Origin of the sequence: Deinococcus depolymerans (assembly GCF_039522025.1) — a bacterium.
Classification (GTDB): domain Bacteria; phylum Deinococcota; class Deinococci; order Deinococcales; family Deinococcaceae; genus Deinococcus; species Deinococcus depolymerans.
In genome coordinates this window covers 56,117-146,897 of record NZ_BAAADB010000014.1, presented here as the reverse complement: position 1 = coordinate 146,897, position 90,781 = coordinate 56,117, and the positions used below count along the sequence as shown (strand labels likewise).

Sequence of the window (90,781 nt, the reverse complement as noted above, 5' to 3'; positions counted from 1 at the left end):
CTGAAACCGCCGGGAGCTTCACGGCAGGCGTCTAGGCTGTGGTTCATGACTGGGGTGAAGTCGTAACAAGGTAACTGTACCGGAAGGTGCGGTTGGATCACCTCCTTTCTATAGGTCACGTCGACAACACCAGATTGCGTCTACTACGCCCCGAACCTTCCAAGGTCCGGGGCGTTTTTCTGTTCCCCTGCTCGTGCCCCTTCCTGCTGCCCGGTGGGGCAGGGGCCGGTGGTGCTCTGGCCGGTGGCTGGGCGGGCCGGTCAGGGATGGAAGGGGCACACGCCGGGCCGCGCCGCCCGCCACGCCGGGAGTTGTGTTGTGAAGTTGGGACGCACCTCCCGGTCGTCGTACTGGCGGTCCCACAGCGGCGTGGTGGCGGGGGCCATGGGTGGCACCAGCCAGGACCAGCGGCCCTGCACCGGGCGACCGGCGCGGGCTTCCAGCGCCTCGAAGTGCCGGAACTGCCGCGTGACCGCGTGGTGATCCGCGATCCGCACGCCCGCCTGATCGAAGGAGTGCAGCACCGCCACGTTCAGTTCCAGCAGGGCGCGGTCCACCCACAGCGAGCGGCGGGAGGTCGTATCGAGGCCCAGGGCCGCCGCGACGGCCGGCAGCTGATCGTAGCGGCCCTCGTCGCTGAGGTTCCGCGCGGCGATCTCGGTCTGCAGGTACCAGCCGTTGAACGGAGCGGCGTGAAAGGACTCCCCGGCGACCTCCAGGGTCAGGTTGCTGATGACCGGCAGCGCGTGCCAGCGCAACCCCAGCTCCCCGACGGCCGGGCAGGTGGGGTGCGTGATGCGGACCTCGTGCGCCGCGTCAGCCGGCAGGTCGAACAGGCGCACCTGCCCGCCCGCCTCGATGGCCAGCGGCAGCACGTCGAAGCGGGTGCCCGGCCCGCCCGCCCAGCCCAGGTGGCGCAGGTGGTCGGTCAGGTCGGCGTTCTGCGGGTCGCCGAGCACGCTGCCGTCCGGCTGGCGGTACCCGGCGTAGCGGATCAGCTGGTCGTTGTGAATGCGGACGCCCGGCCCGAACACGCTCATGGTGGGCAGGATCCGCCCGCCATTCAGCGCGCCGCGCAGGTGGGCCAGCAGGTGCGCGAACACCCCGTCATGGTCGGTCACGTGGCGCAGGTCGTTCACGCGTAGCGTCTGCCAGGGCAGCCGGCCCACGCAGCGGGTGCTGTTGCGCCACGCGACCCGCGCGCCGAACGTCAGTTCGTCGGTGCTGAGGGTCAGGTGGCCCCGGTACGCCTCGGCCTGCCGTTGCCGCAGGCCGGGCCGGCCGGTCTCGGTGTGGTACAGGTTCAGGAAGTCAAGCGCCTCGCGCTGCGCCTGCTCATGTCGCGGAACGAACGCTGGCATGACGGACATGCTGCCGCGGCGCGCCACGCAAAATGTCCCCGCCCCCAGCACGCCCACTGGACTGTGAAGGAGGCAGAAACCCCCCGCCCGGCAGGGGAGGGGGGTGAAGGTGGCGCGCCCTGCAGGACTCGAACCTGCGACCGACCGCTTAGAAGGCGGTTGCTCTATCCAGCTGAGCTAAGGGCGCGTGGGGGAACATCGGCGGAGCGGAAAGCAAAATGGCCCCCTGGGGTGGGGGCCGGTCTGTGGAGCGGGATCACGGATTCGAACCGAGGCCAGAAGCTTGGAAGGCTGCTGTGCTACCACTACACCAATCCCGCGTGCGGCGCGCTGCGTCGTGCTGTCCCGGAGGAGCAGTCTGGTCGAGGCGACAGGATTCGAACCTGCGACCCCTTGGTCCCAAACCAAGTGCGCTACCGGCCTGCGCTACGCCTCGTCAAGCAACGCGCGCCCGAGCACTATAGCAAAAAGATCGCGGCGTGGTGTGGGGCAGCGGGCCTCCCGGAGGCGTATTCTGCGGCATTGTGAGTGAAGGCGCCGCGGGAACCAGCAGGAGATCACGCTTGAAAACCTACCTTGAACTGGTCAAGTTCGAACACACCGTGTTCGCGCTGCCGTTCGCGTATGCGGGCATGCTGCTGGCCAGCATTCAGGAGAACGGGACCGGCTGGCCCGGCTGGAGCGTGCTGCTGTGGGTGACGGTTGCCATGGCGGCCGCCCGGACCGCCGCCATGGGCGCCAACCGGGTCATCGACCGGTTTATTGACGCCCGTAATCCCCGCACGGCCGGCCGGGAGGTGCCGAGCGGGAAGGTCAGCCCGGCGCAGGCCTGGACGCTGGTGATCGTCAGTCTGATCGTCATGGCGTTCGCGGCGGCGCAACTGAACCCGCTGTGCCTGGCGCTGCTGCCGCTGGCAGTGGTGTTCCTGATCGGTTACCCCTACACCAAGCGGTTCACGTGGCTGTGTCACGCGTGGCTGGGCGTGACGGACGGCGCGGCGGCGGCCGGAGGGTGGATCGCCGTGACCGGCGAGTTCGCGCCGCCCGCCTGGGCGTTGTGGGCGGTCGTGATCTTCTGGATGATCGGCCTGGACGTCATCTACGCCACCATGGACCGTGACTTCGACGTGGCGAACGGCATCCGGAGCATCCCGGCGCGTTTCGGGATTCCGCGCGCGCTGCGGATCGCGGCGGCCAGCCACGCCCTGACCTTCGCGTTGCTGCTGCTGGTGGGTGTCCTGGCGGGCGCGAGCTTCTGGTACTACCTGGCGGTGGCGGTGATGGGCGGCATCCTGCTGTTCGAGCACCGCATCGTGAACCCCGGTGATCTGGCGCGCGTGAACGTGGCGTTCTTCGACGCGAACATGTGGCTGGCGCTGACCATGCTGGCCGGCGTGATTGCGGACGTGACGTGGCGCACCCTGACCTGACGGACCTGCGCGCACTGGTCCCGCCGGCCGCCGCGCGGGCCTTCGCGGACGGGGACGACCGCCTGACCGCGACGCTGCTGCAACGCGCCAGGGACCGGCAGGCGCCGGGCACGCTGGCCTGGGCGGTGCTGGAGCGGCTGCTGGGACTGGCGTTCATTCACGTGCAGCGCGAGGTGGAGGGCACCTTCGCGCTGGAACGCGCCGACGCCATCCTGGACGACACGTGGCCGCAGGTGTCGCGCGGCGGACTGGACCGCCCGGACCTGGACTGGCTGACCCCCCGGCCGGAGTGATCCGGAGGCCGTCTGGCCGGCCGGGGGCGTGCGGGGCGGATGCGGTAGACTCGCCGCCATGTGGAATTCAGGGCCTGGAGGGCAGCGTTGACGCTGGAAACGTCCGAGCGGGAGTTCGCCGGACGCTTCGAGGAGTTCGCGGCGACCGGCGTGCTCTACCCGCAGCGGGAGGGCAGTCCGCTGCTGGAGTTCGCGGCGGGCGGCCGGGTGCTGTACCTGTTCGACCGGTCGGGGCCGTACGCGGCGCTGCCCGGTGAGGCGCGCGTGGTGGTGCACGGGGTGCTGGACCCGGCCTTCACGCGGCGCCTGCCGGGACCGGCGGCCGAGAGCCTGACGGTCCTGGGCGTCTCGGGTGTGGAGGGCCAGGGAACGGTGCTGGCGGTGCGGGGCGCGGCGGTGGTCGTGCAGGCCCGGCTGCCGCTGGTGCTGGGGTCCTTCGAGGGATTGCCGGCGCTGCGGGTGGGGGACTGGCTGGCTTTCCGGACAGTGCCGCCCCTGCACGGGTTCCTGCTCTGATCCGGACGCCGCTCGCAGGTGGGCGCCGCCCGGGGCGGTGGCGGGGTGTGAACGAACCAGACGGCCGTCCGTGTGATACGGACTCCGATTGAATGGGCTGCAAAGGCCATTCAATCGGAGCGGACTCGTAGAGCTGCGCTGCAGAGCGAGCAGGAGAGAAACGCCCCTCCGGACGTGGAGTTGGCAGATCGGTGGTGTTCCGATCTGTCAACGAAACAAACGGAATCCGTGTGACGCGACGTTCCGGGTTCCCGGGCTGGCCCGCGGTGCATCCCGGGCCGTTGTTACGCGGTCAGTTGCAGATCTGGTGTGAAGCGGAGGGCCAGCCCGGCTGCCAGCGCCGGGTCGGCCCCTGGCAGGCGGGCCGACCTTCAGGCATGATGAAGGCATCTCTTATGGCTGATCTGCTGCTTCCCCTTCCCGGTGCCCACGACAGCACCCACGCGTGCTTCGTGCTGGTCGACCTGGTGGGGAGTACCGCGATGGCCTGCCAGCTTCCGCTGCGCAACTACCAGACCCTCATGCAGGAATTCGTGCAGGTCATGATCCTGAGCTTCGAGGCGCGCGGCGGGCAGGTGCTGCAGCATCAGGGGGACGCGGTCCTGGCGTGGTGGCCGCTCGAGCAGGCCGGCGCCGCCTGCGCCGCGGCGGCCGAGGCACACGAGCGCGCCGCGCGCCTGACGCTGGCCGCCAGCCTCGGCCAGCGCCTGCGCCTGCGGGCCGGGGTGTCCGGCGGCGAGGTCATCATGGGCGTCGTGGGCGGACAGAACAGCGCCTACGGCCTGCCCGTCAACTACGCCACGCGCCTGTGCGACGCTGCCGAGCCCGGGCAGACGCTGGTGTGCGACTCGGCGCTGGCACACGCCGGCGGCCTCCCCACCCGTCCGTACCAGCCGCTGCAGCTGCAGGGCTTCGGTGAGAACTGCCGCGCGCACCTGCTGCTGCCGCTGCGGGCGCCCGCCGCGCGAGCTGCGGATGAAAGCTGATTAAGCGCCGCGCCCCTCTTCTCATGAGAACGGTCCATAGACTGACCGCATGGAACGCAAGCCCCTGGTACTTGTCATCGAGGATGAGAAAGACATCGCTCGGTTTATTGAACTCGAACTCGCGGCCGAAGGGTACGCCACCGAAGTGGCCTTCGACGGCGTCACCGGTCTGTCCAAATTCCGTGAAGTCAACCCGGACCTCGTCATCCTGGACCTGATGCTCCCGGTCCTCGACGGCCTGGAGGTCGCGCGGCGCATCCGCAAGACCAGCAACACGCCCATCATCATCCTGACCGCCAAGGACGGCATCCAGGACAAGGTCGAGGGCCTCGACAGCGGCGCCGACGACTACCTGATCAAGCCGTTCTCCATCGAGGAACTGCTGGCCCGCGTGCGCGCCCACCTGCGCCGCGTGAACCCGGCCGTGACCGGCGAGGTCCGCGTGGCCGACCTGGTCATGAACCTCGACGGCCGTGAGATCTTCCGGGGTGGGCGCCGCGTGGAACTGTCCGCCAAGGAGTTCGAGCTGCTGGAACTGCTGGCCCGCAACCCCGGCAAGGTGTTCTCCCGCTTCGAGATCGAGGAGAAGGTCTGGCCCGAGTACACCGGCGGCAGCAACGTCGTGGACGTGTACATCGGTTACCTGCGCCGCAAGCTGGAAGAGGGCGGGGAGCGCCGCCTGATCCACACCGTGCGCGGCGTCGGCTACGTGCTGCGCGAGGAGTAAGACGGACTCCGATTGAATGGGCTGCAAAGACCATTCAATCCGAGCGGATGCGACTCGGAGAGCTGCCCTGCAGAGTGGGAGCTGGGCGGGTTCCGGACGTGGAGCTGGCAACCCGGTGCCCTTCCGGGTTGTCAACGAAACAAACGGCAGTCCGTACAAGACGGACTCCGATTGACGGGGGGGCGACAACCACGCAATCCGGGTGGATGCGACCCGCAGAGCGGTTCCACAGACGGCCTGACGGTGTCTCATCGCCGGGTGGGGGCGCCTCATGAGGCGGGCCGGTAGACTGCCGCACATGGACATGGCTGCCCCGCACGCTCCTCCCCACCCCCGCAGGGCCGCATGACGCTCCGCTGGCGACTCACGCTGTTCTACACGGCGCTGCTGGCGCTGCTGCTGACCACGGTGGGCGTGACCACGCTGTACCTGATGCGCAGCAGCCTGATCGCGGGACTCGACAACGAACTGCGCGGCACGTACACGCAGTTCACGAGTTACGTGCAGAGTACCCGCGTCTCCGATCAGCTGTCCCTGCCACTGGACGCCAGCCGTGACGAGCCGGGGCAGGTCCCGGACTCACTGATGCTGGCCCGCTACCAGTTCCCGAATTCCAGCCTGGCGCTCGAGCAGATCGACGTGTACGACCGGCAGACGCTGCTGGACTCGCTGGAACGCGCCCGCACGCCCGGCGAGCGCGAGGCGCTGTTCGGCACCCTGCGCGCCCTGCGGGACGCGTCACGCCGCTCGCTGGGCGTGGACACCGGGAAACCCATCACGCTGTCCGAGGCGGAACTCGCCGCCCTGATCCGTTCCAGTGGGGGGCAGCTGTTCCTGAACCACCCGGTGCAGGAACCCTACCGGCCCGCCCCGACCCTGATGCGCCTGATGGTCGTCCTGACGCCGCTGTCACAGGGACTGCCGGGCCAGGACGCACCGGGCAGCCTGCTGGGCAGCAGCGACGGCCTGAGCATCGTGTACGTCGGGCGTTCCCTGGCCACCGTGCAGGACACCCTCTCGAAGTTGCAGAACGTGATCCTGCTGCTGTTCGTGGTGGGCCTGCTGACCGCCGGGAGCGGCGCGTACGTGCTGGCCGGGCAGGCGCTGCAACCGCTGCGCCGCGTGCAGCGCGCCGCCGAACGCATCGGCGGGCAGACCCTGACCGAGCGCGTGCCGGTCCCGCAGACCGGGGACGAGGTCGAGTCGCTCGCCACGGCCCTGAACGCCATGCTGGGCCGGCTGGAGGACAGTTTCGACGCGCAGCGCCGCTTCACCAGTGACGCCAGCCATGAGCTGCGCACGCCGGTCACGGCCATCAGCGGGCACGCGAGTTACCTGTTGCGCCGCACCAACCCCAACGAGCAGCAGCAGGAGAGCCTGCGGATCATCCAGAGCGAATCCGAACGCCTGACGAACCTGATCGCCAGTCTGCTGCAACTGGCCCGCAGCGACAGCGGCGCGCTGGTCCTGACGCGCGAACCGATCTTCGCGCCGCTGTTCCTGACCGAGATCACCCGCGAACTCGCGCCGCTGGCCCAGGCGCAGCACACCACCCTCAGCACCACCGGGCAGGACGTGACCTTCGAGGGCGACCCGGACCGCCTGAAACAGGTGCTCATCAACCTCGTCAGCAACGCCCTGAAGGCCGGGGCGCAGACCGTCACGCTCGACAGCCGCCTCGTGGACCGCCCCGCGACCGGCGTGCCGACCGTGCGCCTGAGCGTGCAGGACGACGGGCCGGGTATCCCGCAGGGGCAGCTCGAGCGGCTGTTCGACCGCTTCTACCGCCTGGAGGACAGCCGCAGCCGCGACCAGGGCGGCGCGGGCCTGGGCCTGAGCATCGCGCGCGGCATCGTCGACGCGCACGGTGGGCGCATCTGGCTGGAAAGCGAGGTCGGGCGCGGCACCACCGCCTTCGTGGACCTCCCGGTGGGCAACGTGCCCGTGCTGGACGAGGACGACGTCCCGTGACCGGGGGGTGATGGTGAACGGTTGATGGTTGATAGAGGGGAACACCCCCTTCTAGCAACCATCAACTTTCCACGGTCCTTATCCCAGCATCAGGGCGTGGAATTCCTCCATGATGCTCTCGGCCTCGGCGGTGGTGCGGGCCACGACGAAGATGGTGTCCTCGCCGGCGATGGTGCCCACGATGTCGTCGCGGCGCACCCGGTCGAGCAGCAGCGCGACGCCGCTGGCGTGTCCCTCGGCGGTGCGGATGACGAGCATGTTCTCGCCGCGGTCCACGTCATGCACGAAGTTCTGGAACAGGCGGGCGAGTTCCTCCTGCGCGCCCACGTGTCCGGTCGTCTGGGCCAGGGCGTAGCGGTGGCGCCCCTTGCCGACCGGGAGGCGCACGAGGCGCAGTTCGTTGATGTCGCGGCTGACGGTCGCCTGCGTGACGCGGATGCCGGCCTGCTGGAGCCGCTCGACGAGTTCTCCCTGGGTGCTGACGCTCTCGCGCGCGATGATGTCCTGAATGCGTTTCTGACGCTGTTCCTTGCTGAGCGGTCCCGGCATTCCTCCCATGGTATGCATATTCAGTGAATTATTCAATGGGGCGGGGGTGGGGTTACCCGGCCCGGCAGTCGCCGCGCCGCCTCGTCCAGCAGCCGCCGCGCCACCTCCCGCTTGCTGACACGCGGCCAGTCCTCATGCGAACCGTCCGGGCGCACCAGCGTCACCTGATTGTCATCCCCACCGAACGCCGTGCCCTCGCGCGTCGGGTAGTTCAGCAGGATGAAATCCGCGTTCTTGCGCTGCGCCTTCAGGGCCGCGCGCTCCACCCCCGCGTGCGTCTCCATCGCGAAGCCCACCAGCACCCGGGCCCCCTTCTCCTGGCCCAGCTGCGCCAGGATGTCCGGGTTCGGCGTCAGGTGCACCGTCACGTCGCCCGCCACCTTCGCCTGCTTCTCGCCGCTCTGGGCGGCCGCGCGGTAATCCGCGACCGCCGCCGTCATCACCACGATGCCCGCCCCGCGCGCCGCCGCCACCACCGCGTCCCGCAGTTCCAGCGCCGACTCGATCCGCACGACCCGCATGCCCGCCGGGTCCGGCAGCGTCACCGGACCGGTCACCAGCGTCACGTCCGCCCCCCGGTCACGGGCCTCCTCGGCCACCGCGAAGCCCATCTTCCCGCTCGACGGGTTGCTGATGAACCGCACCGGGTCCAGGTACTCACGGGTCGGGCCGGCCGACACGACCACCCGCACGCCCGCCAGGTCCCGCAGCGGGGCGGTGGGGGAGAGCAGGGCCAGCGCCGCGTCCGCGATGTCGCCCGGCTCGCTCATGCGGCCCACGCCGCTGCCCTCGCCGCGCGTCCCGAACGCCCCCACCTCCGGCCCCAGGAACGCGTGCCCCCGGCCGCGCAGGGTCGCCGCGTTCGCCTGCACCGCCGGGTGCGTCCACATCAGCTCGTTCATGGCGGGCACCCACAGCACGGGAGCACGCACGCTCAGCAGCGTCGCCAGCGCCAGCGCGTTCGCGTGCCCGTGCGCCGCGCCCGCCAGCAGCTCTGCCGACGCCCCCACCACGACCGCCACGTCCGCCCGCGCGAGCGTCAGGTGCAGCGCGTCCGGCCGGGCCTCGAACCAGTGCTCGTCCGTGCCGACCGGCCCGTCCGCCGCGGTACTCAGGCTCAGTTCCGTGATGAACGCCAGCGCCGCGCGCGTGGCGATCACCTGCACCGCCGCCCCCCGCTCCCGCAGCCGCCGCAGCACCGACGGGGCCTTCACTGCCGCCATGCTGCCACCCACGATCACCAGCACGGTCGGCCCGGACTTCAACGCATTCACGCCCCACAGGATAGGGTGCGCCGGGCGCCCAGTAACGCCGCGCCCCCGGCAACGGCGCGGGCCACCCCCAACCAGGAGTGGCCCGCGCCGGAGGACGGCGTTCAGCCCTCGCGCTGCCCGGTCACCCAGTAACGCACGCGCTCGGCGATGTTCTCCATGTGGTCGCCCACGCGTTCGAGGCTGCGGCCCACCCGCATCAGCATCAGCGCCTTGCTGATGTTGCGGGGGTCCTCGAGCATGTACGTGACGAGTTCACGCTGGATCTGCTCGTACAGGTCGTCGACCTCGTCGTCCATCTGCACGGTCGCCTCGGCGCGCGTCACGTCACGGTCGGCGATGGCGGTACGCAGGTTCTCGCTCATCTCGCCCAGCCGCTCGAGCATCCGCGCGAGGTTCACGTAGCGCTTGAGGGCCGGGGCCTGCGCGAGCTCCGCGCCGTCCTCGGCGACATGCACCACGTAATCGCCCATCCGCTCGATGTCGCTGAGGCTCTTGAGGATCAGCGCGACCATCCGCAGGTCCCGCGCGACCGGCTGGTGCAGCGCGATGATCCGCAGGCACTCGGCCTCGATCTGCGCCTCCTGGGCGTCCACCTCGCGGTCCAGGGCCTTGACTTCCGGCAGGCGGTCCACGTTCTCACGCAGCAGCACGTCGGCCGCCACGGGCAGCATCCGCTCGACCGTGCCGAGCATGTTCAGGGCGCCGTTCAGGACGGCACGTAGATCGTTTTCAAGGGCTTCACGCATGGGAACTCCTGTTCATGAACGTATCACTCTGCGGGGGCCGGCGTGTCACCGCGCGATCAGCGCCCCGGCCGGAGGCAGGAAGGGAAGACTGGACTGGCGGCGCAGGGCACGCCGGAACGCACCTACAGCGGCGCAGGGCACGCCGGAACGCACCTACAGCGGCGCAGGGCACGCCGGAACGCACCTACAGGCCCAGGCCGCCCACGCCGGGCAGCGTGAAGCAGAAGGCGTTCGCGTCACCGCGCCGCTCCGCCCACGCCTGCCCGCCCCAGCCCTGCACGATGCTCCGGACGATGTACAGGCCCATGCCGCTGCCCTGCCCGGTCGCCGCGCGGCCCCGCGTGTGCGCCCGGAACAGGTTCTCGGTATCGGGAATCGGCGTGCCGCGGTCAAGCACGCTGACCTCCACCCAGGTGCCCCGCTCGGCCGTGGCCACCTCGACCCGCTGCCCGGCCGGGCCGTACTTCAGGGCGTTCTCGATCAGGTTCAGCAGCACCTGCAGCAGCTTGTCCGGGTCGGCGCGCACCAGGTGATCCGCGCCGAAGGTCACGGACGCCCCGCGCGCCTGCAGTTCGGCGCTCAGCAGCCGCTCGGCCCGCGTGAACGCCTCGGCCAGCGGCAGCGTCCGCGCCCGCGTGGGCCGGAACCCCACCGCGAGGTCCTCGACCAGCCGCGCCAGCCGCTCGGTCTCCTGCAGACCCTGCCGCACGAAATTCTGCGACAGGTCGCGCGGCATGTCGTACTCCAGCGCCTCCAGCACCCCGCGCAGCGCCGCGACCGGCGTGCGGAACTCGTGCGAGAGCACGGCCGTCGCCTCGCGCAGCTCCGCCTCGCGGCGGCGGTGCTCGGTCACGTCCTCCACGATCAGCGCGCCGTACTCGCCGTTGCGGGTGGCCGCGCAGCGCAGGGTGCGGCCCGTGACCTCCAGTTCCAGTTCCCCGCCGCGTTCCAGCAGCGTCTCCAGGGTGTGGCGGCGCACGACTTCCAGCACCGGGCGGCCCGAGGCGCGTTCCTGCGGCACCCCCCACAGCCGCGCGGCCGAGGCGTTCACGCGCGTGACCAGCCCCGCGCGGGTCAGCAGGACCGCCTGCGGCAGCGCGTCCATCCACGCGTCACCGGACGCCTCGGCCGTCACGGGGCCGGCCTCCGGGGGCAGGGGCGGCGTCACGGGGCGTCCGTCCAGGGGCGCATGCGGTAGCCCTTGCCGCGCACCGTCTCCAGGAAGCCGGGACGGCTGGGATCGTCCCCCAGGTGCGCGCGCAGCTGCGTCACGTGCTGGTCCACCGTGCGCTCGCCGCCCAGGAAGTCCGCGCCCCACACCCGGTCGAGCAGTTCCGTGCGCGAGTACACCCGGCCCACGTGCTGCGTCAGGAACGCCAGCAGGTCGAACTCCCGGCGGGTCAGGTTCAGGCGCGCGCCGCCCACGCGGGCCTCGGCGGCGCCCACGTCCACGGTCAGCGGGCCGTTCGTCATGGTGGGCGGCACCTCCGGCTGCGTGCGCCGCAGCAGCGCCCGCACCCGCGCGACCAGTTCCGCCGCTGAAAACGGCTTGGTCAGGTAGTCGTCCGCGCCGGATTCCAGCCCCTCGACCCGCTCGGCCTCGGCGGCGCGGGCGGTCAGCATCAGCACCGGCAGGCGGCGCAGTTCCGCGTCGGCCCGCAGGCGGCGCAGGAACCCCAGGCCGCTCTCGCCGGGCAGCATCCAGTCCAGCACCAGCGCGTCCGCGCCGCCCAGGGCGTCCAGGGCGCCGGCCGTCGACGCCAGGGCCGTGACCCGCAGCCCCGCCCGCTCCAGGTGAAAGCGCAGGACGTCCCGCACCGTCCCCTCATCCTCGATGACAACGACGTGGCTCATTGCCCTCATTCTGAGCCCTCCGGTCAGCCCCGTGTCAGGGCCCGCGCGGCCCGGCCCGGAACGGGGGAAACCCTGGCTTTTCGTCCTTTTCACCCTCCGCGCGGTGCGGTACGCTGCGGAGCGACACGGCCCTCCCGTCCGGCTTCAGCTGATCCGGGCCGGGCCGCGCCGTGCGGGGACCGCAGCGACATCCCTCTCCAGGCGGTTCTGTGAGACGCCCCCCCGCACGCAAGGAGTCAGTATGCGGAAGTACTACACCTCGGAATCGGTGTCCGAAGGGCACCCTGACAAGCTCGCCGACTTCATCTCGGACAGCATCCTCGACGAGTTCCTGCGCCAGGAACCCACCAGTCGCGTGGCTGTCGAGACCCTCCTGACCACCGGCATGGCCGTCGTGGCCGGCGAGGTGCGCGCCGAGACCGCGCACGTGGACGTGCAGAAGACCGTCCGCGAGGCCGTCAAGCAGGTCGGCTACACCCGCGCCAACTACGGCTTCGACGCCGAGTACAGCGCCGTGCTGGTCAGCATTCACGAGCAGAGCCCCGAGATCGCCACCGGCGTGGACACCAGCGAGGAGTGGCGCGCCATGACCCCCGAGCAGCGCGCCGACCCGGCCAACGCGCACTCCATGGTCGGCGCGGGCGACCAGGGCCTGATGTTCGGCTACGCCACCGACGAGACCCCGGAACTGATGCCGCTGCCCATCAGCCTCGCGCACAAACTCACGCGCCGCCTCGCCGAACTGCGCAAGGACGGCACCCTGCCGTACCTGCGCCCCGACGCCAAGGCGCAGGTCACGGTCGTCCGCGACGGCGAACCCCACGAGGCCACGCAGACCCTGGTGGACACGGTCGTGATCAGCACCCAGCACAGCGACGACGTCACGCAGGAAACGATCCGCGCCGACATGCTCGAACACGTCATCCGCGCCGTGATCCCCGCCGAGTACCTGACCGACGACACCAAGTACTTCATCAACCCGTCGGGCCGCTTCGTCATCGGCGGCCCGCACGGCGACACCGGCCTGACCGGCCGCAAGATCATCGTGGACACCTACGGCGGGGCCGTCCCGCACGGCGGCGGCGCCTTCAGCGGCAAGGACCCCACCAAGGTGGACCGCAGCGCGGCGTACTACGCCCGTTTCATCGCCAAGAACGTCGTCGCGGCCGGACTGGCCCGCCGCGCGCTGGTCGAGATCGCGTACGCCATCGGCCGCGCCGGCCCCGTCAGCCTGCGCGTGGACACCTACGGGACCGGCACCGTCAGCGACGAGCAGCTGGCCGCGCTGATCGCCGCGCACTTCGACGCGCGCCCGCAGGCGATCATCGCGGAACTGGACCTGCAGCGGCCCATCTACGCGCAGACCGCCGCGTACGGCCACTTCGGCCGCCCGGAATTCCCCTGGGAGCAGACGCCCAAGGCAGAGGCGCTCAGGGCCGCCGCCGGACAGTAATACGGACTCCGATTGAATGGCTGACAGAGCCGTTCAATCCGAGCGGATGCGACTCGGAGAGCTGCGCCGCAGAGGAGGAGCCGGGCGGGTTCCGGACGTGGCGTTGACAGATCGGTGCTGTTCCGGATTGTAGGCGAAACAAACGGCAGTCCGCATAAGGGCGCACTGAAGGAGGGGGGGGCCGGACACGCCAGTGGTGTCCGGCCCCCTCCCTGCTGCGCGCTCAGCCCAGCTGCGTCTGCCGCTGCTCCTGCTTCTCGGCCTCGCGTTCGGCGTACACGTCGGCGTGTTTGCGGCGCAGGGCGCTGGCACTGGCACGCGGGACCATCTCGCTCACGTCCCCTCCGTAACTGGCGATCTCGCGGACCATCGAGCTGCTCACGAAACTCCAGCGGGTGGCGGCCATGATGAACACCGTCTCGGCGTCCCCGATCTGGCGGTTCAGGTGCGCGATCTGCAACTCGTACTCGTAGTCGCTGACCGCCCGCAGGCCGCGCAGGATCACGCTGCCCGGCTCCTGGCGGGCCATGTAGTCCACCAGCAGCCCCCCGAAGGTGTCCACCCGGACGTTCGGCAGGTGCGCGGTCGCCTCGCGCAGGATGTCCATGCGCTCCTCCAGCGTGAACAGGTGGCGGCCCTGCTTGCGGGCATTGTGCATGACCGTGACCGTCACCTGGTCGAAGATCTTCGCGGCGCGCGTCAGGACGTCCATGTGCCCGCTGGTGATGGGATCGAACGATCCGGGAAAGACAGCGTTCATAGCCCCGTCACCTTACCCTACTTCCGCCCCGCCGGTCCCGCCTTCGGGCAGGTCGGCCGCCCCGGCTTCCGGCCCGTCAGAGGGTTCGTCGCGTTCGTAGATGGTCAGGCTGTTGCTGCCGTACTCGCGCACCTCGCGGGTGTACCCGGCCCGTTCGGGCAGGCGGGTGCGGTCCGGGTGCTGGCAGATCAGCAGCCCGCCGGGCCGCACCACGTTCCGCGCGAGCAGGTTCGCGGCCAGCGCGGGAATGTCCACGTCGTACGGCGGGTCGCTGAATACGATGTCGAACGGCCCCAGTGCGGGCATCAGGCTCTGCGCGTCGCCCTTCAGGATGCGGGCGCGCAGGCCCAGCGCGCGGGCGTTCGCCTCCAGCGCCTTCACGGCGCGGCCGTCCATCTCGATCAGCGTCACCCCGTACCCGCGGCTGGCGGCCTCCAGGCCGATGGCGCCGCTGCCGCCGTGCATGTCCAGGAAGGTGCCGCGCGGCAGCCGGGCGGCCAGCAGGTCGAACAGGCTCTTGCGGATGCGGGCGCCGCTGGGCCGCGCACTCGCCGGAACCTCCAGCGAGCGGCCCTTGGCACTGCCGCCCAGGATGCGCAGGCTCATACGGACTCCGGGCGGGCGGCAGGGAGAAGCAGGAAGGCAGTCATCCCCACAGGATACGGGCTGCTCCTCAGTCCAGGAACGCCTGCGCCGCCTCGAAGCCGGCCAGGGCGTCCGGGCGCAGCTGCCAGTCCTCGCCGCTGCGGGTCGCCTGCCCGGCCTGCACCAGCCGGTTCAGTTCGGCCTCCACCCGCTGCTGCACGCGCCGCAGCGGCATGCCGTCGGCACCCTCCACGCCCCGCCAAGTCAGGAACGCCCGGTGAAAGACCGGCAGGCTGTCCAGGCCCACGCGGGTCTCCAGGGCGCGCCAGCTGAGGCCGGCAGCGGGATCGTCGGTCATGTCTGTCATGTTCCCTGTTCTACCCGCCGGGGCCCGCCGCGTACAATGACCCGCATGAGTGCCGACCTTCCCAGCGACCTGCCCGGCGACCCGAACGGCGACCCCCCGGTCACGCCGGACCTGCTGCGTCAGCTCGAGGCGCTCGGCGGGCAGCTGGTCTGGCGCATCGGGAAGGACGAGGCCAGCGACGACGTGATCGTCCGGCTGGGGTTCGCGTCGGCCACGCCCCGCTTCGCGCACCTGTCGCGCCTGCGCAGCGCCGGGGACGCCGAACTGCAGGCCGCGCTGGCCGAGAACCGCGTCGTGATCGAATGGGTGGACTGACCCTGACCGCCCGCCGGAGCCCCGCGTGATCTTCGACGCCGAGCAGACCTTCACGCTGCCGTACCCCGGCCCGCCCGCCGACGCGCTGGCGTTCGTGCGTGACCCCGCCCGCGCGCTGGGCCGCCTGCGCTTCCTGCGGGACCTGCGCGCCGGCGAAGGCGGCGTGCGCGGCGAACTGGTCGTGCCGCTGCCGGGCCTGGGGGACGCCGACCTGCCGTTCCACAGCCTCCTGAGCCTCACGCCGGACGGCGCGAACCTGATCCCGCAGGCCCTGAGCGGCGAGCGCGCCTGGGTGGAGGTCGCCGGGCAGGCCCGCGCGGAGGGCACGGACCTGCAGTTGCTCCCCGCATTGCACTTCACCTTCCAGTTCCGCGCGCACCTCGCCACGCCCGACGCGCAGGGCTGGGGCGGCGCGGCCTTCGAGAAGATGATCCGCGCCGCCGCCAGCCGCACCCTGGACCGCGTGGCCCGCGAACTGCCCGGCAGCATCCAGGCCGCGCTGCCCGCCCCGCCCGCCTGAAACGGATTCCGTTTGTCTCGTTGACAACCCGGAACGGCACCGGGTCGTCAACTCCACGTCCGGCGCCCGTATGCCTGAACTGACCCAGGATGGGAACCGGCCCTCACCGCTGGGGGAGGGCCGGTCGGGAGCGCCGCAGGGTCAGGCGGTGGTGCCGGTCTGCGCTTCCGGGAAGTCCATGGCGCGCGCGTCGCTCCAGAGGCCCTCGAGGTCGTAGTACTCGCGGGCGTCCTTGGTCATGATGTGCACGATCACGCCGCCGCCGAAGGCGAGCAGCAGCCAGCGTTCGCTGGGGCCTTCCACGCTGGGGCGGGGCAGGCCCGCGGCCATGGCCTTCTCGCGGATGTTCTCCTGCACGGCGTTCAGCTGCAACCCGGCGGTGGCGGTGCAGATCACGAAGTACTCCAGGGTGGAGCTGACGTCGGTCAGGTCGAGCACGGTGACGTCCTCGGCGCGGCGTTCACGGGCGGCGTCCACGATGGCGTGCAGTTGCTTCAGGGTGGTGGTGTCTGGGGTCATGGGTACTCCGGGTGGGGGTGGTGAGGGTCGGGGGGCGGCGCGGCGGGCGCTGCCGGGGCGGGCAGGGGCGCCGGTCTCGGCGCGGTGAGCGCGGCCCCGGCCTCATGGCGGGCCGGTCTGGACCGGCCGTGAACGGACGGCGGGCGGCGCAGCAACAGGTCAGTGTACAGGTCCGCGCCACGCCGAAGGCGACGCCGCTCACGTGCCGGGCCGGAACAGGCGGCTGGACGGCTTAATTCCCGTCGGGGGGGGTGGCGGGTGGGCCGCCCAGCGCCGCCAGTTGCGCCAGGCTGCCCTGCGCGTCGCGGCCCAGCAGCACGCCCACCTCACCCGGCGCGACCGGGAAACGCTCGCCCTGCAGGCGCGGCAGGTTCAGCAGGTCGGCCAGCGCCCCGGCCTGCGCCACGTCCTGCTGCGTGAACACCTGACTGGCCTCCTGGCTGGCCGGGGCGACCGTGACCTGCACGTCCGGGTAACCGAGCGCGGTCAGGGCCGTCTTCAGGCCCGCTCCCAGGTTCGCGCCGCTGGCGTCCACGACCGTGACCTTCACGGCCGGCGCGTCGGTGACCGCGGCGGGCGTGTCGCCCCACAGCGCGGCCAGCCGCTCGCGGTTCACGGCCAGATTGAACGTGCCGGGAATCTCGTCGGTGGGCAGCGTCGCGAAACTCAGTTTCAGCTGGCCCAGGAAGGGCCGCAGCGCCGCCAGCGTGTTGGGGTCTGCGTTCGTCTCCACGCCGTTCCCGATGCCGCCCAGAATGGTGGGCAGCGCCGCGAGGCCCTGCGCGGACTTCAGGCGGCCCGCCAGTTGCGTCAGCGCCTGCTTCTGGTGGTCAATGCGGCCGTAATCGTCCCCGAAACCCTTACGGACCCGCAGGAACAGCACGGCCTCCTTGCCCTCCAGGTGGTGCGGCCCGGCCGGCAGTTGCAGGTTCACGCCCGCCGCCTGATCGATCCATTCGATGCCGCCCTCCGGGACGGTCACGTCCAGGCCGCCCAGCGCGTTGATGACCCGCTCGACGTAATCGGTACGGACAATCACGTACGAGTCCACCCGCTCGCCCGTGATGGTCTCCACCGCCCGCGTCAGGGCCTCCGGGCCGCCCGCGAAGTACTGGCTGTTCACCTTCTGCGCCGCGATGGACCCGAAACGGTCGAAGGGCCCGACGTTCGTGTCACGCGGAATGTTCAGCACCCGCACGCGGGCGCCGTCCACCTTGACCAGCATGACCGTGTCGGTGTTCGGCGGCTGCACCAGCCCGGTCCGCTGGTCCTGGTTCTTGCAGGGCTGCTGGTAGTAGCAGTAAACGATGTCCCGCCCGGCGATCAGCACCGTGAACTGCGGCGCCGCGCCCGGCATGACCGACGAGGCGGCCGTCCGGCCGGCCCCGCTGAGCAGCGCGAAGCCCCCCAGCGACAGGCAGGAGAGCGTGAGGCCGAAGGCCTGCAGGGCGCGCAGCCCGGCGATGCGGGGCGCGCCCGGGGTGGACGAGGGGCCGGTCACGGGCGGCGGGGAAGCGGAGTCGACTCCGGCGGGGACTGTTGGGCGATGCACGGCAGCGCATGATAGGCCTGCAGCGTGCGCGGATGCACCTGAATGCCGCGCCCCTGCAGGTACGTGACCTTCGAGACGATGGCCCGCTCCAGCGCCGCGTTCAGGTCCCGCAGCGCCAGCTCGCGGATGTCGGCGTTCACGCCGCGGCCCGGCTCGGACACGTCCGCGATGTACACGCAGGCCGCCACCGGATTCCCGCCGCGCGGGCCGGTCGTGTGATCCTCCACGGCGTCCAGCACCACCGGGTCCTGGTACCCCCAGCGTTCCAGCAGGACCCGCGCTGCCCGGCCGTGCAGCGCCAGCGGGTGCCCGGCGTCGATCTCGCACTCCGGCGGGGCCAGCCGCAGCAGTTCCGCGTCCGGCAGGTCCCGCGCGATGTCGTGCAGGATCCCGGCCGCGTAGGCCCGCATGTCGTCCAGCCCGTTGGCGAGCGCGATCTGCGCGGCGAGTTCCGCCACGCGCAGCACGTGTTCATAGCGCCTGGGTCTGACCATCAGACGCACGCGCTCCTCCCAGCCGGTCCACTCCGCCACAGGGTGCCGGGGTACAAGGAGCTGGGCAATCACAGGGGCATGTGGCCGCTTCTCCACATCATGCCTCCGACTATACGACGCGCTCCCCCCGCCCCGCTGACTTCCAGGTCACTTTCCGGCGGTGGGGCGACGCCCCCCCCGCGGCCCGCCTACGGCGCCGACGGCGTGACCCGCTCGACCGTCAGGCGCACGTTCACGGTCTCCAGCGCCTGCGCGCCCGCCGGCACGGCCAGCTGCACGGCCCCCGTGTACGTCCCCACCCGGTACGTGACCGTGCCCGCCACCTCCCGCAGGCGCGCCAGCAGCTCGGGCGCCGCCACGACCCGCACCGTGCTCGGCTGCACGCTCACGGCCGTCACCCGCAGCGTCGGCGGCGGATCGTTCAGCACCACCCGCACCGTCTTCACCGGTAACTCCCCGGTATCCAGGCGGCGCACCGTCACCGTCGACGGACTGGCCGTGACCCCCTCGACCGGCCGGCCCGCCGCGTCCAGCGCCACCAGCGGCACCTCCCGCTCGGCCCCGGCAGCCAGCGCCGCCGGACTGGTCACCAACCGCGCCACGGTGGACACCACCCGACCCGCCCCGGACACCCCCGCCTCGGCCGGCAGCACCACGTACCGCGGCACGCTCGCCTCCGGCGGGGACGCCACGCTCAGCGTGACCGGCAGCGTCCGCGTCACCTGCGTGTCCAGGAACCCCTGCACCCGCGCCGGCGTCTGCCGCTGCACCTCCGTCCCGTTCGGCGCCGTCACCGTGACCGGCTGCGTGAAACTGCCCTCCGGAACGCCCGTCACATCCACGACCGCCTCGATGTTCTCGGCCTGCAGTTCCCGCAGCCGGTCCGGACGGCCCCGCAGGGTCACCCGCACCGACGACGGACTGAGGTTACTCGTCGCGCGTTTCTCCTGCCCGTTCCCGGTCGTGTCCCGCACCGTGACGGGCACGTCGAACCCCTGCTCCACGTTCGCGCGCCGGTCCCCGGTCGCCACGAACCACAGCGTCACCGACACGCCCAGCGCCAGCAGTTTCGGCCCCAGGTTGTGCGTCCCCCGCGCCCAGGCGTACCGCGGGTCCAGCCAGCGCCGCAGGCTCTCCAGCCGCACGCCCCCGCCCCTCACCGCGCCCCCCCGGCCGGCGCGTCCCGCTCCGCGTCCCCCGGCCCGTCCCCGGCCATTCCCGTCACCGGCGCTGCCAGGAACGCCGTGCGGTCATACACCAGCGTCCGCAGCTGCTCACGCAACTCGGTGCCGTTCAGGTCCGGTCCCAGACGCCCCCCCAGCGCGATGCGCATGCTGCCCCGCTCCTCACTGACCACCAGCACCACCGCGTCCGTCAACTCCGACAGCCCGATCGCCGCGCGGTGCCGCGTGCCGTACCGCCGGTACGTGCCGTCACTCGACTGCAGCGGGAACAGGCACCCGGCCGCAATCACCCGCGAACCCTGAACGATCACGCCCCCATCATGCAGCGGCGCATTCCGCGCGAACAGCGCCTCCAGGAACGGCACGCTGACCAGCGCGTCCAGCGACACGCCCGTCGCCGCGTACTCCCCCAGCGGCGTGCGCCGCTCGATGGCGATCAGCGCGCCCGTCTTGCGCTCCGCGAGCCGCTCCATGGCCCGCGCCAGGTCCTGCAGGGCCGCGCCGCTCGCGCCCACCTCCCGCGCGCGGGGCCGCCCCACCCGCTCCAGCGCCGCCCGCAACTCCGGCTGGAACAGCACCACCAGCGCGAAGATCCCCACCGTCCCGGCCCGGCCCAGCAGGTAACTCAGGGTCGGCAGGTTCAGCACCTGCGCCGCCACCCACACCCCCGCGAACACCAGAATGCCGCGCACCACGTTCACCGCCCGCGTCCCCGCCACCAGCAGGTACCCCTGGTACACCAGGAACGTGACCAGCAGGATGTCCAGAACGTCCCGGACATTCACCTGACCGAAGGGGGTGGGCATGACGTGAACGGCACTCCTTTCAAGAAACGGGACGGAAACAGGCGGCGTTGCGCGCCCACTATACGGCCTGACCCGCTCCCCACACCGTCCGCCGGCCCCCAGACTTCACCTGAAGAAACCCGCAAGATGAAGTCCTGCGGCGCCCAGGCGTCCCCCGGGCAGGTCCGGCGTCCCCCCCCAGCCCCGAACCGGCTCGGAACACACCGACCTCCCTGGACAGGAGACACCCATGAACATTCACTTCATCGGCCACAGCACCTTCATGCTCGAAAGCGGCGACCACCGCCTGCTGATCGACCCGTTCATCCAGGGCAACCCCCAGGCGACCATCAGCCTGCAAGACGCCCTGAACTGGAACGTCACGGCCGTCCTGATCAGCCACGCGCACGGCGACCACTGGGGCGACACCCTCGACTTCGCCCGCCGGGGCACCCCGGTCATCGCCACCGCCGAGATCGCCGGGTACGCCCAGCAGCACGGCGCGACCCACGCGACCGGCATGAACATCGGCGGCACCTACCGCGCCGACTGGGGCCAGGTCACCCTCACTCCCGCCTGGCACAGCAGTTCCTTCCCCGACGGCACCTACGGCGGCATGCCCACCGGCCTGATCATCGAACTCGGCGGCCAGCGCGTGTACCACGCCGGCGACACCAACCTCTTCAGCGACATGAAGCTCATCGGGGACCGCGGCCTCGACGCCGCCATCCTGCCCATCGGCGACCACTACACCATGGGCCCCGAGGAAGCCGCCCGCACCCTCGACCTGCTGCGCCCCCGCGTCGCCATCCCCATGCACTACGGCACCTTCCCGCCCCTGACCGGCGACCCTGCCGTCTTCCAGCGCGAGGGACAGGCGCGCGGCGTGGACATCCGCATCCTGGCGCCGGGTGAACACACCACGCTGTAGAGCAGTTGCCATGAAGATGCAGTCTGTCTGGCCGAGCGGACCTGGAACGCTCCGCAGGAGAGCGGGGGAATGCTGACGGGCCGGACGGACGGGAACAGCGGCGAAGCAGAGAATGGAGGCATCGGACGGACTCCGATTGAATGGCTTTGTAAGCCGTTCAATCCGAGCGGATGCGACTCGTAGAGCTGCTCCGCAGAGGAGGAGCCGGGCGGGTTCCGGACGTGGAGCTGGCAGTCCGGTGAACTTCCGGATTGTCGGCGAAACAAACGGAACCCGTACCAGACGTCAGCTGTTCCGAATGCCGCCATCCGGAGAACTGCTGTAACCACCAGCAGAGAGCGGGCCGCCGGTCAGGAATGCCGGCGGCCCGCTCCGTTCACGACGACCCGCTCAGCGTTCCCCGGTCACCACGCGGCGTCCCGCCACCTCATCCTCGGACGCCACCCGCGTCTGATTCGGCGTGGGCTCCGGGAACTCCGGGTTCGCCTTCCGGTCCGGCGCCCGCACGAACGACCGCGAATCCACCAGCACCTCCTGCGGCCCCCGCACCTTGAACCGCGTCGTGCGCGCCGGCACCCCCATCGCAATCCCATGCGGCGGAATATCACTGCGCAGCAGCGCGTGCGTCGCCAGCATCGCGTCATCACTGACCACGCTGCCCGCCAGAACCGTCGAATGGTACGTGATCCGCGCTCCCCGCCCGATCACCGTGCGCCGCAACGTCACGTCCGGGCCGTCCAGCACGCTGTGCGTGTGGCTGTACACGTTCACGTAATCACTGATGCTCGCCCGGTCGTGCAGCTCGATCCCGCCGATGTCATCCAGCAGCACATGCCGGTGAACGACCACGTCATCCCCGACCTCCATGTTGTACCCCACGCTGAACTCCACGTTCTGCCAGCACTTGAAATCCCGCCCCACCCGCCGGAAGATCCGCTCCGCCAGCACCCGCCGCACCGGAATGCCCAGCACCGGATTCTGCCCCACCGGCGTCAGGTCCAGGTTCTTCCACAGCCACAGCAGCGGCTTGACCCGCTCAAACTGCGCCGCGTCCGTCGCCAGGTAGTACTCCGCCTCGAACGTCACGTTCCGCGCGTCCAGGTTCAGGGCCGCCAGCGGCGCGTCCGCCAGCAGCGCCGCGTAGGGCCGGCCATACATCGCCTCGGCCAGCACCTCACGCGCCAGCACGAACCGGTCCGTTCCCGGATCCGACAGGCGCGCCTCCAGATCCCGCAAGAACTCACCGTACGCCGACTGCGCGTCACGACCCACATCCACCGGCTTCAGCCAAGTCACCCCCACACTCTACCGCCCACAGTGAAAAACAAAGTGGGGTGAATCCTGAAAGGCAAAGCCCGCTGGGTCCGAGCGGATGCGACTCGGAGAGCTGCGCCGCAGAGAAGGAGAGAAACGCCCCTCCGGACGTGGAGCTGGCCATCCGGTGAAGTTCCGGAGTGTCGGCGAAACAAACGGCAGTCCGGATCATACGGACTCCGATTGAATGGCTGACAAAGCCGTTCAATCCGAGCGAGGCGAGCAGGAGCCGGGCGGGTTCCGGACGTGGAGTTAACAGATCGGTGGTGTTCCGTGAACGAAACAAACGGCAGTCCGTATCAGACGCGACGGAGCAGCGGCCCTCCGAGTGTGTTGTCGGAGGGCCGCCTGTACGGAGGCTGTACGGAGGCTGTGCGGAATCGCAGCGGGAAGGCTCAGCGAACGTTGCGGCCGACGATTGATGCCCGGATCGGCGTCTGGGACAGGATGGGCAGCACCGTGACGGAACTGCCGGACGCCTTCTGGAAGCGCAGGCGGTACGTGATCGCCTGATCGGACTCGGAGGTGAACAGGGGTTCGGCAGTCGTCGGGGTGCGCACGTACTCGGCCAGCAGCAGCGCCTGTGCGTTCGTTGCCGGCGCGACTGCCACGGTCAGCGGTGCCGTGCAGGCTGCCGCCGTGACCGGCACCTCGAATTCCATCAGCACCTGGGACGTTTCGGCGCTGTTGGCCGGGATGTCCTGGGTGTCCGGCATCTGCTCGTTGTACCGGGCGCGGCTCAGCAGGTAGTAGGCGTACAGCATGGGAGTGCTGCCCGATACCGTACTGGCCGGCACGACGAACGCAACGAAGGGATCGGTGCCCACCCGCCAGACGGTCGTGTTCGCCGCATTCTTGGTGCCGGCTACGCCCGCAGGCAGGGTAACCGCCGTGTTCTGCGGGAACACGGCGCAGGCCTCACGCAGGCGGGCGCTCAGCAGGCTGCTGGCCACCGTCGCCTCCGAGGTCAGCTGGGACCGCGTGGTCAGGACCGCGTTGGCCTGCGCCGTGCTGGTCGTCAGGGCGTACGCGGCGCTCAGGACCAGCAGCGAGAGGGCCAGCGCGATCAGGATTTCAATCAGGGTCAGTCCGGCAGTGGGTTTCACATCAGCCTCCGTAGATCTCGAAGGTCAGCTCGGCTGCCGGCCCATTGGCGCTGCCCGACTGTACCCGGACCCGCCGGACACTGTTCGCCGGCCGCTCCGTGGCCGCCGAGCAGTTGGTGTTCAGGCCGTAACTGCTGCTGACGGTGAACGTTCCGTCCGGGTTTGGCGTGACGTCCCAGACGGTCACCGTCATGTCGGTGGGTACGGGGAAGCTCTCGGTGCACGAGCGGGCCAGGCGGTAATCCCCCCGGGTCCCGGCGGGCGAGGTCATGGCCGCGGGGTCCAGCCAGTGACGCCGCAGGTCCTCAACCAGTTCCTGTACGCGGACCGTGTTGTTCTGCCGCTGCTCGCTCTGCCGGTTGGACCGGAACAGACCGGTCAGGGAGGCGCTCACCATGGCCAGCACGATCGCGAGCAGGGCGATGGAGATCAGCACCTCGAGCAGCGTGAATCCCTGTGTCTTACGATCCATCCTGAACCACCTTTCCCGTCACGCCGACCGTGCGGAGTGTCTTCTGTGTCGTACCGCTGGACCGTTTCACAACGATGGTGGCGGCCGCGCCGCTCAGTTCACTGTACGGGGCGCTGTAGGTCAACTTGACGTTCGCGGGCGTGCTGGTGACCTGCAACCCGTACGGTAACGTGACCGTTTCCGCGACGTCGTTCACCGTCATCCGGTACGACGTGCTGCTGATGACCTCGAAGGTGGCGTCCTTGTTGTACCGCATGGCGCCGCTGCGCACCCGTTCGATGTCCCCGGCGACCTGTCTGGCTCCTTCCTGCATCTGTTGCGACTGCAGGTATCCCAGCAGGCTGTTCCCGGCGATGGCGAGCGCGATTCCGAGGACAGCGATCACGATCAGGATCTCGATCAGCGTGAATCCCTGGGTGTGCGCCGGTCGCGTGGCAGCCGCCCGGTTCATTGGTCTTTCTCGGCGCGGAAGTTCTGCGGGTCACTGAGTCTGGCGAAGTTGGGCGTCGCCTCGTACTGCCCCTGGGTGGGGAAGAAGGGAGGCGTGAGCCCCTTGCCCAGGCGGTCATCCCACTTGAAGTTGCGGGAGTAGCCGCGCCCGGGCGTGCCGACCTGACCGACACCCTGCGACTGCTCCTCGATGATGCCGCCGGTCAGGTTGATCTTGGGAGTGGTGGTGCCGGTGGTGCGCAGGGTGGTGTAATCGACCGTGCCGAAGCCCTTGCCGGTGGCGCTCGCCATCAGGGTGCCGTCGATGGTGATGTCCTGGTTGGCCGGGCCGTTCACCTTGATGTTGCCCCCCTCGGAGTACACGCCGAGCACGTTGCTGGAGTCCGGTTTGTCCTTGGCGTTGTCGGTGTAGGTCAGGTTGTCCTTGATGAAGATGTCGCCCGCGGCGGCCACGGTCAGCTGGGATTCCGCCGCGACGTCCGGGGTGTCCGTGCCATCACCGCGCAGGCCCTTGCTGCCCTTGGTGTTCTGGTCACCGATGGCCCCGTCCACGAAGACCATCCCGTTGAACGTGCTGTTGGTCATGGTCTTCTTGACGACGCCGTTTTCCCTGACGGTCCAGGCCGTGGAGCTGGTCTGCTCGAACACCGTGGTTTTGCTGCCCTGAACGATCTCGATCCGCTGGAAGTTGCCGTTCTTGGAGAGTTTGAGGTCGTCCACGTTGCCCTTCACGTAGATGCCGCCGGTGCCGTTGCTGCCGAAGCCGCTGCCGGTGTTGCTGGCGGTGGCGGTGCCGGAACTGAAGTACACGCCGTTCGTGGTCGCGCTGGCCGCGCCGAATTTAGCCGTCAAGCACAGGGCAGTCGTGGTCGTGCACTCGCCAGCCTGTACTCCGGCCGCCGCGAGGCGCTGGTCGTTCGCGTTGCTGGGCAGGGCGACCGAGGGGACCCCGAGCTGATACCCCCCCTTGAACATGGTGCTGGCCGAGGGTTTGTTGGTCGTGGAGTATTCCAGGGTGGGGGAGGTCGCGGTGTACTTCCCGAGGAAGCGCGGGCCTGTGTTGGCAGCGGCGGCATAGAAGAGCGGAGCGGTGCTCCCCTGGGCGCCGTTGGCGTGAACCCGGCCCTCGAAGGTGTCCTCGTCCCAGAAGACGAGGCGACCCCCGGTGGGCAGGGTGCGGCGGTTGACGAAGTACTGGTACTCGGAGAAGGGAGGCTGTGAGACCCTGATCTCGCGGTCCTGCAGGCTGCCGGCCGAGTAGGTGCGCTGCGCGACAACCTGGCCGCCACTTTCGAGCGTGGTGCTGGAGATCACCGGGTTGGATTTGAGCAGGACCCGCAGGGTGTTGTCCGGGTAGACGCGAACCTCGGTCAGGGTCAGTCCGCCCTTCACCTCGGTGTTCAGGGTGCCGGTGGCGGTGCTGGGGGTGGCGGTGGTCTTGCTGAGCAGCACGGCGTCCTTGCCGCTGAACATGTTGCGCCAGTAGGCTTTCCAGGCGTCGTCGCTCATGCTGGCCGGCTTGGCGACGTTGTTGCGGAAGAAGGTCAGCTGGTTGTCCAGGGCGCTGCCGCTCAGACGCGGGATGTCGCACAGTTTCTGCCCGGCGACTGGCAGCGTGAAAATGTTCAGCGGCAGCGTGACGGCGCTGGCCAGGCCGCACACCGCGCCCAGCTGGTTCAGGATGCTGCTCTGCTGGGTGCCCTGCGGAATGACGATGCTGTTCAGCGAGCGGGCGTACAGGTCCACCTGCGCCTGCGCGCGGGCCAGGGCGGATTCGGCCGCGTACTGCGCTTCCAGGCTGAGGCGGTTGTCGTTGGTGTTGCGCTGACTGTTCAGCGTGACGGTCGCCGTCATGGACAGCACCACCGCGATCACCAGGCAGCCGCCCAGGACGGTCACGATGGTGGTCATGCCGCTCTCATGGCCGGCCGGGCGCCGCAGCCGGAGGGACCGGTCGAGACTTCTGGTGGCGGGTGACGGGTGGTCATTCATGCCTTCAGCGTGCCACCTGAAGCCTTACAGGGGATGCACAAATTCGCACACTGACGGGGTTTTCCGCCCGTTGTGGTGCACCTGTTCGGGTGGGTTGCCCCTGTTCGGGGGCAGTGGGTGGTGGGGGTTTGCTGAAGGTGTGGTCAGGTGGGGCCGGGTAGGCTGTCTGGCATGTTGGTGTCGAGTCGGGTGCAGGAGCTGCTGGGGCGTGAGCGGGCGCTGCTGGGTGACGTGCTGGGGCTGCTGGTGGGGCAGGGGGCGCCGCCGGAGGCGGTGGAGGCGGCGCGCGTGGCGGGCCGGGCGCTGGACGAGGCGTTCCTGCTGGTGGTGGTCGGGGAGTTCAATGCCGGGAAGAGTTCGTTCGTGAATGCGCTGCTGGGCGCGTCGGTGCTGCCGGAGGGCGTGACGCCCACCACGGACCGGATTTACGTGCTGGTGAACGGGGAGGTGGCGGGGCAGATGGAGGCCACCCGCGATCCCTTCGTGAGTCGCCTGACGTACCCGCTGCCGTCGCTGGAGGGGGTGGCGCTGGTGGACACGCCGGGCACGAACGCGATCATCCGGCAGCATCAGGCGCTGACCGAGGGGTTCCTGCCGCGGGCGGATCTGGTGTTGTTCCTGACGTCGGCGGACCGGCCGTTCACGGAGTCCGAGCGGCAGTTCCTGTCGCTGGCGGCGCGCTGGGGCCGCAGCGTGGTCATGGTGGTGAACAAGGCGGACCTGCTGGAGACGCCGGAGCAGAAGGCGCAGGTGCGGGCGTTCGTGGAGGCGGGCGCGCGGGGCGTGCTGGGCCTGACGCCGCCGGTGCTGCTGGTCAGCGCGCGGGCCGAGCAGCGGGGCGGGGACGTGGGCTTTCACGCGCTGCGGGAGGTGCTGCGCGTGCGGCTGTCCGAGGTGGAACGCACGCGCCTGAAGCTGCTGAGTCCGCTGGGAACGGTCGCGGAGTTGCTGGCGGGCGAGGAGGCGCGGGGGGCGGCGGCCCGGCAGACGCTCGCGGAGGACCTGGGGGTGCTGCGCGAACTGGAGGAGCGGCAGCGGGCGCATCAGGAGAGCACGCTGGGGGAGCTGGACGGGCAGCTCAACCGCGTGAACCGCCTGCTGAGCGAGTTCGAGGTGCGCGCCGACCGGTTCATCGACGAGAAGTTGCGGTTCGGGAACCTGCGGGGTCTGCTGAACGGCCGGGAGCTGGAGGAGGCGTTCCGGCGGGAGGCGGTGGCGGAGTTGCCCGACGCGATCGACCGGCAGTTCGGGACGATGATTGACCGGTTCGTGGAGGTGAACCTGGGCTTCTGGGAGGACGTGCAGGTGTTCCTGGCGCGGCGGCAGCCGGAGTCGGCGGTGGCCCGGACGCGTTTCAGTTACGACCGGGCGGCGCTGCTGGAGGGCATTGCGGGCAGCGCGCAGCAGCATCTGGAGGCGACGACGCAGACGGAACTGGCGCGGCAGCTGTCGCGGGACGCGGAGGACGCCATGAAGGGCGCCGTGGGCGGCCTGGCGGGCGGTCTGGGCATCGGGGCGGGGCTGGGGGCCCTGATCGGGGCGTCCGCGCTGGATTTTACGGGTGGGATCCTGGCGGGCCTGACGCTGGGCAGCCTGGGGCTGTTCGTGCTGCCGAACAAGCGGCTGCAGGCGCACCGGCAGTTGCGGGAAAAGGTCGCGGCGCTGCGCGAGGCCCTGGAGCGGATCGTGCGCAGCGAGTATGGCCGTGAGCAGGAGCGGGCGGATACCCGGCTGCGGGACGCGGTGCGGCCGTTCACGCAGTTCACGGCGCAGGAGCAGACGCGGCTGAACGACGCCGGGCAGAAACTGGCGGCCCTGCAACTGGAACTGGAGGCGCTCCGTACCGAGGTGCAGGCGCTGGCGGCGCCCCCGTCGTCCCCGCCGGCTGGGGGAGCGGCCGACTGATACGGACTCCGTTTGTTTCGTTAACAGATCGGAACACCACCGATCTGTTAACTCCACGTCCGGAGCCCGTTTTGCTCCTTCTCGCATCCGCTCGGATTGAACGGCTTTGTAAGCCATTCAATCGGAGTCCGTATGACAGATCGGAACCCGTCCCGCTCCTCCCTGCAGCCGAGTCCGTATGCATTCGGCTGTGAGGGTGGGGGGGCCGAGCGTGAGGGGCGGTCAGGGCAGCGTTTCGGCCTCGCGGACGATCTGCAGCACGCGTTCGCGGATGCTGCGTTCCTCGCGCAGGTAGCGTTCGGCGCTCATCTGCACGCCGATGGCGGCGACCACCGTGTCGCCGATGTGACCGTCGTTCAGGCCGCTGTGCAGCGCGTGGTACGGCACGCCCAGCGTGCACTGGCCGGGAATCCATTCCTCGATGGAGTACGCGTAGCCCAGGCGGCGGACCTTCGCCACTTCGGTCTTCCATTCGTCCAGGGAGGTGATGGAGCTGGGCGTGCAGGCGGCGAAGCTGCGCGGCGTGATGTCGGCGTGCGCGTACAGGATCTTGCCGCTGGCGGTGGCGGTGGCGGGCAGGTACACGTCGAGCGGCAGGTCGATGTCGGCGTCCGGGTGTCGTTCGCGGATGGTGGCGACGACCTCCTCGCCCTCCAGGATGCACAGGAACGCCACGGCGCGGACTTCCAGGGCCAGGCGCGTGATCAGGGCGCGGGCCTCCGGGAACCAGGGCAGCGAGGCGGTCAGCTGGGCGCCCATCTCGGCGAGGTGCCAGGACAGGCGGTACTTGCCGGCCGGGGTGCGGCGCAGGAAACCGGCCTCGGTCAGGCCGGCGAGGTAGGCGTGCGCGGTGGCGCGGGGCACGCTGAGATGGGAGGCCAGCGCCCGGACGCCCCATTCGGGCTGTTCGGCGCTGAAAGCACCCAGAATGTTGGCCGCTTTCTGAAGGGAGAGCACACGTCCAGCCTACAGGGACAAGGCCGGATTGTATACATCGTCCGGCCGCGGCGCGCGGTCTTGACCCGGTGCAAGTCCGCACGCCGGAGCGCGGGCCACCTGCCGCGACACGGTACAGTGCCGGACGTGTTCCTGCCCACCACCGCGCGCCTTCCGCTGGCCCTGCTGACCCTGTCCCTGCTGACCCTGGCCGGCGTGACGACCGGCGCGCCCGCCACGCCCCCCACGCCTGCCCAGGCGCAGCAGGTGCGCGGCGAGACGCTGTACGTCCTGGCCTGCGCCATGTGCCACGGCGACCGCCTCGAGGGCCTGAGCGGCCCCAGCCTGCGCGGCGAGAGTTTCGAGGCGGCGTTCGCGTCCATGCCGCCCCTGGGCCTGCACGACCTGATCCGCGACACCATGCCGGACGGACTGCGGGGCAGCCTGACCCCGCAGGAGGTGCTGGACCTGACCGCCTACCTGCTGCGCGAGAACGGCCGGGTGCTGCCCGAAGGGGGCCTGGACGCGAACGCCCTCTCCGAACTGCTGGCGCGGGACGGGCACCCGCGCCCCTGAGCCGCGTCTGCCCTCAGCGGCGGCCGTAACCTCCGCTGCCGCCGCCCATCTCGGGCGTGCTGGTGGACGCCGAGCCCCGGCCCACATCCGCGCCGCGGCCCACGCCTGCATCCGCGCGGCCCCCGTACCCCCCGGTCGCCGGTGTCGTCACCGGCGCGAAGCCCGCCACCGGCGCGCTGCCGTACCCGGCGGGCGCCGCGGCGCTGCCGCCGGCCGCGCCGACCGTGGGGTCGTTGGCGAGCCGCGCGAACTCCTTGCTGTCCACGGCGCGCTCCACCCCCACGTCGAAGGAGATGATGCGGCGGCGGTACAGGTTCGCCAGGAAGGCGTCCATGGTGACCATGCCCTCGCGCGCGCCGGTCTGCATGACCGACGTGATCTGGAAGGTCTTGCCCTCGCGGATCAGGGCCCGCACGGCCGGATTGGCGATCAGCAGCTCGTACGCCAGGATGCGGCCCTGCCCGTCCAGGCGCGGCAGCAGCTGCTGCGTCATGACCGCCACGAGGTTGTTCGCCAGCTGCACGCGGATCTGCTCCTGCTGCTCTTCCGGGAACACGTCCACGATACGGTCGATGGATTCCGGCGCGCTGTTGGTGTGCAGGGTGCCCATCACCAGGTGCCCGGTCTCGGCGGCGGTCACGGCGGCCTTGATGGTCTCATAGTCACGCATTTCGCCGACCAGGATCACGTCGGGTGCCTGACGCAGCACGGCGCGCAGGGCGTCGTTGAAGCTCATGGTGTCCGCCCCGACCTCACGCTGGTTGATGATGCACTGCTTGTGCGTGTGCATGAACTCGATGGGGTCCTCGATGGTCATGATGTGCAGCTTCTTGGTGGTGTTGATGTAGTCGATCATGGCCGCCAGCGTGGTGGATTTCCCGGAGCCGGTCGGGCCGGTCACGAGCACCAGGCCGCGCGGCGCGTTGGCGATGTCGATGACGTTCTGCGGCAGGCCCATCTCCTGGGCGCTCTTGATCTTGGTGGGAATCAGTCGCAGCACGCCGCCCACGTTGCCGCGCTGCATGAAGGCGTTCACGCGGAAGCGGGCCTTCTCGCCCAGCGCGAACGAGAAGTCCAGCTCGCGGCGTTCCTCGAAGGTCCGCTGCTGCTTTTCGTTCATCATGGAGTACATCAGTTTGCGGGTCTCGGTGGCGGCCAGTTCCGTGAAGCCCTGCGAGTCGTACACGCCCTGCAGCTTGAACTGCGGGGCGAGCCCCACGGTGAGGATCACGTCGGACGCGCCCTTCTCGGCGGCGAAACGCAGGATGTCGGTGATATCGGCGGCAGGCTGGGTCATGGGGGTACCTCGGGGGGGAACGTGGGGGCGGGCGGGTGGCTTCCGGGGCTTACTTGCTGGTGACGGCCAGCACCTCCTCCAGGGTGGTGATGCCGGCCAGCGCCTTCTCGATGCCGTCCTGGCGGAGCGTCTTCATGCCGCTCTGGGTCATGGCGACCTCGGCGATCTCGGTGGCGTTCTTGCCGGACCCGATGGCCACCCGCAGCGGCTCGTCGATGACCATCAACTCGTGGATGCCCATGCGGCCCTTGTAGCCGGTGCCGCCGCAGCGGTTGCAGCCGGCGCCGCGCATCAGCTGCGCGCCGCGCAGGTCGCGTTCGGTGATGCCGAGGCGGCGCAGCACGTCCGGGTCGGCGTTGGTGGGGGCCTTGCAGTCCGGGCAGACCTTGCGCACGAGGCGCTGGGCGACCACGCCCACCACGGCCGCGCCGATGTTGAAGTGCTCGACGCCCATCTCCTCGAGGCGCACGATCGCGCCCGGCGCGTCGTTGGTGTGCAGCGTGGCCAGCACGAGGTGACCGGTCAGGGCGGCTTCCACGGCGATCTTGGCGGTCTCGGTGTCGCGGATCTCGCCCACGAAGATGATGTCGGGGTCCTGTCGCAGGAAGGCTCGCAGCGCGCGGGCGAAGGTCATGCCCGCCGTGTTGTTCACCTGCGACTGGATGATGCCCGGAATCTCGTACTCGACCGGGTCCTCGATGGTGGTGGTGTTCTTCTCGGGAACCGCGATGCGCTTGAGGGTGGAAAAGGACGTGAAGGATTTGCCCGAACCCGTCGGGCCGGTCACCAGGAAGATGCCGTTGGGCTTGTGGATGGTGTCCAGGTAACGCTGGTAGTTGTGTTCACTGAAGCCCAGCTGCTCGACTTCCGGGATGTTGCTGGCCTTCTGCAGCAGACGCATGACGGCCTTCTCGCCGTACACGGTGGGCAACGTGGACAGTCGCAGGTCGAGGTCGATGCTGCCCTTCTTGAAGCGGATGCGGCCGTCCTGCGGGACGCGGCGCTCGCTGATGTCGAGGTGGCCCATGATCTTGATGCGCGCCAGGATGCTCTGCGAACTGCCCTTGGGCAGCTCGTTCTGCTCGCGCAGGATGCCGTCCACGCGGTAGCGGACCTTCAGGGCCGTCTCGGTCGGCTCGATGTGGATATCGCTGGCTTCCTGCAGCGCCGCCTCGCGGATGATGTTGTCCACGACGCGCACCACGGCGTTGTCGTCCAGGCCGGCGCTGACGTCGGTGTCTTCCTGGCGTTTGGTGTCCTTGTCACGCTGCTTGCTCTCCTGCACCAGCCGCTGGTTCAGGTCCGCCATGTCCTTGCTGCCGAAGTACCGTTCGATCAGGCGGACGATGTCCTTTTCCGCCATGACGGCCGGAATGACCTCGCGGCCCGTGATCAGCTTCAGGTCGTCGAGGGCGAACACGTTGCGCGGGTCCTTCATGGCGATGACCAGCGCCTCGCCCTGCAACCTCACCGGGACCACCCCGTAGCGGCGGGCGGTGCTTTCCGGGATCAGCAGCGCCACCTTGCTGTCCGGCGGGTTCTGGACCGGATCCAGGAACTCGTAGCCGAGCTGCGCGGCCAGCGAGCGCGCCAGCATCTCCGGACTGAGCTTCCCGGACTGCACCAGCGTGTCTTCCAGGCGACCACCGCCGGAATTTTGTTTCTGCAGGGCGTTGTCGATCTCCTCGGCCCCGGCGAAGCCGAGTTCCACGATCACCTCACCCAGCGGCTTGACGCGGCCCTCGCGGGCCTGCACCTGCAGCGCCTCGCGCAGCTGCGCGCGCGACAGGGTGCCCTGCTGCACCATCTGCTCGCCCAGACGCCCGCGCTGCGGGTAGAACCGCTCGATCAGCAGTTCCACGTCGCGGGGCTTGGCGAGGATCAGCTGCACCGAGCGGCCCACGAGCGCCTCGATGTCCTCGCGTTTGCGGGGGTCGCTGGCGACCACGGTCACGCCGCTGTCGGTCTCGTCGACCGGCACGGCGTTCAGGCGCAGCGCGTCGGCGCGCAGCATGCTGCCCAGCACGTCCTCGCTGGGCTGGAAGTCGCGCGGGTTGCGCAGGAACACCGCGCCCACCTGCTCGGCCAGCACCTCGTACAGCTGGTCTTCGGTGATCGCCTTCTGCGCGATCAGGGTGGCGCCCAGCGGCTCACCGGTCTGCTGCTGCGAATCCAGCGCCACCTGCAGCTGCGCGTCGGTGATCAGGCCGCGCGAGATCAGGCGCTGGCCCATCATGCCGCCGCCGCTGTTGCCCTCGGCGTCGGCGGGCAGTTCGGCCTGCAGGTTCAGGTCCGGGTAGTTCGTGGCGATCGCCCACATGATCTGGTCGCGCAGCGCCTGGTACGGTTCGATGTTCAGGCCGCTGTCGTCCTCGAGCGCCTCGATGCTCATGCTGGACAGCGGATCCACGATGGCCACGCGCAGCGTGTTGCCGTCCACCGCGAAAGGGAAGGCCTGCACGCTCAGCGCGGTCTGGGGACGCACGGCCGCCAGCGCCTGCGGTTCGGGCGTGACGACCAGCAGGTTCACGAGCGGAATGCCGAGCGCCTCCTCGATGGCCCGCGCGATGCGTTTCTCGCCGACCAGTCCGGAGTCGATCAGGATCTCCGCGAGGCGCCCGCCGACCTCGGCGTGGCGGACCAGGGCTTTTTGCAGGTCCGTGTCGTTCACGTACCCCTGTTCGAGCAGGATGGCGCCCAGGCGCCGGTCACCGATTGAGAGTGCCATGTTGTGTCTCCTTGTTCAGGCCCGGTCGGGCCGCGCGGCGTGAGGGAAGGTGAGGAAAAGCGGGGGCCGCGTGTCGGCGGGGCGGGTCCGTGGGTACCGTCATGTCAGTGGTTCCAGTCATGCCCGTAGCGTTTCAGGACCGCGCGTTCCAGCCGGCGGGCCACGCGGGTGTGCGGCAGGGCGTTGGTGGCCAGCGGGCGCACCAGGACGGTGTACATGCCGCTCAGGTTGCCGCCCAGCACGTCCGTGAACAGCTGATCCCCGACCATGCCCACCTGGTGCGGCGGGAGGCCCAGTTCACTCAGGGCGCGGCGGAAGGCGCGGGGGTTGGGTTTGCCGGCCAGTCCGACGCCCTGGAATTCCAGTTTCTCAAGCCAGAACGCCGCGCGCCGCCCGGTGGCGTTGCTCAGCAGGTACAGGCCCACCCCCGCCAGTTTCAGGTCGCGCACCCAGGCCAGGGTGCTGGCCACGCCCCGCGCGTCGTAACTGCCGTACGGGACGAGGGTGTTGTCGAGGTCCAGCAGCAGGCCGTGCAGGCCCCGGTCCGCCAGGAATTCCGGCGTGAGGTGCGTGACGTGATCGATCACGTCACGGGGGCGCAGCAGGCTCACGCCTGACCCCGCACCGGCGTGTCGCCCAGGGCCTGCTGACCGATCACGGCCCACATGCGCCCGGTGCGGCCCGCGTCGCGGCGGTACGAGTAGAAGTCCGCTTCCGTCGAGCAGCGGCCACTCACCCACACCTGCGCGTCCGGCACGCCCGCTTCCCGCAGCACCGCGCGGTTGGCGCCGGCGAGATCCAGGTGCCAGGTGGGATCGCCGCGCAGTTCGTCCTCGTCGGCACCCACGTGCGCTCCCAGGCCCGCCTGCGCGAAGGCCAGCGCGACCTCCTCGCCGACCGGGTACGCGGCGGCGCGGATGCCGGGGCCGACGGCGGCCCGGATCCGCGCCGGGTCGGCGCCCAGTTCGGTCATGGCCTGCACGGTGCGGGCGGCCACGCGGCCCAGCGTGCCCTTCCAGCCGGCGTGCGCGGCGCCGATCACGCCGGCCTGCGGGTCCTGCAGCAGCAGCGGGTAGCAGTCGGCCGTGCCGATGGCGAGCAGCACCCCGGCGTCGGCGGTGACGAGGGCGTCCCCGGTCCAGTGGCCGCCCGCGCGGGCGTGCACCACGTCCGTGCCGTGCACCTGGGTCAGGCGGGCCACCTGCGCGGGCGTGAAGCCCAGCGCCGCGCACAGCCTCTGGCGGTTTTCCTGCACGTGCGCGGGGTCGTCTTCACGGTCGTCGAGGTTCAGCCCACCGTAGGGACCGGTGGACACGCCACCGGCACGCGTCGTGAAGGCGTGCGGCGCAGTGAGGTGCGGCGCGCGGATCAGCATCAGGCGTTCAGTATGCAGGGTCATCTCTCACCGGATTCTGACGCGTCAAGGCCCACACCGGGGGATGCCGCCTTCATGCAGCGGTGTGGGCCGTTCCCCCCCGCCGCCAGCCGGCCGGGAGCGGACCGCGTTTTGCACCCGCTTCAGCAGGCGCCCGCGCGGGTTGCTAGAGTCCCCCCCATGAGTGTCAGCATTGACTTGAGCGGCAAGACGGCCCTGGTGATGGGCGTGGCGAACGCACGCAGCCTCGGCTGGGCCATCGCGGAGCAGCTTCTGGCGGCCGGGTGCCGCGTGGGCTTCTCGTACCAGGGTGAGCGCCTGAAGGGCGAACTGGACAAACTGCTCGCCGGACGCGAGAACGTCTGGACCCAGCAGGCCGACGCGACCAGCGAGGACGACCTGGGCGCCCTGTTCGGCCGCGTGAAGGACGAGTTCGGCGGGCTGGACTACCTCGTGCATTCCATCGCGTTCGCGCCGCGCGCCGCCATGGACGGCCGCTTCCTGGACACCACCGAGGCCGACTGGAACACCGCCCTGAACGTCAGTGCGTACACGCTGGTCTCCACCTGCCGGCACGCCGAGAGCCTGCTGCGACCCGGCGGCAGCGTGATCAGCCTCACCTACCACGCCTCGCAGAAGGTCGTGCCCAAGTACAACGTGATGGGCGTCGCCAAGGCCGCGCTGGAAGCCACCACCCGCTACCTGGCCAGCGAGATGGGCGCGGCGGGCGTGCGCGTGAACACCATCAGCGCCGGCCCCATGCGGACCATCGCGGCCCGCTCCATCCCCGGCTTCGGGACCATGTACGAGAAGGCCGCCGAGGCCGCCCCGCTGGGCCGCAACGCCACGCCCGACGAGGTCGGCAAGCTCGCGCTCTTCCTGCTTTCCGACCTGGGCAGCGGCATGACCGGGCAGACCGTGTACGTGGACGCGGGCTCCAGCATCATGGCCATGAAGGCCGACAGCTGAGGACGGAGGTATACGGGGCGCGGCGGGCCAGACGGGCCTGCCGTGCCATTCAGGCGTCCGGGGTGGGCAGGGTCGGATCGGACGGGCTGGCGCGTTCGCGGTACGCGGCTCCCCAGGCCAGCATGGCGCGCACGATGGGTTCCAGCGTCAGGCCCAGCGGGGTCAGCGAGTACTCGACTTTCGGCGGCACCTGCGGGTAGACCTCGCGGTGGACCAGTCCGTCGGCTTCCAGTTCCCGCAGTTGCAGGGTCAGCATGCGCTGCGTGACGCCCGGCATGCGCCGCTGCAACTCCGAGAAGCGGCGCGGCCCGCCCAGCAGGTGGTAGATCGCCACGGCCTTCCACTTCCCGCCGATGACGGCCACGGTGGTCGTGACGGGACAGGGCAGGGGGGTGGCAGATGCGGGCGGTCCGGCGGGCGCGGTCATGCCCGCACGGTACCAGTTCACGGTTCCCAGAATGTGCGTACCTACCGGAAGTGTACGTACTTGGCAAGACGTGGGTACCCTGGCAGACTGAGGGCGCCGCAGGGGGAAACCGCCCGCCTGCCTCCCCTCTTTCCCGTTCAGAACGGCGGGCGCCTCCGGGCGGACCCGCCGCAGGAGTCCCCATGCCCATTCCCGAGACCATGACCGTCATGGAAATCCAGCAGCCCGGCGGCCCCGAAGTCCTTCAACCCGCCACCCGCCCCGTTCCCACGCCCGGCCTGGGTGAGGTGCTCGTGCGCGTGCAGGCGATCAGCATCAACCCCGTGGACACCAAGTGGCGCGCCGGGGGACCCCTCAGGGAATTCCCGGTCGTGCTGGGCTGGGACGTGTCCGGCGTGATCGAGGCAGTCGGGCCGTACGTGATGGAATTCGCGGCGGGTGACGAGGTGTTCGGCATGCTGGCCTTCCCGCAGCTGCCCGGCGCCTACGCCGGGTACGTCCTGGCCCGCACGGCCGACATCACCCTGAAACCCGCCGCGCTGAGTCACGAGGACGCCGCCGCCATGACCCTGGCAGCCCTGACCGCGCATCAGGCGCTGGAGAAGATGGACCTGCGCGCCGGTCAGCGCGTCCTGATCCACGCCGGGGCCGGGGGTGTCGGGCACTACGCGGTGCAGCTGGCCCGTGCGCGCGGCGCACACGTGATCGCCACCGCCTCGGCCGGGAACGTGGACTTCGTGCGCGGCCTGGGGGCCGACGAGGTCGTGGATTACCACGCGCGGCCCTTCGAGGAGCAGGTGCAGGACGTGGACGCCGTGTTCGACACGGTGGGCGGCGACACCACGGACCGCTCGTTTGCCGTGATCCGTCCCGGCGGCTGGCTGGTGTCCATCACGGCCGCGCCGTCCGAGGCACTGGCGCAGGAGCGGGGCGTGCACGCCACCCGGATTCTGGTGTACCCGTCGCGCGCGCACCTGAACGAACTGGTGCGGCTGGTCGCGGCCGGGCAACTGCGCTCGCACGTCAGCCGGGTGTTCCCGCTGGCACAGGTGGCCGACGCTCACCGCGCCCAGCAGACCGGCCGCACGGTCGGCAAGCTCGTCCTGCGCCCCTGAAGGCCCGCACCCCCGGTCATCGGCCGCAGCAGGCTTGAGCGGTCCTGAGGATTGCGGCGTGGGGCGGGACCGCTGCCTTATTCTGGGCGGCATGATCCTCACCCCGAACGCCCTGCTGCTGCTGAACGCGCAGCGTCACGACCTGGAGGACCGCCGCGACGAGCGGGCGCTGGCACGCGACTGGGCGCACCACGTGGACGAGGCCCGCGCGGCCGGGTGGCTGGTGGCGTTCGTGCAGTGGGACGCGCCGCGCGGCGCGGACTGGCAGACCTTCTCCAAGGCCTGGACGCTGCACCCGGACTTCCGGGCCGAGCAGGGCGACGTGCTGGTCCGCGCCGCCCGCCCGGACGCCTTCGAGGGCTCGGAACTGGCTGCCCAGCTGCACGGGCGGGCCGTGCAGACCCTGCACCTGCTGGCGCTGCCGGGCACGCCGGAACTCACGGCGACCCTGGCCTCCGCGCACACCGAGGGATTCCGGGTGGCGGAACTGGAGGTGCCGGCGTGAGCGGCCTGAACCTCGAGTACACCCTGGACGTGCTGGTGCGCCTGCTGGACACGCCCAGCCCCACGGGCTTCACGGACCGCGCCGTGACCCTGATCGAGTCGGAACTGCGGGCGCTGGGCGTGCCGGGCAGGCGGACCCGCAAGGGCGCGCTGACCTGGGAGGTGCCGGGCACCGGCGCGGGGCACGTGACGTTCAGCGGGCACGTGGACACGCTGGGCGCGATGGTCAAGGGCGTCAAGGACAGCGGCCGGTTGCGGCTGTGGGGGCTGGGCGGGTACGACTGGGCGACCGTGGAGGGCGAGGACGTGCGCGTGCACACCCAGGCCGGGCGGGAACTGACAGGTACGGTCGTGAACGTCCGCCAGAGCACGCACGTGCACGGCGCGGCGCTGCGGGACCTGAAACGCGAGGCGGCCGTCATGGAGGTCCGGCTGGACGAACCGGTGTCCGGCGCGCGGGACGTGCAGGCGCTGGGCGTGGGCGTGGGGGACTTCGTGAGTTTCGACGCGCGGCCCCGCGTGACCGGCAGCGGCTACGTGAAGGCCCGCCACCTGGACAACAAGGCGGCGGTCGCGGTGTTCCTGGCGGTCACGCGCGACCTGCTGGCCCGCCCGGCGGGCGTCACGGCCGCCTTTCACATCACGACCTACGAGGAGGTCGGGCACGGCGCGGCCACCGGCATTCCCGCGCACACCGACGAGCTGATCGCGGTGGACATGGCGGCGGTGGGCGAGGGCCAGACGAGCAGCGAGCATCACGTGACGCTGTGCGTCGCGGACGGCGGCGGGCCGTACGATCATGCGCTCGGCAACCGCCTGCGCGCGGCGGCGCTGGAGGCCGGCGTGGACCTGCGGGTGGACATCTACCCGTTCTACGCCTCGGACGGCACCGCGGCGTGGCGGGCCGGCGGGGACTACCCGGTCGCGCTGATCGGACCGGGCGTGGACGCCAGTCACGCCTACGAACGCACCCACACCGACGCGCTGCGCGCCACGGGCGACCTGATGCTCGCGTACCTGCGCCGCCCCTGATACGGACTCCGGTTGAATGGTCTTTGCAGCCCATTCAATCGGAGTCCGTATGACAACCCGCCGCCAGTCCGTCAACCGGCAAGGAGCGTTCCCGCAGCCGTGACTGCGGGAACGCTCCTTGCCGGGACGGGTTACGCGCCGGGTTGCGTGGCGGCTTTGCCCAGCGGGACGGGAATGGTTCCTTCCGCCTCGGGCTTGGGCAGCAGCAGCAGGTCCAGGACCTCGCCGACCCGCTCGGCGGCGTGCACGCGCAGGTCACCGCGGATGCTGTCCGGCACCTCCTGCAGGTGCGGTTCGTTGTCCTTGGGAATGATGACCTCGCGGATTCCGCCCTGGTGCGCGGCCAGCAGCTTCTCCTTGACGCCGCCGATGGGCAGCACCCGGCCGCGCAGACTGATCTCGCCGGTCATGGCGACGTCCATCCGCACGGGGCGGCCGGTCACGGCGCTGATCACGGCCGTGGCGATCGTGATGCCGGCGCTGGGGCCGTCCTTGGGCGTGGCGCCGTCCGGGAAGTGCACGTGCAGGTCCATGGTCTTGTGGAAGTCCGGGTCGGCGCCGTAGCGGGCGGCGTTGGCGCGCAGGTAGGCGATGGCGGCCGAGACGCTCTCCTTCATCACGTCGCCCAGCGAGCCGGTCATGACGATCTTGCCGGTGCCGGGCGTGGCGAGCGCCTCCACGAGCAGCATGGTGCCGCCCACGCTGGTCCACGCGAGGCCCTGGGCCACGCCGACCTGCGGTTCCTTCTCCATCTTTTCCGGGCGGTGCACGGGTACGCCCAGGTAGTCCGGCACCTGCGCCGCGTCGATGACCTTCACGCCGTCCCAGTCGCTCTCGAGCAGTTCACGGGCGGCCTTGCGGGCCAGTTTGCTGATCTGCCGGTCGAGGTTGCGCACGCCGCTCTCGGCGGTGTACTCCTCGACGATGCGGTTGAGGGCGGCGTCCGTGATCTCCAGCCTGCCGGTCAGGCCGTGGCTCTTGATCTGGCGGGGCACGCGGTAACGCCGGGCGATCTCGACCTTCTCCGGCTGGGTGTAGCCGGGAATGTTGATGATCTCCATGCGGTCCAGTAGCGGGCGCGGGATGGTCTGCAGGCTGTTGGCGGTCGTGATGAACATCACCTGCGACAGGTCGTACGGGACTTCCAGGTAGTGGTCCTGGAAGGTGTGGTTCTGTTCGGGGTCGAGCACTTCCAGCATGGCGCTGCTGGGGTCGCCGCGCCAGTCGCTGCTCATCTTGTCGATCTCGTCGAGCAGGATCACGGGGTTCGTGACGCCCGCGTTCTTCATGGCCTGGATGATCCGGCCCGGCATCGAGCCGATGTACGTGCGGCGGTGACCGCGGATCTCGGCCTCGTCACGCACGCCGCCCAGCGCCATGCGCACGAACTTGCGGTTGAGGCTGCGGGCGATGCTCTTGCCCAGGCTGGTCTTGCCGACGCCGGGAGGGCCGGCCAGGACCAGGATCGGGGCGCGCAGTTCGGCGTCGTCCGTGCGTTCCTCGGCGCTGCGTTCCTTGCGGGCCGCCTCGCTCTCGCCGGCTTTGTGGGTCAGCTGCCGCACCGCCAGGAATTCCAGGATGCGGTCCTTCACGTCGCCCAGCGCGTAGTGGTCGGCGTCCAGGATCTCGCGGGTCCGCTGGATGTCGAGGATCTCCTCGTCACGTTTGCTCCAGGGCACGTCGACCAGCCAGTCGATGTAGTTGCGGACGACGGTGCTCTCGGGGCTGCCGCCGGGCGTGCGCTCCAGGCGCTGGAGTTCCTTCAGCGCCTTCTCCTTCACGCTGTCGGGCATACCGGCCGCCTCGATCTTCTCGCGCAGCGCCTCGATCTCGGCGGGGCTGTCCTCGCCGCCGCCGAGTTCCTTGCCGATGGCCTTCATCTGCTCGCGCAGGTAGTACTCGCGCTGGTTGGCGTCCATCTGTTCCTTGACGCGCCCCGCGATCTTCTTGTCCATGTTGAAGCGTTCGGTGTCGCGGCCCAGGAACTTCAGCACGCCTTCCAGTCGGGCGCGCAGCGCGACGGCCTGCAGGATCTCCTGCTTCTCCTCGGGCGTCCAGGTGGCGTGGTGCGTGACCTGGTCGGCCAGCGCCCCGGCGTCCGTCAGGGCCTTGAGGCCCTCGAGCTGGTAGTTGTCCAGGCGCAGGTTCTTGTTCTGGCGCTGGTACTCCTCGAAGGCGCTCTTGACCTCCTGGGCCAGCACGACGACCTCGCGGCTGTCGTCGGCGGGGGTGGGTTGCGTCTCGGCGCGCACGCGCATGTACGCCGAGGGCACCTCGTCCTGCACGGCGGCGCGTTCCTGGGCTTCCACCAGCACCTGGTAGGTGTTGTCGGGCATGCGCACGACCTGCTTGATGACCGCCAGGACGCCCATGTCGTGCAGTTCGGCGCGGGTGGGGTCGTCGGTGCGGGCGTCGCGCTGGGTGAGCAGCAGCACGCGGCGGTCGCTGGCCTGGGCCTCGTCGACGGCGCGTTTGCTCTTGGGGCGGCCCACGTCGACGTTCATGGTGACGCCAGGCAGGATCACGATGTTTCTTAAGGCGACTACGGGCAGTTCCCAGATCATGCTTGCTCCTTGCGGCCGCGCCGGGGTGGGCGCGGGAATACTTGAGTGTAACGCGGGGGTCGTGAAAGCGGACACCCCCGCACGGTGTCCCAGAAGTGTAGGGACCCGGGCAGGGGCTCGCTGTAATGTCTGTTGCGTTTAGGCAGACTTCTTGAGTCCCTTAGACTCAAGCAGGCCCATCGGGGCGTCGATGTGTTCCGCGTCGAAGCGCAGCTCCTTCAGGCCCTCCACCGGCAACTCGAACAGCAGGTCCGTCATGGCCTTCTCCAGCACCGCCCGCAGCCCACGCGCCCCGGTCTTGCGCTCACGGGCGCGGCGGGCCACCTCACGCAGCGCCTCCTCCGTGAACGACAGGTCCACGTCCTGGAACCCGAACAGCGCCTGGTACTGCGACACGATCGCGCCCTGCGGCTCGGTCAGGATCCGCACCAGCGCCTCCTCGTCCAGATCCTGAAGCTGCACCACCAGCGGCAGGCGACCCACGAACTCCGGGATCAGACCGAACTTCACGAGGTCCTCCGGCAGGAAACGCAGCTCCTCCTTCTCGTCACCCTTGTGCTCGGCCCCGAACCCCACCGCGCGCACGTTCGTGCGGCTGCGGCCGATGTCCGCGATCCCGTCGAACGCGCCGCCCACGATGAACAGGATGTTCTTCGTGTTCACCTGCACGAGCTCCTGCTGCGGGTGCTTGCGGCCACCCTGCGGCGGCACCTGCGCGACCGTGCCCTCGATGATCTTCAGCAGCGCCTGCTGCACGCCCTCACCGGACACGTCACGGGTGATGCTGGTGCCCTCGGACTTGCGGGCGATCTTGTCGATCTCGTCGATGTAGATGATCCCGCGCTCGGCGGCCGCCACGTCGTACTCGGCGGCCTGCAGCAGGCGCACGATCACGTTCTCCACGTCGTCACCCACGTACCCGGCCTCGGTCAGGGTGGTGGCGTCGGCAATCGCGAACGGCACCTCCAGCATCTCGGCGAGACTGGCGGCCAGCAGGGTCTTGCCGGTCCCGGTCGGCCCGATCAGCAGGATGTTGCTCTTCTGCAGGTTCACGTCCGGGTGCGCCAGCCGCTGGTAGTGGCTGACGACCGCCACGGCCAGCGCCTTCTTCGCCTCGTCCTGCCCGATCACGAACTCGTCGAGGTACGCCTTGATCTCGCGGGGGGTCGGCAGTTCCTCCAGGCTGAACTCCGCGCCCGCCTTCCTGTTCTGCTTGACCAGCTCGTGCGCCCGCTCGGTGCACTCGTTGCAGATGAACGCCGCGCGGCCCGGAGCCTCGATCAGCTGCGCGATCTGAGGGTGTTGCCGCCCGCAGAACGAGCAGCGGTCCCCACCATTCTTCGTCACTGTGCCTCAGCCTCCCCGGACCGGACGCGGTCCACCACACTGTCGATCAACCCGTAGCCCATCGCCTCCTGCGGCGACATGAAGTAGTCACGCTCCATGTCCCGCATCAGCTTCTCGTGCGGAATGCTGGTGTGCTCATGGTAGATCCCCACCAGCTTGTCACGCAGGTGCAGCACCTCCTTGGCCTGCACCTCCAGGTCCGGCGTGTTCCCGCGGAAGCCCGCCGACCCCTGGTGAATCATGATCCGGCTGTTCGGCAGCGCCATGCGTTTGCCCTTGTCGCCGGCCATCAGCAGCACGCTGCCCATGCTCATGGCGATTCCCACGCAGATCGTGCTGACCGGCGCCTTGATGTAGCGCATCGTGTCGTAGATGGCCAGGCCCGCGTACACCTCGCCGCCGGGGCAGTTGATGTACATCTGGATCTCCTGCTCCGGGTTCTGGCTGTCCAGCAGCAGCAGCTGCGCCACGATGGTATTCGCCATCTGCGACTCGATGGGCGTGCCCACGAAGATAATCCGGTCCTTCAGGAGGCGCGAGTAGATGTCGTACATCCGCTCGCCCCGCCCGGTCTGCTCGATCACGTAGGGAATCACGCTCATGAACGCGATTATCGCACGGCGCAGGAATGCGAACGTAGGCCAAACCTGACTTCACGCGGAAGATGCCCCCGTCCGCAGGGCGGCGCGGGCGAGCCGTCTCACCAGCCAGGCTGGCTGGGACGGCGCTGCAGGTCAGCCCGGCCGGGACCACCGGATTGACCTGCAGTCCCGCGGGGCCTCAACCCGGTGCGTGGGCGGGTGAGGGGCGAAACAGACGGAGTCCGTACCATACGGATTCCGTCTGTTCCGTTCACAACCCGGAACAGCACCGGGTTGCCAACTCCACGTCCGGAGGGGCGCCCAGCTCCCACTCTGCGGGGCAGCTCTGCGAGTCGCATCCGCTCGGATTGAATGGTTTTTGCAGCCCATTCAATCGGAGTCCGTATCAGGCGTCAGCGGCTCGGGGCAAACGACGTGGCCCCCGCCGACTGACAGGGGCCGCCGGAGAAGGTGGGCGTTCAGTCCACGAGCAGGGGGATCAGGACGGGGTTGCGGCCCGTGACCTTGCGCACGAAGCGCCGCACCGCGCCGTACATGTCGTCGCGCACGTCTTCGAGGCGTTTCTTCTCGCGCAGGCCCTGTTCGACGGCCTCCAGCGCGACCTTGCGGATCTGCCCGTCGAGTTCGCGGTTGGCGCGCACGAAGCCGCGCGACACGACCTCCACGTGCGGGGTGGGGTGCAGCACGGCCGTCATGATCAGGATGCCTTCCTGGCTCATGTTCACGCGGTCGAGCAGCACGTCGTCCCCGATGTCCCCGACACCCAGGCCGTCCACGTACACGGCTCCGGCCGGCACGGTGCCCGTGACCTTGAACTCGTCCTGGCTGAGGCGGATCACGTCGCCGTTCTTGGCGATCAGGGTGCGCTTGGGCGGGCGGGGGAGGGTCTGGGCGAGGCGGGCGTGGTTGATCTGGTGGCGGGGCTCACCGTGCCACGGCAGGAAGTACTTGGGCCGCGCGAGGTTCAGGACCGTGGCGAGTTCCTCCTGGCTGCCGTGCCCGGAGGCGTGCACCCGGTAGGTGGGGGGGTAGTACACGTCCACGCCGATCTCGTACAGGCGGTTGATGACGAGGTTCACGGCCTCCTCGTTGCCGGGGATGGGGTTGCTGCTCAGGATCACGCTGTCGCCGCGCCTGAGTGCGATCTTGGCGTGGTTCCCGAACGCCAGGCGCGACAGGACGCTCATGGGCTGACCCTGGCTGCCGGTGCAGACGTACAGCACCTGCTGGTCCTGCAGGCCGCCGACCTCGTCGTTCGTCAGGAACGGCTCGGGCAGCTGCATGTGCCCGAGGGTCTGGGCGACCTGCGCGTACTTGAGCATGGAGCGGCCTTCCATGACCACCCGGCGGCTCTGGCGGTGCGCGATGTTGATGACGTTCTGGATGCGGTGCACGTTCGACGCGAAGGTCGTCATGAACACGCGGCCCTTGATCCCGGCGATCAGGTCCTCGAGGTTGCGGGCGACCTCCGCCTCACTGACGGTGCGGCCCGGACGCTCGGCGTTGGTGGAGTCGCTGAGCAGCAGCAGCACGCCGTCCTTCCCGGCCTGCTCGATGCGGGCCAGGTCCGAGAGGTTGCCGTCGCTGGGTTCCTCGTCGAGTTTGAAGTCCCCGGTGTGCAGCACCACCCCGGCCGGCGTGGTCAGGATGTACCCGGCGTTGTCGGGAATCGAGTGGGTCATGCGGATGAACTCCACCTGGAAGTGCGTGCCGATGCGGACCCGGTCGGTCAGCTGCACCTCGCGCAGGTCCACCTCGCCGTCCTTGATGCCGAACTCGCTGAGTTTCTCGCGCACCAGGCCCAGCGTCAGGCCCGCGCCGTAGACCGGCACGCGCGGCAGGCGCGGGAGGATGTACGGCAGGCCGCCGATGTGGTCCTCGTGCCCGTGCGTGAGAATCCAGCCCTTGATCAGTCCGGCGTTCTGCTGCAGGTAGTCGATGCGCGGGATGATCAGGTCAATGCCCATCTGGTGGCTTTCCGGGAAGGCCAGGCCGGCGTCCACGACCATGATCTCGTCGCCGTACCGGTACGCGGTGATGTTCTTGCCGATCTCGCCCATCCCGCCGAGCGGAATGACTTCGAGGTGGGGGGCGCCCGTTTCGTTCGGGGCGGCTTTGCTGGGTTGTGTCATGGGAACTCCGGGTGCCTGTCGCGGTGGCGCGGGCGGGTTGTGTGAGACGGCGGGGCCTGGAATGCGGCCTGAGTGCGGGTCATGCGGTTGTGTCGCTCGGTCCCTCAGCGGGGCAGGGGCAGAGCGCGGTAGGTTCAACGTATCACACCGCCTCCGCGGCCCCCGCCGGGCCAGGGTGGGGCGGCAGCGTGAAGGGAGGCTCAGGACGGCCGGTCTTCATGAAGGGGTATCATCCTGTGCGTGAGCTCTCAACGCATTCTTGTCATCGAGGACGACCTGGATATCGCCAACGTCCTGCGCATGGACCTGACGGACGCCGGCTTTGAAGTGGAACACGCCGATTCGGCCATGAACGGCCTGATCAAGGCGCGTGAGGAGCAACCCACCCTGATCCTGCTCGACCTGGGCCTGCCGGACTTCGACGGCGGCGACGTCGTGCAGCGCCTGCGCAAGAACAGCGCCGTGCCGATCATCGTGCTGACCGCCCGCGACACCGTCGAGGAGAAGGTCCGCCTGCTGGGCCTGGGCGCCGACGACTACCTGATCAAACCCTTCCACCCGGACGAACTGCTGGCCCGCGTGAAGGTGCAGCTCCGGCAGCGCACCACCGAGAGCCTGACCATGGGCGACCTGACCCTGGACCCCCAGAAGCGCCTCGTGACCTACAAGGGCGACGAGCTGCGCCTCTCGCCCAAGGAGTTCGACATCCTGGCGCTGCTGATCCGCCAGCCGGGCCGCGTGTACTCCCGTCAGGAGATCGGCCAGGACATCTGGCAGGGCCGCCTGCCCGAGGGCAGCAACGTCGTGGACGTCCACATGGCCAACCTGCGTGCCAAGCTGCGGGACCTGGACGGCTACGGCCTGCTGCGCACCGTGCGTGGCGTCGGGTACGCCCTGCGCGGCTGATCGCCCGCGTGAACGAATTTCCCACGGCTGCCGGCCAGGACGCCGGTGCGCTGCTGGCGGCACTGCCCGACCCGGTCGCGTGGCTGGACCCGGCCGGGCAGTGGATACTGAACGCCGCCGCTGCGGCCCGCCTGGCCAACCTGAACGCCGGACGTGACTGGAGCGCGCTGTTCAGCGAGGAGAGCGCCCTGCAACTGCGGGAGGCGGTCGCCGTCGCCCGCGCGGGACAGACCACGCGGGTCACGGTGAAGGTCGTGGACACCGCGGCGCCGGGCCTGGTGACGGTCGCCCCGTCGGGCGGCGGGGTGCTGCTGCACCTGCACGTCGCCCGCGATCCGCTGGAGGTCGCGCTGGAACTCATGGACGGGCTGCACCTGGGCCTGACCGTGCAGGCCCCGGACAGCCGCATCCTGCTGGTCAACAGCGCCGCCCCGGACATCCTCGGCCTGAGTGCCGAGCAGCTGACCGGGCGGGACTCGCTCGACCCGCGCTGGCAGGCCATTCACCCGGACGGCCGTCCCTTTCCGGGCGACACCCACCCCTCGCGCGTGGCCCTGCAGACCGGGAAGGTCGTCCGGGACGTCCCGATGGGCATCTTCCACCCGCCCAGCGAGACGTGGCGGTGGCTTCAGGTGACGGCCATCCCGCGGCTGGTGGCCGGCACGGACGAACCCAAACAGGTCACGACCGTGTTCGCGGACGTCACGGAGCGCCACACGTTGCAGCGCGAGATGCAGCGAAGCGAGCAGCGTTTCCGCTCGCTGGTCGAGGCGACCTCGCAGATCGTCTGGGACGCCCGGCCCGACGGTAACTTCTTGCCCCCGCAGCCCGGCTGGGAGGCCTTCACGGGGCAGGCACCCCCGGAGTACGGCGGGGACGGCTGGTTCGCGGCCATTCACCCGGAGGACCGGGCCGGCACCGTGAACGACTGGCGACAGGCCGTGCAGACCGCGCAACCGTACCTGAGCGAGCACCGCCTGCGCCGCGCCGACGGCCAGTACGTGCCCATGCAGGCCCGCGCCGTGCCGGTCCGCGACGGGGACGGCCAGATCCGCGAGTGGGTCGGCACGCACACCGACATGAGCGCCGTGCGTGAGGCGCAGCAGGCGCTGATCGACCTGAACGCCGACCTCGAGCGGCGCGTGCAGGAACGCACCCTGGCCCTGGCGGACCTGACGCGCTTCAGCACCCTGCTGCTGACCGCCGCCGGGGAAGGCATCTTCGGGCTGGACCTGCGCGGCGTGACCACCTTCGCCAATCCGGCCGCGGCGCGCCTGCTGGGCTACAGCGTGGAACGCATGATCGGGCACAGCCAGCACGAGCTGGTGCACCACCACCACGCCGACGGCCGCGAGTACGCGCTGCGCGATTGCCCCATCCACCAGACCATCCGGGACGGCCAGACCCGCCGCGTGGAGCAGGACGTCATGTGGCACGCCCAGGGGCACGCCGTGCCGGTCGCGTACGTGGTCACGCCCACCCACGACGAGGCCGGACAGGTGAGCGGCGCGGTCGTCATGGTGCAGGACATCACGGAACGCGAGCGGGCCCAGGCGCGGCTGCGGGAACTGATCGAGAACCTCGAACGCAGCAACCAGGACCTCGAGCAGTTCGCGTACGTCGCCAGCCACGACCTGCAAGAACCCCTGCGGACCATCGGCAGTTACACCGAACTGCTCACCCGCCGTTACCAGGGGCAGCTTGACCCGCGCGCCGACCAGTACCTGCACTACATGCAAGACGCCGTGCTGCGCATGCGCAGCCTGATCCAGGACCTGCTGGGCTTCGCGCGGGTGGGCCGGCAGGACACGCCGCTGGAAAGCGTCCCGCTGGACGACCTGCTGCGCGCCGCCGAGCAGAACGTGCGCGGCACGCTGGACCAGGATCACGGCACCCTGGAATGGCACACCCCGGACCACGTGCTGGGCCAGCCGTCCCTGCTGATCCAGCTGCTCACCAACCTGATCAGCAACGGCCTGAAGTTCCGCGCGCCGGGCCGGGACGCGCGGGTGCGTGTCACCTCGCGCCGCGTGGGCGCGTTCGTTCAGGTCAGCGTGCAGGACAACGGGATCGGCATCGCGCCCGAGTACCACGCGCGGGTGTTCGACATCTTCCAGCGGCTGCACCGGCGCGAACAGTACGCCGGTAACGGTATGGGCCTCGCCATCTGCCGTAAAATCGTTGAGTTCCACGGCGGTCGCATCTGGCTTGACTCTGCCCCGGCCCAGGGCAGCACCTTCCACCTGACGCTGCCCGTGGCACCCACCCCACAATGACCCCAACTTCCATCCCTGAACCCATTGAAATTCTGCTGGTCGAGGACAACGAGCCGGACGTCCTGCTGACCCTCGAAGCCTTCGAGGACGCCCGCGTGCCCAACCGACTGCATGTCGCCCGTGACGGCGTGGAGGCCATGCGCTTCCTGAGGGGCGAGGGCGAGCACAGCGGCGCGCCCCGCCCGGACGTGATCCTGATGGACATCAACATGCCCCGCAAGACCGGACTGGAAGTGCTGGAGGAACTCAAGGCCGACCCGGACCTGCGCAGCATCCCGGTCGTGATGCTCACCACCAGCCAGGCGGACGACGACGTGCGCGCCTCCTACGAGCGGCACGCCAGCGGGTACGTGGTCAAACCCGTGGGCTTCGAGAACTTCCTGGGTGCCATGCGGGCCTTCGAGGCGTTCTGGCTGACCTTCGTGCGCTTCCCGCCGCGCCTGCCCTAGGGCGCCCCCGCTCCGCGCGGGTGGCGGGTTTGTGGCCGGGTCTACCGGGGGCCGGGTCAGGCCAGTTCGGGTGCGGGCGCGGCCTCCTGCAGCGCCCGCAGCACCCGCTCCATGTGCTCGTCCAGCGGCACGCCCAGCTCGCGGGCACCCTGCTCGACCTCGTCGCGGTTGACGCCCGCCGCAAAAGCGCGGTTCTTGAAGCGCTTCTTCAGGCTGCTCAGTTCCACCTGCCGCACGTCCCGGTCCGGGCGGACGAGCGCGGCCGCCTGCACCAGCCCGGTCAGTTCATCCACCGCGAACAGCGTCTTCGAGAGCCGGGACTCGCGCGGCGTCCCGGTGTACGCCGCGTGCCCCATGATCGCGTCCAGCACGGCGGGCGGCGTGTCCGTGTGCTCGCGCAGGAACGCCACGCCCCAGGTCGGGTGCTCCTCCGGGTGCAGCTCGTAATCGAAGTCATGCAGCAGGCCCGCCACCGCGTACAGTTCCTCGTCCTCGCCCCAGTGACGGGCGTAGGCCCGCATGGCCGCCTCCACGTTCAGCATGTGCCGCCGCAGCGACCCGGACGGAGTGTGCTGCTGCATCAACGCGTACGCCTGATCACGGTTCATACGGCAGTCTAGCGGCCAGAGGGGCCGGCGTCAGCCGCCCAGGTAGCGGCTCCACTGCGGCTGCCAGTGCGCGAACTGCCCGTGGGCGTACACCCCGAAGGTCGGGGCGCGCGGGCGGGTGCGCAGGGGCATGGCGGCCTCCTCGGGGGTGCGGTTGCCCTTGCGCTGGTTGCAGGCGCGGCAGGCGGTCGTGACGTTCTCCCAGGTGTGCCGCCCGCCACGCGAACGCGGCATGACGTGATCCAGCGTGAGTTCCTCGGCCGACCCGCAGTACTGGCAGGTGAAGGTGTCGCGGCGCAGCACGTTGCGGCGGTTGAACGGCACCGGATGCACGCGCGGGCGGCGCACGTAGCGGCGCAGGCGGATCACGCTGGGCACGCACATGACCGTGCTGGGCGAGCGGACCACGTCCGCACTGTCCTCCAGAATCTCCGCCACGCCGTACTGCACGAGCGTGATGGCCCGCTTGGCACTCGTGACGTGCAGCGGCTCGTACGACGCGTTCAGCACCAGCACGCGCGGCGCGTTCAGGTCGGCCGCGATACGGGGTATTCGGGTGTCTTCCTGCACGTCCTTTCTGGAGGTCATGCACGGCATTCTAAGGTGCGGCCGTCAGGTGAATGTTGCGCTGGGACGCTTAGTGATCCGTCTCACACCCTGCGGCGAATGGCCTAGCGGGAGGCGCGGGCCGCTCAGGTCAGCCAGGGCAGCGTGCCGGGCAGCCACCCGGTCTTCAGGCCCCCGCGGATCAGTTCCAGGGTGCCGTCCGCGACGTACTGCACGGCCAGCGCGCCCAGCAGCACGCCCAGCACGCGCGTGACCACGTGCACGCCGGTCAGGCCGATCACCCGCGCGATCTGCCCGGACAGGCGCAGCGCCAGGTAACACAGCAGCAGCACGGCGGCCGTCACCAGGAACACGGCCGTCAGCAGCAGTGGCGAGCCGTGCGCGTCCGCCGCCAGGATCATGATGCTCGCCAGCGTGCCGGGCCCCGCGATCAGCGGGATCGCCAGCGGGAACACGCTGATGTCCTCACGCTCGTGCGCTTCCTGCTCCTCCTCGGCGGTTTCCTTGCTGCCGCTGGGCCGCGCGAACACCATGTCCAGCGCGATCAGGAACAGCAGGATGCCGCCCGCGATGCGGAAGGAACTGAGGCTGATGCCCAGGTGCTCCAGCAGCGCCCGGCCGAACAGCCCGAACAGCAGGATGATCACCCCCGCCACCAGACACGCCTTGAGGGCCACGCGCCGCCGCTCGAAACTGGGGCGGTTCCCGGCCAGCCCGATGAAGATGGGGGCCAGGCCCACCGGGTCCATCACGACCAGCATCGTCAGGAACGTCTGAAGGGCAATGCTGGAAAGTTCCGTCACGTTCACCGGACGAGCGTACCATCCGCCGCCCGCCGCGCCCCACCCCCCGCCGAGCGGCGCCGCGCCGGGATCAGGGGCGCGCGGCGGGGGTCCGGGTCGGGCGCGGCGCGGGCCGCACGTTCAGTTCCAGCGTGCCGGTCGCCTCGGCCGTCTGCCCGTCGCGGACGGTGCGCGCCCCGATGCCGACGGTGTACGTGTTCGCGGGCGTCGCGGCCGACACCGTGACCCGCACCGGGAAGGCCTCGCCCACGCGGACCCGGGTGCGGCCCGGCGTGACCGTCACGCCCGGCGCGCTGCTCTGGACCTGCACCGTGAACACGCCCGGATGCGTCTGCGGCGTGTACCCGCCCACGCGCGCGCTGAGCGTCACGGCCGACCCGGCCTCCAGCGCCACGCTGCTCACGCTGCCGCCCGCGCGGCCGTCCACAGCCGGGCGGGAGACGACCACGTACCCGCCGGCGCACCCGCTGCGGCGTAACTGGCCGATGTCCTGCGCGCCCACGTACAGCGCCGGCAGCAGCGAGGCCACGACCAGGCCCAGGCCCAGCGCCGCGCGGCGCGGCCGCCGCCAGTTCGCGGCGGTCAGGGCCAGCCCGCCGGGTCCCAGCAGCAGCGGGATCAGCAGGGCCAGCAGCGTGCGGCCCTCGCAGGGTCCCCCCAGCAGCGCGCCGCCCACGGCCCGCACCGCGAAGGTCAGCGCGACGCCCGCCCCCCAGCCCAGCAGGAACGGCGGCAGGAAGGTCGGCAGGCGGTAGGTGGGGAACTCCCGCACGTCAGGCTGCACTTCGGGAGCGGGGGGCGGGACGGGCTTCATACCCGGCAGAGTACCGCCCGCCGGCCGGGACGAAGCGCCCGGCGGGCCGGTCTGCCCGGAGTTCGTATCAGGCGGAGTCCGGCTGGCAGGTGGGGCACACGCCCAGGAATTCCAGGCGGACGTCCGTCACCTGGAAGCCGGCGGGGAGGGCCGAGGCGGGCAGGCTGGGGACCACGGCGGCGTCCACGTCGAAGATCGCGCCGCAGGCCCGGCACACCGCGTGGTGATGGGCGTCACCCTCGTGCTTGTAGTCGTAGCGGGTGGCCTGCCCGGCGCGTTCGAGCGTGACGACCACGCCGTCGCGGACCAGGGCGTCCAGCGTGCGGTACACGGTGCCCAGGCTCACGCTGGGCAGCTGCCCGCGCACCTGCGCGTGAATCCACGCGGCGTCCGGGTGGGACCGCGCGGTCCGCAGGACCTCGATCACCGCCGCGCGCTGCTTGGTCTGCCGCACCATCGTCATGCGGGCAGTCTAGCAAATGCACCCTGACGCGCCCATGACGCGGGGAACAAAGCCTGCGGCCGCGCGTCCGGGAAGCCACGGCCGCCTTCTCTGAACCCGGTTCATTGCCTTCGTTCAGCAAAGCGCGTAGAACACTGAACGAATGCCCGAGCGCCTGCTGCCCCTCCTGACCGACCACCCCCGTACGGGGGACGCCCTCGGGCAGTCGCTCGGCGTGAACCGCGTCACCGTGAACACCCTCGCCCGCCGCCTGATCGACAGCGGCGTGCCCGTGCAGGTCACCCGCAGCGGCTACGCCCTGCCGGCCGGGACGCCCGCCCCGCAACTCACGGTGCGCGGCGGCACCCTGGGACAGGCCATGCGCTACCACGGCACCGTGACCAGCACCCAGGACGAACTGCGCGCCTGGGCCGACCACCCACAGCAGCCCGCCCCGCACGGCGCGGTCATGGTCGCCGAACGCCAGACCGCCGGGCGCGGCCGGCGCGGCCGCAGCTGGGACACCACCCACGGCACCCTGGTCTTCAGCGTCCTGCTGACCCGCAGTCCACGCGGCGGCCCCCTGACCCTCGCGGACCTGCCGCTGATGCCGCTGGCCGCCGGAGTTGCCGTGCAGCGCGCCGCCGGGGTGGGCGGCCTGAAATGGCCGAACGACCTGCTCGCCCCGAACGGCCGTAAACTTGCCGGCATCCTGCTGGAAGCCGACCTGCGCGGCGAGGAGGCCCGCCGCGTCGTGCTGGGCATCGGCATCAACGTCACGGCCGCCCCGCAGGACGCCGCTCACCTCGCGGCCCTGCGCGCGCCGGGTACGCCGCACCCCACCCGCGCCGCCCTGCTCGGCACCCTGCTCGGCGAACTGGAGCGCTGGCTGGCCGCGCCCGCCCCCGACATCCTGAACGCGTGGCGCGCCGCGAACGTCACCCTGGGCCGGCCCGTCCTGATCCACACGCACGCCGGCCCGCTCGAGGGCGTCGCCGCCGACCTGGACGCCCAGGGCAGCCTGATCGTCCACACGGCGCAGGGGCCGCGCACCGTCAGCGCCGGGGACGTGCAGCTGATCGGCAGCCTCGGCCCGGAGGCTCCCCCTCCGGCGGCCGACGTGCCGGAAGGGGGCAGCGGCCCGGCCCCCTGAGCAGTCACCCTGAGCGGCCACCCGGCCGGACCGCTGATCACCCACCCCCACCGCAAGGAGAGACCACCATGACCATGACCCACCCCACCCTGGCCCGCCAGCTTGCCCCCACCCCCAGCCTCGTGCGCGACGTGCTGCTCGTCACGGGCGGCGCCGTGTTCGTCGCGCTGCTCGCCCAGGCGGAAGTGCCGCTGAAACCCGTCCCGCTGACCCTGCAGACGCTGGGCGTGCTGCTGGTCGGCGCGGCCCTCGGCTGGAAGCGCGCCCTGGCCGCCCTGGCCGTGTACGTCGCGGCGGGCGCGGCGGGCCTGCCCGTGTACGCGGGCGGATCGGCCGGCCTGATGAACGCCGCAGGCACTGGCCTGCGCGCCAGCGTCGGCTACCTCTTCAGCTACCCGCTGGCCGCCGCGCTGGTCGGCTTCCTGGTGGAACGCTACGGCCTGGACCGGCGGTTCCTGGGCACCTGCCTCGCCATGCTGGCCGGCAGCGTCGTCATCTACGCCGTGGGCCTCCCGGTTCTCGGCGCCCTGACCGGTCTGCGGGGCGGCGCGCTGCTGACCGCCGGACTGACCCCCTTCCTGATCGGCGACACCATCAAGCTGCTGCTGGCCGCGCTGCTGCTGCCCACCGTCTGGAACCTCAGCCGCCGTTAACCCGCAGGACGGCGTGCAACGAGCCCCCCACCTTCACCCGGGTGGGGGGCTCTGACCTTGGGTGTGGGTTGTCGATGTCTCCCACGCGGAAACCCCACCCCGAAGCCTGTCCCCAGTCTGCGCCGGGCGGCACGCACGCGGCGTCCGCCGAAAGAGGGACGGCCGGGTAAGCCAGGTGGCCGGCACCCGGCACGAACAGGGGGCCATGAAACGGGGGAGAGGCTCACCGGCCCCTCCCCCCCTCACCTTTCGACCCTCACCTTCACTCGGCGATGGGTTTGGTGGGCAGTTCCGGGGCGTTCCCGGTGCGGATGGCGGTCAGGACGCGCTCGCGGATCTCGGCTTCCATCTCGGGGCGCTCGGCGATGTACGCGATGGCCTTTTCCTTGCCCTGGCCGATGCGTTCGTCGCCGTACGAGTAGAAGCTGCCGGCCTTCTTGATGATGTCCATGTCGCTGGCAAGCGTGACGAGGTCGCTGAGCTGGTCGAAGCCCTTGCCGTACACCAGCGCCAGTTCGACTTCCTTGAAGGGCGCGGCGACCTTGTTCTTCACGGTCTTGACCTTCACGGTGTTCGCGACGGCGTCGTTCCCGACCTTGATGGGCTGCCCGATCTTGCGGACGTCCAGGCGCACGGAGGCGTAGAACTTCAGGGCGCGGCCGCCGGTGGTGGTTTCCGGGTTGCCGTACATCACGCCGATCTTCTCGCGGACCTGGTTGATGAAGATGGCGGCGGTGTTCGTCTTGCTGAGAATCCCGGTGAGTTTCCGCAGCGCCTGGCTCATGAGGCGGGCCTGCAGGCCGGGGAGGCTGTCGCCCATCTCCCCCTCGATCTCGGCGCGGGGGGTCAGGGCGGCGACCGAGTCGACCACCACGATGTCCACGGCGCCGCTGCGGACGAGCAGTTCCATGATCTCCAGCGCCTGCTCGCCGTTGTCGGGCTGCGCGACGAGCAGCTCGTCGGTGTTCACGCCGAGCGCGCGGGCGTACACCGGGTCCAGGGCGTGTTCGGCGTCGATGAACGCGGCGGTGCCGCCGGCCTTCTGCGACTGCGCGATGATGCTCAGGGCCAGGGTGGTCTTGCCGCCGCTTTCCGGGCCGTAGATCTCGGTGACGCGGCCCTTGGGGATGCCGCCCACGCCGAGCGCGAGGTCGAGGCTGAGGCTGCCGGTGCTGATGGTCTGCACGTCGAGTTTGCTCTCGGCGCCGAGTTTCATGATGCTGCCCTTGCCGAACGCTTTCTCGATCTGGCTCATGGCGGTGTCGATGGCCTTGGCGCGTTCCTTGGCGTCGGTGGGGGCGGCGGTGATGTCTTTTTCCTTGCTCATGGAGTCTCCTTGCCCGCTCTGGCCCTCCTGGGGCCGGCCGGGGGTCGTGGCGCTTACTGCGGGTCGGTGACGGCCGGGGTGGCCGGTGGGGTGTCGCTGCGGTGAACCTCGGTGCTGAGGTCGGTGTCTGGAAGCGTGGCGTCGGCCCCGGTGGGAAGCGGCGCGCGGAAGCGGAAGCTGCTGGCGGTCTCGTGGATGGGGCCGGTCTTACGCAGGATGCTGCGGTACAGGACCGCGCCGCCGGCCTGCCATCCGTGCGTGAAGGTCAGGGGCGGCACGCGCGGCGCCGGGCCCTTCTTGCGCGCCAGGGTGATGTGCCCCTTGAACGGCTGATCGTCGGTCTCCAGGCCCAGCGCGTGAATGCCGTCCCGCAGCGCCTGCGCCAGTTCCGGCAGGCCCTCGGCCTCCACCTTCACGAACCACACGCGGGGGCTGCCCTCGTTCGGGTAGTAGCCGGTGCCGCGCAGACTGACCTGCATGGGGGCGAGGTCCTGCATGAGCGTGACGCCCAGGCGTTTGAGGTCGTCCACGCGGTCGGCCGGCACGGCCGGCAGGTACGCCAGGGTCACGTGCAGCTGGTCGGGGTCCACGCGGCGCCAGTTGCCGCGCAGTTTGCGCTGCGCTTCCCGCAGCGGCCCGACGAGGTTGGCGGGAACCTTCAGCGCGAAGAACAGGCGCTGCGTGCCGGCCGGCTGATGCCCGTCGTCACGGCTGGGGCGGCTGCCGTCGCGGCTGCCCGCCGCCTTCGCGGGGCGGGGCTCCGGGCGACCGGCAGGCCGGGCCGCTTTCGCGCCCGGGCGCCCGCCGGACGGACCCCGGCTGCCTGCACCCCTGCCGGCCGCGGCCTCGGCGGGGGCGGCCTTGCCGGCCGGGCGGTCATGGCGCGGCGCGGCGGCCTGCGCCTCGCTGACGGCGCGCCGCAGCGCACCGGGTTCGCTGGCCGGGGTGGGGACGGGTCGGGGTGGGCGGGTGGTCTTCTTGATCTTCATGCGGTCCTTCCTTCGGGCCGCTGTTCGGGGGCCGGGGCGGTGCGGGGCTGGGGGGCGGGCGTGCGGGGCTCGGGAGGGGTGGAGGGGGGGCTGGTGGGGGCGCTGAGGGCCGCGCGCAGCAGCGACAGGGCGCTCACGGCGGCGCGTTCCCGCACCTGCGCGGCGTCACCGGGCCAGTCGAGGCCCAGGGTGCGTTCGAGCGGAGGGCCGCCGGGCTGCGGGACGTTCAGGCCCACGAAGGCCTGCCCGGCCCGCTCGCCGGTCGTGGCGACGACCACCGCGAGGCCCACGTCGGCCCCCAGGTGCTCGCGCGCCCCGGCGGCGAGTTCGCGGGCGGCCTGCTCGCTGACGAGGCCCTGGTCCCGCAGCGTGACGGGCGTCAGGCCCAGCGTGATCAGCCGCGCGTGGTCCTGCGTGACGGCGGCGTCCAGGAAGCCCGGCTGGTCGGCCAGCAGCGTGCAGAGGGTCCCGGCGCTGCCGGCCTCGATGACGCCCAGCGTGCGGCCCTGCAGCGCTCCCTGCGCGGCCCCGGCGAGGGTCTGGTCGTCCTCGCCCCAGGTCCAGCGGGCCAGCAGTTCACGGACGCGCTGCCGGACCGGGTGCAGCAGCGCGGCCGCCTGATCGCGGTCCGGGGCGCTGGCGGCCACGCGCACGTCCACGCCGGTCGCGCGGGCGTACGTGGCGACGCTGGGGTTCGCCTGCCGGGTCAGGTCGCCCAGCAGTTCGGCGACCGCGCTCTCGCCGAGGCCCTGGGTGTGGAGGGTGGTGTGCTCGAGCGCCGCTGTGGGCAGCGGCAGGCGCGGCAGCACCTGCTCGCGCCACATGCGCCGCATCTCGCGGGGCGGGCCGGGCAGCGCGACCAGCAGTTTCGGCGTGCCGCCGCGCGTGGTCCGCACGAACCAGCCGGGCGCGGTGCCGACCGGGTTGGGCAGGGCCTCGGCGCTGGGGATCAGCCACGCCTGCTTGCGGTTGATCTCGGGCATGGCGCGCCCGCGGGATTCGAACAGGCCGCGCAGGTGCGCGAGCTGCGTGGCGTCCTCGGTGGGGGTCTCGTTCAGGGCGGCGGCGATGGCCTCGCGGGTCAGGTCGTCGTCGGTGGGGCCCAGGCCGCCGCCCAGGATGATCAGGTCGGCGCGGCCGAGTGCGGTCTGCACGGCGTCCGTCAGGCGCGTGAGGTTGTCTCCCAGCACGGTCTTGCGGTGCAGGGTGACGCCGCGCGCCCCGAGTTCACGGGCGAGGAACGCGGCGTTGCTGTCGACGATCTCGCCGAACAGCAGTTCCGTGCCCACGCTGATAATTTCTGCTAGAAGCATAACAACCTCGGTGTAGTATAGGCCAAAGCGAAACGTACGTCCAGTGAATCACGGGACGTACGCACAGGGCAGGGAGGCGTCATCCATCCAGTCTACCCCCCGGACCCGGACCCCCCGGACCACTCACTTTCCCTCACGGATACGGCGTTCAGGCCGCCAGTTTCCGGCAGGCCGCCTCGCAGCGGCGGCAGGCCTCGGCGCAGCGCTGGCAGTGATCATGACGGTGCTGCCCGCACTCGGCGGCGCAGGCCGCGCAGGCCCCGGCGCACAGCGCACACACCTGCGCGTGCAGGTCGCTGCCCCGCATCAGCAGCCGCGCCGTGACGGCGCACACGTCCGCGCAGTCCCGGTCCAGCCGGATACAGCCGCGCATCATGTCGATCTCCGGCTCCGACAGGCACGCCGAGGCGCACTCCTCGCACGCCGTCACGCACGCCAGACAGGCCTCGATGCACTCCCGGATCAGCCGATCATTCATGCCCCACCGTCCCACACCACCCCCGGCGCGGCGTGGGAATTCACTTCAGACCCACTTGAGTCCCCGTGAAGCGGCCGTTCATCAGGGCCGCCCCGCGCCGCCCGCAAGGCCAACCCCGGCACCACGCTCAGGTCAGGAACAGCCGGTACGCGGCGTTCCCGGTCATCTCGTCGGCCGGGTACCCCACCCCCGCCAGGAACGCCGCGAACGCCGCCTCGTCCCCCGCCGGAACCTGCAGTCCCGCCAGCACCCGCCCGTGCGCCGACCCGTGATTGCGGTAGTGGAACAGGCTGATGTTCCAGCGCCCGTGCAGGTGCGTCAGGAACTCCAGCAGCGCCCCGGGCCGCTCCGGGAACGTGAACGAGAACACCCGCTCGCCCGCCGCCTCCGGCGCGCGCCCCCCCACCATGTGCCGCACGTGAACCTTGGCCAGCTCGTCCTGCGTCAGGTCCGTCACCGCGTACCCCAGCGCCACGAGTTCGGCCACCAGCGCCGCCCGCTGCGCCGCGCGGGCCAGCTGCACACCCACGAAGATCTGCGCCTGCGCGCGCGGCGCGTACCGGTAGTTGAACTCCGTCACGGCCCGCGCCCCGATCACCTCGATGAACTCCCGGAACGCGCCGGGCCGCTCGGGAATGGTGACGGCCAGGATCGCCTCACGCTGCTCGCCGATCTCGGCGCGTTCCGCCACGTGCCGCAGGCGGTCGAAGTTCACGTTCGCGCCGCAGGTGAGCGCCACGAGCGTCTCGCCGGTCACGCCCCGCTCCTCCACGAAGCGTTTCAGGCCCGCCACCGCCAGCGCCCCGGCCGGTTCCATCACGGCCCGCGTGTCGTCGAACACGTCCTTGATGGCCGCGCACACCTCGTCGGTGTTCACGCGCACCCAGTCGTCCACGTAGCGGCGCGTCAGGTCGAAGGTGAAGGCCCCCACCTGCTTGACCGCCACGCCGTCCACGAAGATGCCCACCGTGTCCAGCCGCACCCGCTCGCCGGCCTGCACGGACTGGAACATGGCGTCACTGTCCTCGGGCTCCACCCCCACCACCCGGATGTCCGGCCGCAAGGCCTTGAGGACGCCCGCCACGCCCGCGATCAGGCCCCCGCCGCCCACCGGCACGAACACCGTCAGCGGCCCCTCGGCCTCGACCTGCCGCAGCAGTTCCAGCGCCACCGTGCCCTGCCCGGCCAGCACCAGCGGGTCGTCGTACGGATGCACGAAGGTCAGGGCCAGTTCCCGCTGCAGGGCGAAGGCGTGCGCCTCGGCGTCGCTGAAACTGTCGCCGAACAGCACGACCTCCGCGCCCCGCGCCCGGCAGGCCCCCACCTTGATCTCCGGGGTGGTCGCGGGCATCACGATCACCGCCCGCACCCCCAGCTTCTGCGCCGCGAACGCCACGCCCTGCGCGTGATTGCCCGCCGACGCGCAGATCACGCCCCGGGCGCGTTCCTCCGCCGTCAGCTGCGCCATCCGGTTGTAAGCGCCCCGCAACTTGAACGAGAAGATCGGCTGCAGGTCCTCCCGCTTCAGCAGCACCCGGTTGCCCACGCGGCCACTCAGCAGCGGCGTCTCGCTGACCGGCGTCTCGATGGCCGCGCCGTACACCTTGCTCGTCAGTGCCAGCCGCAGCACGTCCATCGCGTCCATCTCACCCGGTTTGAACTCCCTGACCTGCATCACCACGCATCACCCCTTCCTCGACTCGAACGAAAAACCCCCACCGGCAGCGGGTGGGGGACGATTGGCAGCGCGCGGGCCGTCAGGCGTTCACCCCTGACCAGCCCGTAATTCGCGCCGCTCTCATGGCCGACAGCTTAGGTGCCAGGGGCGGCGGGCAGGTGGGGAAGGGGTAGACAACACGCGGGCCTTCCCTGTGCTTCCCCGCGCAGCCCGCCCTACCGCCCGGCCAGTTGCTGCGCGAGGGCCTGCGCGACCTGCGGCCCGAGGGTGTCGGCGTGTGGCCCGCCGAGCAGCAGCGTGACGTGCGGGTCCAGCGCCTCGAAGAGGGGCGCGTGCAACGGGTCGCCGTACGGCAGGGCCGTCCACGCGCCGGGAATGTCGGCCAGACTGCGGCCCAGGTGCAGCTGCGACGTCGCCAGGACCGGCAGGTCCTCCATGAGTGCCACGAGGTCCTCGAGGGTCTCGCGCCGCAGGCCGGTGGGCACGCCGGTCAGGTGCCCCCCGGTGGGCCGGTAGCCGTGCGGGTCGCGGTGATGCACGCGCGGATGCAGCGTGTACGCCCCGTGCCGGGGCACCAGCGTCAGGCCCGCGTGGTGCAGGGTGGGACTGTCCGGGCCGCTGGGAACGTTCAGGTGCGGGGACTGCCGGTAGGCGCGGCCGTGACGGGTGTGCACGCCGAGGTGCTGCTCGGCCAGCGCCGGCCCGGCGGCCCCGCCGGCGACAATGACGTGCCGGGCGCGCAGGAGGTGCGTCTCGTGCGTGACGACCTGATGGGTGTTCGTGACCGTCAACCGCTCGGCGCGCACGGCCCCGCCGGGCTGCGGAACCGCGCGGGTGTTCAGCAGCAGGTCCGCGCCGGCGCGCACGGCGGCCTGCGCGGCGTTCAGCGCGAGGGTGCCCGGGCGGTAGGTCAGGGCGTGCGGGTCGGTGGTGGCGTGCGGCAGCCGCGCCGGGTCGAGCAGCGCCAGGGTGTCCGGGTGGTCCCGCAGGGCGTCCCGGGTGGGCACGCTGCCGGGCGTGGCGTGGGCGTGCAGGCTCACGTGCAGGCGGGGGGTGGGCGCCCCGAAGGTTTCGATCAGGGCGCGGCTGGCCTGCGCGGCGGCGTGCCGGTCGGCCGGCAGGTGCGCGGTCGTCCACAGGCCGGGGGCGAGGATGGTGTCGCCGTCCTCGTTGGGCAGGCCGCCCTCCTCGATCAGCAGCAGGCGCGTGGCAGGCGCGTGGGCGGCCAGTGCGGCGGTCAGGACGCTGCCCATGCGCCCGGCCCCGATCACGATGAAATCGTGGTGCGTGCCGTCCGGGCGCGGCGCGGGAGGCGTGAAGGGCTGGCCGACGTGCGCCCAGGCGCGGCCGGAACGGGAGGAGGAGGCGGTCATGCCAGGCATGATCGCGCGGCGCGGATCGCCGCGGATGGGGAAACGTTACAGCGAACGCCAGCAGGGCCGGCCCCGGGGCGGCGTTTCTCACGGTCCTGTCAGTCGCCGGGGGAACGCGCTGGGTATACTGCTGCTGATCATGCGTTCATGCCTGCGTTCCGGCGCTCTCCTGCTTGCCGCGCTGCTGCTGGGACCGGGCAGCGCGTCCGCCCTGAATGTCCGGGTGCTCGTGGCGTCCGGACCGCAGCTGAGCGTGCGGGTGCCGTCCGCGCCGGCCCCGGCGACCGGCGTGACCGGCGCACTGACCGGCGGGACGGGCGCGCTGCCGGCCCCGGCGCTGCCCACGTCGGCATGGACGGTGGGCGTGACCGGAACGGGCGGGGCGGCGCAGCTGACCCTGAACGGCCAGCCGACCGGGAGCGCCACGCTGTACCTGCCGCCCGGCGCGGACCGCACGGTGGAGATCGCGGGCCGCACCTACCGCGGCGGCGTGCAGCTGCGCGCCGAGCAGGGCGGCGTGCAGGGCGTGAACGTCGTGGACATCGAGGACTACCTGCGGGCCGTGGTCCCGGCCGAGATGCCGGCGTCCTGGCCGGCGGCGGCCCTGCAGGCGCAGGCGGTGATCGCGCGGACGTACGTGTCGGCCCGCATCAACCCGGCCGCGCCGTACGACACCTGCGCCACCGAGAGCTGCCAGGTGTACCCGGGGCTGTCGGCCGAGAAGCCCGCGACCGACGCGGCCGTGACCGCCACGCGCACCCAGGTGGTCGCCTTCGGGTCCAGGGCGGCCAGCACGTACTTCAGCAGCGACTCCGGTGGGTTCACGGCGTCCAGCGCCGAGGTGTGGGGCCGCGACGTGCCGTACCTGACGGCCCGCCCGGATCCCTTCTCGGCCGGCAGTCCACGCGCGCGCTGGCAGGTGACGGTGCCGCTGGCGAAGGTGCAGGCGGTCGCCGCGCAGTACGGCGGGAAGACCGGGCCGCTGACCAGCGTGACCGTCACGCGCCTGAGCGAGTCGGGCCGTCCGGCCGAGATCCTGCTGGTGGGCGCGGCGGGCGCCCTGAAACTCAGCGGCGCGAACGCCGGGGGTTTCATCCGCTCGCTGGGTGCGTCCGGCACCCGCGTGACGCTGGCCGGCCTGAATCCCCTGGTCATCTCGGGCAGCGGGGCGGGGCACGGCGTGGGCCTGTCGCAGTACGGGGCGCTGGGACTGGCGCGCGCCGGGTACGACCACCTGCACGTGCTGGGCTTCTACTACCCGGGAACGGTGCTGGGTACGCTGAGCGCGCAGGCTGCGCCCACCCGGCCGGGCATCCCGGACCCGGCGCCGGCGCTGGCGCTGGGCCCGGCGCTGCCGCAACCGGCGTCCCTCGCTCCGCTGCTGGCCCGCGCCGGAACGGGCAGCGAATGAAGCGCCGCGCCCGGCCGCGCGACGGACGGCGGGACGCGCAGCGGCCCGGGGGGGGCCGGCGCGGCCTGCGGGCGGCGCTGCTGGGCCTGGGCCTGCTGGGCCTGGGGCTGCTGGACACCGCCGGGGCGCGCACGGTGCGGATCATCTCGGCCGACACGCTGGAACTGCGCCAGGTGGACGGCCAGGAACTCGTGATCATCACGGGCGGCAACGTGGAACTGCGCGTGGACGAGGACGTGGTGCGCGCGCAGCGGGTGGAGTTCAACCGCACGCGCCGCGTCCTGACGCTGGTCGGGGCCGCCAGTTACCGCAGCGCCAGGGACCGGCAGGACCTGCGCGGCGAGAACCTGGTCGTGGAACTCGGGCAGGAGCAGGTGACGGGCGAGGACGTGCTGATCAGCGACAGTCAGCTGGAAATCCGCGGACAGGAGGTCGAGCGCATTCCGGGGCAGCTGCGCGCCTCGGGCGGGTACTTCACGACCTGCGCCCGCTGCGGCCGCACCCCGAACGATTTCGCGTTCCGCGCCGAGCGGCTGATCGTGTACCCCGGCGACCGGCTGGTCGCGTACCGGGCGCAGCTGCTGCTGGCCGACGTGCCGGTGCTGTTCCTGCCGGTGCTGGTGCTGCCCCTGAACGACCGCGAGCGGCAACCACGCCTGGAGGTCGGGCGGGACACCGTGGACGGCTACACCGTGCAGGCCGACCTGCCGTTCAGCGTGGGCAGCAGCACCCTGGGCACCACGCTGCTGCGCTACTACCAGAACCGCGACCCCAGTGTGGGCCTGGGCGTGAGCCTGCGGTCGTTCGCGCCGCTGCCGCTCGTGGACCGCCTGAACCTGTACGCGCTGGCGAACCCCCGCCCGGTAGGCCGCAGCGGCTACGACCTGGACCTGGAATTCGGCGTGCGTGGCCGCCTGCCGCTGGTATCGGCGCTGCGCGACCTGGACTACACCCTGAACGTCAGCCGCAGCGAGGTCGGCCGCGGCGACAGCGACCCGCAGCGCGGCGTGACGAACGTCACCTTCGGCGCGAAGGCCGATTACCCGCTGTTCACGGCGGACTTCAACTACGTCAACCGCTTCGGCCCCGAACCCACCGCCCCCCTGGGCACCCCCCTGAAACTCCCGGAAGTCACGGTGGACCCCAAGGTGTACACGAGCGGGAACCTCAGCGCGGACGTGCGCGTGACCGCCGGGCGGTACACGGCGGCCAGCAACCCGCTCTCACGCAGCGCGTCGGCCCAGGGCCCGAACATCACCACCGAACGACTCGAGGAGCAGCACGACCTCGCGTACACTGCCCGCCCCTGGCAGGACGCGGACCTGAGCCTGAAGAACACCTTCACCGGCCGCTACTACGGCACGGGCGCCCGCACCGTGCAGCTGAACCTGGCCGCCACCCTCACGCAGCGCTTCAACACCACCAACACCCTGAGCGTCAGCGGCGCGTACAACCGCACCGAGGGCACCAGTCCCTTCGCCTTCGACGCGCTGGGCGGCCGCCTGCTGAGCGCCCCGCTGGGCGTGGCCCTGTCGGCCGTGCCGGCCCGCGACGTCACCTTCGGCGCGTCGTACAGCCGCGACCTGTTCCTGCCCCCCGAACAGCAGGGACCGCTGCAGCTGACCCTGGGCGTCAACCGCCTGCCGCTGACCCTGAGCGCCAGCAGCAGCGTGAACCTGTACACGCAGCAGCTGGAGAGCGCGGCGTTCACGGCGTCCCTCGGTGACCCGAACGCCGGGCAGGTCACGGTCACGCCCGCGCAGCCCGCCACGCCCACCACGCCCGCCCGTCCGGCCAGCCGGACCCGCAGCAGCGGCTGGCCCGCCCCGGACCTGGCCCTGAGCGCCTCGGGCAGTTATGCCCGCCTGACCGGTCCCGGCCCGCTCACGCTGCGCGCCACCGTGACCGGCGACGTGCGCACGAACACCTTCAGCACCTACCTGATCCACAACGTCCGCACGCCCGACGTGAACGAGATCGGCGTGTCCTACACCCTGGCCCGCACGCGCGACACCGTCCTGAACCCCGTCACCCTGAGCGGCAGCGAACGCCTGCTGCCCCCCACCGGGCAGCTGATCGGGGACGCCAGCCTCACGTGGCGCGGCGCGTACCGCCTGAGCACCGCGCACGCCCTCCTCCTGAACCGCCCCGCCAGTGCGCCGGACAGCGGCACCCTCACCTTCAGCGTGGGCACCGTGCAGGGCAGCGCCACGAACTGGAACGTCACGTACGGCGGCCCGTACGACCTGGTGCGCGGCGGCTTCACGCGCCCCGCCCTGAGCGGCAGCCTGAACGCCACCCGTCCGGGCCAGCGCCTCGCCCTGGGCGCCACCCTGAACACCCCGGGCCTGGACCAGCCGCGCACCGAACTGAGCCGCGCCAGCCTGGACGCCACCTGGCTGTTCGGAGAGCGGGCCGCGCTGGCCGGCCGGGCCGCGTACACCCGCACCCGCAGCGGCACCTTCCCCGACGACCACGCCACCGACACGCTGATCCTCGACCCCGTGCGGCTCAGCGTGGGCATCGGCCGCAGCGGGCAGGCGCCCGGCGCGTACCTGAGCGGCAGCCTGCGCCAGACCTTCACCTGGCTGGACGGCGTGCGGCAGAACCCCGCGCCGCTCTCCCCGGTGATCGGCCTGACCATCGACCGCTGCTGCTGGGCGCTGCAGGCCGAGGCGGACCTGGGCCTGCGCCGCTACCGCCTGGCGGTGGGCCTGCCGGGCCAGACCTTCTACCCGCTGTTCGACCTGACCGACGGCGGCGTCCGCGTGCCCCTGATCAACCCCTGACCCCTCCCCGCCCTGCCCGCCCGAGGTGCCCCACCATGCCCCAGCGTTCCGTGTTCCGTCCGTCTGCCCCGCGGCCCACCAGCGGGCTCCCGTTCCCGCGGCCCGCCGCCCTGCTCCTCACGGCCCTGCTGGGCGCCTGCACCGGCACCGAGGAAGTCAGTGCGCCCCTCACGCTGGCGGTCCTGAGCGACGGCGGCGCGGTCCTGCGCACCGTCACGCCCACCGACACGAACGGGACCGTCACCGCCCCGGAACGGGCGCGCGTGACCGTCGCGGGGGGCGTGAGCCTCGCCACGCCCGCCGGAGGCCGGCGCCTGCTGCTGACCCGGCGTGACGGCGTGGAAAGCCGCGCCCCGGACCTGAACGACCCGCGCCCCTACCCGGACCCCGCCTTCACGCCCCGCTGCGACCTGCGCTCCGCGCAGAACGCCGCCCGCGACCGCCTGCTGATCCTCAGCGACTGCGGCGGCGTGCAGAACCTCGCGCTGTACCAGAACGCCACGCCCGTCTGGACCGCCGCGCTGCCCACCGCGCTCGTCACCACCCCCGCCCCCGACGCGCCCCCCACCCGCCTCGCCGTGCAGGGCGACGTGGCCGTCGTCACCCGGCCCCGCCTGGGCGGCGGCAGCGAGGTCCTGCGGGCCGCGCCCGTCACCGCCGGTGACCCGGTCGCGCAGGTGAGTCTCCCGCAGGCCGCGCCGGCCATCCGCGACCTGGCGAACCTGGGCGGCACCCTGATCGCCGCGACCGACACCGGCGTCCAGAGCCTCACGCCCGCCGGCCTGCCCGACCCCACCACCACCCGCGCGGCCCTCGGGGCGGTCCGGTTCGACCGTCTGTGGACCGGCGGGGCCCTGCTCGCCGCGTGGCGTGACCCCGCCCTGGCCGGCACCGGCAGTGAACCGCTGCGCCTGTGGGACGGCCGCGCGACGACCGCCGCGACCGTCGAGAACGTCAGCGACCTGCGCGACCTGACTGTCACGCCCGACGGCTTCCTGTACACCCTGACCGGCAGCGCCCTGCGCCGGCACGACACCCTGCTCGGCCTGCAGAACGGCAATTGGCGCAGCGTCACGCTGCCCGTCGCCCTGAACGACGCCCGCAGCGTCAGCTGGATCGCGCCCACACCCTGAACCCGGCGCGGTCAGTCCAGCAGCTGCAGCAGCAGGCGCGTGACGGCCTCACGGCCCCCGAGCAGCGGCAGGCCGCCCCGGGCCAGGACGGCGACGGCCGCGCCCGTGCCGGCATGGAAGGCCAGCCCGGCGCGTGACTGGCGCGCCACCCCGTCATGCCAGCGCAGCGGTCCGCGCGCCAGCCACCCGGCCGTGACCGCCAGTCCCGCCGGCAGGCCCGGCGGGCGCTCCGCCGTGACCCAGTGGTCGCCCAGCCGCCCGTCCAGGTGCGCCTGCGCGAAGGTCAGCAGGGCCGGCGGGGTGGCGAACAGCCCGCCGGCCCCGGCCAGCGGCCCGAAGGCCGTGGCCTGCCCGGCCCCCGCGGCCGGGGCGGGCGGGTCCAGCGTCACGTGCAGGTTCAGCGGGCCGCTCACGTGGCGGCGCAGCGCGCGTCCGTACCCGGCGGCGCTGCAGGGCTCGCCGGCCGCCACGGCGCAGGCCAGCGCCAGCGCCCCCACCCCCAGGTTCGAGTACCGGAAACGGCCGGGCGGTCCGGCCCAGCGGCGCACGCTGCCCAGGACCGCGCGGGCGTCCATGCCGCCGTAAGGGTCGTGGAAGCGGGTCAGGACCGTCACGGCCGCCCGCGCCGGGTGCGTGGGCAGCCCGGCGGTGTGGGTCGCCAGCCGCCACGCGGTCACGTGGCGCGGCGCGGCCCGCAGGGGGCCGCCCAGCGCGGCCAGCGGGGCGTGCCAGTCCAGCTGCCCGGCCCGGACCAGCTCGGCCGCCAGCGCCGCCGTGAACGGCTTGCTGACACTGGCCAGTTCGAACAGGGCGTCCCGGGCGCCGCGCGGGTGGTCCAGCGCGGTCACCGCCTGCCGCCCGGCGCAGGCCGCGGCGACCACGCCGCCGCGCGGCAGCGCGGCCCGCAAGCGGGAACGCAGGGGGCCCAGGTCGCGGCCCAGGACGTCACCGAGTTCCCGCAGCGCGGCGTGGGTGGGGTCGCGGCGGAACATGTCCAGCAGCGTACCCCTCCGGGGGCGTGCCGCCGCGTCCGGCCCGCGCGGGCATGAAGGTGGCGGGGCCGGGGCCGGGTGTCAGAGTGCTGGCAGGCGCGCGCTCCTATGCTGGGGGCAGTGAAGGAGCGTGCCCCCATGCCCCCAGGGCCCACCAACCCGCCTGCCCCCCAGGACCCGCTGCCGGAACGTATCGGGCAACTGTACTTCCGGGTGGCGCTGCCGCTGGTGGGCGCGGTGCTGCTCACGGCCGTCCCGGACGCGCGGCCCGGCTCGCTGCGGGTCCTGCTGGTGCTGACGGCACTGACGCTGGTGACGGCGCTGCTGCACGCCCTGCTGCCGGTCCGCTGGCACGACCTGCTGCGGCGCACCTTCCCGGGCGTCACGGTCGCGTTCGTGCTGGGCGTGGCGTTGCTGTCCGGCCCGGGCGGGCTGCCCGGCGATCCGCAGCTGCTGACGCTGACGCTGCTGCTGACCCCTGCCACCGTTCTGGCCTGGACCCTGCTGTTCATGGACGAGCCCCGCACCGGCCGGCTGTACGGGCTGGTCCTGACCGGCAGCGCGGTCGCGCTGCTGTGGCGCTGGCAGCTGCGGGGCCTGCAGCCGCAGCTGACGACGCACACGCCGCTGCTGACGCTGATCGTCTGCCTCACGGTGGTGCTGTACGGGGTGGCGTTCGCGGACATCAACCGGCGCTACCGGGACGGCGAACGCGCCCTGCGCCGCGACACCCTGACCGGGCTGCTCAACCGCCGCGCCTTCGACGAGCAGGCCCGCGCGTCTGCCGTGGGCAGCTGGGCGCTGGCCCTGCTGGACGTCGACCACTTCAAGGGCGTGAACGACACGCATGGACACACCGCCGGGGACCGCGTGCTGCGGGCGGTGGCCGACGTGATCCTCGACGTGCTGGCCGGCCAGGGGCGCGCGTACCGCTGGGGCGGTGAGGAATTCGCGCTGCTGCTGCCGGGTCCGCCCGCTGCGGGCAGCGCGGACCTGACGGTGCGGGTCGCCGGTCTGATCGAGGACATCCGCGCGGAGGTCGCGCGCCGCACCTTCACGGGCGGGCAGCGCGTGACGCTCAGCGCCGGCCTGAGCCTCAGTCCGGCGGGCGAGCCACTCCAGGCCGCCTTCGAGCGGGCTGACGCCGCGCTGCGCCGCGCCAAGGCGGACGGCCGGGACCGGGTGGTGCTGGCCCCCGCGCCGCCCCGGCCCGCCCAGACCCCTTGACTTCTGCGGCTGCGGCCCGTAATCTCTGTTCCGCTGGTCCGGTAGTGTAGCGGTTAGCATATCTGCCTGTCACGCAGAAGGTCGCGGGTTCAAATCCCGTCCGGACCGCCAGTCAGAAGGGAGCGAGGTGAAAGCCTCCGCTCCCTTCTTCCATTGCTTCGCCCTGCGGCCACTCCCTGCGGCCACTGCCCGGCGCCCGCGCCGCCACCCCCTGCGAACAATGAAGTGGCAGGTGACATCCGGGCCACCGCCTTTGCCGTATCATGCGCCCGGTTTCGCACGGCGTCCGTGAGTGCCTTCCCGTCAGTGCCCGCCGCGGCGGGTTCCGGGCAGCGCAACTCCGAACCCCGCGCACGGCGAGCCTATCCCCACGGAGGAGGACGCCCTTCATGACGACACCCAGCAGTTTTTCCACCACCGACGCCGCCGAGCTGTACCAGGTCCCCAACTGGTCCGGCGGCTGGTTCCGCGTGTCCGACAAGGGTCAGGTTGAGGTCACGCCCAGCCCCGGCCTGCACGTGCCGCTGCGCTCCATCGTGGACGAGATCGTGGACCGCGGGGAGAGCCTGCCGGTCATCCTGCGCTTCCCGCAGGTCATCACGGGCCGCGTCAAGCACCTGAACGAGTCCTTCCAGTCCGCCATTCAGGAGTACGGCTACACCGGCCACTACCAGGGCGTGTTCCCGATCAAGGTCAACCAGCGCCGCGCGGTCGTCGAGGCCGTCGCGTCGGCCGGGTACGACTTCGCGCACGGCCTGGAGGCCGGGTCCAAGGCCGAACTGGCGCTGTGCCTCGCGCAGAAGATGCACCCCGACGCGCTGCTGTGCTGCAACGGCTTCAAGGACGACGGGTTCATCAAGCTGGCCCTGTGGGGCCGCACGCTCGGCAAGAACGTGGTCATCACCATCGAGAAGTTCAGTGAACTCGACCGGATCCTCAAGCAGGCCAAGGCGCTCGGCGTGCGCCCCGCCATGGGCGTGCGCTTCAAGCTGCACGCGCGCGGCTCGGGGCAGTGGGAGGAGAGCGGCGGCGACCAGGCGAAGTTCGGCCTGAACGCCTACGAACTGCTGCGCGTCGTCGAACGCCTGCGGGAAGAGGACATGCTCGACACGCTGGTCATGCTGCACACCCACATCGGGTCGCAGATCACCGACATCCGCCGCGTGAAGGTCGCGGTGCGCGAGGCCACCCAGACGTACGCCGGCCTGATCGCCGCCGGCGCGCAACTGAAGTACCTGAACGTGGGCGGCGGCCTGGGCGTCGACTACGACGGCTCCAAGACCACCTTCTACGCCAGCATGAACTACACCGTCCGCGAGTACGCCGCCGACATCGTGTACACCGTGCAGGAGGTCTGCAAGGCCAGAAGCGTGCCGGAACCCGTGATCGTCTCCGAGTCCGGCCGGGCCCTGACCGCGCACCACGCCGTGCTGATCCTGCCGGTCGTGGACGTCACCGGCCCCACCCGCGACCTCGAGGACCTCGCCCCGGCCGACGAGAACAGCCACCAGATCGTCAAGGACATGGAAGAGATCCTCGCGAACATCTCGGCGCGCAACTACCGCGAGTCGTACAACGACGCGGTCGGCGACAAGCAGACGCTGCACAACCTGTTCGACCTGGGCTACGTGACCCTGCCCGACCGGGCGCGCGGCGAGGCGCTGTTCAACGCCATCCTGCGCAAGATCGCCCGGCTCATCCAGAACGAGAAGTACGTCCCGGACGAACTCGAGGACCTGCAGAAAGTCCTGGCCGACAAGTACATCTGCAACTTCTCCCTGTTCCAGAGTCTGCCGGACAACTGGGCGATCCAGGCGCTCTTCCCGATCGTGCCGCTCGACCGCCTGAACGAGAAACCCACCCGGCAGGCGACCATCGTGGACATCACCTGCGACAGCGACGGCAAGATCGAGAAGTTCATCGACCTGCGCGACGTGAAGGCCACCCTGCCGCTGCACGAACCCGGCGACCGCCCCTACTACCTGGGCGTGTTCCTGATGGGCGCGTACCAGGACGTGCTGGGCAGCGCCCACAACCTGTTCGGCAAGGTCAGTGAGGCCCACGTGACGGTCCGCCCCGGCGGGAAGTACCACATCGACCTGTTCGTGCGCGGCCAGAAGGCGCGGCGCATGATCGAGTCCATGGGCTACGAGGAACCCATGCTGCGCGACGCCATCGAGGACCAGGCCGACGCCGCCATCAAACTCGGCACCCTGACCGGCGAGCAGGAACACGAACTGCTCGAAGATTACGGCGAGGAACTGCTCGGCTACACGTACCTCGAATACGAGAACTGAACTGCACGCCAGTTCTGTGCGGCGCGGCGGCCTCCGGGGGGATTCCCCTGGGGCTGCCGCGCCACGTCGGCAGGGGCCGCGCGGGGCGCAACGTGAGCTGGGGGCAGCGGCGCAGCGGCCGGACGCGCTACCCTGTACGTTATGTCGGACGCTTTACTTACGCTGGAAATCGAGAAACTTGTTGCGGGGGGGCTGGGGCTCGCCCGGGACGAGTCCGGCGTGGTGCTGGTCCGTGGGGCGCTGCCCGGCGAGCAGGTCACCGCGCGGGTCAGGGCCGGGAAGGGCGTGCGCCAGGGCCAGACGGTCGAGGTGCTGCGCCGCAGTCCCGTCCGCGTGGACGGCCCGGACCTGCCCACCGCCGACCTGGCGCACGCCACCTACGAGGCGCAGCTGGACTTCAAACGCGCCTTCGTGCAGGAGGCCTTGAGCCGCATCGCCAAGGTGCAGCACGGCGTGTCACCCACCGTGCCCAGCCCCGAGGCCTGGGGGTACCGCAACACCGCGCAGTACCTCGTGACGCCCGGCGGCCTCGCCTACCGCGAGCGGCGCGGCAGCGAACCGCTGGTCGTGCGCAGGGACCCGCTGGTCATGCCGCAGATCCAGGCCGTCATGGACCGCATCGATCCCACGCTGCTGGACCCCGCCACCGAGGTCGCGTTCCGCGCCAGCCGCCTGACCGGCGAGGTCGTCGCCGCCGTGATCGGCGCCGGTGAGACCCGCCAGTACCTGCGCGCCAGCGATCACCTGATGGAAGCCGGCGTGGTGGGCGTGTCGCTGGCGCAGCCCGCCGGGAAGCGCTTCAGCGCCGGCGTGCGCCTGATCGCCGGGGAGAGCGAGATCCGCGAGCAGTTCGGGCAGGTGCAGGTCAGCGTGTCCGCCACGGGCTTCGCGCAGGTGAACCCGCAGGCCGCCGGACTGGCCTACGAGCGGGCCGCCGAACTGGCCGGCAAGGGCGAGCACGCCGTGGACCTGTACGGCGGGGCCGGCGCGATCGGCCGTCACCTCGCCCCGAACTTCCGGCGCGTGACCGTGCTGGACGCCGCGCCGGAGGCGCTCGCCCGTGGCCGTCAGGACGTGGCGGTCAGCGGCGAGAGCAACGTCACGTTCCGCAGTGGCGACGCCGCCCGCTTCAGCGAACTCGGCACCGACGTGATCGTCGTGGACCCGCCCCGCGCCGGGCTGGAGGAGGGCGCGCGCGAGCACATCAACGCCAGCACCGCCGACCGCCTCGTGTACGTCTCCTGCGACCCGGCCACGTGGGCGCGTGACGTGGGCGACCTCGTGCGGCGCGGCTGGAAGCTCGCGGACGTCATCCCGCACGACTTCTACCCGCAGACCAGTCACGTGGAGATCGTCAGCGTCCTGAACCGCTGAACCGGACGGTCGAGCGGCCCGGGGCCTTCATGAAGGGCCTCATGAGGGCCGGCGCTTGCCAGCGGTGTGGTCGGGTGCGCTAACCTGCCCCGCGTGATCCGGCGTGCCCTTCTGCTCCTCCTGCTCGCGCCGCTGCTCGGCGGCTGCCAGGACCGCGAGGCCCGCGCGCAGAACGCCGACCTGACCCGCCGGGTCGAGGCGCTCGAACGGCAGCTGAGCGCCGTGCAGGCCACCCAGCAGAGCGGCCTGCCGACCGACGCGGGCCGCGTGACCGCCCGCGCCGCCGCGCAGAACTGCGCGAACAGCCTGACCCGCACGCTGGAAACCTACCGGCAGAACAGCCTGGACCGCCGCTACCCGGCGCCCGCGCAGCTGGAAGTGCCGGACGCCTGCGTCGACCAGCGCGTGAACTGGCTGACCCGCAGCGCCGACGCCTACACCTTCACCGTCACGGACGCCGCGGGCCGTGAACTGGCCCGCCAGGGCAGCCAGGACGGCCCCTGAACCGGCTGCTGGCCGCGCTCACGGGAACGGGGGGCGCTGCCACGCGACCTGATCGTCGCTGCGGTCCTCCTGCAGGGTGATGCCGAAGGTCGTCACCTGCGGGCCGGTGAAGCCGATCACGACCGCCCAGACCAGCGCCGGGGCCTTCTCGAAGGTGGCGCTGCGCACGTACACGCTCTCGCGGCCGCGCGTGAAGGTCCGTTCCTGCAGCACCTGCCGTTCCGGGCCGTACTGCGCCAGACCGTCGCGACGGAAGGCGCGGAAGGCCTCCAGCGTGCCCCACTGCGCCCGCACGTCCGGCGAGAACAGCGCCCACAGTCCATCCAGCCGCACCGCGTAGAAATCCAGCAGCAGGGTCCGGCCGGGCGTCACGCTGGTCGCCTGAACGGGGCGGGGCTGGGCGGGCGCGGGGAACGCCGCGGCGCCCGCCCTGGCGGGGGAGACCTTCGGGCCGCTGCCCAGCGCCAGGGCCGGCGTGAGCAGCAGCGCGGCCACGACCACCTGCACCCGGACCGTGAGGGGGACACCCCGGGGCCGCCAGCGTGCGAGCGGACTGGGCCGCCGGGTGGGGGCCGGCGCGGCGGGTGGCGTCACCGCCCGGTACGGACCCCCCGTGCCGCCGGTCCCTCCGGAACGGGCCGGGGTGTCAACGAACCGGACGGCATCCATGGCGTTCATGCCCCAGCGTATGCCCGGGCCGGCCCGCGCGGGTGTCAGCGGCACGACGATTCGCGGGTCCGCCTGCCGGACCGTGAAGGAACGCTCAGGCCCGGCCGCTCAGCGCTCCTCGAGAATCACGACGGCCGAGGCGTGCTCGCGGGTGTGCGTGAGGGTCAGGTGCGCCGTCCAGCCCTGCTCGCGCATGTGCTGCTCGATGTGCGGCGCGAACGCCAGGTGCGGCCGCGCGAACGGAAAGGGACCGCCGGGCGTGGGCGTGCGCTCCACCCACACGTCCCGCCAGCCGTGCGGGCGCGGCCAGACCTTCTGGAAGGCTTCCTTGGCCGCGAAACGCGCCGCGAGGCTGGGGACCGGGTCGCTCAGGCGCGCGCAGTACGCGAGTTCGCTGGGCGCGAAGAGCTTCTCGGCCCGCCGGCCCTCGCGTTCCAGCATGCGCCGGATGCGGTCGATCTCGATCAGGTCGTGGCCCACGGCGATAATCACCCGTTCAGGATACGGCCCGCCCCGCCGTGAGGGCCGTATCCTGAACGGAATGAACGCTGCCCAGCCGCTCTTTCCGGATGTTCGCCTCGAGACGGTCGCGGGTCGCCTGCGGGAGGTTCAGGCGCAGTGGGCGGCGCTGGGGGTCACGCGCGTGCGGGTGTTCGGGTCGGTCGCGCGGGGCGAGGCGGGCGAGGCCAGCGACATCGACCTGCTGATCGACTTCGCGCCCACACAGGCGCGGGGCCTGCTGGACCTGATGCGGGCGCGGGAGGTGTTCGAGCGGGCGCTGGGCCGCCGGGTGGACGTGGTGACGGAAGGGGCCCTGCGCGCCCCGCTGCGCGCCGAGATCCTGGCGGACGCGGTGGACGTGCTGAGCGTCCCGGACAACCTGCCGTCCTCGCACCGCGACAAGCGCTGGCGCTGGCGGGTGTTCGATCTGCTCGGCGTGCTGGACCGGGTGGTGGCCTTCACGGACGGCCTGACCCTGGCGACCTTCGAGCGGGACGAACTGGTGCAGGAGGCCGTGCTGCACGGGCTGGCGCGGCTGGGCGAGACCACGAAGTTCATTCCCCAGTCGGTGCAGGACACGCACCCGGAACTGCCCTGGACGCTGCTGCGCGACGTGCGGAACCTGGTGTCGCACGATTACTTCGGGATCGAGGTGCGGCTGGTCTGGCACACGGCCCGCGTGGACCTCCCGGCCCTGCGGCCGGCCCTGCAACGTCTGGCCGACGCCGCGACCATGTCGGTGGCTGCCGGGCACTAGAGCCGTTCCGGGCACTGGAGCCGTTGCCGTGAAGCGGCAGGCTGTCTGGCCGGGCGGACCTGGAACGCCCCGCAGCAGAGCGGGTGAATGCGGACGGTCAGGACGGACTGGCACAGCCGCGAAGCAGAGAATGGAGGCATCGGACGTCTGCTGTGCCGGGGCGTCATTCGGAGAACGGTTTTAGAGACCGGCCGCTCCGACGCGGCGGGTGGCGGCGCTCCGGTGGCAGTCGCGCCGTCTCCCTGGCGGGGGTGGTGGACGGTCCGGGGCACGTCCGGGGGGGCGCACCCCGGGGGGAGCCCCTGATGGGGGAAATTTCACATTTCTGCCTGTCCGGGTCCTACCATACGGGCATGAACAGCATCGTCCTGACCGACTCCACCAGCGACCTCGAAGCCGGTCAGGCCGACGCCATCGGCCTGCGGGTCATTCCCCTCACCGTCCACTTCGACGGGCGTGACTGGCTCGATCACCAGGAACTCGGCAGCGAGGAACTTTTCCGCCGCGTGGACGCCGGAGCCGCCATGCCCGTCACCGCGCCCCCCACCGTGCAGGCCTACCGCGAGACGCTCGAGGCCCTGCTGCAACGCCACGATCACGTGCTGGCCGTACACGTCAGCAGCCGCCTGAGCGACACCTGCAGCCACGCCGCCGAGGCCGCGCTGGCCTTCCCGGGGCGGGTCACCGTCCACGACTCCTGGCAGTCCGCCGCCGGACTGGCCCTGCAGGCCGAGCGGGCCGCGCGCCTGATGCGTGACCACGTGCCGGCCGCGCAGGTCGCGCAGGTCCTGCAGAGCCTGCGGCAGTACGCGCAGACCCGCATGTGCCTGAACACCCTGGGATACCTGCAGCGCGGCGGACGGATCGGCGGCGCGGCGGCCCTGCTGGGCGGCCTGCTGAACCTGAAACCCATCCTGGGCCTGCGCGAGGGCCGGGTGGAACCCTTCGCGCGTGCCGTCGGCGCCGGCCGCGCCATGAACAGCATGACCGAGCAGCTGCGCGCCTGCGCCGCCAGCCTCCCGCAGGGCCGCGTGGCGTTCTTCCACAACGGCGCCTCCGACAGCGTCGACGCCCTGCGGTTCGAGGCCCGCCGCCTGGGCGTGCAGGAAAGCATGACCCTGAGCCTCGGCACGGTCCTCTCCGCGCACAGCGGTCCCGGCGTGTTCGGCTTCAGCTTCGAACCCGCGCACGTCTGGCAGAACTTCCGCTCGTACTGATCCGGACTGCGGGTCATACGGACTCCGATTGAATGGGCTGCAAAGCCCGTTCAATCCGAGCGGATGTGACTCGGAGAGCTGCTTCGCAGAGCAGGAGAGAAACGGGTTCCGGACGTGGAGCTGGCAATCCGGTGAAGTTCCGGATTGTTGGCGAAACAAACGGAATCCGTCTCAGTTCCAGGGCAGCGCCGCCCGTTCCTGCCAGTACGTGCGGGCGTCCACCGCCAGTTCCGGCAGGGCGTCCGCCGGCACCTGCACGCGCAGCGCCGCCAGATTCTGCGCCAGCTGCCCGGCGGTTCCCGCGCCGCTCAGGACCATGTCCGCCCAGGGTTGCGCCAGCACCGCCGCCAGGGCCGCCGCGTCCGGCGTGACCCCCAGCTCGGCCGCCAGCGCCGCTAGCGGGGCGGGCACGTCCCCGCGCCCGCCCAGGCCCCGCGCACTCAGGCGGCCGTTCGCCACGCCCTCCTTCACCACGGTCACCCACCCGGCCGCGTGCGCGTCGGCCAGGGCCGCACCCGCCGAGCGGTCCAGCAGGTTCCAGGTGGCCTGCACCGCACCCAGCGGATTCACGCCGTCCACCCGCACGTCCAGCGCCCGCCGGATCGTGTCCGCCTGCGCGGGGCCGCTGGTACTCAGGCCCACCCGCACGCCCCCCGCCGCCAGTTCCGCCAGCCGGGAGAGCACCGCCGGGTTCTCCAGCACGCCCGACTCCAGCGTCGCCGAGTGAATCAGGTACAGCGCCGGGGGGCCGCCCAGCGCCGCGAGCGTCTGCGGCCACTGCCGGTCCAGCGTGGCCCGGTCGTGCGTCTTGACCTCATGCACGGGCGCGTCCGGCTGCCAGTCCGCCACGTACGTGTACCCCCACTTGCTGCCCAGCACGGCGTCCCGGTGCCCGCGCGCCTGCACCCACCCGCCCAGGAACTCCTCGGCCAGCCCGTAACTGCGCGCCGCGTCGAAGTACCGCACGCCCGCCGCGTACGCCTCGTCCAGCACCGCCCACGCCTGCGCCCGCATGCCCTCCACCGACCGGTCCGGCAGGTCACGCGCGTGCCCCAGGTTGATGTACCCGGGGCGGCCCAGCGCCGCCAGTCCCAGCCCAAGGCGGGGTGACGCCGGATCGAACGGACGGACGGAACCGGAAGGGGAAGAGGTCATGCCGCCCAGTCTGCCCCACAGGCGGGGATCACCCGCCGATGACGGCTTCGGCCTCGATCTCCACGAGGTGCAGCGGGTCGATCAGCGCGGCGACCTGCACCAGGGTCGTGGCGGGGCGGATGTCGCGGAACACCTCGCCGTGCGCGCGGGCCACTTCCTCCCAGCGGCTGATGTCCGTCACGTAGATGCGGGTGCGGACCACGTCGGACAGCTGCGCGCCGGCCGTTTCCAGCGCGGTGCGGATGATGCCCAGCGCCGCGCGGGTCTGCTCGGCCGGGTCGCCCTCGCCGACGACCTCGCCGTTCACGGTGGCGGTCGTGCCGCTGACCTGGACGGTGTTCCCGACCTTCACGGCGCGTGAGTACCCGATCTGCGCTTCCCAGGGGCTGCCACTGCTGATGTTCTGACGCATGACCCAGCGTAAACGGCCCGGCCGGCCGCGCGCCGCGCCGTCGTCTGACCCGGCCTGTGCCGCGCCGCGTGACAGGCCCTCCGCCACCGCCCATCCGCTGCCGACCGTTCATACGGACTGCCGTTTGTTTCGCCAACAATCCGGAACGTCGCCGGATTGCTGGCTCCACGTCCGGAGGGGCGTGTTGCTCCCACTCTGCGGAGCAGCTCTCCGAGTCGCTTCTCTCGGACCCAGCGGGCATTGCGGCCCATTCAATCGGAGTCCGTATCAGTCCTCGTACAGTTCGCCGGTGCGGGGCTTGAGGGTCCAGTCGGTGACCTGCCAGCCTGTCGCGGCGCGGTCGAGGTTCACGGTGAGGGTGTGGCGTTCGCCGCTGACGTACTCGCTGTCGGTGCGGTCGTCGGTGAAACCGACGGTGGTCGTGATGACGGCCTGCGCCTGCGCGGGGCTGTCCTGGGTGAGGGTGACGCTGCCGAACGTGAAGTTCCCCAGGCGGCCCAGCGGGAAGTCGGTGGGGCCGCGCCGCGTGCCCAGCCACGGGCGGGCGCGGGTGACGGCCGCGTCGATGCGGCGCTGCACCTCAGCGGTCTGCGCCGCGGTGCGCGTGACGTCCCGGTACTGCGAGGCGACGTGCCCGGCCACGCTGCTCAGGTCGCTCAGCAGCGCGGCCGTAACGGCCAGCGGGTCGTCCCGCAGTTCGGTCAGGGCGGCGCTGCCCACGCGGTATGCGGCGTAGCGGACACTGCCGCTGCGGGCGTCGCGCAGCAGGGTGTCGTCCCGGCCGCCCGCGCGGCGGACCGTGGCGGCCGGCCAGACGGTCAGGGTCGGCTCGCCGTACGCGTCGCGGGTCACGGGGACGGTCAGCAGGGCGGGGCCGGCCGTGATGGCCGCGCCGCGCGGCTGGAACAGGCGCAGCGTGGCGACCGGGTCCCGTCCCGCGCCGACGGTGACGGCCAGGTACGCGCGCGTGCCGGGCGCCGTGAACGCCCCGCCGATGCCGCTGCGCACGGCGTCCGCGTCCAGGCCGGCGCGTGTGGGCCAGTCCCGCAGCCCGAAGTCCGAGAGGTCCTGCCGCACATCCGGGCCGTAGTTCGCCAGCCACGCCCGGAAGGGTGCCGGTTGCGCCGCCGCCCAGGTGTCGGCGCTGGCGCTCCCCTGAGTGACGGTGCGGGTGGCGTACTCGACCAGTACGCCCCCGCTGAACGGGTCGGCGTTCATGTGGCGCGCATAGGTCTGCATGAAGCCGGGGAAGGCGCGGGTGTTCTCCACGTACTGGCCGTTCAGGAACGAGTACACGGTGGGCAGCGGGGCGCTCTCGGCGAAGCTCATGCCGTACCCGTACGCGAAGCGCCAGTCCGCGCCGACCAGTTCCAGCGGGCCGCGTCCGTCCAGCTGCCGGGCCTCCAGGGTGTCGCTGTGCGCGCTGAACGCCGTGAGCAGCCGCCGGGGCGGGCTGGTCAGCGAGTACAGCGTGTGCGTGAAGCAGCAGTGCGCGCCGCCGGAAAAGCCGGCCAGCAGGACTTCCGGGACGCCGTCGCCGGTCACGTCCCGGCACCAGTCCACGCTGACCATGGTGTCCTCGACCGTGGCGTAACTGGTCGCGCCGCGCGTGATGGTCACGCGGTCGGCCGGTTCCCCGAAGCCGTTCTCGCGCAGGGCCAGGGTGTACGCCCCGCAGGTGCGCGAGGAGACCTTCACGGGCATGGGCGCGGGCTGCGCGGCGGCGGGCGCGGCCAGCAGCAGGCCCAGGGCGGTCAGCAGGAGTGGCGTGCGGGAACGGATCATCAGGAACCTCCGGGAGCAGGGGGGTGTGGATGCGGGCTCTCCTCACAGCATGCCCGATCATGCACGCGCGGATGGGTAGACCGGACGGCTGCAACCCAGGCCACACCCAACCTAACGCTCGTTAGGTACACTGGGGGCAGTCCCATCAGGAGGTTGCCCCCATGACCCAACCCACCCCCGCCCAGACCGGCATCACATCCGGCGAAACCGCCGAGCAGCACGCGCACTTCGAGGCCCGCATCGCCCGCGGCGAGAAGATCGAGCCCGGCGACTGGATGCCCGCCGAGTACCGCCGCCAGCTCATCCGCATGATCAGCCAGCACGCCCACAGCGAGGTCGTCGGGATGCTCCCCGAAGGCGAATGGATCACCCGCGCACCCAGCCTGAGGCGCAAGACCATCCTCATGGCCAAGGTTCAGGACGAGGCCGGGCACGGCCAGTACCTCTACCACGCCGCCGAAACCCTCGGCGCCACCCGCGAGGACATGCTCCAGGCCCTCCTGAGCGGCAAGGCCAAGTACTCCAGCATCTTCAACTACCCCACCCACAGCTGGGCGGACGTCGGCATGATCGGCTGGCTCGTGGACGGCGCCGCCATCAAGAACCAGACCATGCTCGCCGGCTGCAGTTACGGCCCGTACAGCCGCGCCATGGTCCGCATCTGCAGCGAGGAAACCTTCCACCACAAACAGGGCAAGGAAATGATCGTCGCCTACGCCCAGGGCACCCCCGAGCAGCGCGCCCTGGCGCAGGACGCTTTAAATCGCTGGTGGTGGCCCGCCATGATGATGCTCGGCCCGCACGACGCCGACAGCCCCAACAGCGGCGTCCTCACGAAATGGGGCATCAAACTCAAGAGCAACGACGAGGTCCGGCAGGAATTCATCAACGAGCACGTCCCCGAACTGCTCGAAGCGGGCCTCACCATCCCCGACCCCGACCTGCACCAGGACGAGCAGGGCAACTGGCGCCACGGCCCCATCCACTGGGACGAATTCTGGGCCGTCATCCGCGGCGAACAGGGCCTGAACAAGGAACGCCTCGGCGCCCGACAGGCCGCCCACGACGACGGCGCCTGGGTCCGCGACGCCCTCCAGGCCTACACCGACCGGCAACGCGCGGTTGCGGCCGACTGAAGAACCCCTCAGTCAGCTTCGCTGACAGCTCCCCTCAAGGGGAGCCAACCATCACACTGGCTCCCCTTGAGGGGAGCTGGCCGCGCAGCGGACTGAGGGGTCCCCCCCCAGCCCAGAAAGGAACCCCACCCATGACTCAACCTCAATCCCCGTCCTCCGATACGCAGTGGCCGCGCTGGGAGGTGTTCAAGCAGGACGCCCCGAACCGCCCGCATCAGGCGGTGGGGAGCGTGCACGCGGGTGACCCGCCGCATGCGCTCCTGACGGCGCGGAACGTGTTCGTGCGCCGCCCGGCTGCCGTGAGCCTCTGGTGCGTGCGCGAGGACGACCTCCTGACCGCCACGCCCGAGGAACTGACCACGAATCCCGCGCTGCTGGACTCGCCCGGCGAGACCGGGACGTACCACGTGGGCGTGAAACGCACGAACAAGCGCAGCATGACCTTCGTGGACCTCAGCGGCACCGTGCAGGCCAGCGGGAGCGGCGACGCGCTGCGGCAGGCGCAGGTCATGCACCCGGACGTGCTCGCCTGGATGGTCTTCCCGGAGTCGGCGGTCGTCCGCACGGACGAGGACCCCGGCACCGTCGAGAGCTGGTTCGCGCCCGCGAAGGACAAGACGTACAAGCAGCAGCAGCACTACGGCGTGATCGGCCGGCACGTCGGCGAACTGAAACGCGCCGGGCTGATGCCGGGCCGCGCCGCCAGCGAGGAAGGCGCATGACCACCACTCCTACAACCCACCTGACCGACACGCAGACGCAGGCGCTTCTCCTGAAACTCACGGTCCTCGCCGACGACGAGATCATCCTCGCGCACCGCAACGGCGAGTGGACCGGGCACGCCCCCATCCTCGAAGAGGACATCGCGCTGGCGAACATCGCGCAGGACGAACTCGGGCACGCCGGGCTGTACCTGAGCCTCGCGCAGACCCTCGGCGGCAGCGACCCCGACCGGGTGGCGTTCTGGCGCGGCCCGGACGACTACCTGAACACCCGCCTCGTGGAACTCCCGAAAGGCGACTGGGCGTTCACGATGGTCCGGCAGTTCCTGTACGACACGTTCGAGGCCCTGTGGCTGGAGGCCGCCACCCGCAGCACCTACGCGCCCCTGGCAGAAGTCGCCGCGAAGGCCGTGCGCGAGGAGAAATTCCACGTGCAGCACACCGCCCTGTGGGTGGAACGCCTCGCCCTCGGCACGCCCGAGAGCGAACGCCGCACCCGGGCGGCCCTGACGGAACTCTGGCCGCACGCCGCGCAACTCTTCCAGCCCGTCGAGGGTGAAGCGGACCTGACCGCAGCGGGCATCCTCCCCGACCTGAACGCCGTGCACGCCCGCTGGACCGACCTCGTCACCCGGCACCTCGTGGACAAATGCGGCCTCACCCTCCCCGACGCCCCCACCACCCAGCCCGGCCGCGACACGCACACCCACCACCTCGCCCCCCTGCTGGAAGAAATGCAGAGCGTCGCCCGGCAACACCCCGACGCCGAGGTCTGGTGAACAGGCGGATGGCAGAAGGCGGAAGGCAGAAGGCAGAGCGCCCTGCGCCATCGGCCATCAGCATTCAGCCATCTGCCGTCTGGGACGCGCTGACCAGCGTCCCAGACCCGGAGATTCCCGTCGTGAGCATCACGGACATGGGCATGGTGCGCGACGTGACCGTGGGCGACGATGGGCGCGTGACGGTGACGTTCACGCCCACCTTCAGCGGCTGCCCCGCTCTGCACGTCATCCGGGACAGCATCGAGCAGGCGGTGCGTGGCCTGGGCGTGACGGACGTCGAGGTCAGGAGCACCCTTACGCCCCCGTGGACGACCGACTGGATCAACGACGACGCGCGCGAGCGACTGCGGCAGTACGGCATCGCGCCCCCCGCCCCCACCGGGGAAGGGCAACTGATTCAACTGGACGCGGAACCCACCCGCTGCCCCCGCTGCGGCAGCCTGAACGTCCGCATGACCGCCTCCTTTGGGCCCACCCTCTGCAAACGCATGTACGTCTGCGACACCTGCCGCGAACCGTTTGAAGGGTTCAAGAGCGTATGAGTGACATTCAGTCGGAGGCCCTGGAGACGCTTTGCGGGTTACAGGAGCGTCTGACTGCCTTTCCCAGAATGCACGGGAAATACATGCTGGATTTGACATCTATTGCGGAGTGGCGGCGGGCCGATATGGGTGAAGAAGAGATGCTTGATCGGCTCTTCAATCTGTGGGGTGAGCATGAAACTCTCAGTGTATACCTGGAAAAAATGCCGCCCATTGCCTCGCAAGGGCAGGTCGCGGCAGGTTGGGTGGAGTGCGCAGTCAACCCCAGTGATGCCCGTGAGTTTCTGCGGCAGTCATTGATAGGCGGCGGAAGCGTCGGCCACACGGTCGAAACTGTACCTGCACATATAGCCGAAGAAATGGTCACTGACTTTTTCGGTCTTTTTGAGCAGCCCACCGCTTATTCAGGTTTGGGGTGGAGCGATCCCAAATACGTTTTCGAAAACGGTGTTGTCATTCTCGACGAGAAAATGGCTGGCATGTTCCTCGTGATTGAGAGCGACTGAGTCTCAATGTTCAAGCCCTGGACGGTCTCAACAGAAAAATTGCTTTCACGCTGTCAGCACCAGCGGTTTTCCTTTGGTGATCATGATGGTGTGTTCGACGTGGGCGGCGAGGCCGCCGTCGGTGGTGGCGAGCGTCCAGCCGTCGCGGCGGGTGCGGACGCGGGGGCTCTTGCCGGTGCTGAGCATGGGTTCCACGGCGATCACGAGGCCCTCGTGCAGCGGTTTGCGGAGCGCGGGGCGGTAATAGTTGGGAACGTCGGGTTTCTCGTGGATGGCGCGGCCCACACCGTGCCCCTGAAGTTCCGGCAGGAGCGTGAAGCCCCGGCGCTGAACCTCAGCCTGGATGGCTCGCCCGATGCCGTTCAGGGGCTGTCCGGCGCGGGCGGCGTTCAGGCCACGGGCCAGGGCTGCCTCGGCCGCCTCGATGAGGCGGGCGGCGGTGGGGGAGACGGGCGGCACGGCGACCGTGATGGCGGCGTCCGCGACGAACCCGCCGACGTTCGGCGTGACGTCGATGCACACCACGTCCCCCGCCTGAAGCGGGCGGTTGGTGGGCAGGCCGTGCACGATGTCGTCGTTGACGCTGATGAACACGTTCACGGGCGCGCCGTACTCGGCCCGCGGCGCGGAGAACGCCCCGAACCCCGCGAACACCTGTCCGGCCAGCGCGTCCAGTTCGGCGGGCGTGATGCCCGGTTCGACGGCGGCGCGCAGGGCGTCGAGGGTGCGGGCGACGACCTTCCCGGCGAGGGTCATGCCGTCCAGTTCATGCTGCGTGGTGATCGTCATGCGGCAGTGTAAGCGCCCGGTTGGGGGAATGGGATGATCGCTGAGCTGAAAGTGATCTCGCTGGCCGATCACTCGGCGTTCGAGAGTTTCGTGCCGGAGCATCCTGCGGATTTCGGGGTAGACCTTCGGCTTTATATCGGGCCTGTAGGTGGGGATGCGTCGGATTCCTTCAGCCTGACGGTCTGTTCGCCGGACTGGCTGAGGCGGGAGTGCGCGTCGCAGGGGTTCGTGTGGCGCTGGGATCTGCTGATCGTGGAGGAATTCAATCGGGTGGAGATCGTGCAGGTCTTGCAGCGGATGGTCTCGCGTTGTGTCGGTGAGACCTGGGACATCGTGGTGGCACAACTGGCCCGGCGGATGCAGTGGGAGTTCGACACGTATGCCTGATGCCGCGTGGAACTGGCTTGTCAACTGGAGGAACGTATATGACTCAATCAATCTCTTCTGATCTTCTTCGTCCGGCGTCTTATGTGTCGGGTTCGTGGCATGCGAATGCGGATGGGCAGGTGCTGGTGGACGCGGTGTATGGGCGTCCGGTGGCCGTGATCTCGTCGGAGGGCGTGGATTTCGGTGGGGCGCTGGCGTACGGTCGGCGGGCGGGTGGGGCGTTGCGCCGCATGACGTTCCATGAGCGGGCGCGGGCGCTGAAGGCGCTGGGGGCGTTCCTGATGGAGCGGAAGGAGGCGTACTACGCGCTGAGTGCGTTGACGGGGGCGACGCGGCGGGATTCGTGGGTGGATATCGAGGGTGGGATCGGGACGCTGTTCAGTTACGCGAGTGCGGCGCGGCGGGAACTGCCGGACGAGCGCTTCTGGCCGGACGGGCGGGTGGAGCGGCTGGGGCGCGAGGGGACGTTCGTGGGGCGTCACCTGCTGGTGCCGCGTGAGGGTGTGGCGGTGCAGATCAACGCGTTCAACTTCCCGGTGTGGGGGATGCTGGAGAAGTTCGCGCCAGCGTTTATCGGGGGGATGCCGAGTCTGGTGAAGCCGGCGCCGCAGACGGCGTACCTGACGGAGCGGGTCGTGCGGGACATCGTGGCGTCGGGCCTGATTCCGGAGGGGTCGCTGCAACTCGTGACGGGGGAGCCGGGGTCGCTGCTGGATCACGTGGAGGAGCAGGATGTGGTGGCGTTCACGGGGTCGGCGGCGACAGCGGCGAAGTTGCGGGTGCATCCGGCGATCGTGGGGCGGTCGGTGCCGTTCAATGCGGAGGCGGACAGCCTGAACGCGTCGGTGCTGGGCCTGTCCGTGAAGCCGGAGGACCCGGAGTTCGCGCTGTTCGTGCGCGAGGTGGCGCGGGAGATGACCGGGAAGGCCGGGCAGAAGTGCACCGCGATCCGCCGCGCGATGGTGCCCTCCCATCTGGTGGAGGCGGTGACGGAGGGTCTGCGCCGCGAACTGGCGAAGGTGACGCTGGGCGACCCGGCGCGGGATGACGTGCGGATGGGTGCGCTGGTGAGCGTGGAGCAGCGCGAGCGGGTGCGTGAGACGCTGGAGAAGTTGCAGCAGGAGGCGCGTGTGGTGATCAGCGGCGAGGCGACCCTGCTGGGCGGCGACCGCGAGAAGGGTGCGTTCCTCGACCCGACGGTGCTGCTGTGCGAGAACCCCCTGAGGGCGCGCGGGCCGCACGAGCTGGAGGCGTTCGGGCCGGTGGCGACGCTGCTGCCGTACGACTCGCTGGAGGACGCCATTCACCTCACGAAGCTGGGTCGGGGGTCGCTGGCCGGGAGTATCGTGTCCCGCGACCGTGCCGAGGCGACCGAACTCGTGCTCGGCATGGCAAGCTCGCACGGGCGCCTGCTGGTGCTGAACCGCGACAACGCGAAGGAGAACACGGGGCACGGGTCGCCGCTGCCGCAGCTGAACCACGGTGGGCCGGGCCGCGCGGGGGGCGGTTCGGAACTGGGGGGCCTCTCGGCGGTGCGGCACCACATGAACCGTGTGGCGGTGCAGGCCGATCCGACGACCCTCACCGCGATCACGCGGGAGTTCGTGCCCGGCGCACAGGTGCAGGAGGACGTGGTGCACCCGTTCCGCAAGTCCTTCGACCAGATTCAGGTCGGGGACAGCCTCCTGACGCACCGCCGCACCGTGACCGAGGCGGACATCGTGAACTTCGCGGGCCTGACCGGGGATCACTTCTACGCGCACGTCGACGAGATCGGCGCGCGGGAGGGCATCTTCGGGAAGCGCGTGGCGCACGGGTACTTCCTGATCTCGGCGGCGGCCGGGCAGTTCGTGTCGCCAGCAGCAGGGCCGGTGCTCGCGAACTACGGCCTGGAGAACCTGCGCTTCATCGAGCCGGTGGGCATCGGGGACACCATCCGCACGCGCCTGACCTGCAAACGCAAGATCCGCAAGGACCTGCGCCCCGGCGAGACCCGCCCGACCGGCGTGGTCGAGTGGCGCAGCGAGATCACCAACCAGGACGGCGTGCTGGTCGCCACGTACGACATCCTGACGCTGGTCGAGCGGACGCGGGACGCCTTCGATCCGCCCGAGGAGGTGCTGGCGGACGAGGGCGGGTCGGCGCGGGCCTGACCCCACACCGGGGCGGGGTGGGTCCGTTCCCGCCCCGTGCGGGCGGCCGTGGCTGCCGGGGTGGGGCGTTTCACACCTGCGGGGCATTGTGCTGAGTGTCTCTTTATGCTGGCTTCACCTGACGGCCGGCCGATGCTTTATCCGATAAAGTATCCCGCATGGAATACCGGAACCTCGGCAAGAGCGGTCTGAAAGTCAGCGAAGTCGCCCTGGGCGGCTGGGAAACGTACGGCGTCGGCGTGAACGAACAGCAGATGGTCCGTGACATCGTGACCGCCGCGTACGACGGCGGCGTGAACTTCTTCGATCAGGCCGACATCTACGCCAGGGGCCGCAGCGAGGAGCTGATGGGCAACGTGCTGCGCGAACTGCCGCGCCACACGCTGGTCATCAGCTCCAAGGTGTTCTGGCCCATGAGTGACGACGTGAACGACCGTGGCCTCAGCCGCAAGCACGTCCTGCACAGCATCGACGGCAGCCTGAAACGCCTGGGCACCGACTACCTCGACATCTACTTCGCGCACCGATACGACCCCGACGTGCCCATGGAAGAGATCGTGATGGCCTTCGATCAGGTCATCCGCGACGGCAAGGCCCTGTACTGGGGCACCAGCATGTGGCCGGCCGCACGCATCGCGCAGGCAGTCGAGTTCGCCCGCGCCAACGGCCTGCACGCCCCCGTGACCGAGCAGCCCGAGTACTCCATGATCCGCCGCGAACGCGTCGAGAAGGAGATCCTGCCGTACACCGAGACGGCCGGCGTGGGCCTGGTCGTCTGGAGCCCGCTCGCCATGGGCCTGCTGACCGGCAAGTACGACGACGGCAAACCCGAGGGCGCACGCCTGACCGAGAAGGAAAACTGGGGCAAGAACTTCCTGACCGACGAGAACATCCAGAAGGTCCGCGACCTGAAGGCCATTGCCGACGGACTGAACATCACCCGCGCCCAGCTGGCCCTCGCGTGGATCCTGCGTCAGAAGGGCGTGAGCAGCGTCATCACGGGCGCCACGAAAGTCCAGCAGATCGAGGACACCGTGAAGGCCGCCGGCGTGCGCCTGAGTGGCGACGTGATCGAGCAGATCGAAACCATCCTGACCCGCTGACAGCGGGCGTCTGTTCGCGCGGCCCCCTCCACCCCGGAGGCGGGCCGCCGGTCTGGCCCCCCCTCCCCGGCTCCCAGCGACGTTCATCAATCGGACTCCGTCTGTTTCGTTAACAACCCGGAAGGGCACCGGGTTGCCGACTCCACGCCCGGAACCCGCCCAGCTCCTCCTCTGCGGAGCCGCTCTCCGAGTCGCATCCGCTCGGATTGAACGGCTTTATAAGCCATTCAATCGGAGTCCGTATCAGTCGCTGGGGGGGTACACGCGGTTGCGACCGGCGCGTTTGGCGCGGTACAGGTGCTCGTCTGCCAGGGTCAGCGCCTCGGGCAGACGGTGCGCCGGTTCGACCGCGTACCCGACGCTGGCGGTCAGGTTGGTGCCGGGCAGCAGCGTGGACCAGGCGTGCGCCGCCACCGCCCGGCGGCACCCCTCGGCCAGGGCGTGCGCCTGCGTGGCGTCGCTGACCGGCGCGATCAGCACGAACTCCTCCCCGCCGTAACGGGCGAGCAGCGCACCGGGCCAGCGGGCCAGCTGGGTGCGCAGCACGTCCGCCACGCCCTTCAGGGCCCGGTCCCCGCCGGCGTGGGAGTGGCGGTCGTTCACGCGCTTGAAGTGATCGATGTCCACGAACAGCGCGGCGACCGGCCCGCCGTCCGGCGTCTGGAGGGTCAGCAGACCCTCTTCCAGGCCCCGGCGGTTGAGCAGCCCGGTCAGCGGGTCCTGACGGGCCTGCGTCTCGGCCTGCCGCAGCCGGTCCTGCCAGGAACTGGCGTCCTGCTGCGCCTGCCGCTGCGTGGTGACGTTCATGCGGCGCAGGGCGTCCTGCGCGTCGACCAGCGCCTCACGCGCCGCGCGGAGCGCCTGCGGGTACTGCCCGGCGCGTTCGTGCATGGCCGAGATGGCCTGCAGGATCCGCTGCGTGTCCCGGTGCCGGTGCTGACTGCGGACGATGCCGAGCGCAACCTGGTACTCGTCCAGCGCGGCCGCGTGGTGGCCGCGCGCTTCGCTGAGTTCCGCGAGGCACAGGTTCACCTCGATGTACAGCTGCTGGTCCAGGCCGCTGTGCAGTTCGGCGGCGCGGTCGGCGGCCAGCTGCGCGCCCGCCAGGTCGCCGCTCAGGAGCCGCAGCGTACTCTCGTGCGCGTAGCACAGCACCTCGGTGGTGCGGCTGGGCAGGATCTCCAGGGCGGTGCGCGCCGCGCGCAGCACCATCAGGCCCTGCTGCGCGGCGTGCTGCACCGCCTCCGGACGCCCGCGGTCACGGGCCTGACGGGCCAGCAGCGCGTACGAGTGCGCGCGGTTCTCGTGCAGGTAGTTGTTCAGGTCGCTGCGCAGCTCCGGGTCGCGCAGGGCGTGAACGTGCTCCTCGAGCAGGTTCAGGTGGTGCAGGGCCTCGCCGGGTTCGTCGCGGTTGTTCGCCAGCCACGCGAGGTTCACCAGGGCGTTGCCGGTGTCCAGCGGGTCGCGCTGCTGCCGCGCGAGTTCCAGGGATTCCTGCAGGTCCTGCTGGGCGCTGATCAGGTCCCCGATCAGCATGTGCGTCAGGGCGCGCACGTTCAGCAGCGGGGCCTGCAGGTCGCGCAGGTCGTGCTCGCGGATCAGTTCCTGCGCGCGGGTGACGGCGTCGCTGGAGCGTTCCAGCTGGTTCAGGTGCGCCGCCACGAAACTCAGGCCGATCAGCGCCAGGATCGCCTCGGCCGGCGCGTCGGCCTGCAGCGCCAGTTCCAGCGCAGCCTCTCCGACCTGCTGCGCGCCGTGCATGGACGTGTCGCGCAGGTGCCGCGCGAGGTCAATCAGCGCCTGCGACCGCTCCCGGTCGTTCGAGGCTGCCCGGAGCTGACGGACCAGCGGCTCCGGCAGGTTCGCGGGCAGCTGAACGCTCCCGGCATCGAACGGGGCGGGCGAGGACATGACGGTCATTGTGGCGGATTCTGGCGCGTGTGGGTGCCGCTCTTCCGTGAAGTCCAAGTGATTCTCCCCCCCCACCCCCCCCAGTGGAGCGCGGCGACTGGCGCGGCCCTCAAGTCCGCAGAAAGACTGACGATCCGGCAGGCGGCACGCGCCTATGCTGAAGCGTGTGAACGCCATCGAAACGCAGGAGCTGCGCAAGGAATACCGGGGGCGGGCCGTTGTGGACAGCCTGACCCTGACCGTCCCGCCGGGCGAGGTGTTCGGATTCCTCGGGCCGAACGGGGCCGGCAAGAGCACCACCGTGAAGATGCTGCTGGGCCTCGTGCACCCCACGGGCGGGCGCCTGCAGGTCCTCGGCGGCAGTCCGCACGACCCGGCCGTGCGCGCCCGCCTGGGCTTCCTGCCCGAGCAGTTCCGCTTTCAGACCTGGATGACCGCCGAGGAGTTCCTGCGCTTCCACGGGCGGCTGGCGGGCCTGAAGGCCGCCGACCTGAACGCCCGCATCCCGCGGATCCTCGAGACCGTGGGCCTGGGCGGGCGCGGCAGCGAGACGCTGGGCGGGTACTCCAAGGGCATGCTGCAGCGCGCCGGGCTGGCCGGCGCGATCCTGGCCCGCCCGCAACTGGTGTTCCTGGACGAACCGACGAGCGCCCTGGATCCCATCGGGCGGGTCGAGGTGCGCG

The 90,781-nt window shown here is 70.9% G+C and carries 87 protein-coding genes, 4 tRNA genes and 1 rRNA gene (1 of these 92 only partly in view); 41 read left to right on the top strand and 51 right to left on the bottom strand.

Annotated elements, in window-relative coordinates; all coding sequences use genetic code 11:
- Positions 1-108, top strand: a 16S ribosomal RNA gene (locus ABDZ66_RS09470); the annotation flags it as partial.
- Positions 109-260: 152 nt separating this feature from the next.
- On the opposite strand, the gene ABDZ66_RS09465 is transcribed toward ABDZ66_RS09470, so the two are convergent.
- The 4 genes from ABDZ66_RS09465 to ABDZ66_RS09450 form a co-directional block, all read right to left on the bottom strand.
- The gene (locus tag ABDZ66_RS09465) at positions 261-1,370 is read right to left on the bottom strand and encodes a nitric oxide synthase oxygenase (RefSeq protein WP_425544416.1); all 1,110 of its coding nucleotides are present in this window, start codon (positions 1,368-1,370) and stop codon (positions 261-263) included.
- 101 nt (positions 1,371-1,471) lie between these two features.
- Positions 1,472-1,548 (bottom strand) — tRNA-Arg (locus ABDZ66_RS09460).
- Between the two features lie 59 nt (positions 1,549-1,607).
- Positions 1,608-1,681, bottom strand: a tRNA-Gly gene (locus ABDZ66_RS09455).
- Positions 1,682-1,720: 39 nt separating this feature from the next.
- Positions 1,721-1,797: transfer RNA gene (locus ABDZ66_RS09450), tRNA-Pro, on the bottom strand.
- Between the two features lie 127 nt (positions 1,798-1,924).
- Between ABDZ66_RS09450 and mqnP the strand changes: the two genes are divergently transcribed.
- The 6 genes from mqnP (at position 1,925) to ABDZ66_RS09420 (ending at position 7,284) form a co-directional block, all read left to right on the top strand.
- Positions 1,925-2,791 carry a menaquinone biosynthesis prenyltransferase MqnP gene (mqnP, locus tag ABDZ66_RS09445; RefSeq protein WP_343758143.1) on the top strand — a complete coding sequence of 289 codons (867 nt, stop codon included), beginning with the start codon at positions 1,925-1,927 and terminating at the stop codon, positions 2,789-2,791.
- Positions 2,773-3,084 (top strand): hypothetical protein, encoded by a 312-nt coding sequence (locus ABDZ66_RS09440; RefSeq protein ID WP_343758141.1) that lies wholly within the window; start codon positions 2,773-2,775, stop codon positions 3,082-3,084. The genes mqnP and ABDZ66_RS09440 overlap by 19 nt, the downstream gene beginning before the upstream one ends.
- A gap of 60 nt (positions 3,085-3,144) precedes the next feature.
- A complete protein-coding gene (locus tag ABDZ66_RS09435) occupies positions 3,145-3,600 on the top strand; it encodes a hypothetical protein (RefSeq protein ID WP_343758139.1) in 456 nt (151 codons plus the stop codon).
- A gap of 395 nt (positions 3,601-3,995) precedes the next feature.
- The gene (locus tag ABDZ66_RS09430; RefSeq protein ID WP_343758137.1) at positions 3,996-4,586 is read left to right on the top strand and encodes an adenylate/guanylate cyclase domain-containing protein; all 591 of its coding nucleotides are present in this window, start codon (positions 3,996-3,998) and stop codon (positions 4,584-4,586) included.
- Positions 4,587-4,635: 49 nt separating this feature from the next.
- Positions 4,636-5,313, top strand: coding sequence for a response regulator transcription factor (locus ABDZ66_RS09425; protein WP_010887388.1), 678 nt, complete (start codon positions 4,636-4,638; stop codon positions 5,311-5,313).
- 345 nt (positions 5,314-5,658) lie between these two features.
- Positions 5,659-7,284: a sensor histidine kinase gene (locus ABDZ66_RS09420; protein WP_343758135.1), complete on the top strand. Its 1,626-nt coding sequence runs from the start codon at positions 5,659-5,661 to the stop codon at positions 7,282-7,284.
- A gap of 78 nt (positions 7,285-7,362) precedes the next feature.
- On the opposite strand, the gene argR is transcribed toward ABDZ66_RS09420, so the two are convergent.
- The 5 genes from argR to ABDZ66_RS09395 all read right to left on the bottom strand — a co-directional run bounded on the left by argR (position 7,363) and on the right by ABDZ66_RS09395 (position 11,707).
- Positions 7,363-7,833 (bottom strand): arginine repressor, encoded by a 471-nt coding sequence (gene argR / locus ABDZ66_RS09415; protein ID WP_343758133.1) that lies wholly within the window; start codon positions 7,831-7,833, stop codon positions 7,363-7,365.
- 32 nt (positions 7,834-7,865) lie between these two features.
- Positions 7,866-9,107 (bottom strand): bifunctional phosphopantothenoylcysteine decarboxylase/phosphopantothenate--cysteine ligase CoaBC, encoded by a 1,242-nt coding sequence (gene coaBC / locus ABDZ66_RS09410; RefSeq protein WP_343758131.1) that lies wholly within the window; start codon positions 9,105-9,107, stop codon positions 7,866-7,868.
- Between the two features lie 101 nt (positions 9,108-9,208).
- Positions 9,209-9,853: a phosphate signaling complex protein PhoU gene (phoU, locus tag ABDZ66_RS09405; protein ID WP_088248791.1), complete on the bottom strand. Its 645-nt coding sequence runs from the start codon at positions 9,851-9,853 to the stop codon at positions 9,209-9,211.
- Between the two features lie 184 nt (positions 9,854-10,037).
- Positions 10,038-10,958 (bottom strand): sensor histidine kinase, encoded by a 921-nt coding sequence (locus ABDZ66_RS09400; protein WP_343758154.1) that lies wholly within the window; start codon positions 10,956-10,958, stop codon positions 10,038-10,040.
- A 59-nt stretch (positions 10,959-11,017) separates the two neighbouring features.
- Entirely contained in the window at positions 11,018-11,707 is a 690-nt protein-coding gene (locus ABDZ66_RS09395; RefSeq protein WP_343758128.1) for a response regulator transcription factor, read from the bottom strand.
- 241 nt (positions 11,708-11,948) lie between these two features.
- Between ABDZ66_RS09395 and metK the strand changes: the two genes are divergently transcribed.
- Complete coding sequence (gene metK, locus ABDZ66_RS09390) at positions 11,949-13,160, top strand: methionine adenosyltransferase (protein WP_343758126.1); 1,212 nt, start codon at positions 11,949-11,951, stop codon at positions 13,158-13,160.
- Between the two features lie 223 nt (positions 13,161-13,383).
- Here metK and coaD read toward each other — a convergent pair whose 3' ends face one another.
- From coaD to ABDZ66_RS09375, 3 genes are all read right to left on the bottom strand, one after another.
- Positions 13,384-13,920, bottom strand: a complete 537-nt coding sequence (coaD, locus tag ABDZ66_RS09385) for a pantetheine-phosphate adenylyltransferase (RefSeq protein ID WP_343758124.1) — start codon at positions 13,918-13,920, stop codon at positions 13,384-13,386.
- Between the two features lie 12 nt (positions 13,921-13,932).
- Positions 13,933-14,526, bottom strand: a complete 594-nt coding sequence (locus ABDZ66_RS09380) for an RsmD family RNA methyltransferase (protein WP_343758122.1) — start codon at positions 14,524-14,526, stop codon at positions 13,933-13,935.
- 67 nt (positions 14,527-14,593) lie between these two features.
- The gene (locus ABDZ66_RS09375) at positions 14,594-14,872 is read right to left on the bottom strand and encodes a hypothetical protein (protein WP_425544415.1); all 279 of its coding nucleotides are present in this window, start codon (positions 14,870-14,872) and stop codon (positions 14,594-14,596) included.
- A gap of 45 nt (positions 14,873-14,917) precedes the next feature.
- Between ABDZ66_RS09375 and ABDZ66_RS09370 the strand changes: the two genes are divergently transcribed.
- Positions 14,918-15,187: a DUF3248 domain-containing protein gene (locus ABDZ66_RS09370; protein ID WP_189065281.1), complete on the top strand. Its 270-nt coding sequence runs from the start codon at positions 14,918-14,920 to the stop codon at positions 15,185-15,187.
- 25 nt (positions 15,188-15,212) lie between these two features.
- A complete protein-coding gene (locus ABDZ66_RS09365) occupies positions 15,213-15,707 on the top strand; it encodes a DUF3809 domain-containing protein (protein ID WP_343758119.1) in 495 nt (164 codons plus the stop codon).
- Positions 15,708-15,848: 141 nt separating this feature from the next.
- Here the strand turns inward: ABDZ66_RS09365 and rsfS are convergent, their stop codons facing one another.
- From rsfS to cdaA, 5 genes are all read right to left on the bottom strand, one after another.
- Positions 15,849-16,226 (bottom strand): ribosome silencing factor, encoded by a 378-nt coding sequence (rsfS, locus tag ABDZ66_RS09360; protein ID WP_343758117.1) that lies wholly within the window; start codon positions 16,224-16,226, stop codon positions 15,849-15,851.
- 232 nt (positions 16,227-16,458) lie between these two features.
- Complete coding sequence (locus tag ABDZ66_RS09355; protein WP_343758114.1) at positions 16,459-17,727, bottom strand: LCP family protein; 1,269 nt, start codon at positions 17,725-17,727, stop codon at positions 16,459-16,461.
- Positions 17,724-18,272, bottom strand: a complete 549-nt coding sequence (gene yqeK / locus ABDZ66_RS09350) for a bis(5'-nucleosyl)-tetraphosphatase (symmetrical) YqeK (RefSeq protein ID WP_343758112.1) — start codon at positions 18,270-18,272, stop codon at positions 17,724-17,726. The genes ABDZ66_RS09355 and yqeK overlap by 4 nt, the downstream gene beginning before the upstream one ends.
- Positions 18,273-18,460: 188 nt before the next feature.
- On the bottom strand, positions 18,461-19,417 hold the full coding sequence (locus ABDZ66_RS09345) for a CdaR family protein (RefSeq protein WP_343758110.1): 957 nt from the start codon (positions 19,415-19,417) through the stop codon (positions 18,461-18,463).
- A gap of 11 nt (positions 19,418-19,428) precedes the next feature.
- Positions 19,429-20,262 (bottom strand): diadenylate cyclase CdaA, encoded by an 834-nt coding sequence (gene cdaA / locus ABDZ66_RS09340; protein WP_343758108.1) that lies wholly within the window; start codon positions 20,260-20,262, stop codon positions 19,429-19,431.
- Between the two features lie 229 nt (positions 20,263-20,491).
- Here cdaA and ABDZ66_RS09335 point away from each other — a divergent pair, with 229 nt between their 5' ends.
- Positions 20,492-21,172 (top strand): metal-dependent hydrolase, encoded by a 681-nt coding sequence (locus ABDZ66_RS09335; RefSeq protein ID WP_343758106.1) that lies wholly within the window; start codon positions 20,492-20,494, stop codon positions 21,170-21,172.
- A 390-nt stretch (positions 21,173-21,562) separates the two neighbouring features.
- On the opposite strand, the gene ABDZ66_RS09330 is transcribed toward ABDZ66_RS09335, so the two are convergent.
- The 5 genes from ABDZ66_RS09330 to ABDZ66_RS09310 all read right to left on the bottom strand — a co-directional run bounded on the left by ABDZ66_RS09330 (position 21,563) and on the right by ABDZ66_RS09310 (position 26,425).
- Positions 21,563-22,468, bottom strand: a complete 906-nt coding sequence (locus ABDZ66_RS09330) for an acyltransferase (RefSeq protein WP_343758104.1) — start codon at positions 22,466-22,468, stop codon at positions 21,563-21,565.
- Between the two features lie 413 nt (positions 22,469-22,881).
- A complete protein-coding gene (locus ABDZ66_RS09325; protein WP_343758102.1) occupies positions 22,882-23,592 on the bottom strand; it encodes a prepilin-type N-terminal cleavage/methylation domain-containing protein in 711 nt (236 codons plus the stop codon).
- 1 nt (position 23,593) lies between these two features.
- Positions 23,594-24,064 (bottom strand): prepilin-type N-terminal cleavage/methylation domain-containing protein, encoded by a 471-nt coding sequence (locus ABDZ66_RS09320; protein ID WP_343758100.1) that lies wholly within the window; start codon positions 24,062-24,064, stop codon positions 23,594-23,596.
- Positions 24,054-24,515, bottom strand: coding sequence for a prepilin-type N-terminal cleavage/methylation domain-containing protein (locus ABDZ66_RS09315; RefSeq protein WP_343758098.1), 462 nt, complete (start codon positions 24,513-24,515; stop codon positions 24,054-24,056). Before ABDZ66_RS09315 ends, ABDZ66_RS09320 begins: the two co-directional genes overlap by 11 nt.
- A complete protein-coding gene (locus tag ABDZ66_RS09310; protein WP_343758096.1) occupies positions 24,512-26,425 on the bottom strand; it encodes a hypothetical protein in 1,914 nt (637 codons plus the stop codon). The genes ABDZ66_RS09315 and ABDZ66_RS09310 overlap by 4 nt, the downstream gene beginning before the upstream one ends.
- A gap of 252 nt (positions 26,426-26,677) precedes the next feature.
- On the opposite strand from ABDZ66_RS09310, the gene ABDZ66_RS09305 reads away from it, so the two are divergent.
- Positions 26,678-28,411, top strand: a complete 1,734-nt coding sequence (locus tag ABDZ66_RS09305) for a dynamin family protein (protein ID WP_343758094.1) — start codon at positions 26,678-26,680, stop codon at positions 28,409-28,411.
- 222 nt (positions 28,412-28,633) lie between these two features.
- On the opposite strand, the gene ABDZ66_RS09300 is transcribed toward ABDZ66_RS09305, so the two are convergent.
- The gene (locus tag ABDZ66_RS09300; protein ID WP_343758092.1) at positions 28,634-29,368 is read right to left on the bottom strand and encodes an IclR family transcriptional regulator; all 735 of its coding nucleotides are present in this window, start codon (positions 29,366-29,368) and stop codon (positions 28,634-28,636) included.
- Positions 29,369-29,494: 126 nt separating this feature from the next.
- Here ABDZ66_RS09300 and ABDZ66_RS09295 point away from each other — a divergent pair, with 126 nt between their 5' ends.
- Positions 29,495-29,923 (top strand): c-type cytochrome, encoded by a 429-nt coding sequence (locus tag ABDZ66_RS09295; RefSeq protein ID WP_343758090.1) that lies wholly within the window; start codon positions 29,495-29,497, stop codon positions 29,921-29,923.
- Positions 29,924-29,936: 13 nt separating this feature from the next.
- On the opposite strand, the gene ABDZ66_RS09290 is transcribed toward ABDZ66_RS09295, so the two are convergent.
- The 4 genes from ABDZ66_RS09290 to pgeF all read right to left on the bottom strand — a co-directional run bounded on the left by ABDZ66_RS09290 (position 29,937) and on the right by pgeF (position 35,347).
- Positions 29,937-31,220: a type IV pilus twitching motility protein PilT gene (locus tag ABDZ66_RS09290; RefSeq protein ID WP_343758087.1), complete on the bottom strand. Its 1,284-nt coding sequence runs from the start codon at positions 31,218-31,220 to the stop codon at positions 29,937-29,939.
- A 49-nt stretch (positions 31,221-31,269) separates the two neighbouring features.
- The gene (locus ABDZ66_RS09285; RefSeq protein ID WP_343758085.1) at positions 31,270-33,948 is read right to left on the bottom strand and encodes an ATPase, T2SS/T4P/T4SS family; all 2,679 of its coding nucleotides are present in this window, start codon (positions 33,946-33,948) and stop codon (positions 31,270-31,272) included.
- Positions 33,949-34,052: 104 nt separating this feature from the next.
- Positions 34,053-34,559, bottom strand: coding sequence for a YqeG family HAD IIIA-type phosphatase (locus tag ABDZ66_RS09280; protein ID WP_343758083.1), 507 nt, complete (start codon positions 34,557-34,559; stop codon positions 34,053-34,055).
- Complete coding sequence (gene pgeF, locus ABDZ66_RS09275) at positions 34,556-35,347, bottom strand: peptidoglycan editing factor PgeF (RefSeq protein ID WP_343758081.1); 792 nt, start codon at positions 35,345-35,347, stop codon at positions 34,556-34,558. The genes ABDZ66_RS09280 and pgeF overlap by 4 nt, the downstream gene beginning before the upstream one ends.
- A gap of 156 nt (positions 35,348-35,503) precedes the next feature.
- Between pgeF and ABDZ66_RS09270 the strand changes: the two genes are divergently transcribed.
- Positions 35,504-36,292, top strand: coding sequence for an enoyl-ACP reductase FabI (locus ABDZ66_RS09270; protein ID WP_343758079.1), 789 nt, complete (start codon positions 35,504-35,506; stop codon positions 36,290-36,292).
- Between the two features lie 49 nt (positions 36,293-36,341).
- On the opposite strand, the gene ABDZ66_RS09265 is transcribed toward ABDZ66_RS09270, so the two are convergent.
- Entirely contained in the window at positions 36,342-36,719 is a 378-nt protein-coding gene (locus ABDZ66_RS09265) for a winged helix-turn-helix transcriptional regulator (protein ID WP_343758077.1), read from the bottom strand.
- A gap of 182 nt (positions 36,720-36,901) precedes the next feature.
- Here ABDZ66_RS09265 and ABDZ66_RS09260 point away from each other — a divergent pair, with 182 nt between their 5' ends.
- From ABDZ66_RS09260 to ABDZ66_RS09250, 3 genes are all read left to right on the top strand, one after another.
- The gene (locus ABDZ66_RS09260; protein WP_343758075.1) at positions 36,902-37,834 is read left to right on the top strand and encodes an NADP-dependent oxidoreductase; all 933 of its coding nucleotides are present in this window, start codon (positions 36,902-36,904) and stop codon (positions 37,832-37,834) included.
- Positions 37,835-37,925: 91 nt separating this feature from the next.
- The gene (locus ABDZ66_RS09255; protein ID WP_343758073.1) at positions 37,926-38,339 is read left to right on the top strand and encodes an isochorismatase family protein; all 414 of its coding nucleotides are present in this window, start codon (positions 37,926-37,928) and stop codon (positions 38,337-38,339) included.
- Positions 38,336-39,370 carry a M42 family metallopeptidase gene (locus ABDZ66_RS09250; RefSeq protein ID WP_343758071.1) on the top strand — a complete coding sequence of 345 codons (1,035 nt, stop codon included), beginning with the start codon at positions 38,336-38,338 and terminating at the stop codon, positions 39,368-39,370. The genes ABDZ66_RS09255 and ABDZ66_RS09250 overlap by 4 nt, the downstream gene beginning before the upstream one ends.
- A 131-nt stretch (positions 39,371-39,501) precedes the next feature.
- Here ABDZ66_RS09250 and lon read toward each other — a convergent pair whose 3' ends face one another.
- The 4 genes from lon to ABDZ66_RS09230 form a co-directional block, all read right to left on the bottom strand.
- Positions 39,502-41,934 carry an endopeptidase La gene (gene lon, locus ABDZ66_RS09245; RefSeq protein WP_343758068.1) on the bottom strand — a complete coding sequence of 811 codons (2,433 nt, stop codon included), beginning with the start codon at positions 41,932-41,934 and terminating at the stop codon, positions 39,502-39,504.
- Between the two features lie 138 nt (positions 41,935-42,072).
- The gene (gene clpX, locus ABDZ66_RS09240) at positions 42,073-43,281 is read right to left on the bottom strand and encodes an ATP-dependent Clp protease ATP-binding subunit ClpX (RefSeq protein ID WP_343758066.1); all 1,209 of its coding nucleotides are present in this window, start codon (positions 43,279-43,281) and stop codon (positions 42,073-42,075) included.
- Positions 43,278-43,892 (bottom strand): ATP-dependent Clp protease proteolytic subunit, encoded by a 615-nt coding sequence (gene clpP / locus ABDZ66_RS09235; protein WP_425544417.1) that lies wholly within the window; start codon positions 43,890-43,892, stop codon positions 43,278-43,280. Before clpP ends, clpX begins: the two co-directional genes overlap by 4 nt.
- Before the next feature lie 449 nt (positions 43,893-44,341).
- Positions 44,342-46,015 (bottom strand): ribonuclease J, encoded by a 1,674-nt coding sequence (locus tag ABDZ66_RS09230; RefSeq protein WP_343758063.1) that lies wholly within the window; start codon positions 46,013-46,015, stop codon positions 44,342-44,344.
- Positions 46,016-46,255: 240 nt separating this feature from the next.
- Here ABDZ66_RS09230 and ABDZ66_RS09225 point away from each other — a divergent pair, with 240 nt between their 5' ends.
- Genes ABDZ66_RS09225 through ABDZ66_RS09215 form a run of 3 tightly spaced genes read left to right on the top strand, consistent with a single transcriptional unit; the run spans position 46,256 to position 49,646 of the window.
- Positions 46,256-46,921 (top strand): response regulator transcription factor, encoded by a 666-nt coding sequence (locus ABDZ66_RS09225; protein WP_088248761.1) that lies wholly within the window; start codon positions 46,256-46,258, stop codon positions 46,919-46,921.
- Positions 46,922-46,929: 8 nt separating this feature from the next.
- Positions 46,930-49,197 (top strand): PAS domain-containing sensor histidine kinase, encoded by a 2,268-nt coding sequence (locus tag ABDZ66_RS09220; RefSeq protein WP_343758060.1) that lies wholly within the window; start codon positions 46,930-46,932, stop codon positions 49,195-49,197.
- Positions 49,194-49,646: a response regulator gene (locus ABDZ66_RS09215; protein WP_343758058.1), complete on the top strand. Its 453-nt coding sequence runs from the start codon at positions 49,194-49,196 to the stop codon at positions 49,644-49,646. The genes ABDZ66_RS09220 and ABDZ66_RS09215 overlap by 4 nt, the downstream gene beginning before the upstream one ends.
- 56 nt (positions 49,647-49,702) lie before the next feature.
- Here the strand turns inward: ABDZ66_RS09215 and ABDZ66_RS09210 are convergent, their stop codons facing one another.
- The 5 genes from ABDZ66_RS09210 to ABDZ66_RS09190 all read right to left on the bottom strand — a co-directional run bounded on the left by ABDZ66_RS09210 (position 49,703) and on the right by ABDZ66_RS09190 (position 52,901).
- Entirely contained in the window at positions 49,703-50,254 is a 552-nt protein-coding gene (locus ABDZ66_RS09210) for an HD domain-containing protein (RefSeq protein WP_343758056.1), read from the bottom strand.
- Positions 50,255-50,284: 30 nt separating this feature from the next.
- Entirely contained in the window at positions 50,285-50,842 is a 558-nt protein-coding gene (locus ABDZ66_RS09205) for an HNH endonuclease (protein WP_343758054.1), read from the bottom strand.
- Positions 50,843-50,946: 104 nt separating this feature from the next.
- Complete coding sequence (locus ABDZ66_RS09200; RefSeq protein ID WP_343758052.1) at positions 50,947-51,630, bottom strand: MarC family protein; 684 nt, start codon at positions 51,628-51,630, stop codon at positions 50,947-50,949.
- 64 nt (positions 51,631-51,694) lie between these two features.
- The gene (locus ABDZ66_RS09195) at positions 51,695-52,438 is read right to left on the bottom strand and encodes a hypothetical protein (RefSeq protein ID WP_343758050.1); all 744 of its coding nucleotides are present in this window, start codon (positions 52,436-52,438) and stop codon (positions 51,695-51,697) included.
- A gap of 67 nt (positions 52,439-52,505) precedes the next feature.
- Entirely contained in the window at positions 52,506-52,901 is a 396-nt protein-coding gene (locus ABDZ66_RS09190; RefSeq protein WP_343758048.1) for a Fur family transcriptional regulator, read from the bottom strand.
- Between the two features lie 142 nt (positions 52,902-53,043).
- Here ABDZ66_RS09190 and ABDZ66_RS09185 point away from each other — a divergent pair, with 142 nt between their 5' ends.
- Positions 53,044-54,033: a biotin--[acetyl-CoA-carboxylase] ligase gene (locus ABDZ66_RS09185; protein WP_343758046.1), complete on the top strand. Its 990-nt coding sequence runs from the start codon at positions 53,044-53,046 to the stop codon at positions 54,031-54,033.
- 68 nt (positions 54,034-54,101) lie between these two features.
- Entirely contained in the window at positions 54,102-54,686 is a 585-nt protein-coding gene (locus ABDZ66_RS09180) for a biotin transporter BioY (protein ID WP_343758043.1), read from the top strand.
- A gap of 262 nt (positions 54,687-54,948) precedes the next feature.
- Here the strand turns inward: ABDZ66_RS09180 and recA are convergent, their stop codons facing one another.
- The 6 genes from recA to ABDZ66_RS09150 form a co-directional block, all read right to left on the bottom strand.
- Positions 54,949-56,013 carry a recombinase RecA gene (gene recA / locus ABDZ66_RS09175; RefSeq protein WP_343758041.1) on the bottom strand — a complete coding sequence of 355 codons (1,065 nt, stop codon included), beginning with the start codon at positions 56,011-56,013 and terminating at the stop codon, positions 54,949-54,951.
- Between the two features lie 53 nt (positions 56,014-56,066).
- A complete protein-coding gene (thpR, locus tag ABDZ66_RS09170) occupies positions 56,067-57,002 on the bottom strand; it encodes an RNA 2',3'-cyclic phosphodiesterase (RefSeq protein WP_343758038.1) in 936 nt (311 codons plus the stop codon).
- On the bottom strand, positions 56,999-58,315 hold the full coding sequence (locus tag ABDZ66_RS09165) for a CinA family nicotinamide mononucleotide deamidase-related protein (protein WP_343758036.1): 1,317 nt from the start codon (positions 58,313-58,315) through the stop codon (positions 56,999-57,001). Before ABDZ66_RS09165 ends, thpR begins: the two co-directional genes overlap by 4 nt.
- 148 nt (positions 58,316-58,463) lie before the next feature.
- On the bottom strand, positions 58,464-58,793 hold the full coding sequence (locus ABDZ66_RS09160; RefSeq protein ID WP_343758034.1) for a four-helix bundle copper-binding protein: 330 nt from the start codon (positions 58,791-58,793) through the stop codon (positions 58,464-58,466).
- Between the two features lie 127 nt (positions 58,794-58,920).
- The gene (ilvA, locus tag ABDZ66_RS09155; protein ID WP_343758151.1) at positions 58,921-60,468 is read right to left on the bottom strand and encodes a threonine ammonia-lyase, biosynthetic; all 1,548 of its coding nucleotides are present in this window, start codon (positions 60,466-60,468) and stop codon (positions 58,921-58,923) included.
- A gap of 218 nt (positions 60,469-60,686) precedes the next feature.
- Positions 60,687-61,844 carry an FAD-dependent oxidoreductase gene (locus ABDZ66_RS09150; protein ID WP_343758032.1) on the bottom strand — a complete coding sequence of 386 codons (1,158 nt, stop codon included), beginning with the start codon at positions 61,842-61,844 and terminating at the stop codon, positions 60,687-60,689.
- A 139-nt stretch (positions 61,845-61,983) separates the two neighbouring features.
- Here ABDZ66_RS09150 and ABDZ66_RS09145 point away from each other — a divergent pair, with 139 nt between their 5' ends.
- The 3 genes from ABDZ66_RS09145 to ABDZ66_RS09135 are packed head-to-tail and all read left to right on the top strand — an operon-like array spanning position 61,984 to position 67,177.
- Positions 61,984-63,255, top strand: a complete 1,272-nt coding sequence (locus ABDZ66_RS09145; RefSeq protein ID WP_343758030.1) for a SpoIID/LytB domain-containing protein — start codon at positions 61,984-61,986, stop codon at positions 63,253-63,255.
- Positions 63,252-66,044: an LPS-assembly protein LptD gene (locus ABDZ66_RS09140; RefSeq protein ID WP_343758028.1), complete on the top strand. Its 2,793-nt coding sequence runs from the start codon at positions 63,252-63,254 to the stop codon at positions 66,042-66,044. Before ABDZ66_RS09145 ends, ABDZ66_RS09140 begins: the two co-directional genes overlap by 4 nt.
- A gap of 35 nt (positions 66,045-66,079) precedes the next feature.
- Positions 66,080-67,177: a hypothetical protein gene (locus ABDZ66_RS09135; RefSeq protein WP_343758026.1), complete on the top strand. Its 1,098-nt coding sequence runs from the start codon at positions 66,080-66,082 to the stop codon at positions 67,175-67,177.
- 11 nt (positions 67,178-67,188) lie between these two features.
- On the opposite strand, the gene ABDZ66_RS09130 is transcribed toward ABDZ66_RS09135, so the two are convergent.
- Entirely contained in the window at positions 67,189-68,169 is a 981-nt protein-coding gene (locus ABDZ66_RS09130; protein WP_343758024.1) for a serine hydrolase domain-containing protein, read from the bottom strand.
- Between the two features lie 120 nt (positions 68,170-68,289).
- Between ABDZ66_RS09130 and ABDZ66_RS09125 the strand changes: the two genes are divergently transcribed.
- The 5 genes from ABDZ66_RS09125 (at position 68,290) to ABDZ66_RS09105 (ending at position 73,571) form a co-directional block, all read left to right on the top strand.
- Positions 68,290-69,396, top strand: coding sequence for a GGDEF domain-containing protein (locus ABDZ66_RS09125; RefSeq protein ID WP_343758022.1), 1,107 nt, complete (start codon positions 68,290-68,292; stop codon positions 69,394-69,396).
- A 35-nt stretch (positions 69,397-69,431) separates the two neighbouring features.
- A tRNA-Asp gene (locus ABDZ66_RS09120) sits at positions 69,432-69,507 on the top strand.
- A gap of 278 nt (positions 69,508-69,785) precedes the next feature.
- Positions 69,786-71,693 (top strand): biosynthetic arginine decarboxylase, encoded by a 1,908-nt coding sequence (gene speA / locus ABDZ66_RS09115; RefSeq protein ID WP_343758020.1) that lies wholly within the window; start codon positions 69,786-69,788, stop codon positions 71,691-71,693.
- A 141-nt stretch (positions 71,694-71,834) separates the two neighbouring features.
- The gene (locus ABDZ66_RS09110; protein ID WP_343758018.1) at positions 71,835-73,067 is read left to right on the top strand and encodes a class I SAM-dependent RNA methyltransferase; all 1,233 of its coding nucleotides are present in this window, start codon (positions 71,835-71,837) and stop codon (positions 73,065-73,067) included.
- Positions 73,068-73,160: 93 nt separating this feature from the next.
- Positions 73,161-73,571 (top strand): hypothetical protein, encoded by a 411-nt coding sequence (locus tag ABDZ66_RS09105; RefSeq protein WP_343758016.1) that lies wholly within the window; start codon positions 73,161-73,163, stop codon positions 73,569-73,571.
- An 18-nt stretch (positions 73,572-73,589) separates the two neighbouring features.
- Here the strand turns inward: ABDZ66_RS09105 and ABDZ66_RS09100 are convergent, their stop codons facing one another.
- Entirely contained in the window at positions 73,590-74,249 is a 660-nt protein-coding gene (locus tag ABDZ66_RS09100) for a hypothetical protein (protein ID WP_343758014.1), read from the bottom strand.
- A 99-nt stretch (positions 74,250-74,348) separates the two neighbouring features.
- Positions 74,349-74,732 (bottom strand): 4'-phosphopantetheinyl transferase superfamily protein, encoded by a 384-nt coding sequence (locus ABDZ66_RS09095; protein WP_343758012.1) that lies wholly within the window; start codon positions 74,730-74,732, stop codon positions 74,349-74,351.
- Positions 74,733-74,781: 49 nt separating this feature from the next.
- Here ABDZ66_RS09095 and ABDZ66_RS09090 point away from each other — a divergent pair, with 49 nt between their 5' ends.
- Complete coding sequence (locus ABDZ66_RS09090; protein ID WP_343758010.1) at positions 74,782-75,498, top strand: HepT-like ribonuclease domain-containing protein; 717 nt, start codon at positions 74,782-74,784, stop codon at positions 75,496-75,498.
- Between the two features lie 353 nt (positions 75,499-75,851).
- Positions 75,852-76,715: a DegV family protein gene (locus ABDZ66_RS09085; RefSeq protein WP_343758007.1), complete on the top strand. Its 864-nt coding sequence runs from the start codon at positions 75,852-75,854 to the stop codon at positions 76,713-76,715.
- Positions 76,716-76,886: 171 nt separating this feature from the next.
- Here the strand turns inward: ABDZ66_RS09085 and ABDZ66_RS09080 are convergent, their stop codons facing one another.
- From ABDZ66_RS09080 to ABDZ66_RS09070, 3 genes are all read right to left on the bottom strand, one after another.
- A complete protein-coding gene (locus tag ABDZ66_RS09080; protein ID WP_343758005.1) occupies positions 76,887-77,870 on the bottom strand; it encodes an aldo/keto reductase in 984 nt (327 codons plus the stop codon).
- A gap of 28 nt (positions 77,871-77,898) precedes the next feature.
- A complete protein-coding gene (locus ABDZ66_RS09075; protein ID WP_078301070.1) occupies positions 77,899-78,282 on the bottom strand; it encodes a RidA family protein in 384 nt (127 codons plus the stop codon).
- Between the two features lie 267 nt (positions 78,283-78,549).
- Positions 78,550-80,067 carry a hypothetical protein gene (locus ABDZ66_RS09070; RefSeq protein WP_343758002.1) on the bottom strand — a complete coding sequence of 506 codons (1,518 nt, stop codon included), beginning with the start codon at positions 80,065-80,067 and terminating at the stop codon, positions 78,550-78,552.
- 161 nt (positions 80,068-80,228) lie between these two features.
- On the opposite strand from ABDZ66_RS09070, the gene paaA reads away from it, so the two are divergent.
- From paaA to ABDZ66_RS09045, 5 genes are all read left to right on the top strand, one after another.
- Positions 80,229-81,203 carry a 1,2-phenylacetyl-CoA epoxidase subunit PaaA gene (gene paaA, locus ABDZ66_RS09065; protein WP_343758000.1) on the top strand — a complete coding sequence of 325 codons (975 nt, stop codon included), beginning with the start codon at positions 80,229-80,231 and terminating at the stop codon, positions 81,201-81,203.
- Between the two features lie 131 nt (positions 81,204-81,334).
- A complete protein-coding gene (locus ABDZ66_RS09060) occupies positions 81,335-81,925 on the top strand; it encodes a phenylacetic acid degradation protein (RefSeq protein ID WP_343757998.1) in 591 nt (196 codons plus the stop codon).
- The gene (gene paaC / locus ABDZ66_RS09055) at positions 81,922-82,704 is read left to right on the top strand and encodes a 1,2-phenylacetyl-CoA epoxidase subunit PaaC (RefSeq protein WP_343757996.1); all 783 of its coding nucleotides are present in this window, start codon (positions 81,922-81,924) and stop codon (positions 82,702-82,704) included. Before ABDZ66_RS09060 ends, paaC begins: the two co-directional genes overlap by 4 nt.
- Positions 82,705-82,712: 8 nt before the next feature.
- Entirely contained in the window at positions 82,713-83,249 is a 537-nt protein-coding gene (gene paaD / locus ABDZ66_RS09050; protein ID WP_343757993.1) for a 1,2-phenylacetyl-CoA epoxidase subunit PaaD, read from the top strand.
- On the top strand, positions 83,246-83,755 hold the full coding sequence (locus ABDZ66_RS09045; protein WP_343757990.1) for a hypothetical protein: 510 nt from the start codon (positions 83,246-83,248) through the stop codon (positions 83,753-83,755). The genes paaD and ABDZ66_RS09045 overlap by 4 nt, the downstream gene beginning before the upstream one ends.
- A 45-nt stretch (positions 83,756-83,800) precedes the next feature.
- Here ABDZ66_RS09045 and map read toward each other — a convergent pair whose 3' ends face one another.
- On the bottom strand, positions 83,801-84,544 hold the full coding sequence (gene map, locus ABDZ66_RS09040) for a type I methionyl aminopeptidase (protein WP_343757988.1): 744 nt from the start codon (positions 84,542-84,544) through the stop codon (positions 83,801-83,803).
- Between the two features lie 33 nt (positions 84,545-84,577).
- Here map and ABDZ66_RS09035 point away from each other — a divergent pair, with 33 nt between their 5' ends.
- The 3 genes from ABDZ66_RS09035 (at position 84,578) to ABDZ66_RS09025 (ending at position 88,187) form a co-directional block, all read left to right on the top strand.
- Positions 84,578-84,931, top strand: coding sequence for an immunity 8 family protein (locus tag ABDZ66_RS09035; RefSeq protein ID WP_343757986.1), 354 nt, complete (start codon positions 84,578-84,580; stop codon positions 84,929-84,931).
- A gap of 38 nt (positions 84,932-84,969) precedes the next feature.
- The gene (gene paaZ, locus ABDZ66_RS09030) at positions 84,970-87,084 is read left to right on the top strand and encodes a phenylacetic acid degradation bifunctional protein PaaZ (protein WP_343757984.1); all 2,115 of its coding nucleotides are present in this window, start codon (positions 84,970-84,972) and stop codon (positions 87,082-87,084) included.
- 158 nt (positions 87,085-87,242) lie between these two features.
- Entirely contained in the window at positions 87,243-88,187 is a 945-nt protein-coding gene (locus ABDZ66_RS09025; protein ID WP_343757982.1) for an aldo/keto reductase family protein, read from the top strand.
- A 243-nt stretch (positions 88,188-88,430) separates the two neighbouring features.
- Here the strand turns inward: ABDZ66_RS09025 and ABDZ66_RS09020 are convergent, their stop codons facing one another.
- Positions 88,431-90,098 (bottom strand): GGDEF domain-containing protein, encoded by a 1,668-nt coding sequence (locus ABDZ66_RS09020; RefSeq protein ID WP_343757980.1) that lies wholly within the window; start codon positions 90,096-90,098, stop codon positions 88,431-88,433.
- A 154-nt stretch (positions 90,099-90,252) separates the two neighbouring features.
- Between ABDZ66_RS09020 and ABDZ66_RS09015 the strand changes: the two genes are divergently transcribed.
- Positions 90,253-90,781, top strand: the 5' portion of a protein-coding gene (locus ABDZ66_RS09015; protein ID WP_343757978.1) for an ABC transporter ATP-binding protein. The gene runs 446 nt beyond the window's last position; 529 of the gene's 975 nt are visible here — the first part of the coding sequence; it begins with the start codon at positions 90,253-90,255; the stop codon falls past the right edge of the window.

What these genes read in the sequence shown, in the direction of transcription:
- ABDZ66_RS09465 (WP_425544416.1), bottom strand. Translation starts at nt 1,370, where the DNA reads ATGTCCGTCATGCCAGCGTTCGTTCCGCGACATGAGCAGGCGCAGCGC.
- ABDZ66_RS09430 (WP_343758137.1), top strand. Translation starts at nt 3,996, where the DNA reads ATGGCTGATCTGCTGCTTCCCCTTCCCGGTGCCCACGACAGCACCCAC.
- ABDZ66_RS09425 (WP_010887388.1), top strand. Translation starts at nt 4,636, where the DNA reads ATGGAACGCAAGCCCCTGGTACTTGTCATCGAGGATGAGAAAGACATC.
- ABDZ66_RS09420 (WP_343758135.1), top strand. Translation starts at nt 5,659, where the DNA reads ATGACGCTCCGCTGGCGACTCACGCTGTTCTACACGGCGCTGCTGGCG.
- argR (WP_343758133.1), bottom strand. Translation starts at nt 7,833, where the DNA reads ATGCCGGGACCGCTCAGCAAGGAACAGCGTCAGAAACGCATTCAGGAC.
- phoU (WP_088248791.1), bottom strand. Translation starts at nt 9,853, where the DNA reads ATGCGTGAAGCCCTTGAAAACGATCTACGTGCCGTCCTGAACGGCGCC.
- ABDZ66_RS09400 (WP_343758154.1), bottom strand. Translation starts at nt 10,958, where the DNA reads ATGGACGCGCTGCCGCAGGCGGTCCTGCTGACCCGCGCGGGGCTGGTC.
- ABDZ66_RS09395 (WP_343758128.1), bottom strand. Translation starts at nt 11,707, where the DNA reads ATGAGCCACGTCGTTGTCATCGAGGATGAGGGGACGGTGCGGGACGTC.
- metK (WP_343758126.1), top strand. Translation starts at nt 11,949, where the DNA reads ATGCGGAAGTACTACACCTCGGAATCGGTGTCCGAAGGGCACCCTGAC.
- coaD (WP_343758124.1), bottom strand. Translation starts at nt 13,920, where the DNA reads ATGAACGCTGTCTTTCCCGGATCGTTCGATCCCATCACCAGCGGGCAC.
- ABDZ66_RS09380 (WP_343758122.1), bottom strand. Translation starts at nt 14,526, where the DNA reads ATGAGCCTGCGCATCCTGGGCGGCAGTGCCAAGGGCCGCTCGCTGGAG.
- ABDZ66_RS09375 (WP_425544415.1), bottom strand. Translation starts at nt 14,872, where the DNA reads ATGACAGACATGACCGACGATCCCGCTGCCGGCCTCAGCTGGCGCGCC.
- ABDZ66_RS09370 (WP_189065281.1), top strand. Translation starts at nt 14,918, where the DNA reads ATGAGTGCCGACCTTCCCAGCGACCTGCCCGGCGACCCGAACGGCGAC.
- rsfS (WP_343758117.1), bottom strand. Translation starts at nt 16,226, where the DNA reads ATGACCCCAGACACCACCACCCTGAAGCAACTGCACGCCATCGTGGAC.
- yqeK (WP_343758112.1), bottom strand. Translation starts at nt 18,272, where the DNA reads ATGGTCAGACCCAGGCGCTATGAACACGTGCTGCGCGTGGCGGAACTC.
- cdaA (WP_343758108.1), bottom strand. Translation starts at nt 20,262, where the DNA reads ATGCCCACCCCCTTCGGTCAGGTGAATGTCCGGGACGTTCTGGACATC.
- ABDZ66_RS09335 (WP_343758106.1), top strand. Translation starts at nt 20,492, where the DNA reads ATGAACATTCACTTCATCGGCCACAGCACCTTCATGCTCGAAAGCGGC.
- ABDZ66_RS09320 (WP_343758100.1), bottom strand. Translation starts at nt 24,064, where the DNA reads ATGGATCGTAAGACACAGGGATTCACGCTGCTCGAGGTGCTGATCTCC.
- ABDZ66_RS09315 (WP_343758098.1), bottom strand. Translation starts at nt 24,515, where the DNA reads ATGAACCGGGCGGCTGCCACGCGACCGGCGCACACCCAGGGATTCACG.
- ABDZ66_RS09310 (WP_343758096.1), bottom strand. Translation starts at nt 26,425, where the DNA reads ATGACCACCATCGTGACCGTCCTGGGCGGCTGCCTGGTGATCGCGGTG.
- ABDZ66_RS09305 (WP_343758094.1), top strand. Translation starts at nt 26,678, where the DNA reads ATGTTGGTGTCGAGTCGGGTGCAGGAGCTGCTGGGGCGTGAGCGGGCG.
- ABDZ66_RS09290 (WP_343758087.1), bottom strand. Translation starts at nt 31,220, where the DNA reads ATGACCCAGCCTGCCGCCGATATCACCGACATCCTGCGTTTCGCCGCC.
- ABDZ66_RS09285 (WP_343758085.1), bottom strand. Translation starts at nt 33,948, where the DNA reads ATGGCACTCTCAATCGGTGACCGGCGCCTGGGCGCCATCCTGCTCGAA.
- pgeF (WP_343758081.1), bottom strand. Translation starts at nt 35,347, where the DNA reads ATGACCCTGCATACTGAACGCCTGATGCTGATCCGCGCGCCGCACCTC.
- ABDZ66_RS09270 (WP_343758079.1), top strand. Translation starts at nt 35,504, where the DNA reads ATGAGTGTCAGCATTGACTTGAGCGGCAAGACGGCCCTGGTGATGGGC.
- ABDZ66_RS09265 (WP_343758077.1), bottom strand. Translation starts at nt 36,719, where the DNA reads ATGACCGCGCCCGCCGGACCGCCCGCATCTGCCACCCCCCTGCCCTGT.
- ABDZ66_RS09260 (WP_343758075.1), top strand. Translation starts at nt 36,902, where the DNA reads ATGCCCATTCCCGAGACCATGACCGTCATGGAAATCCAGCAGCCCGGC.
- ABDZ66_RS09255 (WP_343758073.1), top strand. Translation starts at nt 37,926, where the DNA reads ATGATCCTCACCCCGAACGCCCTGCTGCTGCTGAACGCGCAGCGTCAC.
- lon (WP_343758068.1), bottom strand. Translation starts at nt 41,934, where the DNA reads ATGATCTGGGAACTGCCCGTAGTCGCCTTAAGAAACATCGTGATCCTG.
- ABDZ66_RS09230 (WP_343758063.1), bottom strand. Translation starts at nt 46,015, where the DNA reads ATGACACAACCCAGCAAAGCCGCCCCGAACGAAACGGGCGCCCCCCAC.
- ABDZ66_RS09215 (WP_343758058.1), top strand. Translation starts at nt 49,194, where the DNA reads ATGACCCCAACTTCCATCCCTGAACCCATTGAAATTCTGCTGGTCGAG.
- ABDZ66_RS09210 (WP_343758056.1), bottom strand. Translation starts at nt 50,254, where the DNA reads ATGAACCGTGATCAGGCGTACGCGTTGATGCAGCAGCACACTCCGTCC.
- ABDZ66_RS09205 (WP_343758054.1), bottom strand. Translation starts at nt 50,842, where the DNA reads ATGACCTCCAGAAAGGACGTGCAGGAAGACACCCGAATACCCCGTATC.
- ABDZ66_RS09195 (WP_343758050.1), bottom strand. Translation starts at nt 52,438, where the DNA reads ATGAAGCCCGTCCCGCCCCCCGCTCCCGAAGTGCAGCCTGACGTGCGG.
- ABDZ66_RS09190 (WP_343758048.1), bottom strand. Translation starts at nt 52,901, where the DNA reads ATGACGATGGTGCGGCAGACCAAGCAGCGCGCGGCGGTGATCGAGGTC.
- ABDZ66_RS09185 (WP_343758046.1), top strand. Translation starts at nt 53,044, where the DNA reads ATGCCCGAGCGCCTGCTGCCCCTCCTGACCGACCACCCCCGTACGGGG.
- ABDZ66_RS09180 (WP_343758043.1), top strand. Translation starts at nt 54,102, where the DNA reads ATGACCATGACCCACCCCACCCTGGCCCGCCAGCTTGCCCCCACCCCC.
- recA (WP_343758041.1), bottom strand. Translation starts at nt 56,013, where the DNA reads ATGAGCAAGGAAAAAGACATCACCGCCGCCCCCACCGACGCCAAGGAA.
- thpR (WP_343758038.1), bottom strand. Translation starts at nt 57,002, where the DNA reads ATGAAGATCAAGAAGACCACCCGCCCACCCCGACCCGTCCCCACCCCG.
- ABDZ66_RS09165 (WP_343758036.1), bottom strand. Translation starts at nt 58,315, where the DNA reads ATGCTTCTAGCAGAAATTATCAGCGTGGGCACGGAACTGCTGTTCGGC.
- ABDZ66_RS09160 (WP_343758034.1), bottom strand. Translation starts at nt 58,793, where the DNA reads ATGAATGATCGGCTGATCCGGGAGTGCATCGAGGCCTGTCTGGCGTGC.
- ilvA (WP_343758151.1), bottom strand. Translation starts at nt 60,468, where the DNA reads ATGCAGGTCAGGGAGTTCAAACCGGGTGAGATGGACGCGATGGACGTG.
- ABDZ66_RS09150 (WP_343758032.1), bottom strand. Translation starts at nt 61,844, where the DNA reads ATGACCGCCTCCTCCTCCCGTTCCGGCCGCGCCTGGGCGCACGTCGGC.
- ABDZ66_RS09145 (WP_343758030.1), top strand. Translation starts at nt 61,984, where the DNA reads ATGCGTTCATGCCTGCGTTCCGGCGCTCTCCTGCTTGCCGCGCTGCTG.
- ABDZ66_RS09140 (WP_343758028.1), top strand. Translation starts at nt 63,252, where the DNA reads ATGAAGCGCCGCGCCCGGCCGCGCGACGGACGGCGGGACGCGCAGCGG.
- ABDZ66_RS09135 (WP_343758026.1), top strand. Translation starts at nt 66,080, where the DNA reads ATGCCCCAGCGTTCCGTGTTCCGTCCGTCTGCCCCGCGGCCCACCAGC.
- ABDZ66_RS09130 (WP_343758024.1), bottom strand. Translation starts at nt 68,169, where the DNA reads ATGTTCCGCCGCGACCCCACCCACGCCGCGCTGCGGGAACTCGGTGAC.
- speA (WP_343758020.1), top strand. Translation starts at nt 69,786, where the DNA reads ATGACGACACCCAGCAGTTTTTCCACCACCGACGCCGCCGAGCTGTAC.
- ABDZ66_RS09110 (WP_343758018.1), top strand. Translation starts at nt 71,835, where the DNA reads ATGTCGGACGCTTTACTTACGCTGGAAATCGAGAAACTTGTTGCGGGG.
- ABDZ66_RS09100 (WP_343758014.1), bottom strand. Translation starts at nt 74,249, where the DNA reads ATGAACGCCATGGATGCCGTCCGGTTCGTTGACACCCCGGCCCGTTCC.
- ABDZ66_RS09090 (WP_343758010.1), top strand. Translation starts at nt 74,782, where the DNA reads ATGAACGCTGCCCAGCCGCTCTTTCCGGATGTTCGCCTCGAGACGGTC.
- ABDZ66_RS09085 (WP_343758007.1), top strand. Translation starts at nt 75,852, where the DNA reads ATGAACAGCATCGTCCTGACCGACTCCACCAGCGACCTCGAAGCCGGT.
- ABDZ66_RS09080 (WP_343758005.1), bottom strand. Translation starts at nt 77,870, where the DNA reads ATGACCTCTTCCCCTTCCGGTTCCGTCCGTCCGTTCGATCCGGCGTCA.
- ABDZ66_RS09075 (WP_078301070.1), bottom strand. Translation starts at nt 78,282, where the DNA reads ATGCGTCAGAACATCAGCAGTGGCAGCCCCTGGGAAGCGCAGATCGGG.
- ABDZ66_RS09070 (WP_343758002.1), bottom strand. Translation starts at nt 80,067, where the DNA reads ATGATCCGTTCCCGCACGCCACTCCTGCTGACCGCCCTGGGCCTGCTG.
- paaA (WP_343758000.1), top strand. Translation starts at nt 80,229, where the DNA reads ATGACCCAACCCACCCCCGCCCAGACCGGCATCACATCCGGCGAAACC.
- ABDZ66_RS09060 (WP_343757998.1), top strand. Translation starts at nt 81,335, where the DNA reads ATGACTCAACCTCAATCCCCGTCCTCCGATACGCAGTGGCCGCGCTGG.
- paaC (WP_343757996.1), top strand. Translation starts at nt 81,922, where the DNA reads ATGACCACCACTCCTACAACCCACCTGACCGACACGCAGACGCAGGCG.
- paaD (WP_343757993.1), top strand. Translation starts at nt 82,713, where the DNA reads ATGGCAGAAGGCGGAAGGCAGAAGGCAGAGCGCCCTGCGCCATCGGCC.
- ABDZ66_RS09045 (WP_343757990.1), top strand. Translation starts at nt 83,246, where the DNA reads ATGAGTGACATTCAGTCGGAGGCCCTGGAGACGCTTTGCGGGTTACAG.
- map (WP_343757988.1), bottom strand. Translation starts at nt 84,544, where the DNA reads ATGACGATCACCACGCAGCATGAACTGGACGGCATGACCCTCGCCGGG.
- ABDZ66_RS09035 (WP_343757986.1), top strand. Translation starts at nt 84,578, where the DNA reads ATGATCGCTGAGCTGAAAGTGATCTCGCTGGCCGATCACTCGGCGTTC.
- paaZ (WP_343757984.1), top strand. Translation starts at nt 84,970, where the DNA reads ATGACTCAATCAATCTCTTCTGATCTTCTTCGTCCGGCGTCTTATGTG.
- ABDZ66_RS09025 (WP_343757982.1), top strand. Translation starts at nt 87,243, where the DNA reads ATGGAATACCGGAACCTCGGCAAGAGCGGTCTGAAAGTCAGCGAAGTC.
- ABDZ66_RS09020 (WP_343757980.1), bottom strand. Translation starts at nt 90,098, where the DNA reads ATGTCCTCGCCCGCCCCGTTCGATGCCGGGAGCGTTCAGCTGCCCGCG.